This window comes from Arthrobacter sp. S41 (assembly GCF_004320535.1).
Lineage (GTDB): Bacteria > Actinomycetota > Actinomycetes > Actinomycetales > Micrococcaceae > Glutamicibacter.
Genome location: NZ_SIHY01000001.1, coordinates 1 through 113,012, shown reverse-complemented (window position 1 = coordinate 113,012; position 113,012 = coordinate 1). Strand labels below are relative to the sequence as shown.

Here is a 113,012-nt window from a genome sequence, read left to right as displayed (position 1 = left end):
GTCGGCGACCACGCGCTCGACCGCTCGCAGCTGGTGGAATCGTGGGAAGACGAGGCGTCCCTCGCCCTTTTTGCCGGACTTGTCGGGCTCGAAGAGCGCAAAGTCCTTGAGGACGCGCATGAGCATCGGACGGGCGAGAATCTCGCGCCACAGGTAGTTCGTCGAGGAGCCTGTGTCAGAAGGCGGGTTGCCGCCGTGCCCCTCGCTGCCCTGGTTGAAAGGCAGGAAGACGGTGTCACCGCCCTGCAGCTTGGTCGTCATGTAAACGAGATCGTTGGAGACAGCGAAATGTACGAGCGCACGGCCGGGCGCGAGCAGCGGACGGCTCCCGCCTGGTTTGCGGTCTTCCTTGTACTGGCGGATCGCATCGTTGACGGTCTGGGTGTTGTCGGTCTTCAGCTCCATCGTCACGATCGGCAGGCCGTTGGCGAGCAGTACGACGTCGATGCTCTCGTTGGTCTTCGTGTCGAAACGAACCTGGCGCAGGACTCGCAGACGCACCGCCGCAGCGGCTTCGACGACCTCGGCGAGATTTGAGTTCGCCGGCGGGAACGCCATCATCGGGCCGAACTTCGCTGTAGGATGGCCTATTTGCGCATAGGAGAAACCCTTGCGCAGCACGCCGAGCAGCCCACCGACCGGGTGTCCGGTCGTCGGGTCCATCCGTGTTGATTTGGAGAGCTCCTTAGTGATGTGATTTAAGAGCTTTCGCTCCTTATCTGCTTTCTCTTCACCAAACAGGTCGCCGGGTACGGCTTTTGCGTACTCGTCCGGGTATTGCGAGGCCAGCCAGTGGACGGCATCGGCAGGTACCATTGCGAGCCCGATGTCCCAATCAATTGGCTTGCCGTCGTTTTCGTAGAGCCAACCGCGTTCGGCCAGCTCAGAGCAGAGGTTGCTCTCGAACTCGAGCTCCATCAGTTGAGCATAGCGCATTAGACCTCTTCCTTCTTCACGGTAACGACCTCGGAAATGAAGGCGGAACGTCGCTCTAGTAATAGCGCTTTCAACTCTGCAATCTTCGCGAGCATCTGGTTGATTTTTCCGTTGACGTTATCCAAATGATCGACGAAGTACTGTTGCTCTTCGAGTGGGAAATATTTCAGCGGAAGCCTCGCGAACGTTTCCCAACTGCGGAAGTCGACGGACCGTTGCCGCACAGAGAACGAATGTGCCTCGATGTATCCGTTCAAAGACAGTGCACGAATTGCCCAAGCCATAAAACGTTCGGAGGTAAGGTTAGTCGCGGAACAGACATGACATACGGGACTCACCTTACCTCTGTCTTCAGAGACACCAACTGCGCCGGCGAACCCGTCAAGACCGTGAAAAACGAAGTCGCCAGCCTCGACTCCCTGATAGCCAGCTTCATTGGCAGACATAGTAAACCCGGATTCGCGCCTGCGAGACCGCAACGCAACTTGGCCATCTCTGAACGCCGTTACAACCCCATCGTCAGATGACGCTTCGCGTGTTTGCTTCTTTAACAGAAGTCCCAGCTGAACCTTTTCGCCGGGTGCTACAAGTTTTCGACCTAACTCGGCGAAGCTGACGTTTGTTCGTGTCTTCAACTCGCGTGTTAGCTCATCAAGGCCAGCAATTATCTGCTCAGTTCGGTCCAACTTGTCGGCAATCGCTCGTTGAGTATCAATGTCCGGTAAAAACACGTGCATTAAATCAAGCATCTCCGGCTGAAGGTCCCACTGATTGGGGCGGATTCCCTTGGAGATGCTTGCGTAATAGCTGACATGATGGCTGGATCGCAAGGTATGGTGAAGGAAACGCTGATCGTCTTCGGTTTGCGGTTTGTAGACAAAATAAGCTGGCGAGACAATACCACGGTGACGGGAAACTCCAAGCGATCCCTGCCAAGTCTTCATCTTGTTCAACACCAAGTCGCCGGGCTCGACAAGTTGATAGGCGGCAAGATCTTTGCCAGCGCGATTCCAGTTATCATCCCGGTCTAATTTCCTGATCACTCCGTAATCGCGATAGACCGACAAGAGCTCCTCGGCAGGGAACCCCACCGTCTTTTTGCGCTGGAAGAGCGACCAGAAGGGGACCGACTTCCAATCTGCCGGAGCGCTCATCCCTCGTGCACCGCCGTAAACATAGAAGAAAGTTCGCCCATGAGTCGGGCTATGTCAGTGTCAATCTCCGCAATGGAGCGTGTCTCCTTGGGTTCGAAGAAGAAACGCGTGAACGGAATCTCGTTCCCGTTCTTGGCTTTGCTCACGTCCCACTGGGCGTCATGAGAAAACGGCAGCACATGTTGCTTCATGTGATTATCCACGTCTTCGGTCATCGGAATTCGCTCCATGAGCTTCCACCCATCTGCGACAACCGGCATCCCCTTTCGTGTAACCGCAAGAGGTGCCGACTCGTCAGGTGTCGCCAGAGCTGACATTGCGGCATCAACAAGTCCCATCGGGACCTTCAGGCCTGCTTGTTTCGCAGCGGCGGGAAACGTTTGCGGAAGGTCATTCCACGGAGTGCCATCGAGCGACTTCAGTACCGCCACATGACCCTCGCTGAAGTCTTTGCGGCTTTGCAGCGCGTGAACAACGTCGTCGCTGAATTGAGTAGCCAGTCGGGCTTGCTTGAATACGGGCACGTCGCGAAACATGAAATCGTTCGGCGTCAGGACGCGAGAGATGGCTGGGTCTGCATATTCGAAAGCCTCATACGCCTTGACCAGGATCTCGCGTTGCTTCTGCCGCATCTCGCGACGTTTTTCACCCATGGGTCTGCGAAGTTGCGACCACTGGCCCGAGCCATTGATGAGCTGGATCTTACCCTGGCGCTCGGGGCTCTTGTTGGTATCCAGGAACCAGACGTAAGTCGCAATGCCCGTTCCGTAGAACATGTCTCCGGGCAGGGCAATAATCGCGTCGATCAGATCCTCTTCAAGGAGCCACTGCCGTATCGCACTGGGCCCGTTGTCAGCTGCGAACAGCGGCGACGCGTTCGAGACCACCGCCGCACGACCCCCCTGGCCATTTTTACCAGCTGGACTCAGCTTCGATGCGCAGTGCGCCAAGAAGAGCATTTGACCGTCGGACGTGCTTGGTAGGCCATGGCTGAAGCGCGAGCCCTCCGTCTTGGCCTCCGACCGAACCATCTCTTCATCAGCTGACCAGTCCTTGCCGAACGGCGGATTCGAAAGAACATAGTCGAATGTCTGCCCTTTGTAGAGGTCCTCAATTAGGGTGTTCCCCTGCTTGATCGCGTCGGGGCGTCCACCCTGGATCAACAGATCCGCCTTGCCGAGCGCGTAGGCAGACGGCATGAGCTCCTGACCGTAGAGCGTGACGTCGACCTTCTCATTGGTGCGCTTCAGCGCCTCCTGCGCAATGAGCAGCATGCCGCCCGAGCCAGCTGTCGGGTCGTAGACGGAGCGCGCCGCATAGTCTGAGGCAATGGTTTCGTCATCGTTCGCGATAAGGATGTCAACCATCAGCTTGATGGCGTCTCGCGGGGTGTAGAAGTTGCCGGCGGCCTTGCCCTTCTTGTTGAAGGCGCGGTACATGACGTCCTCAAAGACGTCGCCCATGCCTGTGTTGCCGAGACTGACGGGGCTGAGGTCGAGCGTGGAGAAGTGCTTGACTACGGCATGGAGGCGATTGGCGTCGGCCAGTACCTTCGCGCGCCGATTGAATTCGAACGATACCCAGACGTCGGCGATGTTGTTCGAGAATCCGTCGATGTAGCTCTTGAGGGACTTATCCACGTTGTCGTCAACCGACGCGATGGTGGCCAGGTCGAGCGGCGAGACGTTATAAAAGCTCAGGCCGAACTTGTCCTTGACGGCGATATCGATGAGGTGCTGGGGCAATCCACCGAAGCTGTCGACGTACTCGACCACCTCTTCCTTGGTGTCGGCAAGCATGCACTCCAGACGCCGAAGGACGGTGAACGGGAGGATGTAGTCGCCGTAGTCCTCTTCGTCAACGATGTTCCTCAGGTACTTATCCGCCGTGTCCCAGACGATCCGTGCCGTCGTCTTTCTGGAGGACTGCGAAGGGTCGGTCATGCGCGCTCGTTCCTGCTCGTATCAAAGAATGGGTGTATCAGATACTTTACACGTTTCGTTACGTCGGAGATGTGGCATCACCGCACGCTTCAAAGAACTGAGGGAAACCTCAACGATCCGTCGAAGCGGAACTGTGACGGGGCAGTCAGGAACCAACTCCAACTACCCTCACTATGGAATTAGCCCCCAAAGGCAACGACAAGGCTGCAGTGGAGTAGGCTTCAGGTAAGAGCTACTGGCGGCCTAGAAGTCGGTTCTCCACGCTGACCTAGCAACTTGCCAAAACTAGCCCAGTGTATCGTTACTCCAAATGCATTACTGCAACGACTAGTTGTCATCGTAATTCGAATGGAAAATTACTTTGGGAGTAGTTTTCCGGATCGTGAGGAGCATTGATCCAGATTTCTTCAACCGTCGGATCATCCAAAAGTGGTTGCAAAGCACCAAAGCCAGCAACGTTGTCAAAGACCGCTTGTCGAGCCGAGTCGAGTGAATTCAACGACGGAACTGCACCTAGGAGAGCCCGCTCGTCGTAATCGCGAATTACTTCCTCGATCAATGACTTGATTACCGTCGGCTGTTTCGCCGGGTCCAATCCCCGCCGCCGAACCAGCTCTCGGACTTCATCCTCAACGATCGACAATGCTTCCACGACTTACTCCTGCTGTTTTTCCTGTCATAGGATCCCGAAGTCGGGGACCACCGGCGAGCGCCTCGTCGGTGCAGCAATCATCTACGTATGAAAAGGGATGCTATAGGCACATTCGCCTGCTTTCAAGAGTTTTTTTGAATGTGGATAACCTTGAACCCCGCCGAAATCCAATGTCCACAGGCAGTAATTTATTTATCCGAGCAGGTTGAATAGCAGGTTCTTATGGTTCCAAGAGTCCGACTGAATCTGATCTGGAGACCTCATGGCCAGGTACGAACTTCTGCTGATATCTCGGAATTTCCAACGTCCTCGGCAGTTTGAGCTGAACATGTCTGGACGGTTATCAGGAGAGCAACTTGCTTCATTGCTACTGTCCGCATTCCCCGGACAGCGCTGGTACTGCGACACCCGTCCGCTTGAATCCGTAGGGGTTTGTCAGTCGAATCAACGTCTCGTTCTCAGCGACTTGCCACATGCTCCCCCCGAGCATGTTGGAAATGGCGCATCAACCAAGTTGTACGTAGTGCATGGGCGCGATGCCGGCGCGTGGGTCCCGCTGACTCACGGTGACCATATTCTGGGACGCTCTGCTCCCTTGTGGTTAGAAGACCCTTTGCTTTCTCGCTCCCACGCAGTGCTCACTGTGTCGGCACGACGGTTGCGACTCGTTGCCTCCGCTGGGCAGAAGATTTTTTGTGCGGACGGAAGCAGCTGCGAATCCTTGGACCTGGGCATAGGTTCGACGTTTCGTTTAGGAAATACGTTCTTCGCCATAGGTGACCCCGTGAGCGCTGAATCTAAGAAACCTGTTTCGTCCAGCGAACTTGAGGTCAAGGTTCCGGCAAAGCCTGAAGCTTCGCGGCTCGTCACCGTAGTCCTTGCGGCATTCGTTCCGCTTTTGACCGGTGTCCTGTTGGCAGTCTTGATGCATTCAATGCTGTTTCTGATCATCAGCGGTGTCTCAGCCTTGATGGCGGTGGCTCCTGCTAGTCAGGTTATTTCCGAACGACGTCGTTGGAAACAGACAATGCGCGCTCAACGAGCGCTCGCGGTGCAGGCGCGTTCTCAGTACGCGGCTGCGCTTGGACAGAGCCTTCTGGCAGGCCTTGACGGGGCAGCTTTGGGGATCGCACCGACGCAGCTACCGCCCATCGTCTGGGGTGAAGGTCTCTGGTACCCACAAAGCACCGAAAAATCGACCCCCAGAAAACATCGAAAATTCAGGTTGAAACTGACGAGGCCAAAAACAGATGCGCCTTGTCATGGCCCCGTGTTTGCTGCCCCGCTACCGGGGGTATGGCAAATAGTCGCTAAACAGGATGCTGCTTCAGCTGAGGTCCTAGCCAACATAGTTTCGCGATTTCTGCCGATGATCTATGCAGGTTTGTTGAGGCTGGTCATCGATCCCAGCATCTGTTGTTTGCCCGCGTCATTGTTGCTCATTACAAATGTACGCATTTCAACACTCGCAGAGCCGGTTGACCGCCTGTCATCTGTGCACGAATCCTCTGAACTAACAACTCTATATTTGACTGCCAAACCGCCCGTCGCGCTTCCCGATACCTTGGTTATTAGTCTGGGCCCAGTGCTCTCTGAGCAAGCCAATCATTGGATCGCGCCTGATCCTTTGACGTCCTGCTTGCCTGATTCACGTTTTGTGTTGCAACGATTGCACCGTCTGAGCTTGTCGAGATTAGATCGCCTGGTACAACAGTTTGTTGGTCTGCGCTCTTCTACGAATCCGTCAGTCCTATCTCCCATTCAGCCCTCGGCCACTGGTTTTGGAGCCAGCATCGGACTCAGCGAGGCGGAACAAGAAGTAAACCTTGATTTGGATGCTGATGGACCACACATGTTGATTTGCGGCACGACAGGTTCGGGTAAATCAGAAGCTTTGCGTCGAGTTATCTCCGACCTTGCACATCAGTACTCCCCTGAGCGCTTAGGCCTCGTACTGATTGACTTTAAGGGTGGCGCAGGACTTGGCGTCTATGAGCACTTACCTCATGTGCAGCTCTTTGCCAGCGACTTGGATGAAGCCGGGGCTCAGCGAACTGTGGAACAGCTCGAACATGAAGTGCAGCGACGCGAAAAGATCTTGGCCGCTAGCGGATGCAGCGATCTCGCAGAATTTCAGAGCCTCGATTCGATGCCACAGGCACTACCAAAGCTATTGGTAGTTATCGACGAATTTCGAGTGTTCGTAGAAACCTTGCCACTGGCTGGTCCAAAAATCGACAGGCTGGCCGCAGTCGGAAGGGCTCTGGGCATTCACCTATTGCTCAGTACGCAACGACCCGCGGGTACATTGACCGGACAGACCCGAGCGAACATAAACACCGTCGTCGCCTTGCGAGTGAACGATCCGAGTGAATCCGTTGAGCTTATCGGTACCACTGCAGCAACAAAATTGGACCGTCCGGGCCTGGCGATAATCAAAAGCTCCTCGCGCGCGACTCAGTCATTTCAATTTCATTTGGCTGTTGAACCAGCACTAGAGGGTGAACTTTTTGAACGTGACCGCCACACTATGCGCCTCGCTCCGGTCTGCACGTTCAATAGAACAAAAGGTCCTGAGGATGCTGATCCTTTACGAACCCATGTATCAGCTTTGATGGACCGCTGGGCTGACAGTCCTAAGCCCCCGTCTGGTTTTGCCCCAGCTCTTCCAATGCCGCTGGAACACCGTCGATGCCTTCGACTTGGCCGGGCGCTCTAGAAGGTAGCTTGTACTGTGGCATCAGGGACAACTTGCACGGTGGCACCCTAGACCCGTTGGCTCTGGGCAGTGAGCAGAAAAGATCGCTTCTGATGTGTGGACTTCCTGAGTCCGGGGCGAAACAAGTCCTTAGTTCCTTGTCGTCATTGCATCGCAAGGTCCTGTGTTTTGGACCCTCACCGATTGAAGGCAGCGATCAGACCAGTAGCCTCAGAGTAGTTACGGGGCAGGATCCCTATCTCTTCTTTGATGCCTTAGATTTTCTGGAATCATCGCCAAAAGATCCAGGACTGACAATCATTATTCATTCCGTCGCGCAGCTTCAGTCTGAGCTGCATCCTCAACATTTTCAGCGACTTGATGATGCGCTCGGTGCGTTACTTCGTCACAGCAGTGAGGACTCACCTCTGATTGTTTGCTCTGTAGATCGAGACCAGAATTCGTTGAAGTCCACCGGACTATTCACGACGCAATGGTATTTTCCTTTGAACGCAACGGACTCACTAAAGATGATGTGGCCCAAGCTCCCTGCTTGTTCGGGCTTACCCGGTCGTGGGGTCGAGATTACGTCGGGGCATCCACCTCAGGTTTTTCAAATCACCGACTTCGCTACGGACGACGTTGGACACCAGCGCTGGGACACCCCAGGGCCTCGCCAAGAAGATCATGAACCAGCACATGTTGATCATTCGAACCTGCTTGGCTATCTACCGTTTGGTGGAGAATCCGCACTGCTGCCTGTACAGCAGAGATTGATCATGATTTGTCCCAATGAAGACGAACGCCTAACGATGTCTCAGGTTCTTGCCCACCGTTGGGGAGCGATCCATGCTTCTGGTCTGGACGACATCGTTGCTTTCGCAGACGAGCGCGAAGCTTCAATCGAGACTGGGCAAGATTTACTTTGTGCGTGTCTGGCAACGAGTGCTGATCCTCGTCTTGCTCCGACCCTAGAAAAATTACGACGGATCGGGGTCAGAACGGTGCTGTTCGTCCCGCCCAGTACTCGTCTGACCTACGACCTAGGTATTTCGTCGCTCAGCATTGACGATCGAGAACTTATCGTCGTCGAGTCCGAACATTCACAAGATATGCAGCCCTCAACGTGGCCACCGCTTCATCACCGCAAGGACCCAACTGCTGGCGACTATTGGCGCGCGATCATCTCTCGCAATGGCCAACCTAGATTGATCCACATACCTCGTGCCGGTTAGACCAAGTACTTAGCGCGTAGGCCGGTCGCCCAGAAACACAGTCGTCTTTGGAGCAAAGAGCATAACGATGCAGACTCCGGCGATCACCATAGACAGCACAGCAGCGAGCTTCACCAAAAGAATGTCTGTGCTGAGGAATGAGATCGAAAGGATCAACTGGAACAACTGCCACACGATAATCGGTGCACGAGTAAACGCTTTGCCCTTGTAAAAATTGATCGCCACCGACCCTTGCCAGATCGCCACCAACAGGCACAAGATCAACATGAAGATCTGCCCGCCGATGTTCACAGTCCCGCCGGCTGAAAGATTAGCCAGATAGCTGACGGCATAGACCAGTACTGCGAGGGCTTCTATCATCACCATCGTCGCGACGACAATAGCGCTAACAGGGCGGGGTATGTTACGTTCTTCGAGGCTCACGTCAATAATCTTCGTTGACCTTTGACTGGAACTCAAACTGTGTTTATTTGCCACGATGTTGTCGACGTCACGCCAGATAGACCTAGCGGACTTCATGGCCAAATGCCATGTGAGAAAGCACTCAGGCATTCAGCAACATTTCGCTATCGTGACTCTTGTTTACTTCCTCGTAACATGAAAACCTTATGTGGTTGGTTAAACGAGGCACCCAATCGGTCCTCACCAACGATCAGAAGAGCCGATCAGTAACCGTAAGGTAATCAGGAATTAATTTCATTCCTAGCTAGTCTTTACCCCAACTTTGATTGCCGTTAGCTCTTCAGACCCCCTCAGATTTCAAGGAGCATCAATAAGCATGGATTGGCGTAGCCGCGCGGCGTGTCTGGAAAAGGACCCGGAACTGTTTTTCCCTGTGGGAAACACCGGTCCGGCCCTATTGCAGATCGAAGAGGCCAAGAGCGTCTGCCGTCGATGTGAAGTAACCGAAACTTGCTTGCAGTGGGCCATTGAGTCCGGTCAGGATGCAGGCGTATGGGGCGGTATGAGTGAAGATGAGCGTCGCGCTTTGAAGCGCCGCGCTGCACGAGCTCGTCGCGCCTCATAATTATGCGCTCGAGGTAAATCTCGCAACCCGAGACGCCAATCAGAATCCGCCAGCGGTCAACACCACTGGCGGATTTTGAGTTTAACCGGCATTTTTCCAGCTCGGCTAGGTAGATTAAAAGTAGTATTCATGTTCGAAAGGATCCGTTAGTGACTTTGGTCTGCTTCGCGCGCACTCTTCAAGTGGGTGCCGACGAACGATGAGCTCGGCCCTGACTGACCCACACTTGGGAAAAACACTCGATGGTCGTTATCGCCTGGACTACCTCTTGGCTTTAGGCGGCATGTCCAGAATCTACCGCAGCATGGACAAGCGACTGCATCGAGCAGTAGTGGTGAAGATACTGAACGATAACTTCGCCAGTGAACCTACGGTAAGAGAACGCTTCGAATCTGAAGCGGTAATCGCCGCAAATATCACGCACCCCAATGTTGTATCGATCCGCGACCATAACGTCAGCGACAACCTTGTCTACCTCGTCATGGAATACGTGCGCGGAAGAAACCTCGACCAGGTTATCGCCGAGCGCGGCTGTTTCACTCCACGCCAGATGCTCAGCATTCTTGAACAGATCTGTAGCGGATTAAGCGCAGCGCACAGTGAAGGCATCATTCACCGTGACATGAAACCCGCCAACGTCTTGCTTTCCGACATCGGCGAAATCAAACTGACCGACTTTGGGTTAGCCCGCGCAGCTAGCGCTCATACGCAGTCCGCGACCCTGCTGGCCACCCTTTCCCATGTGTCCCCTGAACTGGTTTCCGGTGCGCCAGCTGATTCGCGCAGTGACATCTATGCGATAGGCATCATGATCTATCAGATGCTCACCGGACGTCTTCCATATTCGGAAACCAACCCCGCAGCCATGATGAAACATCATCTGGACTCCCCCATGCCATTGCCATCACAGACCATTACCGAATTGGCTGATGACCTCGATGAGCTAGTGCGTTGGTGCACCGAGAAGGACCCCGAAAAGCGCCCACAAGATGCCTCGCTGCTTCTAGAAGAAGTGCGTCAAATCCATGCAACGCTCACTGACGAGCAGCTTGATCTGGGTGCCGATTCGCTGGGGAATGTGGAAGACCTGATTCCCGAACGTTTTGCGCATATGCCGACCACGCTGCAACAACGCCTTGACGCCATGCAGCGAGATCGCGAACTTGATCGTGAGAAGCAATGGCAAGAGCTAAATACCGTGGCTGCCGACGGCGACTATGAACTCGACGAGGACTTAGGCAGTGAATCGCCTACCAGCGTCATTGCAGTCTCGGATGCCACCGAAGTTCTAGATTTGCGGGACGCTCAACAAACTCTGGCTATGAACCTGTTCGAAGATAATGATTCTGACTCGGCCATAGCTGCGACCTCGGTGTACGCACGCAATGAGTCGGCTGCTATTGAACCGGTTGCGAGCGATGCTCAGGTCCCAGCTCGCGAAGCCAAGCGTGCACAGAAGCAAGCCGAAAAACGCTGGCGCAAGGAAGCCCAGATTCCTACACACCAGCTGAGGCGCCCACGCAGCGGGACTCAGAAGACCGTCATGATTTTCGTGTGGATTTTGGTTGTCGCCGTAGTGGCCGGTGCTGGCTGGTTCTTTGGCCGAGGTCCGGGAACGATCGTTCGTATCCCATCGCTGACCGGGATGATCCAAGAGCAGGCGATCGCCCAAATGGACGACGCCGGTGTTCCCGTGCGCGTCAGCACTGCTTACGATGATGAAGTTTCCATTGGTCGGGTGGTTGAGTCTCATCCAGCCACCGGCAAGAACATCATGAAATTTCAAGGTGTAGAGCTCACGGTTTCTGAGGGGCCAGAGCTTTTCCAAGTCCCTCAGGTCGCTGGTTCCACACTAGGCCAAGCAAAGAAGTCGCTAGCCAAGGTGGGCTTTGAAAACCTGAAAACTGTTGAAGCCTACTCTTCGTCAGTGGCCGACGGTTCGGTCATCACTTCGAACCCTAGCAACGGCGAGCGGTTGCCCAAGAAGAGCCTCATCACGCTGACGGTGTCCAAGGGCCCGGCTCCGGTTCAGGTTCCCTCTCTCATTGGGTTGAGCAAGGATGAGGCTACGCAGAAGCTCAAGGACGTCGGTCTGAGTCTCACTCTTGGTGAAGAAGTCAGTTCAGAACAGGTCAGCAAGGGCCAGATCGCGGCGCAGTCACCGGCCCAGGGTGCAGCCGAATTCGGCAGTTCCGTAGAGGTGAGCATCTCCTCGGGTCCTGAATATCTTCAGATCCCGTCGGTTGTAGGGCTCACCGTCCAAGAGGCCACAGCGCAGCTTCAAGCTGCCGGCTTCACGGTGAAAACCCATGAAGTATTTGGTGGCGCACAGCAGACTGTACGGATGCAGACACCGCTGGGTCAGCGAGCCGTACGAGGCAGCGAGATCAGCATTTACGCTTTCTAGTGGCAACAAAAAAATGGGTTCAGTTCCACGGTGTGGAACTGAACCCATTTTTTGTTTGTGGCTAATACTTAGCGGTTACGGCTACGGCTTTGCAACGCCGAGGAGACCAAGAAAGCCATCTCTAGCGACTGACGGTGGTTCAGTCGTGGATCGCAAACAGACTCGTACAGCGAGTCGAAGTCTTCCTCACGGATCGGATCAGCGCCGCCGAGGCACTCAGCCACGTCGTCGCCGGTCATCTCCACGTGCAGGCCACCTGGGAAGGTTCCCAGCGAGTCGTGTACCTCGAAGAAGCCGCGGACTTCGTCCATGACATCGTCGAAGTTGCGAGTCTTGTAACCGTTCTGGCTGGTGACGGTGTTGCCGTGCATTGGGTCGGTAACCCACAGCACCTGAGCACCGGAGGCGGTAACCTTCTCGACCAAATTTGGCAGCTTTTCACGAATGTTCTTCGCACCCATGCGGGTAATGAAGGTCAAACGTCCTGGCTCACGATTTGGATCGAGCTTCTCGATCAGTCGCAACGCATCGTCTGGATCGGTGGTTGGGCCAAGCTTCACGCCAATTGGGTTACGTACACGCGACAGGAAATCGATATGTGCGTGATCCAGTTGGCGGGTGCGTTCACCGATCCACAGGAAGTGGCCGCTGGTGTCGTATGGCAGGCCGGTGCGGGAGTCGGTGCGGGTCAATGCTCGCTCGTAGTCCAGCAACAGTGCCTCGTGGGAGGCGAAGAACTCGGTGCGCTTGAGTGCCTCGAAATCGGCGCCACAAGCATCCATGAAGCGGATGGCCGAGTCGATTTCGCCGGCCAGCTGCTCGTAGGCGGAGTGCGCCGGGTTAGCCATGAAGCCGCTGTTCCACGAGTGCACGCTGCGCAGGTCAGCAAAGCCGCCCTGGGTGAATGCACGAATCAGGTTCAGCGTGGCCGAGGAGGTGTTGTAGGCCTGCACCAAACGCTTTGGATCATGGGCACGAGACTCAGGAGTGAAGTCGAAGCCATTAACGATGTCGCCGCGGAATGCTGGCAGAGTAACACCGTCTCGGGTTTCATCATTCGAGGAACGTGGCTTGGCGAACTGTCCAGCCATGCGACCCATCTTGATAACAGGTAACGAGGCACCGTAGGTCAGGACAACGGCCATCTGCAAAATCGTGCGTACACGCGAGGAGATCTTGTCGGCAGTAGCGTCGGCAAAAGTCTCGGCGCAGTCACCACCCTGAAGCAGGAAGGCACGTCCCTGTGCGGCTTCGGCTAGGCGTTCGCGCAATACGTCAACTTCGCCGGCAAATACCAGTGGAGGACGCGAACCCAATTCGTCGATGGAGGCCTGATAGTCCTTGTGCTCACGCCAAGTTGGCTGCTGCGCGATCGGCAGTTCACGCCACAGGTCTAGTTGTGGATCGGTGGCGGGGCCGCCTACGGAGGAGCCTGGCAATGGGGTTCGATTTTCTACGCTCACCCTATTGATTCTACGTGGCGCAGCAGCAAAGCACCGCGACGAATGTAACAGGGTTGCGTAACAGTGTGAAGAGGACGCTATTTCTTGGCTTTGCTCGGTGCATAGACATCCACGTAGCTCTGTCCGGAGAGTACGTTGATGGCCTGACGAATTTCGTCTGCACACTGGCGTAGGGCCTGTGGATCATCGTGCTTCCCTGCCAGATGATCAAAGTTCAGAGGCTTGCCAATCTTGATGCCGATCTTGCCCGGGCGCGGTATCGTGCGCCCAATGGGCTGCGCTTTGTCGGTTCCGATCATGGCCACAGGAACGACCGGGGCGCCGGATTCTAAAGCGAGCTTGGCGACCCCGAGCTTTGCCCGGTAGAGCCGACCATCGGGCGAGCGTGTTCCTTCGGGGTAAATGCCCAAGACTTTACCCTCGCCCAAGGCGCGGTTTGCGCTGGCCAGCGATGCCGCTGATTTACGTCCCCCCGAGCGATCCATCGGCAACTGGTTGATGTTGCGGAAGAACCATGCGGTCACTCGTCCCTTGAGCCCACGGCCGTTAAAGTACTCATCTTTGGCCAAGAAAATCACGGGGCGTTCGAGCATTGCAGGTAGAAAAACGGAGTCGCTGACCGAGAGATGATTCGAGGCCAAGATAACTGCCCCGGTGTCCGGAACGTTCTCTAGGCCTCGCAGATCAACACGGAAGAAGACACGAATCAGGGGCCGAACAGCAAAACGCTTGAGGAAGTCGTACAGCACGGCAGAAAAATTCCTTCTTCTCGAGGATCAGCTTATGGCGGAACATTCTTAAGCCGTGGTGGTCATGGCACTGTCCGCACCCTTCAATTGTGCACTACGCTCGATAGTGTAAGCAGAAAATTGGAGTGGTCACGATGAAAAATGATGCACAAAACACCACTGAGCCTCGGGTATCGAAGGATTGCGCAGTGCTGCTGATCCACGGCTTCACCGGCTCTCCCACCGCTATGGAGCCTTGGGCGCAAGCCCTGTCCCGTCGAGGCTTTGATACCGCGATGCCACTGCTTCCAGGACACGGCACCAAGTGGCAGGACATGATTACCAACACTTATAGCCAGTGGATCGATGCCACAGAACAGGCCTTTGACGAACTGGCACGCACGCACAAAACCGTTTTTGTTGCTGGCCTGTCCATGGGTGGCGCGCTAGCTCTGCACTTGGCCACTCGCCGCAATGTTGCCGCAGTTTCACTGGTCAATCCCGGCCTTATCGTTGATTCGCCACTGGCCCCGTACACCCCATGGCTCAAACATGTGGTTCGCAGTGTTGCCCCGATTAGCAACGACATCGCCAAGCGTGGCGTGGATGAAGGAGCCTACCCACGCACCCCCATCGCCGCCGTCGCGCAGCTGCATGCACTCTTCGCCCAAACTCGTGCACGGTTGGAACTTGTCACCGCCCCAGTCCAGCTCTTCCGCTCCACGGTGGACAACGTCGTTTCGGATGCTTCGGTGCGGGAATTGGTCGGTGGGCTCACCCCGGGAACTTTGGCCGAACACCACCAGTTGCTTCATTCCAAACACGTGGCCACCTTGGATTACGACGCAGCGCAGATCTTCCAAGAATCCGGACGTTTCTTCTCACAGCACTCGACCGGCGAGCAGCGCCAAACTAACCGCCAAGCAGGGAGGCACGTATGAGTTTTCCTGACGCTCGTCCCCCGCATCAAGACGATCCGCGGTGGGACGATTTGGTGAAGAACTTCCAAGAGATCGATGCGACGGCTCCGCGTGAGCCCGGTGCTGCCGAACGTGCAAATCAGCTCAAGAAGCTCTTTAATACCGGACCCGGCGCGGTGGCTGGCCCACGCGATTCGGCGCCGGCGGAGCTTGAAGAATCCGATGAGAAATTTGTTCCCGATGAGCCTGCCGCGTTGGGTTCCGGGGATCCAATGTTGAATATGGCGTGGGTTACTGCAGCCGGCGGCCCGATCGGGCTATTGCTGTGTGTGCTGTTTTTCCGCTCAGCTCCGACGTTTGTATTTATCGGCTTGGCGCTGTTGGCAGTGGCCGGAATCGCTTACTTACTTCTACGTCTTCCAACGAAGCGCGATCCGGGAGATGATGGGGCTCAAGTCTGAACCGAACTTGGAGCGTTAAGCACGGTAGGTTACTGTAAAGTAATAAAATGTGATGCGGGTTACCCGCCATTGCTTTTGGGGTCACACAAAGTTCAGGAGTTGAGTACCAGATGCGCGAATATAGCTCGCCAATTCGCATCCACACACCGCAACAGTCAAATATCACCGACTTACTGTTACGCCACGCAAATTCGGCAGCAAACCCGGCTTTGTTCTCAAAGCCTGGACCTGACTCATCGTGGCAAGACGTCACCGCATCGCAGTTTGCTGCCGATGCCAAAGCCATCGCCAAAGGATTTATCGCCAACGGCATCGACGCCGGCGAACGCATCGCGCTGATGGCCAAAACCCGCTACGAGTGGACCCTCGTGGACTTCGCCATCTGGTTTGCCGGATGTGTCACCGTTCCCATTTATGAGACTTCCTCCCCTAGCCAGGTTGCATGGATTATCTCTGATTCCGACGCCAAAGCGGTCGTCCTTGAATCTGCAGCACATGAAAACGTCGTACGCCGGGCAGCTCACGAAGAGCAGCTCGAACTTCTCGATCACGTCTGGCAGTTTGACGGTGGATTGGAACAGCTGGTTGAAGACGGACGAGCGATCAACGACGATCTACTTGAATCCCGTCGCGCTGCAGTTTCACTGAGCCACATCGCCACAATCATCTATACCTCTGGCACCACCGGGCGGCCTAAGGGCTGCGAACTGACGCACGGCAATTTTGTCGAGCTGGCCGAAAACGCTGCAGCTTCCCTACCCGATGCTGTGTACCCTGGTGCCTCCACCATCATGTTCTTGCCACTGGCACACGTTTTTGCCCGATTCATTTCGGTCATCAACGTGGCAGCTGGTTGCCGTACCGGCCACACCCCAGATGTGAAAAACCTGCTTGGTGACCTTCAGTCCTTCAAACCGAACTTCATCCTCGCGGTGCCTCGCGTATTTGAGAAGGTCTACAACTCAGCGATGCTCAAGGCCGAAGACGGTGGCAAGGGCAAGATTTTCCATGCCGGCGTCGACGTTGCTGTGGCCTATTCCAAGGCGCAGCAGACGGGCAAAATTCCGCTAGTTTTGACGCTGAAGCATAAGCTCTTTGACGCACTTCTTTACAAGAAGCTGCGTGATGCCATGGGCGGAAATATCCGCCATGCAGTATCCGGCGGCGGCCCACTGGGCGAACGCTTAGGCCACTTCTTTAACGGCATTGGTGTGACCATTCTTGAAGGCTACGGTCTGACGGAAACTACCGCTCCGATCACGGTTAATACCTTGGACCGCATCAAGATCGGTACCGTGGGCAAGCCACTTCCTGGCAATGCAGTTCGTATTGCCAGCGATGGAGAGATCCTGGCCAAGGGTATTTGCGTGATGAGCGGATACCATGACCGGCCAGAACTTCAAGACGAAGCTTTCACCGATGGCTGGTTCCATACCGGAGATATCGGCGAGTTGGACGATGACGGCTACTTGAGCATCACCGGACGCAAGAAGGAAATCATCGTCACTTCCAGCGGCAAGAACGTGATTCCTGCGCTGCTCGAAGACCAGATCCGTGCTGACGCATTGGTCTCACAGTGTGTGGTCGTCGGCGAAGGCCGACCATTTATCGCCGCGCTGGTGACCCTAGATGACGAAGCGTTGCCAGGCTGGCTTGATCGTCACCACCTGGATAAGAACAGCTCGCTCGAAGAACTGGCGCAAAACCCGACCGTGCGCGAAACCATCGAAAAGGTGATCGCCAAGGCCAATACTTCGGTATCCCGTGCCGAAGCGATCAAGTCTTTCCGCATTGTGGCCGCGGACTTCACCGAGGAAACCGGGCACCTGACGCCATCGCTGAAGATCAAGCGCGCTGCGGTTCTCAAGGACTACAACGAGCTCATCGAAGAGATCTACTCGGCGCCTAAACCAACAGCGTAATTCATAACAGCACCAACTAGCTCCCACGATTCGCGAGCTGAAGCGGCCCAGGGCAACCTGAGGCCGCTGTGTTGTGTCCGGGCAAAGTAGCTACGTGGAAGTACAACCCGATTGAAGGCCGGTACCGGATGATCGGCACGCACTTCGCCGAGCACCGCGAAGATGAGGTTCTCGGCCAGAGCTTTGCGCCCATTGGCTAACAGCCATTCAACCAGTTCCATCAGCTGGTCTTCGCTATCCGGACCTGGTTCACCAACAACGACCAGTACATCTGCGGCGCTGAATTTGCCTTCCAAGGCTGTCTGCACGCGTTGCGGGCCAGAGGTTGAGACCTCGGCCTTGACGTTGACCTCGCCAAATTGCTCGGCTAAATGCTCAGCGATTTCAAAAAACGGCAGGTGGGTATCCAAGGTAAATACCAGAACCCCCAGCCGGCTTCGCAGTGCGGAGATTTCGCTGGCTTGGGTGCTGATTTCCTGGGGAGTTACCCCTGCTGGAGTCTTGCTGGCGCGCATCGCAGCTCCTTGTACGTCTAAGGTGTTTCTAAAAATTGTGAAGTGAACACAGGGGCCCGCAACTTATGTTGCGGGCCCCTGTGCCCGATGCAAAAGACTTGCTACGTACTACTTCGGTTCAATCACCAAGAGTAGATCGCCACCCTGCACTTGGCTGGTGCCATCCAGGGTGATCTGCGTGACAACGCCCGAGGCGTTTGCGGTAATGCCAGCTTCCATCTTCATCGCTTCGATGGTGGCTACCGACTGACCGGCTTCGATCAAATCTCCGGTCTTCACGTTCACCGTCACAGCCCCAGCAAATGGTGCTGCCACATGTCCGGCATTGTTCGGGTCAGCCTTTGGTGCGGACTTGACGGTGGATTCCACCGACTCGTCACGGACCTTGATCTGACGTGACTGACCGTTCAGGGTGACCACCACGGTGCGCAGGCCCTTCTCATCGGCATCCGAAACGGAAACCAACTTGACCAGCAGACGAACGCCGGTACCCAGCGAGATGACGTGCTCAAAGCCTGGAGTGAAGCCGTAGAGGTAGTCACGGGTGTGAAGCACGGACAAATCTCCGTAGTTCTCCACGGACTTCTCAAAGTCACGGGTTGGTCCGGCGAAGAGCAAGCGGTTCAACGTGGAACGAACGGTCTCGTCATCCCCCTGCAGGCCCTGAGCATCCTCGGCTGAGAGATCCTCAATGCGGTTCTTGATATTACGTCCCTGCAGCGCCTTGGTGCGGAATGGTTCTGGCCATCCGCCCGGAGGATTGCCCAACTCACCGGAGAGGAACTGGATGACCGAATCTGGGACATCGTAGTTCTGCGGGTTGGCTTCGAAGTCCGCAGCAGCCACCGAGGAGCCGACCAGCTGAAGTGCTAGGTCGCCAACCACCTTGGAGGACGGAGTCACCTTGACCACGTTGCCGAGCATGTCGTTCACCGAAGCGTACATGGACTCGATGGCCTCAAAACGCTCGCCCAGTCCCAACGCGATGGCCTGCTGGCGCAGGTTCGAAAGCTGTCCGCCTGGAATCTCGTGCTGGTATACGCGGCCGGTTGGTGCTGGCAGGCCTGATTCGAATGGCTTGTACAGCGCACGTACTGCTTCCCAGTATGGTTCCAGCGAGGCTACCGCATCCAAGGACAGCCCTGGATCACGATCGGTGAATTCAAGCGCTGCGACCAGTGCTGAGGCCGATGGCTGCGACGTGGTTCCGGCCATGGCGGCACTGGCCACGTCAACCGCGTCCACGCCGGCATCGATGGCTGCCATCAGGGTAGCCAGCTGGCCACCTGCGGTGTCGTGGGTGTGCAGGTGCACCGGCAGATCAAAGCGCTCACGCAGCGCAGTAACCAACTTGGTGGCAGCTGCCGGACGGAGCAACCCGGCCATGTCCTTGATGGCGATAATGTGTGCACCGGCGTCGACGATCTGCTGTGCCAACTGGAGGTAGTAATCCAGGGTGTACAGCTTCTCGTTGGAATCCAGCAGGTTACCGGTGTAGCACAGGGCTACTTCGGCAACCGCAGTTCCGGTTTCGCGCACTGCCTTGATGGCCGGAGCCATCTGCGAAACGTCGTTGAGCGCATCAAAAATACGGAAGATGTCGATGCCTGAGGCCGCAGCCTGCTTAACAAACGCATCGGTGACTTCGGTCGGGTACGGGGTGTATCCGACGGTGTTGCGCCCACGCAGCAACATCTGCAGTGGGATGTTTGGCAGCTCGGCACGCAGCAGTTCCAAACGCTTCCATGGGTCTTCACCCAAGAAGCGCAGGGACACGTCGTAGGTGGCTCCGCCCCAAACTTCCATGGAGAACAACTGTGGGGTGGTATGTGCGTAGGCCGGGGCTGCAGCAAGCAGGTCACGGGTGCGCACACGGGTAGCCAGCAAGGACTGGTGCGCATCGCGGAAGGTGGTATCGGTAATGCCTACGGCCTTGGATTCGCGCAGTGCCTTGGCAAACCCTTCCGGGCCCAGATCCAGTAACTTCTGGCGCCATCCGTCAACTGGTGCAGCAGACTTGGATGGGCCATCAAATGGAGAACGTTCTGGCTCATCGGACTTATCTCCCGGGAAAGCTGGCAGCTTCTTGCGTGGGTCAATACCTTCGATGCGCTCACCGTGTGGATGGTTCACGGTCACGTGCGCTAGGTAGTTCAAGGCCTTGGTACCGCGGTCCTGAGACTTGTTACCGGTGAGCAAATCTGGGCGGGAGTCGATGAAGTCAGTAGCTACATCGCCGGCCAGGAACTGCGGGTCGGCCAGTACGTTCTGGATGAACGGAATATTGGTTGCCACACCACGTACGCGGAACTCGGCCAACGCACGACGGGCACGAGCCACGGCGGTTTGGTAGTCGCGTCCACGACAGGTGAGCTTGACCAGCATGGAGTCGAAGTGTGGGGAGACTTCAGCGCCAGCGTAGATGGTGCCGCCGTCAAGTCGCACACCCGAGCCACCGGCCGAGCGGTAAACGGTGATTGTGCCTACGTCTGGGCGGAAGCCGTTGGATGGATCTTCGGTAGTGATGCGGGACTGCAGTGCCCAGCCGCGGACCTGAATGCTGTCCTGGCTAATGCCAAGATCGCTCAGCGATTCTCCGGCGGCAATGCGCATCTGCGCCTGTACTAGGTCGATGTCAGTGACTTCTTCGGTCACTGTGTGCTCAACCTGAATACGAGGGTTCATTTCGATGAATACGTGCTGGCCGGCTCGATCGCCGACGGTATCTACCAAGAACTCAACGGTTCCGGCGTTCTGGTAGCCCAAGGCTTTGGCAAACTTCACCGCATCGCGGAACAGTGCCTGACGGATGGAATCATCCAGATTCGGCGCTGGAGCGATCTCAACAACCTTCTGGTGGCGGCGCTGCAAGGAGCAGTCACGCTCGTGCAGGTGAACGATGTTTCCATGCTCGTCGGCCAGGATCTGCACTTCGATGTGACGAGGGCGCAGTACCGCTTGCTCGAGGAACACGGTGGGGTCACCAAAGGCGGTGCCAGCTTCGCGCATGGCCGCGCCCATCAGTTCCTGCAAATCTTCGCGCTTGTCCACGCGACGCATACCACGACCGCCGCCACCAGCTACAGCCTTGACGAAGATTGGGAATCCAATGCGGTCCGCTTCAGCGACCAAGAAGTCGACGTCGTCGCTTGGTTCAGATGACTCTAGTACTGGGATACCGGCTTGACGGGCTGCTTTCAGTGCAGCAACTTTGTTTCCGGCCAGTTCAAGCACGTCCGCCTTGGGACCGATGAACTTGATGCCTTCCGCTGCTGCCGCACGAGCCAGGTCCGGGTTCTCGGACATAAATCCGTAGCCTGGGTAGATTGCATCGGCGCCGGACTCTTTGGCAACGCGGATGATTTCCTCGATGTCCAGGTATGCACGGACAGGATGGCCTTCTGCACCAATCTGGTAGGCCTCTGCGGCTTTCTGGCGGTGAATCGAGTTGCGGTCTTCATGGGGGTAAACCGCTACGGTTTTTGCACCGAGCTCGTAGCTTGCGCGGAAAGCACGAATTGCAATCTCACCGCGGTTGGCGACCAAGATTTTTTCAAACATAGTGTCCCTACATCGAATCATTACGGGGTTGGTGTCTCTGGCCAGGAAGCTGTTCCAGTGGCCAATGAGAAGACATCAACAGCCTTTCGGGTCTCGAAAAGTAGCAAGCTTTCGCCACTTCTGTGAGACACACTACACGGGTGATGCGGATTACGCACAAACATTTCACCCTGTGGTCTGACCATAAGAAATATTGGCCTTGAATGCTCTTTTAATCACTAAGTTGGATACAAGAGCAAAAACTAACGTTGCAAAGTCGGGGAAACGACCTTCGGCACACTATGATGATGAGAGACTAAAAATTCGGTGGGACGTTAAATAGCGAACAGTGAAAGGCGTGGTCTGGTCCGTGCACGTAGTGAGCATCAGCAGCCTCAAGGGTGGCGTAGGAAAAACCTCCGTAACGCTCGGACTGGCTTCAGCAGCACTTGCCGCCGGCATTCCGACTCTCGTCATTGACTTGGATCCCCACGCGGATGCCAGCACTGGCCTCGGAGTTCGAGCCAACGGTAAACAGCCAATTGGGCAAATGCTCAAGAACGCTCGTAGGGTCCGTTTGCAGGAGCAGGTCGTAGCCAGCGCTTGGCAATCAAAAGCAGCAGAGAAGAAGTCGCGTACCCGCATTCCGGTACTTGATGTTGCCGTAGGCGATGCCTACACCGGCATTTATGACCGCCCGGATTTGCGCACCAGGGACTTGCGTCGCCTGACCCAAATCCTCAGCCGAACCAGCGGCTACCAGCTAGTGCTGATCGACTGCCCTCCATCGCTGAACGGGTTGACCCGCATGGCATGGAGCGCCTCAGACCAACTGTTGCTAGTGGCGGAACCGAGCCTTTTCTCGGTCGCAGGTACCGAACGCACGCAGCGCGCACTGGATCTTTTCCGTCGCGAATTCGCTCCGTCACTCGGCCCGGTAAAGGTTGTTGCGAACCGCGTTCGCAAGGACTCTGCAGAGCACACTTTCCGTCTGGGCGAGATGCGTCAGATGTTTGGTGAATCCATGGTGAAGCCAGAAATCCCAGAGCACTCCGAATGGCAGCAAATTCAGGGGGCGGCATACTCGGTACACCAGTGGCCTTCCAAGGCAACTGCACCGATGCTCTCGCAGTTTGATGCATTGCTCAAGGAAGTCATGTCGACCGCAGACAAATCGAACAGCTAAGCATCAAGCAGTACTCAAGACAAAATAGATATGAGGCCAGGCCACCGATTGGTGGCCTGGCCTCATATCTATAAGCTTTTATTTTGCTTGACTAGCCTACGTTGCGAGCTGCCTTGGCTGCGCGTCGCGCTGCCAGCTCATCTTCGGGCATATCCTGATCAGTGGAGCTCTCTGATGGGAGCTGAGCAAGTGAACCTTCAACTTCTCGCCAGACACGTCCAACGGCGATTCCGAAGACGCCCTGGCCCTTCTGTACTAGGTCAATAACTTCATCCGCGCTGGTGCATTCGTAGACCGAAGCGCCATCACTCATCAAAGTGATTTGAGCGAGGTCTTCCACACCGCGTTCGCGTAGGTGCAGGACGGCTGTACGGATCTGCTGAAGGGAAACGCCAGTATCAAGAAGGCGCTTAACGATCTTTAGAACGAGGATGTCGCGGAAGGAGTACAGTCGGTGACTACCCGAACCTTTGGCACCACGAACGGCTGGCTCAACTAGGCCGGTACGTGCCCAGTAATCGAGCTGACGGTAGGTAATGCCTGCGGCTTTGCAAACAACTGGACCGCGGTATCCGGCGTGCTCATCGAGCTCAGGCAGGTCGTCGGTGAAGAGCAGCCCTTGCGTATTGGAATGCTTGTTGCCGCCGTCGACCCCGCGACGAGGTCCTGTCTGGCTAGACTCCATCCAATTGCTCCTTGTGTATCAGCACGTTCCTAAATGAGTAAGGTAGCGACTAACTCAGAACCGCACAGATGCGAGCGATGATCATCAAAAACAGTTCTTGTTCTATGTCCCTATGCATCGACGGTACGGCTATCGGCGCTAATGGTCAAAGACCTTCAAGCTTAACTTTAAGCCGTGTCGCACACGTACATCGAATATCCCAATTCAGCGACAATAATTCGCTGAATTCAACAAAGAAATGCCTATGAAGAAAAGTCCTCGGGGTCAATACTGTCCAAAAATTCCCGGAACTCACGCAACTGCTCTTCTGGAGCTTCCTCGCCCTCGGCTTCCAGCTCGATAGACACTCCGGCATCTTCGAGGACGTCCTCGGCACAATAAATTGGGCATTGTGTGCGTACGGCTAGGGCCACTGCGTCAGAGGAACGTGAATCCACACGTTTGCCATTAGACAAAACAAGTTCGGCCACAAAAACGGCGTTGTGCACGGAGATGATTTCTACACGCTCCAAGCTCACCCCGGTGGCCTCAAAAATGCTGAGCATCAAATCGTGTGTCATCGGACGTGGCGGCGTTAGCCCCTGCTCGGACATGGCAATAGCCGATGCTTCTGGAGCACCAATCCACAATGGAAGGAAAAGATTTCGCTCCGAGTATTTCAGTAGCAACAGTGGCTGATTTGCCGGCAGTTGAATACGTATCCCGGAAAACTCCAGTTCCAGCATGTCTGCCCCCTAGAGTCGTTAATGCCTGGTGTGTTTAGCCTAGCGATCTAGCTGCGAAATAGCACGCTGTACGAGGGCTTCGTGAATCTCCAAGCACTGCCGAGAGATTTCCTGAGCTTCTTCCGCTGCGCGGGCACGGGCGGAAACCTCGGGCTTCCTCATCTCGTTACCGACGATTGTTTCGATAAGCGAGAACTCGCGATCAGCGGCAGTGCGGAATTGACGCAGGTGGCGGGGTTCAACGCCATGGCTAGCTAAAAGCACTGCAGACTTGGTGACCTTGATGCAGTTCGAATCGAAGAGGCCTCCCTGGGCTTCAACCAGTCCAAACTTAAGCAGTTCATCAACCAGCTCTTCACTAGCGCCGCTTAGGCCCTGTAGCTCAGCGAGAGAAACCAGTCGGGTCTTGCGCTCCACAGCTTCAGCCATGTCGCTATTGACGAGCTGTGGTGCGGCTGGGGCTCCCCCAGGCAATGCTTCAGGAGCCTCGCCACGATCAACCGCGTCGAGGTGATCTTTGATGACCTTCAGCGGCAGGTACTGGTCGCGCTGCACCGAAAGGATGAAACGCAGACGGCTAACGTCCGAAGAACTGTACTTCCGGTACCCAGCTGAGGTGCGCTGCGGGATGATCAATCCCTTGTCCTCTAAGAAGCGAATCTTCGAGGCTGTGACGCGTGGAAATTCATCCTTGAGTTCCGAGAGCACTTCACCGATGTTTAGCGCTGCCTGCCGGACAGTCTCGGGGCGTTGCGCCTCGAGTCGTGGGCTTCGGGCTGCGTCAAAAATCGACAAAGGGTCTACACCTCGGAATTATGGAGAAGACGACGGACTAACCGTCGGCGGAAAACCTAGAACTCTACTAGCTTAAAGGTTCGGCACGCTCTGGTAAAAATTCAAACGGAACTTGCCAATTTGAACCTGGACTCCGCTGTTGAGCTGGATAGCGTCAATCCGGTCACCGTTAATGTAAGTGCCGTTGAGCGAACCAATATCGCTGAGGCGGAAGCTCTGACCACTACGGGTGAACTTTGCATGCCTGCGCGAAACGGTTACGTCGTCTAGAAAAATATCAGCGTTCGGGTGCCGGCCAGCGATGCTCTCGTCGGTGTCCAACAAGAAGCGTGCGCCCTTGTTCGGCCCGGAGTGAGCAATCAACAATGCCGAACCGGCAGGCAGTGCGCGTACTGCGCTCTTCTCATCTTCACTCAGAGTGTAGATGACTGCGGGCTCAGTTGGCTTGCCAGCTGATGGGAGAGAAATATTGGTCGTCTCGGAGGCAGACTCTTTGTGCGGGTCAACCGGCCCATGTTCCGACATTTGGGATCCTCCAGAAAATCTTGCTTACAGTTCGTGCGCGACGACCTTGAGTTCGAATTTGGCAATATTGCGATACCAAACTATCTACAGATTAGCCTACTCACCAGCCAAGTGATAACAGATGAGCGCATAATTTCCGACGTATGGAATTCTAGGCGTGACATCTGAGGTAAATTGAGCGAAACCACGATCGTCTCCATGGCACCGATCATTCTCGGTATTTTGGATCAGAACCAGCGCAGATCAGGAATTAACAGGTGAATCATGTCTGAAATTCGACTCAAGCGGGTGTACAGCAACGCTATTGCCGAAGACGGCTACCGCATACTGGTTGACCGTCTATGGCCGCGTGGTCAGAGTAAAGAGAAACTCCATTTAGACCAGTGGGCTAAGACCGTTGCTCCAAGCAACGAACTTCGCAAAGTATGGATCCACGACACCGAGCACTTCGAACAATACGCTCAGGTCTACAAATCCGAGTTGGATCAAAACCCCGCTGTAGACGACTTGCTGCAAATCCTAGAGCAACATCCGATCGTCACTTTTGTTTATAGTTCAAAAAACGAGCAAGCTAATCACGCAGTGGTCCTGCGAGAGTATTTGCTTGAGCAGTGGACTCGTTAGAAGTCGGAATAAAACAGACGCCGTCGGCGCACACCATGTCAGATTCAACGACCTGTTGTAGATCGAAACTGAAACCCTGATCCATAACGCATTCCTTCCGCCACGAACTTATCCCTTGCACCTTTAACAACTCACACAGTGCATTAAATATTCCGCAGCGACAACACTGCGAGCCAGCGTGAGAACAGCTCATTGAGCTGGCCTCACACTGGTAGGGGAAATATCTTGATTAGTTCTGATCGAGTAACACTGAATCAAAAAACTCGGATAGTTGATCGGTGGCACTCAACGGCAAAACGTTGGCCACATACATATCCGGCCGAACGATTACGATCGCTCCCTCACGGGAAATTTGTCGTTGTTCAAAGATATTTTCCGCGGGCAGAGCGGTGTAGACCTTTTCATAGTTCATGAGTCCGAACTGTCCAACATGGGGGCGGAATATCTCAGGTGCGTCGTTGATGTTCAGCGTTGAGTAATCTTGCTGGTAGATCACCTTGATATCAAAGAGCGCATCAAGATCCGAGCCCTTTGGCGTGAATCGCCGGACCGGAGAATCTTGTGAATCCGTCAACCACGATGCCAGCTGTGCAACTTCACCCGAGGCACCTGCTGGCTGCTGGCTGCTGGTCGGCAAAAACATAAATTCGATAGCGCCCATCGGCCTTGTGATGATGCCCCAAGTGTTTTGGGTTGGCGTCGGCCACACGCATAACTTCTGCGGATCTGAAACGCTTACCAATGGGGAATCCGGCTGCTCGATGCTGGTACGTTTTGTTGCCCGTAAGTTCGGACGGTGAATACTCAGTCATGAATCCTGCCGGGAATTCAGCGGTACGAACATAAAATTCGGCAACGCCTTCCTTGCCTGCCAAGTCTTCTGGCGTTGCGGCCATGATGGAGGACCATTGCTTATCAAAGTCGATCAGATCTTTGGCGATGACCTTACGTTCGGCGCTGTAAGTCCGCAGCAATTGCGCTGGTGCTTGCCCAGAAAGCACATGACCAATTTTCCATGCCAGGTTGAAGCCATCCTGCATGGACGCATTCATCCCTTGCCCTGCTTTTGCAGAGTGTGTGGCAGGCGTCCCCGACGATGAAGACTCGAGGATTTTGCGAATCAATTTTTTCCAGAGGGACGTCGTCGAAGCGATCGGCGAGTCGATGGCCGACTTCGTAGACGCTATGCCAGACAACATCTTTCACTTCTAGCGAGTAGGGATTCAAGATCGCTTTGGCCCGTTCAATGATTTCTTCCAACGGTGTTTCGCGGACCTTACCCTCGTCGTTTTCCGGAACCTCGCCTAGGTCAACATAAAGTCGGAAGAGTTGTCCGCCTTCACGAGGAATGAGCAGGATTGAGCCGGCGGTTGAATGGATTGCGCATTTAGTTCGCACATCCGGAAAGTCGGTGAGGGCCAAGGTATCCATGACGCCCCACGCATGGTTGGCTTTGTCGCCTGACAGCTTGGCTCCAATGGAACGGCGAACCTGACTGCGTGCACCGTCTGCTCCCACAACGTATTTGGCACGAACTACGCGTTCCAATGAATCCGCACCGTCAGCGCAGTTAATCAGCGTGACTTTCGCAGGATATTCGTGAGCAGGTTCAGCGCTGAGCTCTTTGAATTCCCAGCCATAATCTGGAGTAATTCGAGCAGGTGAGTTGAGGGCGTATTCGGCAAAGTAGTCGATGACCCTCGCCTGGTTCACCACAAGATGCGGAAATTCACTGACACCCGTCGGATCATCTGCCGTCCTGTCGGTGCGAATGATCTGTTCAGGTTTGGCAGGATCCGGATTCCAAAATGTGGTCTCTTTGATGACATAGGCTTCTGCGGTGATCCGCTCTGCGAAGTTGAATGCTTGGAATGTCTCAACAGTGCGTGACTGAATTCCATCCGCCTGGCCAATCTCAAGTCGATGTGGGCGACGGTCGATGATTCGGGTATGCACATCTGGAAATTGTGAGAGCTGTGCCGCGGTAATAGTTCCGGCCGGCCCGGTGCCAACAATTAGCACGTCCATGAATTCCGGTAGTTCTTCGGGACGGTTGATCCCCGTTCCCGCTGCCGGTTGAACTCGTGGATCCGCCGAGACATATCCGTTGTGATGAAACTGCACTGTCCCATCCCCCGCTTCTCTGTGATGACTTACTCGAATATCATTTGTTCGATAATAGAACTCGATGCTCTTTTATCGCACACTAATCATATGCAATCCGTGAGCGGCCTCACAACCTTTGTCCGAATTCGTGGATTTCTCACTTCTGATCGCACCAAGACCGCGCACTCTCCAAAGAAAAAATGACTACCAACCAGCACATACGTGTGCTGGTTGGTAGCCATTGGAACCTGCGCGCAGATTCAGACTTCCGTCATAAGTTTTGCACCTTAGGAACTGGCAGTATCCATGCATGATGTTGTTCGTGGCGTCCACTCGCCTATTTCACGACTTGCACCTGACCATCTCGTACATGCAATCTCTGAAGGTTCGATTGCGCCCTGAGTTTCTGCTGCCACCTGCGATCATGAGTCACGGTAATAACCGTTCCAGGGTATTGCTCTAACGCTTCTTCAAGCTGTTCAACCAGCGCCGGCGAGAGATGGTTTGTCGGCTCGTCTAATAGTAGTAATTGCGCCCGAGTGCTGACCGCCACAGCAAGCTCAAACCTGCGGCGTTGGCCCACCGAGAGCGAAAGCGGATGCCGCGGAAAATCATTGGCCCTAAACAGCCCCAACTTAGCCAGCACCGGCGCAGCTTCTTCAACAAAACTGTCCGTCGCCAGAGCGAATGATTCGAGCAAGCTTTCTCCGGGGGTCTGTCCGAGCTCTTGTCGTAACCACGCATAGCTCAGATTTTCTGCTCGCCAGATTTTGCCTTGAGAATGATCTAATTCGCCAGCCAGCAGCTTTAACAGCGAAGTTTTGCCTGCACCATTGGGACCAGTAACTAACCAACGCTGGCCTAGGTTAATTTCAAAATTACTCGTTGCCAACAGCGGCGCTTCCTCGCGTCGTGCCTTAGTTGCTCTGACCAAACAAGTGTTGCCATCGCCAGTGCCACTTTCGGTTGGCATGGCAAATTCCAATTCGGCCGCGGGCTTCGGTGCCGGGTTTGATTCCAGATCCTCAATGCGAGATTTGGCCTGACGAATCTTTGAAGTCGATCCATGGCTGCGACTGCGCATGCGGAAATTACCGTGCCCAAACCCGGCCTTTTCTTGTTTCCGGGGTACAGCTGCAACGCGAGCCGCATTCTTTTCCACCAAACGCTGAGAATGCTCCAACTCCTCCAGCCACTGTTCGTAGTCCGCCCGAATCGCAATTCGTTCCTGCTCCTTGGCATGCAGATAACCTCCGTATCCGTTCCCATAGTGCGCCAAAGAACCGTCATGAACTTCAACGATGGAACGCGCAAACCGCTGTAGGAACATGCGGTCGTGGCTGATGACCACCAACGCTCCATGGTGCTTTTCAAGGTTCCGCTCCAACCACGACATCGCAGAATCGTCTAAGTCGTTGGTCGGTTCGTCCAGTAACAGTAGTTGGGCTCCCGAACACAGTACACAGGCTAACCCCAGTCGTGAACGTTGCCCGCCGGAGAGCTGGGAGACGGGCCGTTGCCGATCAATCTCCCCCAAGCTCAGCTGCTCGAGGGCGCTGTCCACTCGCTGTTCCAAGCTATAACCATCTGCTGCCTCATAAAGGTCGGTAACCTGCTGCAATTGAGTCATGAGGCGCTCAGCCGTCTGGCCTGTAGCGCTCTGCAGTCGTTGCGAGATGGCAGCGATCAGAGTTTCCAGTTCGCGGAATCGTCGGTGGTAGGAGTTTATGACCTCTTGTACGCTCATGTCTGCGGAGAATTTAGGGTTCTGTGCAGCGTAGGCAACTCCCCCGGGCGCGTTGATCACTCGGTGCCCTTGATCTGGCTCCAGCGTTCCAGATAGCACTCGCATGAGAGTTGACTTACCTGAACCGTTATCGCCCAATACGGCAAGTCGTTCGTTGAAGGAAAGAACAACGTCGACATCGGTCAGTACGTCTAGGTCTGCAAAACTGACACTAACGTTCTCCAAAATGCACAGTGCATTGCTACGGTCTTCACCGTTAGCCTCACCATCAAGGTCTGTAGATTTGGCCTGAGTCATGGGATTTTCCTGCCTTGCGCGCAAAGACTTCTAAAGTCCATCAAGCAGCACAGTTATTTGTCGGGCACCGAAACATGATGCCGTGGGTGGGCAATGGAGCTAGGCTCAACATCGGATAAATCAACGCTATGGCGTTGTGTGGAAGAACATCCCAGAAATTATCGTTCCCATTTCTCAAGACTAGTTCGGCTCAAAGACCCTGACAAGGCATCGGGCCCTAGAGCTCAATAGTTCCGCGGATCAAGACCTGGGTATGCCCACCAACCCACAAATGTTCGTCACTGGCGTCTAGGTACACGCGTCCCTCGTACCCGATTACCGAGCCTTGCCGGTTAATCAGTGGAGGGTGGACCTTTTGCGTGTTGATGAGCCACTGCGCTGCTGCACCGTTCAGGCTCCCTGTCACAGGATCTTCTCGCAGGGTTCCGTTCTCGATGGTCAGTGCCCGGACCTCAAATTTTTCTTCACCTTGCGCATGAGCCAAAGGCGCGATGACGCCGATTTTCCATCGACCGGGACGGGTTGGAATCTTCGGATCAAGCCCAAGCAAAAGGTCATGGTCATCCAGCAAGATGGCCATCCACCCGGGCCCGTTATCCACCCACTGAGAATCGAGCACCTGCGATTGCTCCACACCAAGAATGTGCAGAACCTCGGCTAGCTCGCTGGCTTCAATTGTCCCGCTGCGTATCGTTGGCGGCGAGGCGAATGACAATACGTCGCCTTGAATTTTGATTGGCACAACCCCGGCTTCGCATTCAGCCAGAATCAACCCTGAATTCTTCGGCACTCCCCCTTCGGCAAGCCATGCACGCGCCGTGCCCAAAGCAGGATGACCAGCAAATGGATACTCACGTTCCCTAGCGAAGATACGGAAGCGATAGTCCGCGTCTGGATTTTCAGACGGCAACACAAAGGTGACCTCAGAAAGATTGGACCACCGCGAATAGTTGATCATCTCTTGGCTAGAGAGCCCCGGGGCGTCTAAAACTACCCCCAGCGGATTGCCTTTATAAGCAGTACTACTGAAGACGTCTACCTGTTGGAACCTGCGTTGCATCTGGTTGCTCCCGTAATTATTTTGGCAGAGCAAAACCCCGCCGAGAAAAATTCTCGACGGGGTTTTACAAGATGGTCGGGCTAGCGGGATTTGAACCCGATAGCAAAACCCCGTTTTGCCCCGGAATCACGCGGATTTCGAGGTTGGAAGCATCCAACTGGGAACGCTTCATTTACATGAAAAATTGTAGTCCGTTCCCGGTGGGAACAAGTACGCAGCTCGGGCGTGTCAGGGTCGAATAGACCATAATCTTGCGTCTGATATGCGTTCAGGATGCCCGAGAGGCCGAACCCAATAAAACAGACTTATCCCAAGCCCGCCATGTCTTCGTCTTGCGTTTCAACTTCCAATTCATCCCACCATTGACGCATCTTGGAGTCTTGGAATGGACCTAGGTTTCCGTATTGATCCATAAGGCGAATTCTAGTCGGATGCCGGGAGGTTTGATGTCCATGGGTCTGGTCGGAAGCTGATCTTCTGGTCTTCGCGTTGGTGCCAGGTGTGATTGTCTTCGGTGCCACGCCAGATGCTGTCTGCCCGTCTGATGCGTGTGGCTGCCGTGGTTGGTATCCACTTCACGTCTAAGCGCCCGTTGTAGACCCAGCGTGCGCCGTTGGGTGGGTATTCGATAAACAGTTCACCTTGCATCCAACCACGCACCCTAGCGTGGATCTTCCCCAACCCCGGATCGAACACCTGCACGTATGGGTATTCCCCGGTCATATACGAGCGCATGCGCTCGAAACGTGGGTCAGAGAACGTGGGCATGGTCTTATTGTGCCTTAACGTATAAAACTACCCCACCCTCACTGTGAGGATGGGGCAGTCCTATTTTGCGCGTTACTTAGTTAGATCGTCCTTGACGTCTTTGGCAGCGTCTTTGATGTTTTCGCCAGCCTGCTTAGTTGCGGCCGCCGCTTGATCCTTCACGCCTTCAGTCTGCAACTTTTCGTTGTCGGTTGCGTCGCCAACTGATTCCTTGATTTTTCCGGAAACTTCTTGCGCTTTGTTCTTTATCTTGTCACCGAGACCCATAGGTACAACCTTCCGTTCGATCCAGAAAATAAACTTCTTGGCAGGAAACCTCCGCAGGTCCTGACACCATGAAACTTACTGTGAAACAGATCTTTAATCAATCATCCCCACGGTGGATTGCATGGAAACAAATTTCAATTATGTTAACGCAGAAGACCGCCCCACTATCGATTGATTGTGGGGCGGTTGGTTATTCGACAGAGAAAGTAGGAACGTCAAGTGACTAGCGTGTGGCTAAACTTTTCGTCTAATCAGCCAACGCCATACTTTTCCGAGCCTTACTCACTGGCAAATGTGAATCGATTATGAAGCTTGTGCCCTCTATTTCTTTCCCACAGGCCCAAGTGGTGCAGCTGCCCCACGACGATCCCCGGAGAAACTCCTATTTCTTCCGCAAATTCAATTACGTCGCTATTGAACCGCAGTTTTCTCAATCGGGGCTTGAACCTCGCAGGAACCAGGGTTTCTGATGCGAATTCGTTTGCTGCAATCTCTTTCGCGCTTTGCAATTCCCCATCCATTTGAACCATAGGCCCATTCTTCGGATGAAGGAGAACATGGCCAATCTCGTGGAACAATGTAAACCACAGTTTGCCATCGTCTCGACCACGGAGCGTCAGGGTTATAACGGGATTTTCCCCGTACCACTGTGTGCAACCGTGTGCGCGAGTGCCAGAAATTTCTGGCACAAATAGAATTCGCACTCCCACGCTGGCCAGCTTTTCGACCAATGGACCCTCGAAAGACGCACCCTGACTACGAGAAAGCTCTCGTAGTTCTGGAATTAGCGCTCGCAAAGAATCCGCATCGTAAGGCTGTTCCAAAGGATCCGACGCATCAAGTTCAAGTTCAATCATTCTCAGCCAAGTTCGCACCGATTCTGGTCGAACCGGATGCGCTACATCTTGTCTAAAAGCTGGTAGCGGTTGGCTCTGACGCTCAAGGCCTTCTAGGTCACCAACCGCAAAAAATGACATTAACTGCATAAGCACGATTCCTGGCTTACGCATCGTTTCGGTAATAATACCTGCTTTGCGGAGGGCAGTCAGCGGGAATGCTTTCGCAATTTCCGCATGACGTTCCAGTTCCTTTTCCATGCCAAGTCTGGTTTGATCAGCACGATACTGAGCCTCGAGTGCTAACCAGTTCTTAGCTGGAATACTGGTGACGAGCTCAAGCTTCAATGCCAATTCAGGGCTCAGCACGGCACCGTTGATCAACTTACTAACATGCTTAGCACTCACGCCGAGATCGCGGGCAAGGGAGGCCTGAGTCCGCTCTTCATCTTCAAGCCATTCTTTAATGTATTCGCCGGGTGCAACCGCGTAATTGGTAGTTACCTTGTTCGTAGTCATTGTCCCCTCCCCGTCCAATTATTAGGCGCCGCTAGCGCTTGTTCTTCTTTTCGTGATAGTCCACGATCTCAAGAAGACAGGCATGCACGACATTCACGTGCTCCTCGTCGCCCTCGGAATCTTCCAATTCAAATTTAACGATCAGTCGACAATTTCCATTCAGGCGCCCTGAGTACGTGCCAGCACGGTTTTGCAGGAGCAACTCCCAGCGTCCAGTGCCCGCGAGTAGCTCTTCGATAGTATCGACCGATTTCAATTCAGCGACGCGCATCCCAAGTTTCTTAGCTTGTTCAGCTCCAAGTTCCTTCTTTGCGACTGTATCGTCACTGGCCTGCTTGAGTAATTTCTTGTCATCGGAAACCACTTCCACTAGGCATCACCATTACCTAATAGGTAACGCCAGCTTAGCACCCGAAATTCCCCTAAGCACCAAAAAACGCGGTGATGATGATAACGATTTGCCATGCTCTCATTCCTGGCCTTGCGCGCCCAAAGGCGATTGCCCCCATGTGAAACCATCATGAGCACATGGCACACAAACTCTCGATCTGAATATTTACTGCCCTAGGCAAGTACTCACGAACCTAGCAATTGAGTACATCATAACCGCACGTCGAGTATCCAGTGGACTCAGAAAAGCCACGTGCAACCACTTACGCTGCTTGAGACCAACTTATGAGGGTCGATTTACCGCGAATCAGCCTTTTCTCTGGATCGGACACTTGGTTGATCTCGAGGTTCACACACTTGCGCACCCTAAAATAGGGTGTTAAGCTAGTTTCATAACCACGGGGAACTAGCCCCAGGTTGACCGGAATCGAGACACCGAAATGAACGCAAAAGACAAGCTGAATGACAAAGTAGCTCAGCAATCCACCGAACAACTCTTCGCGTGCATGGTCTTGCTAGATCAGCAGATGGAAGGCTTCGGAACACCCGAGCAACGCATGGTCTACGCACTCATGGCCGACACCATTGAAACCCGCCACAACCTGAACGATGCTATGGAAGTTATCTTCATGGACGTCAATTACTCGGGCACTTACCGCGAAGCCCTTGAAATCGCTTACTGTGCCGTAGTCGCCTAGAAGCAGGAACGGCGGGGCGAAAGCCCCGCCACCCTCCACAAGACCCGCCACCCGCGCAAAGAATTGAGCCACGCCATGACTGACCACGTAACCCCGTCATTCGAAGAGACCGAGCTAGACCACTACTACGCACCAACTGAAGTCGAGATTGCTGAAGCCGTAGCCCAAGCGCTCGCCGAAATCTCTGAGATGAAACTAGACTCATGCAAGAGTTTCTCAGAACTCAATGACCATATTGACGCGAACGAGCTCGCCGGAATCTGCGAAGAGCGTTTTCATTGGACGATTGAAGCTATTGCCCGAGTCCAAGAAGATGTAGACAAAGCACTTCGCGGACGCGCATAACCGACCGGGCGGGGCGCAAGCCTCGCCCATACCTATAGGAACAACAGATGACCCCTGAACAGATTTCGGCAACCCGCCGCTTGGTTGGCTTGACCGCTGATCAGCTCGGCGAAAAGCTTTCGATCAATCCCCGCACTATTCGGGGTTGGGAATCGGGTAAGTATTCGCCTGGACCGAGCGCACTTGAAGCGCTGTTAGATGTGCGGGCAACTCATGACGTTGATTTTGAGTCTTGCCTTGAGGTCGCGAAGGGTGGCGACTCGGTGTCGTTCCCTGAAGGTGACGGCGACCGGCCTAACGGTTGGTGGTTGGCGATTGCTGCCCGCGTTATTGATCGTTACCCTTCCGCAACTTTTCATTGGGTCTAACCGTCTGACCCTACTAATAGACTTGAATCAAATACTTTTGGAGGAATCTTGAAACGTCTTGCCCCGCTCGCTCTCGTTGCTGCTCTAGCCCTTGCCGGGTGCACGGCGGGCAATCAGTCGGCTGATGCTACGCCGAGCGCCACAAGCACGCCTAGCGCGTCGGCTAGCCTTGCCCCTGCGTTGGCTGCAGAGTCACCTAGTGCCACCAAAACGAAAAAGGTGGATGCCGGGCAAGCATGGGCTGATGACATGATCAACCTGTTTTTGAACGGAAACAGTAAATCGTCTTTCGACCAGTTCAATAAGAAGTTGCCACACCACTACATCACCGAGTGGAGCGAAGAGTCGAAAGGCATTCTCGGTGTCACTGTCGGCGGTGGCAAATGGTCTACAAAAGAATTGAATATTCTAGGGAATACAATCATGTTCACGGCGGGCAATGACACGCCAGCTCTCAAGGAAGTGCATGTTTCATCCACTAATGGCGCAACAGGAAAAGCCACCCGTGATAACTTGCAAGACTTCTAGAACTTAAACGCAAAAAAGCGCCCCGCATGATCATTTGATCGTGCGGGGCGCTTTCGTGACTAGGCCTTGTTTCGGCGGTAGTTCAAGAACTTCTGCCAAGCTAGGGTTGTGCTGTACTCAGGGAAAATGATCTGCGGGTTGAGATTGTAGTTATAGATCACTCCCCAAGCGTTGCCACCGTCTGGAGCTAAGAAGCTGTATGCGGCCGAAATGGTCATTCCCTTCACCTCGCCATCAATCGCGCCGGTGTATTTGCCTTCGTAGCGGCCATAGTCGCGCATGTAGCGCTGCCACGCCTTGATAGTGGCTGGTCCAAACTTTCCATCAAGAAGGTAGGCGGTTGTGTAGTAGCCTTTCTTGCGCATCTCCACCTGAAGGGCGTGAGTGGTTTCTGAATACTTGGTTGCGCTCGCGTTCCATACGGCGTCTTGCACGATAGCGGTTGCTGGGTAAGCCATTCTGCTGGCTCCGTTCTGCCCATTTTTGGGCGTTGAAAAGCCCCGCGCCGGTTGACGCGAGGCATGAAACAGCCCGCCAGAATCGCTTCTAACGGGCTGAAAACTATGGGTTGCTACTGGTCGACGTTGTAGCGTTCAGGGTCGGCGGTAGTTGCCGCGTGCTCCCCAGGAATCGGGTAAGCGGTCTTCGCGTCCTGCGCGGCTTGCTTCACCGTTTCATCGAACGTCTTAGACACATCGACGTTGCCCGCTGCCACGAAGCCGAACGCGCCACCAATCACGCCGAGAACAGCACCGCCACCGATAGCCCAAATAGGCGCCGGGGTTTGAACGGCTGCGCTATAGGCGAGAATCGCGGACTGTGCCAGCGATAGGACACCAAAGCCGATGTAGAGCGCGTTGCGGATATTGGCCGGGATAAGTTGAGTCCAGTTCTTCACTGGGTCTCCAATCTGTTTGAGGGTTGAGGAATGCCGCCCGCGAAACAGTTACGGGCGGCACAAGTGGAAACGGCTTGTTAGCCGCGTTGGGTGTTCAAATATTTTTGGAACGCCGCAATAGTCGCCGGTCCAAACTTGCCGTCAAGCAACCACTTCGAAGCCGGGTAGAGACCCTTCTTGCGTAGGAACTGTTGCAAGGCGAGGTAGGTGTAATAGCCTGGCTTGCCGTCGATAGCCCGGCCATAGTGGCCGAGGCCGGTCAGCCACTCTTGCAACGCCTTCCATGTGTATTCGCCAAGCTCGCCGTCAATCGCCCGTTCGTAAAGGCCGATCTGCGACATAAGGATTTGGGCCGCCTCAACGGACTGTTTGCCAAACTTTCCATCGGTCGCGAGCTTCGCGTAATCGGTTGGGCGGGTCGAAGCTGGCTTAGGGGCTGGCTTTGGCTTCGACGCTTGCGGGGTTACCGAGCCAAGGGAAGAACCGGCGCGAATCTTGTCGGCAACACGCTTCAGAAGGGCAAGCCCGCCCTGAAGCTCAAAGTGCATTTCATCCTTGCGGCCTCCGTAGTCACCGCCCCAACGAACCGCCCCGCCCAAGTCCTTCAGGATTCGATGAATGGCAGATTCATCAGAGTTGCTGAAAGTGTTCACAAGTCCGAGGCCGTGGACTGGGGCGTTAATGTCTATCGCCCAACCGGTCTGATGTTCGGAAGGGATGCCCGAGGCTTCGCGTACGTCGCGCTTTGCGTAGCCCCAAGACCAGCCCTTGACGATTGGTTCAACCTCAGAATTGAAGCGTTCGCACAGGTAGTCCAGGATTACTTGACCGTCACCGGTTCGAACCTTGCCGGTGATCCATTTGAAGCTCACAAGGCGGGTAGATGTTGGCTCTAGCAAATCCCAGCCGAGGCGAGAAACAGCCATTTTCGAACTCACTTTCTGCCCTGTTTTGGGCATAAGAAAAGCCCCGGCGCGTTTGCGTCAGGGCATAAAAAAAGACCGCGTGAACGGTCTAGTCGAATAGGTCTTTGATCGTGTGGGGCGGGTCTGGCGGCGGTGCGCCTCCACCTTTATAAATATGGTCAATGAGTGCCCGGCAGTAAGCCCACAAGCCGACGTTTCGGCGCTCGGTATCGTCCAAACGATCTTCAAGGGCTTTCATACGCGCCCGGTCTGAGTCTTGCTGTTCCCGGTCAACCTTGGCCTTTACGCCTAAGTAGGTTAGGTAAGCTGTGACGATTACCCCGAAAAGAGTCAGTATCGCCAAGATAATCGGTTCGGAAATCAAAGCCTTTCGAGGTTCGTCGGCTTCGATTATCGCGGTCGAAATTGTGTATAGCATTTCGCCTTTATTCGTCTAGTCGTTTCGTGTTGGCTGGCAGTAGCCCGCCCTCAAGGGTTTCGTATAGTCGCATGTCTTCTTGACCGAGCGACCACAGGGCAATGCCCTGCAAGCCCCAGTCAAGGACAGCGCGACCGCGCCAATGGGTGATCGTTGTTGCGTCGGTGAAGTAAACGATGCTTGCCCCGTCACGGTCCAACGCCATGAGCCGACCTAGCCAAAGGTCATGGTCGAGAGGTCGGACTCGATACGTGGTGTTGACTCCGGTCGTTATTGGCAGGTCTTTCCAATGTGCGTAAACCCAGTCGAGGGATAGCCCGGTTTCGCGTGTTGTGGATTCTTCTACGTCGGAATCTGGCTTGAACCGGTTCTTGTCATCCCATGTAACGCCGGTTCGTTCGATACGCCCCAACACTTTTGACACACCGTTGACAGTGACTTCCACGGCTTCGCGGGGTTGATACCACCAGCCGTCTCCAAGGTAGGCGTGATCAATCCAAGCGATGCCGGTTGAACTAAACTCTGTCGGCCCGCCCGGTGGCGTTGTGGTGACTTCTAGCTGTAACGGGATGCTTGTTTCTGCCTGCGAGAAGTACACGCGGGCACTGTTTTCGCGCACTCGTAAACCGAGTACGCACCGGCCAACCTGCGCTGCGCCGCCGACAACCTGCGCGCCGAACTGTTTCGTTGCCAACACGGTTGAGCCGCGCAACAGCTTCAGTTCGCCCGCGCTGGATAGTTCAGCGGTAATTCCTTGCGAGGTGACACTGAACCGGCCAGCGGTTGCGAACTGGAATCGTGCCATGGCGTAGAGCGATTGCGCGCCAAAGTCGTTGCCGAACCGTAGCGTGCCAGTTCCCCGATATTGGTTGTAGCTTGACGTGACGGCTTGGTAAGCCCATGCGCCAGATGGTTGAGTGTAAACGGCGTTCAACTGTTGGGTTGAAGTGGCATAGTCATCAATGATTGTTGCGGCTACTGGTTCGCGCTGAATTATTTCGGCGGTCAACGTGTAACCAACTTTCGGCGAAACAGTGTCACCGTTCGATGCAATGACCGGTTCAGCGTTGAACTCATAGTCAACATAGCTTGAGCCAACCGAGTTATCTGAGACTGACCATTGAGGAACGCCAGCCGGTAGCCCGTAGCGTACGGCGTATTCACGGTTAGCAAACACGCCTGAGAAGACACCGCTTGAGTCTTCCCATTGGGTCGGCTCTTTCCAGTCGTAGCAATCCAAGAAACCCCACGCGCTCATGCTCAACGAATCCCGGTACGCTACCCAGCCGATAGGGTAATGCGTTCCTGAGTCTGACCATGCGCGAGAGCCTGAAAAGTATTGCCAAGCACTGTAATACGTTCCTGAAATGCCTCGCCGTGTCGCGCCCCACGATTCGGGGTAGTCATGGATTGACCAGAAGTAGGCGTAGAGCGGTAAGCCCATACTGATTTTTGACGGGGTGATTTGTGAACTCGCCCAGTTGTAAACCTCTTCCAACCAGAAGCCGGGCGACACCGGGCCGGGCGCTGAACCTGACCAGGCGAAGTCATAGGACATGATCGAAACGTGATCCATGAGCGCGCCGAGCTGCTTGTAGCGCACCCAGTCTTCTCCACCAACTGAGCCGGTGGAGGTTAGTGCGGGTAGAGCTGCCGAGGCTTGCATGTTTCGCCCGTGCGCGAGGTCAGCAACCTGTTTGAACAAGGCTTCAGCGGCAACGTTGTTGGATGCCGCCCCGCCTTGCTCTAGGTCAATGTCGATACCGTGTAGCCAAGGGTGAGCGTCGATCACGTCGCCAAGGTCAGACATGAGCCGTGCGCGGGCGGTTTCGTCGTTCCGTAGAGCCGTAAACACTGAGCCTACGCCGTCGTTCCTGAAGCACAGCCAGAAGCGTAGGTGAGGCCATTTAGCCCGGTACACATCCAACAGTGACGGGTCAAAGGTTTGTTCTAGCGCCCCGTTGGAGCCGACCCGCCAACCGAAGATTGATACATCGGTCAGCCGGTCGCCGTAGTTCTCTAGAACCATGCGGATTCGCTCGGTCCAGCTAAGCCCGACCCATACCCAAACGTTTGGTGTCATCATTCTCTTTCGTTCCAGGCGAGGCGCAAGTGTAGGCGACCGGTCGCGAATGCTTCTAGGTTGAGGTTTGACCGCTCGGTGATTGTTGGCGGTCTTCCCCAACCTTTCGACGCTAGGTGTTGGCGTGCGTCGGTTACTGCCGTGCCGTTTAGTTTGCCGTAACGGTAGGAGCCGATGCGGGTTTCACCTTTGGCGTTGATGACTCGCATGCGTACGGGCGCTGCAGCGTCGGCATTAGATAGGGCTACTAGGGTCATTCGATTGTTGACTACCCCGTTGCGGTATTGTTTGCCGAGCTGTTTCGTTCCGGCTTCTAGCGCGTTGGGTACTACGCCAGTTGCTAGCTCTCCGGCTTGTAGTTGCACGTCGGTAATCAGCACAGATGACGATTCAGGAACGTCGGTAGCTGTGATCCTAAGCCGGATAGACTTCACAGGCTTTTTGACGTAGATCGGTTGCTGTAGACGCAAAAAGCCTCCTAGGTCGTAGGCATCCTACGCGGATAGCTGCCCCTAATTGAGACGTACATACCTGCGTACTTTTCTAACATTTCTGCGCCACTCAGATTCAGTGCGTAACCAGACAGGAACAAATTCCACCGACCATTGCTTGGATGCGTTCGAATTTCCATTTGGCATGTTGGCCCGCGCAAGATAAGCGCGTCCAACGAAGCTTGTCGTATCGGCTCCATATGTTCTGGTATTACCATTGCATGCGTGCTGGCGCCGATCTGCACTCGTCCAAAAATCGTGACAGTGTTCCCATCAACGAAAGCCTGTAAATTCTGGGCCTCCCCAGGCACGCCCCAACCGTTGAATAGCATCGGCGAAAGGTCTTCCCAGGCTGGGCGGTCAGGGTACGGCTGACCGGGTAACACTGTCATCACACCCTCCGCGCATATGTTGATTCGACAACTAGGTTTAGAAGACTGCCGTTAGCAACCCGCGAATAGTCGTTGCCTGAAACCCAAATCTGAACCTTGCCGTCAGGCGTGAATAAGCAAGAATAGCCAGACTCGTTGATCGCTAGATACGCATTGAACACCAGCTGGAACGGTGGCCGTAGCTCGGTCGGTAAATCAGTTACTACGACGTTGCTTGTTCCGTACCTTGTGCGCAGATAGAAACTGATTTGGTTATCTTCAATCTTTGCAAGGAAAACGAACGTTCGCCCGTCCCCTGCCCAACCATTCACGGTTAGGCTCGAAAGGTCATACCAAGGCGTTTTGTCTGGGTAAGGCGAAGGCACTTTGGGAAAGTCGTAAATGCTGCTCATACTGCCCTCCGTGGTGCTGTAAACATGCAAGAAACCTCTGTTCTCTCGGCAAGATACCAACCGGTTTGCGAGTAGGGTCGTTTCCAAACGCGCCCATCAGTCAATAAGAAGATTCCCTGCAAAGCCGAGTCTGGCGTGTTGACAACCGGTTTGAACTCATTGGGTAGACCCTCAATGATGTTTCCCGAGGCTTCATTAACAATTCCCGAGGGATTCACGCGCAACGAGACCATTACAAGGTTCGGTGTGATCTGACCCCAAACCGAGAATGCGCCTCCCGTAGAAGTCGTAGCGATGCCCAGCGACAAGAACTGGCTTAGGTCATAGATCGGATACATCGACGGGTACGGGGTTGACAGGACAGGTAAATCCAGCGCCACGGTCACACCGCCTTTCGTGGGTATGTTCCGAAAATCGACAGGTACTTTCCCTTGTACGTAGCAATCACTTCAGCGTTCGTCATACCAAGCGAAAACGCTGACAAGACCATCTGGTAAATCCCGACGCTTGAGCGATATTGCAACTCCACAAGACAAGACGGGCCACCGAGTATCTGCGCGTTCAAACTGATTGGCCGAGCTGGCGAAAGGTGAAGCGGAACATTAGCGAAAATATGTAAGTCGCCAATTTGCACGCGCCCGAAAATGGTTACGTCGTTCTTGTCAGCCTTGCCCTGCAATGACTGATAATCGCCTGGAACACCCCACCCGCTAATCAGGATACTTTCTAAGTCTTCCCACGCGATAAGGTCTGGATACGGCTGATTCGGAACCAAAGTCATAGCTACTGGCTCACCTCCGATTTAGTTGCAAGTACTGGGCGAGTCAAACCGATACGCCCCGTAGAACCGACAGTGTTACCGACAACGACAAACGTCGGTCTCGGCAAACGTGACGCGGGCAAAATAAAGTCATGCACAACCGAGTAACCCCATGTCGCCCAAGCCGTCAAAGACAACTCAGCGTTCGAACCGGTCACCGTTGCGCCGTTCATATAATCGACGCGGGGTCGAAGCGCGGTCACTCCCCCAATGCCCTCGGTAAGAACGTTCATGCTCCACCCGTAAGGGCGCGCTGCAGTGCTTGAAGAAGCCGAGTGCGGGAACGAAAACGCTATATCGCCAACCGTGGAAAGCTTCGATAAGTCAATCCAAGAAATCCACCCATAGTCAGGGTCAAACTCAACCGTCACCGCCGAGTCATGTGCAGAGACAAGCCCCGCCCATTTTTTCGCAGGGGTCACAATCGACGCGACCGAACTAGAAGACGCTTTGGAATCCAACGCTCCTTGTAGCCCGGTCACTTGGTCAATGGTGTGAACGTGGCTCGCTGGCGGGTAGCTTATCGGCTTGCCCTCGATATCTTCCCAACGAATAACCACACTGCCACCCCCTGAATCCATATCGGTTACACCCGATACCCACGGCATTTCTGTTACGTGAGGCAACCAGCCCGACACTGCAGCGCCCGGCTGAAACATCACATCAGTAATTTCAACGTTGGCCGAAGCCGGTGCGCCCGACGATGTGATTCGAAGTTTCATCTTCGCCGGGCGAGCGTTCACCCTCAATACACCACTTGGCACACCAGCCCCCTAAACAAGATCAATTTCGATAATCTCCGTTGACCCATCTTCATAAGTAACTTCAACTTCAGCCTTCACGTTCGGAACCCAGCCAGCCGGGCCACCTGAAGACAAGTCAAAACTCAGTGCGTAAGCCGAACGGTTATCAGGTTGAACAGTCTGCTCAATCCACCGTTCGCCCGCGCCACTCAACGCAACCGCATAATCACCGGTCACGCCACCCTCAACGTGCTGCGCACCATGAAACGCCCAATGCTCCATAGCGTTATCAAACCGGCCATTCAGCAACAGGTTGAACGGCACAAGGTCAAACGTCGCCACACCCGAACCAGTGTTCAAAGTGCCCGCATCGTTCACGTCATCCGAACCAGTCTCACGAAGCACAGCCGACAAAGTAATCTCAGAATCCCACGGATTCACAACGTCATATTCGAGCCGAACAATCCGTTGCGCCGTCGAAATCCCAAGGTCGTTATCAACAACCGTCACCAAGTCGCCAGCGCCGAACCGGTCAATCTGCGAACCAGACTGAACCGACAAATCACTTACCTTGACCTCATACGAATACTCAGGCTTGGCACGCTTCGCCAACATCACCTGAGACATTTCAAGCATGGTGAACGGTGTAGTGCCCGACTTGAACTCGTAAGTGTCAACGCGAACATCACTCGTAAAACTGAAATCGTCAATATACGGTTTGCCACCGTTGACGCTCGCAATCGTGAGCCCGTCCGCGTTCTTCACATGCAAGCGGGTAACCAAGGCGGTTGTGTCTGCGATACGACGCGCCTCAGTGAGCCCGCGCCCATAGAAGAACCCAACACCCTTATCGCGCCCAGACTGAGTAACCAACGAAACCTTTTTGGCGTTGTTATCAAACACCAAATCGCCACCATGGTTCTCCTGAACCAAACGCAACAAAGCCAGCGGGTTAGTTTCTTCAGTCTCATAGGTGCGAAGCGTGGTCACGTTAGCAATTCCAACGCTCCACCCTGTGCCAGTGAGTGCAGTAGTCATGACCTCGCCCGCCGTGACCTGTTTCCAGTCCTTCGCGCTGACCTTGGTAGCCGTAGCCAAGTCGTAAAACTCGGCCTCAGCGTAAACGTCAAGAAGAAGCTGTCCGCCATTACGTGACTTCTCAGTACGGCGAACACGGTACTTCTCCCCCGCCACCGACACGTAACGTTCGTTCTCAATAACGCCCGCGTACTTGTGGTCTACCGGTAGCGAAAACTCAAACTTTTGTTCGCCGTTCACTTCGTTAGTGACCACAGCATCCAACGGGTCAATTAGAACCGCTTCAGGTAGCGACTCGCCCCAAAGGACAATCGGCGAATGCGCGAGCTCGGGTGCATCCGGCTCTTCCCACTGGCGCGGGATAACCGTCACCGTGAACGACTGAGACACCGAACGATTCAGGTCATCCGACAAAGTAACAGTGACCAAACCCGAACCGGTTTGGAAACCAGCGGCAACCGACAAAACGCCATCAGTTACCGTCACGCCAGCCATTGAGGGCGCTTCAACCGTCCACGTTGGCGCGCTATACGCAAAGAACGACAAAGGCACGTGCACAATGTCGCCCTGATCCAACGAACGGTCAGCAATCGGCTCAAGCGTCGGCGGTGGCTCAACAGGTTCAACAACATCAAACCCGCTGAAAGACTGCCCCTGAACAATAGGCACAGTCCAACGCAACAAGCCGTTGAAAGGCTCCGGCAACTCGGCGCCCGTCTGCCATGAAGCCCCGTTGTCAGATGACCAGTAAGGCACAACGCCAGCCGGTGCGCCGACAAGTACCGGGCGAGCCGTCCACGAAAGACGCTCAGCACCCGTCGAAATCTCGCGATTCGCACCATTCGGCACGATGCCCGATTCGGACACGGTGAAGTTGGTTCGGTTCGCGTTCAACTGCCCGTCAGCCCACAAGCCCAAAGACATTGAGTCAACAAAGTCAGTAAGACTGAATACGCCGGTCGGGTGAGCTACAAGCGCTTCGTCAAAAACGCCTGTAGTCCACACGCTGCCCGTAGGCAACATGTACACGTCAAGGTCAGCGGTACAGGCCGCATTCGGCACGCCCGTAAAGGTGCGCACCGGGCCAATCCAAGTCGCCTTGGTTGCTTGGTTGACCGAGAACATTTGAGACGTTTTCGCATCCATGTCCAACAGTTGCCCAACGAACTGCCAACCCGCCGTTTGAACCCAAGGGTGATCTTCGTATTGGTCGAGAATCGCCACGCCCGCAGAGTTGTAAACCTGATGACGCAACCGACCTGATGCCGTTGTTGCGAGGTAAGTCAACGGCGTACCGCCACGCGAAGACATTAGCGGACTGTGCGCCATGACATAGTTCTGGCGTGTCCACAAACCCATAAGAAGTTTGCCAGCAGACGGCCACAAGCCCGAGAAATGCGGTAGCTTGAAGCCGCCCTTATCCGTTGCCGGATTGACGCTGTTCAAGCTCATTTGGTAGCCCCAAGCGCCCTGAACAAACCCGTCATTAGCGCCGCCAACCACACGCGACCATTTGCGCGTTGGGGTAACACTATCGCTGTAAATTAGCCCCGCATCAGGCGTGATCCTCTGCAAAGCAATAGGATTCAGGCCGGGGAAACCCAACGGGATTTCGCCCGACCAAGCAAACCGGTCATCATACATTGACTAAACCCTCCGATTGTTCGGATACAACACGGCGCCAGCAACGCCCGCACCAGACTTAGTGACGCTGATCGAAGTCGGCACACCCTGCGCCAACATTGGGCGTTGATAATGACTCATGAAGGGCACTAACGAAGCCACCCTCGAACCTGAAGCATTCAGCAAATAGAATTCGAATGTTTCCCAATCCATCGACGCACGCAACCCGGTAGCAATGCCTGCCTTCACCTCAACAGTGAACGCGCCAATCTTCACTACGAAAGGCGGTTGGCCGGTCGCATTCGTCGCCGGGAAAGTCAGCTTAGGATAAGAAGCCGTGTTGCCACGCGACAACGTGAACAAAGTTGTTCCCGTGAACGCAACGCTCTGCGGGGTAACCTCGCGAGCATCCGGCAAGCCAACCGTTTCGAAGGTAACTTCACCGCGAAGGTTGAACCCTGAACCGCGTTGCCAGCCGAACCGCTCCCAGCTGATGCTTTCCGAAACCATGACGTTTTGCCATTGCCACAACGTATCGAACTCAACAACCAGCGGGCGCGGCCCGCGAGACGGGTCAATCATGCCAACGAAATTATCGCGCCGTTGCGCAACCTCTTCAGAAGTTGCGCCCGAGATAATCACCTCGAAAACGAACTGAGAAAATTCGCGGGTTGCCCCGTGAAAGCTTCGCCCGTCATGCCCTGGGGTTTCCTCGGTAATAAGGCTCAAACCGTCCAGTGACGGCCACTCGTTTAGAGTAGCCGTCACCCCGGCCAAGCTGTTCGAATCCGAACCGCCATAAATGAAACTCAACGCGTCACCCCAGCCATAACCGTTTTGCCCTGCGCACGCGCAGAACGAGAACCACGTGTATGCAATTCCTGCGCCACCTGTTTCACGCGTCGATCATTATCAACAACCAAGCGTTCAACCGTGACTAGCGGACCGTTGACAGTAAAGCCCTCAACAGGCATACCGTCGCCACCAATAGTCGGAGCCGTCGCCGTGGTCTGCGAGGCTGGCGGGGCAGTTCGAACCATGCCAGCAACCCGGTTATCAAGCTCACTCTGACCCTGATCAATACCCGCAATAACACCAGCAGGAATATACGAACCAACCTGGTCACGGAACACCCGAGACGGGGAATGAATACCCAACGCCTTACGTGTCGCCTTAGTCAGCTTCGAAGCCAGATTTTCAGCCGCTTTCTTCAGCTTCTTATCATCAGACTCAAGGCCCTTGATAATCCCCTGTTGAGCAGCAATACCAACCCCAAAGAACTCTCCAGCGGCTACCGTTCCGAAACGCTTCGAAGCCGACTCAAGACCCTTCCAATCCTTACCAAGGGTTGACTGTTGTTTCTTTGTTCCCGAAAGAATCGCGTTCGCAACCTGAATACCCTCAGTCGTGCCATAACCGGCAATCTCAGAAATCAGCCCCGGTGGAAGTCCCGCCTTGCCCAAAGCTGCCAGCTTAGAAGCGAACTGTTTCGCCTTAGCCGCCAACGACTTCACACGCGAAGAAACCTCGGCAATGCTCAGCTTCTTCTTCTTGCCGTCCTTACCCTCGGTTGGCTTTAAATCAAGCTCACCCATGATGCGCTCGGCGTTCTGGTTGCGGTAATCAACCATTTCGTCAAGACGCTTGTTAGCCGACTCGATACGGTCAGCCATAACTTCGCGGGCCTTAGCCAAGTCGGTAAGGGTTGCCGAACGAGTTTGCTTAGTCGCGTTGCTTGTCCAGTTGCCCGCCTTGCTCAACGAGTTCACAAGACGCTGAACACCCTTGACCCCGCCAAACTCCCAAATACCCTTGGTAACAGTCGCTTGCCGGTCAAGCTCTTTCTGAACCTTCGCCAACGCCTTGAGCTGCACGCGAACATTTCGTTTAGCTTGCTTCTCAGCGTCATCTTTAGATAACGAACCTAAGGAATCTAAGCGCCCGCTCTTGCTGTTCCGGATCGACTTGATTTGAGCTTTGCGAGCCGCCTGTAAACGTTTCGCTTCAGCCGCAACCGCCTTCTTAGTGGCCTTATTGCCCAAGCTCTTGCGGGCCTTGGCTGTAGCCGCTGAAGAAGACAAGGCTCCAAGGTTGGAAGCCTTCTTGCCAAGTGCCTGATTGCGTTTCGAAATCTTCTTGTTCTGGGCGCTAATCGCCTTATTCTGCTTCGAACGTGCAGATTGTAGGCGCTTAGTTTCATCCTTGACCAGCGTCTCAGCGGCCTTAGTGACCGCCTTTGAAACTGACTCAATGGCCTTTACGGCTTTGCCCTGGTCGGCAACGATACCCTCAGCCATGCCTCGGGTGATCTGCTTACCAACTTCGTCACGGAACAATCGAGACGGTGAATGGATGCCTAGGAACGACTTCGCTTTATCAATCGCACCCTTAGCCACGCCAACAATCGAATCAACAACATTCGCGGCCATGGCCTTAATGCCGCTAATCATGCCGTCAATCATTTGTGTGCCAATGGTGCGAAGCTTGCCGGGTAGGCCACCAAGCGCCCCGGTGATTTTCCCAACGAGACCCTTGAAGAAACTCACTACCGCGTTGATGCCGGATTGAACAGCCGACTTCACCGCGCTCATGCCACCAGTAACAATGCTCTTCACCGTGGCGAACGCACTTGAGAACGCACTTCGAACCGCGTTAAGCGCGCCTTGCACCGTGCTCCGAACAGTGCTCATGCCACCACTAGCGACGCTCTTCACCGCATTGAACGCACTAGTGAAGACGCTACGAACCGCGCTAAGCACAGTTTGAACAATCGTTCGCACAAGATTCATGCTGGTTTGCACGGTAGCTTTCACGCTACCGAGCGAACCCTGAACCGTAGTCTTAACCGCATTCCAACCAGACGTAAAGAGCGCTGTGATGCTCTTCAGCACGGTCATGATTCCCTTGACCATCTTGCCCACGAAGTACAGCTGGATAAGATTCCAAACCGCTTGCACAGCGCCGAAAACAATTTGCTTCAACGCCGCCCAAGCTGCAGCCCAGTTGCCTGTAAACAGGGCGGTGATAAGCGAAATCACGCCGGTAATAACCGAGACGATTCCCTGAATCGCGCCAATCACGTTATTGACGATGCCCTGAACAATTCCGATAACAATCGGCATCAAGAACTGAAGCGCCGGAATCAGAATCGCAAGAATCACGTTGACCACAGGCATGATCGCGCCCAAGATCGCCGCGAACGCTTGACCAAGCAACGGCAAAACACTCGTTGCGAGCTGACTCAGAATCGGGGCCAACGCGGTCACAAGTTGCGCCACCAATGGGGCGAACGCTGAAACAAGCGTTGTCACCAACTGGATAACAACCGGCAAAATCGTTGACACCAGTTGCATGAACACAGGCACGATTGCTGTCATCAGGGTTGTAGCCAACGGAAGGACCGCCGCCACAATCTGCCCAAACGCCACGCCAAGAGTTCCCAGCATCGCCGCAATCTGAGGCAATACCGGCAACAGCGCTTGAACAATAATTCCGATTGGCGAGAACGACGTAGCAAACTCGACAATCTGAGGAATAAGCGGTGTGATCGCCGCGCTAATCTGCGCGAACACCGGCCCCAGCGCCGCGCCAATCTGAGTAATCAACGGGCCAATAGCACTACCCAGTTGTGCGAGCATTGGCGTCATGGTTGCAGTCATCTGAGCGGCCAGCGGGCCAAGCGCGCTACCCACCCGCGAAACCGCGTCGCTAATCGCCGTAAACACGCCTGGAATGTTCTGTTGAGCCCATGCGCCGAAACTCGCCATAGCGGGTGCAATCGCCTTATTGATTCCATCCAAGACGGGAATTAGGGCGTTAGCGCCAACGCGGGCAATCTCCAAAAATGGGGTCATAACCGTTGCACCGATACGGGAACCGGCTGCAGAAAGGTTAGCCATGGAGCCGGTGAAAGTTTTGCCCATTTCGGCGGCAACGGTGCCGGATGCCTGAGTCATGGCGGCTTCGAACTCTTTGAAGCCAATCTCGCCCTTCGAAGCCATTTTTTCGACTTCAGCGCCAGTCTTGCCGAGTTGCTTTGCAAGGGTTGCCGTTAGAGGAATACCCTTTTCGTTGACCTGCGCGAGAACGTCACCCTGCGCCTTATTAGAGGTCGCGACCTTGTTATAGATCGCACCCATTTCATCCATGCCAACGCCAGCCGAAGCCGCCGAGTTAGCAACAGACTTCAGCATTCGCTCAAGCGCTTCACCGGGCTTGATGCCTGCCGCTACAGCGCCAGCTGCAGTCGTAGCCGCTTCGCCCAAACCAAACGATGTGCCGGACACCGACGCGAGAGCGTTGTCCATGATCTTGGAAACCGTTTGAGTGTCGTTTCCCAAACCCTTGAGTTTCGCCTGAGCGTTCTCAATATTCAGGGCACGAGAGATGCCACCCTTAGCAGCCAAACCGACCGCAACCGCCGCCCCAATCGCGCCAGCCTTCTTGACCACGCCAGCGAAAGCCCCGCCAAACTTCTTACCCGAAGTCTTGCCCGCCTTATCGCCAGCGGTGTCAGCTGCTCCCCCGAAATCCTTTTGAAGTTGCTTACCCATTCCCTGAGTAACAGCCTGAATTTGGACATAGGCGGTTGCTAGATTGGTAGCCACAAAACACCCTTTCCCGCCCGTCGTGCGGGCGCGCTAAAGAGGGGTTGAACGAGTGAACGTCCAACCCCTCAGCGGTAAGATATTTAGCGGGTTTTACGATTGAAATAAGCGGCTTGCTTTGGCGTGACTCGAATCATCCGACCGTCACGCGCCCGATACTCAACAAGCCCATCGTCAGGCTGTCGAGCACGGCGCTCAGCAATACGCTTTTGCATTTCCTTGATAGACACCGGCTTAGCTGTGAAGCTCTGCGAAGACGTATCCTCGAAGCCAGGGCGCGGAATAGGTTTAGGCTGTTTCTTGCCTCGTTGCCCGTCCTTGGTCTTCTGCCAGATCATCACGCGCAATTCATCAACCTGCGCCGCCGCCAATTGGTTAGCAAGCGACCAGCCGCCAGCAACAGCCGTCAACGTCACCGAATCGTCAGGCAAATAAACCACAAGGTCTGTCGCCTCAACTAAGCCGAGCGCCCGCCACTCTGACATACTCAGCCCGTAGTAACGGCGAACATCAGCCCTAACCTGCCCGCCATACTCCCCTAGGAGATAGGCGAGCTTGGTTAGTTTGGGGTTGCTGCCTCCAACAGGTCGGCAAGCAACTGCGCGCCCGCCTCAATGCTTACGCGCCCGGTCTCTTCATCACGGATCTTCTCGATAAGTTCGTTGTACTTGAGCTGGCCAACCATGCGACGCAACAGGCGGCCAGAATAGCCGGGGTTTTCATCGACGTAGCTCAGTTCGTCCAAGAGCTCGAAGTCATCGAACAGCTCTTCGCGGATTCGAAGCTCAACACCGCGAAGTTCAAGAACTCGATAGCCGTCTTCAACAACGACTTTCTTTTTGCGGTCCTGAGGTTTCTTAGCGCCAGCAGGAATCTTTGTTGAATCAGTTACCTTGATTGCATCAGCCACAGCGGGGCCTCCTAAAAAATGGTGAGCGGGGCAAAAAAGTTTAGAAGCCTGTCGGACGCGGCCCCGCTAAAGCGCGCCCGACAGGTGGTTTGTTAGTGGCTAAACTTCGCCGTCATCCAAGTAGATGTAAGCCTTCACGCCGTCCGCGTCTGGGTACGCGGTCAGAGTGATGTCGTAGCCGGTCGCCTCTTCGTTCTGGTAAACGATTTCGCCGCGCTCGGTCACCTGAGCATCTGGCAAGACGATTCGAATCGAATGCTTTTCGTCAAGTACGTCAATGACAACGACGTTGTGTGGCGACTGTGCACCGGTCACCTTGACCGCCGAAGCAGTTGCGGTGGCATCCGCGTAGTAGATCTGAAGAGACAAGGCGTTTGTTTCCAACATGACAAGCTGGAAAGTCACGTCATGCGAGGTCTGAACCTTGCGAACAGTGTCGCCGTTCTGCCACGCCGTAATGTCGGTTACGTCAGTCTCAATGGCCTGCGTAACGCCGTCTGGACCGACATAGCCAACATCCTTGAATGTGGCCGCCAATGCCGCAACAGCATCAAGCGGTAGCACCGTCGCAATCGGCGCAAACGAGACGGCGCCGGTAGTCGCAACGCGTACGTTCTGGGCGATATTACCCATGACTTACCCCTTTCTGGGCATAAAAAAGGAGCGAAGCTATGTAGCTTCGCTCCTTGTCAAGATTTCGTAGTTTTGTCTAAAGCGTGGAACCTTCGCATCAGGGTCAGGCATCCACACAATCCCACCCAGCGGGCGAGCTTTGTATATGAGCACGCCTTTCAGCCGCTCATTTTTTAGCGCTTTCAACTGCGCTTCAACGTCTAAAGCAAGGTCGAACGCTTCGCTCTCACTAGCGCCCCATGAGTCAACGATGACCGACCGCCAACCGTGGACAATCGAACTATCGCTACCGCCTGAAGGCTCTAGGAGAACGAACTTTGTCGGGCGCGGATTAGGTACGCGTATCACTGCGACGGGCACGCCCATTGCCGTTTTCACGGCCTCTTGAAGCGCTGAAAGGTGATTGCCATAACGAAGAACCTCAGTAGCCACGAATAACCCCAATCAAAGCGAACCCTTTGTCCAGTTGCTAACCTGCGCTTGCGAGGCCCACCGCGTTTTGCCAGCCTTAGTCGTATATCTGACCTTTGCGGGAACCGCCGAACCACCAAGAGCCTTGGACAAAACGCCCTCTTTAGCTTCAAGACGCATCGCATCCGCTGTTGCTGTGTACACATTCGCAATCACGCGGGAACCCATCTGATGAACTCCCAGGCCAAAGCCCGGCCCGGCCAGCTCAGCGACTTTCGCTGCTTCACTGCCAACCAAATCAACAACTTCACTTCTGTTTCGAAGATCATTGAAAGCCGCAATATGCAGCTTCACTTTGGTTTTCGCCACGGTCAGCCCTCCACACGCTTTAGCTTCACCCTGTAACCCGGCATGAAACCGAACGGGCCATGATTGAAATCATCAGGGTCACCCTGAACAATCAGAGCGCCCGATTCATTCGGCAGGGTCACGCGGTCAAGATGCGAGCAAAACGACGTTGCACAATACAAATCAATGTCGTGGTCAACGCCCGTGGAAAGGTCACGGATAGGCTGATCTGGGCTAGGTGGCCCCCAACCGTAAACGGGCACTGTAACCGGTGGCGCGAACCCGTCAATAGGGTTGCCCCAATCGTCTACAGCGCCAACGTTTTTAGCCTCATGCAAGACTGTGAATCGCTCAGGAAAAACTGGCATAGTCACCGCCCTGGAATGATCATGAACGCCTTGCGGTTGCGATTACCGCCGCCGAGAAGCTGGCGATGCAACTTTGTGAGGAATAGTGAAGCCTCACGGGCACGGAACGAAAGAGACTGAGAATACAGGCCAGCCGTGAACGTCTGTTGAGAAACATCGTCGCCTTCGCTAGCGTCTAGCTCGCGTTTCAACGTCGTTGCGACCATTTGGCACACCACAAGTTTCACAACGTCGGCGTCAAGCTTGCCCGTGCTGATACGTTCATCAATGCCGGGATATAGGCCCCGTACGATGATGCTCGCCTCATCCAGTTTCGTTTCGGCCACGTCGCGCAATTCCTCGGGAATGTCCGGCCAATGCTTCACCAAATCTTCAATGGTTGCGAATGGCTCGGCCATGGTTATGCCTGAGTCTTGCTAGGTCGGCCACGCTTAGGTGTTGCTGGCTTAGTGAAGTCAGGTTCGCCCGATTCCTCGGCCTCGCTGTTTTCGTCGCTTACGTCGCCGTCTGCCGGTTCAACGTCTTTGCGAATCTGCTCAGCCTCAGCCTTAGCAGCCTCAACAATTGCCAGTGCCTCAGCCTCAGCGCGGGCAATAATCTCGCTCGCGTCAACGCTTGGGAACTGTGAAATTTCGACGCTGACCGGGTTAGAGTCCTTGCGCTTAGCGGTAACCCATTCAGGCAGTACGTCGCCCGGTCGAAATTCGTGCAACTTGCCCGACGCATCAAGCGCCGAAGAATGACCTAAAGAAATGTTTCCCATAATAGGAACCTCCAAGATTGACGCCACGTTGGGCCGCCCAAAGAATGAGCGGCCCAACGTGACTAGTGGTTAGGTGAGGGCCAGGCCGGAAAGGGTCAGGTTCGCGTTCGGGATGACCGGCAACGCAATAGCTGATGCCTTAGTCCACTGCGCAACCGGGTCGTTGTCCGAGTAGGAGCCGACAACAATGCCCGGCGCGTCGTTCGAATCAATGCCGTAGTTTTCGTCCTGAGCTTCAGCGGTAAGACCCCAAAGGGTTGCGCCGATCTTCTGGTCAGCAGGTGGCAGGAACAGCACGCGCTTAGGGTCAAGAATGTCCTTAGCGTTGCCGTTCTCGTCCTGAATCTGCGCTTCGTAAACGGTGAACTTAGGCAACTGGAACGAAGCCAGAAGCGCGTTCAACGCATCCACAGTGACGATGTTCTGAGAAGAACCAGCTGGCAGAACGTAGCCGCGAATCGCGCTGTTACGCATCAGCACCGAAATGAGCTGATCAGACACCAGGGCCTCAGCCGGGCGAACGCCGTTGGTTGCCTTATATACGGCAGACCATGCAAGCAAGTCGTTGATTGGGTCAGAACCAGCCTGATCCCAACGAGTCACAGCGGTCTGAGTGTGGCTTGCCTTGCGACCGAAATCGGCTTCAAGAGCAAGACCGTTCTCAGCCAAAGTAACCTTGCCGAGCTGCAGAGCCTCACCGCGAGCAATCTCAAGGCGTGCCTTGATTGCCTTAGCAAGGTCAACAGCGTCATTCAGAATTGCATTCTTGATGCCTTCATCAAGCTTGCGCATCTTCAGGCGGTCGTACTCGCCCAGGCGACGCTTCTCGGAAATAGGAGGCAGTTCGCCACCGATGCGAGAAATGCCGGTACGGCCCGAGATAGGCGATTCAGCATCGAACGAACGGAACGAAGCGGCGCGAGACAACCCGCCACCGCCAACCGATGCGCGCCAATCAATGTCATCGGTTTCTTCGTCCGGCAGGTAAGCCGACAAACCGAAGGTGTTCTGTGGCAGATCAGCCAAGGCGTCGCGAACGTAGCCAGTCAGATCGTTTGGGGTGATGTAGTCAGTAGAAAGCACAAGTGCCATTTGGGTTGCCTCCTAGGCGAAGATGATCCGACCGGCGGCAGTAGCCTGACCGGTAGCGTCTACGGGAACGGGTAGCTTGGCGGCCTTCACGCGACCATGCTCAAGGATTGCGGCACCAACAGGGCTAGCCACATCCTCAGGAACTCGCACAGTAGTGAACAAGAAGCCAGCCAAATCAGCGCCAGCAGTCCAAAGGACATGCTTCTCGCCCGACTTAGCCAACGGAAGGCCAGACTTCAGCCAGCCCTCAGGGTAATGAGTGGCCTTGGTGAACGTCGAAGCGTCCAAGGTTACGGTCTGCGCCGCGTTAGTGCCGTGGGCAGAGCCAAGCCAAGACTGATCGTCCTGGCCAAAGGATTCACGCTTAATGGTGAGGTCCATGGGATTCCCTCCTAAAGGGGGTAAAGGTTTGCTTACTTCTTCTTCTTACGGCTTGCGTAGAGGTCGCGCCCGGCATCAAGTGAGCTTGCGGGCGCTCCACCGCCTTGACTACCAACACGCCGGTTCACCCGGTTACGCGCATCAGAAGCCAGACGCTTAGCAAGATTTGAACGCTTCTCAGAATCAGCAATTGAACCTAGTAGTTCAATGTCCGATTCGTCTTCGATATGGTGCGAAGCCGCCAGCTTCAAGACCTCAATCTGAGCGTCTTTAGCAGTCAGTTCCGCGTCCTTAGCGGTAATCGTTGCGTCGCGTTCTGCGATGGATTCGATCAATGTCTCGTTCTCGGTGCGCAGTGATTTGCGTTCATCACGCGCTTTTCGAAGGTCAGCAAGAAGAGCCTTCTTCGACGCATCCGACTTGAAATCGTCATCCGGCTTATCGCCCTCAGACTCACCTTCAGAATCATCAGAGTCACCGGCTGAATCATCGGTTGATTCGCCGGTTGAATCGCCTAATGTGTTCGCGTTGTCCGCGTTATCGGTTGCATCCGAATCCCCAGAATCGTTCTGAGAATCCGCTTCATCAGCCGCAGAGGAATCCCCCGCGCCAGCCGACCCCGAACCGTCATTGCCTTCAAGGAATCGAGCCCCACGCATGCCCATCACGGACATGTAACTAGGAACCTCTTCAAAAGTAGGCGCAACAAAACGAGTCATTATTTATACCTCCACATGGTTTCTTGCCGTCTCGGCAACTACCCCGACACCATCTAGGGCGGGAAAACTAAAGCCCGAAAGCAAACAGCTTTCGGGCATGAAAAACCCCGCGTCGCCAACGACACGGGGTTAGAAAAATATTTGGTTAGGCGGCTTGGCCTCGAATATTTGAGCGCACGGCTTCTATTGCTGAATCCGAAATCCACTCTTCATACTCGGAAACTTCAGGATTCAATGGGATGCCATGCGCCGCGCAAGTTTGGGCGGCCATGCCGATAAAAATTTCCCATTCCTCTTCACTGAAGTACACATCAATAAATTCGAGCGCGTCAGAGTCGAGAACGGGCACGACCGCCCGCCGTAGCTCTTGTGCCAAACTCTGTGCGCTCATACGTCTATCCTACGGTTCATTGGTGACGGTGGGAAGGCTGTAGTTACGGATGACACGCCGTTCTTTTCGATAATTCCCACAATATACTCGTTCCCGTCGATCATTTTGTGATAGTTCCGAACGCCAACCCAGTCTGATTTATCCAAAACCAAATCTGGATTCGACAAGGTTTCGCGAATAATCTTAGAGATTTCGTACTTCGAATCCGTATGAAAATGACTTGCCGCCTTGCCGTCGGGTGGAAGATGCCGCGTCAAGACATGCCGCCAAATCCTAGGCTTCACAGGCTGAATTCCTTCCGGCCAGCCCTGCGCCGCGTCGCCGAGGATGCTCGGAACCTCAGACCCATCTTTCAATTCATCAGGGAACATGTCACGCAAGCGTCCGGCAATATTCTTATCAGTCGGTTCTAAGCCGTCCGAAAGAACTTCGTCACGCGCCTGATTGTATTTTTCATACATTGCGTCGGGGTCGTAACCCTCAAGCTCTGGCGAATCATCAAATGACGGGATGATCATGCAACGGTCATCGTTATGGAACTCGTTGCCGACACCGCCTGCCGTCTGCTCGGTTGCGTAAACCCACCCGCGAGAGGCCAGCATCAAACACCATGCGCATGTTATACTGCCGGACGGAACACGCGCCCAAAAGGTGCGAGCCCTATCTCTCGAAGCGTTGACGTGTACAGTCTCGCGTGCCGTGTACTCAACGTATCTTCGCAAGCGACCATTGAGCGACTTGAGAATTTTATCCGGCTGTTTGGTGTACAGCTGTTTCGCCGAATAGGAATAGGCAGCCCGCACTTGCTCGGCTGGAACGTTGGGAGCAAGTACCGGCTTATACGTTGAGGTTTCGCTAGATTGGCTACGAATTAGCGCGTAAAAATCCGAAGCGGTTACCCCTACCGCGTCACCGTACTGTCGGCATAGCTCGGCAAACACGTCGCCCAGGGCATCGCGTTTCTGATCGGTTGGCCAGCCGTTCATTTGAGCGTACGCCCCGGCTAACTTCCCCTGCGCCTCTTCTACAGCTTTATCGAGTTTCGCCCGGTACGCGTCCACGTCGGCACGTTTCACAGCGCCCCCTACTCTTCAAGCATTGCCGCATCTGCCTCAGGCATGCGCAACGTGACCGGAACAGCGCCGGTGAACTTTACGCCACCGAGGCCGACACGGTTAGCCGCATCTTGAGGGTCAACGCCCGAGCGGATAAGGATGCCGAGCGCGTCGGCAGCCTTCTTCAGTTCGTCTGCCGTCAGTGCATTGACTGGCTCGCTGGCCGATTCATTGGCTGTCTCATTGGCTGGCTGCGCAATGTCTTCCCCTGCGCTCGCACCTGTCATGCCGTCGAGCAACGCCTTAGCTTCGCCCCGGCGCATGTATTCCATGTTTCGACCTATCTGGTCATCAGAAAGCCCGTACAGTTCCATGGAAAGCTCAGGGTCACCGTTAGGGAACGCCTGAGTGTACTTGAGTGCCGCGTCCGAACGAGCCGCAACGGTAGGCGTGCCAGGGTCAGCGAAGCGGATAGAAAGCCCGCGAGTATCGGCCTCAACCGACGCGAACGAAGCCCCACGCTTCACAGCCAAAACCTTGCGCGCAAGATTCAGCATGGCCGATTCGTAAGAAAGCTCAATCTGATATTCGATCAACGAAACCATGTCAGCCTCAGCCGCCCGAATCGCGTCAGCCGAAGCCGGTTGATTCTCCTGAATACCCAAATAGCTGATAGGCATCGAAGTTTCTGAAGCGACTTGCAAACCAATCGACTTGAACATGTCAGAATGTGGCTGCATCGAAGCCTGAGAAAGTTGCTGCAGCTGTGCGCGGACAAGCTTGCCCTCTTCGTCATCCCACACATCAGGCAAAGCCCAAACGCCGCCCGTAATCGCCTTCCACAAGTCGATACGGTTGCCGTCGCCGTCAGTGAAATGTTCTTCACTAGCACCAAGCAACGAACGCTGCGGGGCGCTAAAGAACTCGGCAGTGACTTCCATGCGAAGCAACGTACGAACGCCACGCTCAATCGAACCAATCAGTGGGCGCGTGATACGTGAGCGACCAAAAGGCCGGTCTATATCCCAATCCCAAACGAACGGCTCGCAACCAACCACGTCATGATCTTGGCGCGCTTCGTCAGTGACAACCCATTGGCCGTCTACGCGGTCAACAGCCAAAATCCAACCCGGCACATGCAAGTTAGTTCGTGAACCGTCCAACACTTCAAGAGCCGCCGAAACGACACCCGTGCGCGGGTCCTGAATGCAAGTAGCATCAAAAGCCGACCGAACCGAGATGACAACCTCAGGTTCACCGTCATTCGTAGCACCCTTAGAAGTGAAGACGAAAGCCGGGCCATGCTTCAGCGAAGACTTGATAGCGCTACGCAAAGAACGCGCAACATAGCGACCCTCGAAAGTCTCTTTTAGGTCATCCAGTGCGCTAGCGTTGCCCGACAGTCGGAATCCCTCAGGGCGAATGCGTGAGGCAGGAACCGAAACAGTCTTTTCAGCCCAACCAACCGGCGTTTGAAAATCCACCATATGCGGCGGAACAGAAAAGCCGATGCGGTCTAGGCGGCGCTTCGAATCATGCAAGTTCTTCCGCAAATGATTACGGTACGAACGTTTACGAATCGTGCGCTGCATGCCCTCGAATAACGAGCGCTCTGATGCGTCCAACTCACGTTTCACGCGCATCACCGCCTTTCAATCAGAGAACAACCGCATGCCGTTTACTCTTAGAATCTGTAGAAGTTGCCCGAGGTCGCCGAGCAAACTTAGTAGCACCAAACAGCGCACACGTCGCCGCCATGGTCGGCATAAGGTCAACTTCCAAATCAGCCCGATTCCACTTGAACGAACCAGGGCGATTCTTGATTGGGTCCTTCACCGTTGATTTCATCGACTCGTAAAACGCGTCTTGCTCTTCAAACCACGTCACCGAATGTTCACGGTGGAAAGCGTGGTACAGCTGACCGCATCCCTGAGTAAACTCGTTCGCGTCCAGCACGCGCACCATTAGGCCGCGCTTCTTCAGCGGGGCTTCTAACAAGTCACGCGCCGGGCTATAAGCGTCAAGGACAACAGGAATGCGACGTTTGCACCGAGTCCAGAACCATTCGACAACCGCCGAAATACCGCCCGAATCAAAATCAGTGTTCGCGGCAAGCTCCAAGTGCATCACGTCGGCAGTTGGCAACGCCGCGCAAATCGAAATACGGGTCTTCTCTGGATTCATATCCAACCCGAACGCGATAGGCGCAACCTCAGAATCAACCTGCTCGGCGCTCAACGCTTGGCGCTTCAAAACCTTTTCGGAGAAAGCAAGCTCAAGCTGGGCCGCAGGTGACGGGAACATGTTCAACCGTTCACGCGCAAAGCTTCGCGCCGACATGCGTTCGCATTCGCCTTCAATAGTTGATTCAGCGATACGCGCACCGCCAGCCGGGTTAGCATCAGCCCAGTTCTTACGGTCGCGAACAAACGCCTGAAGCTCAATCTCCGACATTTTGTCTAGCTCACCCTGGGGCGAATGCTCAACCCACGCCGAACGAGCCGACCGGCCAGTGACGGCAGCCGAACGCACGCGAATGAAAGGTGCGCCTCGCTCGCCGTCAGTCTTAGGCGGTGTGCCCATATAGACAATCACCGGGTCGCCAGAAGGTGAAGCCGAGACGGTGGCCTCTAGCGCCTCCTGTTCGTCTTCCTCGTATTCCTGAGCTTCGTCAACAATCAGGAAGTCGAAAGATGAACCACGGCCAGCGCCACCAGTACGGGCGCCAACCTCAATCAAGCCACCATTGCTAAGCTCAATCGCCTCTTGACCGTTGGTCTTGCGAATCTCAACAACCATTGCATTCAGCTCAGGGAACGGCGCGTTAGGGTCATTGACCTTGCGGCCAAAGAACGACATGAGACGCTTGAACGCCTTACGCGCCGACGTGAGCAAGTGCGAGGTGTGCAGAATCTTGAAGCCAAGAACAACCATGAGGTAAAGCTCAACGGCCTCAAGCGCGCCGTTCTTGCCATTCTGCCGGGCAACCGACAAGCCCCACGTTGAAGCCGCCCAGCGGCCTTCTTCAGTCATCCTGAACCAAATGCGAACCGCGTTCGCTTGCCATTCATCCAAGACCAGCCCGTAAGCCGCCGCCAACTCAATGCACGCTTCAGCGTGAACCAAATTGACGTTCTTGCACTTAGGTGAAATCTGATAGCGCGCAGACTGATTACCAGCAAATGACAAACCGAATCACCTGCTAACGAGACTGTTGAGCCACCTTCGCCCGAATCTTGTCAAGGCTTGTCACACCAGCCGGAACCGGTTTGACCTCGCCACCCTTAGGGGCCGTAGCCGACAAGCCATAGCGGGAAATCTTTTCAACCAAATTCGCAAACGCCGTTTGCTGTTGGCGGGCCTCGCTGAGAACACTTTGGAACTTGACTTCAACAACGAACGGTTCGTCATCACCTTCAGGGAAATCAAGCCGGAACTGCATAAGCTCAAGAACGCCCTTGCCCTGAATGATGTTGTCTAGTTCATCCAGGCGGTCAGCCGTACGCGCCGCCTCAAGAACCAAAGCGTCACGGGCAATTTCGCCCGTCTTGAGCGACCGCCAAATCTCAACACCACGTTCACCAAGCCCAATAGGATCAGACAATGAATCCCCCTAAAGCTTGAAAGCGCGCCCCGTAACTGCGATGTACCGGCCCGCTGTGTATCGTTCGATGTTCCGACCGTCGCGAATCTTGCGCCCCGGCCCTTCTTCAGCCTCAACGAAGACGTGAACGCCCTCAGAAGACTGTGAAATCTCAGAGAAAATAACCCGCTCGGGGATAGCCCGAATGGCCTCGGCGGCCCAGTCGGCCAACTGGCCACCGGCTAGGCAGTGGTCGAAATCGTAGCAACCGATTCCGTCACCCAAAACGAAGCCCAAGCCAACGCCCGCAGAAGACTCGCTGGCGGTCTTGAAATCCGACCATGTGCGCGAATCCGTAGAACTCGCCGGACAGCCCGAGGCGGTCACAGGGCGCTTGGAATCCATGCGCCGAACCCACCGGGAACGCGTGGTCATCTCAGCCGGGAAACGCTTTTCCTCGCGGTGCGCATAAACCCGGCACTTGGAGCTACAAAAACGAGCGCCCGCACGGGGCAAGTTCATTGGCCCGCCACATTTTGAGTACGCGCAACGCTTCGTTTCCATGCTCTAATTCTACCATTTTGTAACGGATAAACCGCGAGATTCCGGGGATTATTACCGACCGCGCACACCCGGCTAAACCAAGCCAAAAGCAGCCAAAATGACGTTTTGCAAAACACCTAGTCGGAGCCAAAAGCAACCAGAACACCCAAGCCAGAAAGCTCGGGGGGATATTTTCGCTATGCAGGGAGGGGCGAACCCGGCTCCCCCTGTCAACCCCTTACCCCCACCCTTTTCTCGCGAAGTTTTCCACAGGCTGTTAATTTCTTTCACCAGTTGCGCGAGGTTTTGAGGGGTTGGCGGGCGAGGATGCTTTTTGTTTTGGGGGCGATGCGGTTGCCTTTTGAGATGTTGCATTGTCGGCAGCAGACTATGAGGTTTGAGCGGTCATCGGTGCCGCCTTTTGAGTGCGGGATGATGTGGTCTACTTGTGCGCCGTTGAAGGCTCGCCGGTCTTGGTAGTTGAGTGTGTGCATGCAATAGACGCATTTGGTTTGTCCGTTGTCTTGCGCGTCTCTTAGGACTTTGCGAGCGGTGTTGAGCCATGCTGATGTTCCGGTGCGTGATGTGGCCATGGTTCACCGCCTTGAACGCTTGGCTTCGTTGCCTTGCGGGTATTGCTTGGTTGTTCTCGGCAGAGTGTGCGCTCGCCTCGAAGGAGTTTTAGGCGGGCTTGCTGTTGGCTGCTCACTCTTCGTTCCTATTTCGCCCACATGACAAAGCTGGTAGGTGACGTTGACCGAGGGTCTTAGGGGGCGTGGTGTTGCCGGGGTGGAGGTGTACCCCAGGGGTCTATGCCGAGGGGGTAGGGCTATTAGTAGCCGAGGAGGTGGCCTTGGGTGGGGGCTAGGATCGGCATTAGTTCGACCCCCAGGGCTTCATTGATGCCGAGAGGCAGAACGAGAAGGTTGGCTGTTAGCCCGCGTCCGTGGCCTGATTCGCGGATGACGTCAATGCTTGAGCCGTTGTCTATGTCGATTCGTTCGTTACCGTTGACCCAGTAGATGCGCATTGCGTTGCGCTGGTCCTCGGCCAACTGCTTGAGCACGGCCTTTGGTTTCCGGTGAACAATTACTACGTCGCCACCGTCTTCGACAGTGCGCCATATGGCTTCAATGATGTGTTCGTTTAGCAAGGCGTCTCCTAAGTTGATGACGGCGGCTGGCCTACTCGCATAGGTGTTTGGTTAGGGGTCGCGCCGTCAAGTTGTAGCCAGTGTGGAGTAGGCGCGTAGCGTCGCCTCGTTCTTAGGCTGTAGATCCTGTGATCCCACCGCAATGCATCGACTGCGCCCGGGTTGATCCTTGGCCGCACTTTGGGTGACTTGCCCAGTACCGACCTACAGTCTCCACACTGGTTTGTGCCGATGCCGTGATTCGAACACGGAACCTACCGCTTACAAGGCGGTTGCTCTGCCAATTGAGCTACAAGGGCGCAGCACCCGCACTGTTGTCCGCAGACCTAACAGCACGGGTGCGCAAGGCGGATACCCTGCCGGGTGACCCGCTCCCGGTGTCGTGTGCACCGGGCTATTCAGTTAAAGGGTTTTTTAAACGCCGATAGCGCCAACTGACCTTTTGGGGTAAACAGTTGGCGCTATTTGGGCATAAAAATAACCTCCACCTGTTTCGGTGAGAGGTTCTGTTTTGGGTACAAGATACCCGACACTTGCCATTATTGCATGGGTTATTTAATCGGTGCAACTCTTATTCGTGTTGGCGCGTCAGGTGCACTGTTAGCACTTCCTTTGGTGAGTAGAGCGGTCGCTTTGGGGTGGAGCCGGGATGTTTTCGGACTTTGCCCCGACGGTGCCAGTCGTTGATTTTTCCGGCGTTGATTTTGATGCCTGAGTTTTCGCGTAACCACTTTGCGCATTCACGTGGCGTCATTGATTCTGGGAAGTGGTCGGCTAGTTTTTCACGGGCGTTGGCTATTGCCCACGGGTTAGGGCTGTCCTCTTCTGGCCCGCTGATTAGTAGCTCGGCCTTGGTGTACCAGTCTTGGACTGTCCAGGCGATGCCTGCCGCAAATTGGTCTTTGGCGTAGTGTTCGGCTGTTTCGGTGAGTGACGCAAGGTTGATCTTGAGCTGCAGCGCGTCAAGGTTTGCCGGGGCTGAACTGCCTGCGCTTTTAGTTCCGTTGCCGCCTTCGTTGTTTGGTTGCCGAACGTTATCGAGCCGGGCAATGGTGACGTCTAGTTCAGGCAGGATTTGAGCGCATTTGTCGAGCCATGCTTGTAGCGCGTTGATGTGGTAACCGCAGAGGAACAGTTTCGCATCGTCTTCACAGTCGTTTGTGGTGCATTCTGCCACGGTCGTTTAGTCCTCTTGGTCGGTTGGGGTTAGGTAGCGTTTGATTTCTTTTATGGTGGCGACGGCGAAGAGTGTTGCGATTGCGATTGCGACGATGCCGACGCATGAGCAGATGATCCAGAGGAAGAGTGTTAGTGCGCTCATTTTTTGTTTCCTAGGGCGTCGAATTCGTTGGGTGTGATTGCTCTACGTCTCGCTTCACGCGCTCGCTCCATTTCGAGTGGATTCAAGCCTTGGCGCGGTCGCGTCGGTCGCGGGTTGACGTCGATTGTTATGGGCACTTGGACTTTGCCGAGGTTGATTTCTTCGCCGGTTGATGTGCGGGCGAATAGGTCTAGTTCGATGTTGTGAATGGTGGCCATTGCGATTAGTTGCCTTTCGGTGCTTGGAGGAATTTGCCCAATTGCCAGTAGTTGTATTTGCCGGGCGACACATGCCGTTTGACGGCGATTGCGATTTCGAGCAAGTCGATTTTCGGGATGCGTGACGTTGCGGGGCGGTTGAGCCATTCGTTTACGGTGGCTTGCAACGCGTAGAAGTCGAATCCGTGCATGGCGTTGATGAAAGCCTTCAAATCGTCTTCCATGTGGAAGGTGAAACTTGACTGATATGTGGCCACAACCTTTGCCCGCAAGTCCTTGCCGTGACGCCGGAACATGTCGGCAAGGTTCGGTACGTGGGCGTTGATTTCGATTGACTTTTGGTTAATGTCCGATTCTTCAAACTGGTATCCATCGGCGCCTAGGTTGCCGAGCTCTTGCCAGTTGTCGCCGTCTAGCGGTTCACCTGGGGGCGCAAAGTAGGCGGTCATGCCTTAGCCTTTCGAATTGCATCCTTGATTCCGTGCTTGTGAACGTCTTTGCCGAATTTGAAGCCTAGAAGGTAGTCGCCGCCGAGATAGTTGGCTTGGATTCTCTCTAGGTTTCGGGTGAGCTTGTCGCGGTGGACTGTGCGCCCAGCTTCGAAGCCTCGATGAAATTTCGCTGATTTGTTGAACAGGAATGCGACTAACGCTGTCCGTTCTCCGTATTTGCCGTCTACCGGCTTCGGGGTCATCTCCGAACCTCGCGACCGTAGGTTAGGAATGAGCGCAAGAGCGCGTAGGCCATTGCGGGGCGGTCGGCTCGGGCTATGCGGGTTGCGCCTCGCATGACAAGCCATTTCTTGCCGAGTTTGAAGACGCGAAATTTGTTGTCTTCAGAGGTTAGTGCGGCTATTACTAGGTTGCTCATGGGTTGCTCCTAAATCCGATTCGTTGCCGGTCTTCCCATTCAGGTTCTCGGTAGTGTTGGTGGGCTTCGCGGGGCTCGTATTGGTTTGCGTGCTCAATGTGCGAAGTTGCGCCTTCTGGGGCTGGTTCGTCGTTGCGTATAGCGTCGGTGAGCGCTTCAAGGTATTCGCATGCAGCGCGGTAGAGGCGAATCATTTGATTGCTTCGAATGGAACGCGAACGCGGTAGGTTCGAACCTTGATTGGTAGGCCGACAATTTCCCCGTCAGCTTCACGGATGAATCGACGTTTAGCCCACGCCTTGTTTTTCTGCCCGTACCGCTCAATGTCGAATGTTGGGATGATTAGCCGGTTACCGGTGAAGATGATTCGAGCATCAACGGGTACGTAATGCCGTAGCCCGTTTGCGTTGAACCAGCTGACTAGCTTCTTTGTTTGAGGCCGAGTTAGATTGGCGAGGGTGATCATTCCTGGCTTCACTTGGTGGCTCCGATTCCTTCAATGGTGACTGGGTGGCTTTCTTGGAGGGTTGCCCCGAAAGTGCGCCCGTCTGCGTGTAGCTTGATTCGAGTCTCGTATGTGCCGGTGTGTTCGATTGACCAGAGTTTGCCCGAGTAGTGGCGGGCCGGGTTTTCGAGGCTGAATGAGGCGGTTTTGCCTCGGTCGATACCGGTTAGGCGTTTGGCTTCTACGGTGATCATTTGGTGTCCTTTGCGTGGTGGTATCCGTGTTTGCCGTGGCCGTAGATTTCGGCGGGCGTGGGTTTGTCGGAGAGGATTGCGAGCAGGTGAAGTAGGGCGATGCTGCCCGCTTTGGCTGTTATCACGTCTGTGGGGTCGAAACGGGCATCCCTGATAATTTCGGGAACTAGTTGGGTGACCTTTGTTGCGAGCCGTTCAATTTCGACGTGTAGCGGGTCGCGGGCTGTACGGGCGGGGTGGCCTTGCGGTTTCCGCTTGCTCATTTGCCCGGCCCTACCAACGCATAATCAGATTTCGCATGCCTGTTAGCGGATTCGTTGAATGAGCGGGCGAAGGCGTCGAATGCTTGCGCCCATCGTTCACCGATCAACGTAACGATGTCGCCGAATATTTGGAGCGCTTTAGACAAATCCCTTACCTTCCAGCCGAGCGGGTTGAGTTCACGCCGGTGCGCGTCGGTTTGGGCTAACGCCTTGCGCATGTAGAGCCGGGCAAGGTTGGGTTGCCGGGTTTCGATTGCGCGCCGAGCGCGGGTAATCAGTTCGTCGGTTGTCATGGTTTCCTTTCGGGTTTATGGCATGAAAAAAGCCCCTATGCGGGGCTTGGATTTGGGTAAGGAAAAACCGCCCCGAAAGGCGGTTCGGCTAGTTCTGCTGTTCCTGTGAATCCGTAATTATTTGATCGAGATAGGCCGACTCGGCGTAAGAGTGTGCCAGTAGGTCCTTATAGTTTTCCTTCATCAACGCATCGAGCTCGGCTATCCGCACAATTGCTTGCTGTGCGCCATCGGGCCTAGCGTAGTAATCAGTCACCTCCTTCGACAGCGCACTTGCAGTAAGTACGAATCCTTCGGCAGCGTTGCTATTTTGGGTCAACCACGTCCTTGTGTTTTTGGCGGTTGCCAGATGCTCGGAAGCCAAATCAATGGGAACATACATTGCAGTGTTTATTTCCATACCAATTCGTTGAAAAGTGTCCAGCGAGCGCATGAGCTGTTCCGCGAACTTCGGTTCTCTTTGTCCAGCATAAGTAAGCAACTTTCGTGCGCTCATAGTCATTCGAGTTGTGTCTTTGAGGTGCTGTTGTCTAGGTCCAACGATCCCGAACGCATAGTCGATTATCCAATCTGCGAATATTTCGAAGTTATCTAACTCGCGATTGAGCAATGCGAGCTTCTTGGCTTCTTCTTCAGCACGCTTAGCGATATCTATCGCTGTTTGGTTCCCGCTTTCAGCTATTCCCTTCGCATCGCTAGATTGTTTTACCGCAGCCCCGACGGCAAAGAGCGTGCCTAACGCGGCTAACGCTCCAATGAATATGCTCGGCGATTCCCAAAAGGCAGTCCACCGGTCTAACGATTCCGGCAGTTCGCAGTTCAACGTTGTTGCCCAATGCGGAATTAGTTCTACGTAGCGAGGAGGCTGAGCTGTACTGGTGCATATGAAGGTATTTTCAGTGATCATGCACTGATTCTATGGCCCCTCCCCTATTTCTCCGATTTGGATTCGTGCGCCGGGCCTATCTATCGCCCAACGCTTCGACGCGTGGACGTCAACGAAACGGGCATCGTCGGCAACTAGTCCAGCCTGGGTTAGCGCGTCACCGATAGCACGTAGCAACTTGTCGGTGTCCGGCGTACCAATCGGATATTCGGGGTACTTCGTAGTCGCGGGCTTCAGCAAGAAGAACTCAACGGTCAGGACTAACGGACCGTCTAGCGGTGTGGCTTGCTTGTGGCGCCGTGCGTGCCACGTGACTAGTTCCCTCCACGGCTTCAACGCTTTCGAAGACTCGTAAACGTTCACCTTGCCCGTGTACACGCCTTTACGTTTCTGCGCTGAAGTGTTCTTGCTGCCCTGCGGTGCAGGGTTGCCAGAAACGAAGAATTTGATCATCGGTTACTTCCCCTGACTATGGATTTGGCAGTCTTGGATGACGCCGACTTTGACCCCGCCGAATGGTGAATGTCCTGCCACGTGTTTCCCGCCCATGGTGCTATCTCCGCGACAGTCAAGGATTGGTGCGCCAGTCACTTTGAAGCTCTCCGGGTAGTCATCCGGGTAGGTGAATTCGTATCCGAACCCGACTCGCTTCCCCTCTAGCACCGGTAAGTCGCGCCAGCCGGGCCAGCAGTGATCGAGGTGTTCTTCCCACGCTTTGTTTTCGTGGTCGTAGATGCCCGTCCAGTGGCCGCATTCATGGCAATAGGCCCTGTAGACCAGCGAGCCGACACAAGAGCAACCTCGCCCATAATGTTGGCATCTTAGGTCTGAGTCGAAGCTCTGAGCCGGGTGTTCTGATTCCCGTCCGCTAACCGCTTGAGGCGACAATCCCCGGTACGGCTTCCAGTTACCCTTGTTCACGTTGAACTCACGAAAGTGCGCTTCTCGGGCATCAAACATTGATTCCAGGCTTACCGGATTCAGCAACAACCGAATATCGCCGGGGGCAACGTCATCCGGCATGGTTTCTACCGGGTACATGAGTTCGAACGCATCCAACTGCTCGCCAAAGATTGTCATCTTGTCTCCTAGGGCATAAGAAAAGCCGCTCAGTGTTGAGCGGCTTGCAGTGTTTTGATTGCTTGTTTTACGGCTTGTGCTTTGCCGGGGTTGGGTGGGTGCGCGGGGTGCAACCTTTTGCCAACCTGGCTTTCGGTGCGTTCCCCAACGTTCACGTCGGCCCAACAGCAAGAGCATGAGTGAGCTTCGTAGGTTGAGTGTTCTTCGCACATGACCCGTGGGGCGCTCTTGTAGCCTTTGCCGGTTGGCGCGGTGTCATCCCAGAAGCGCGAGGGCTCATGAATGAATCCCGGTGTCTGCTTCACGTATTCACCGCCCGCAACGGTTGCCGTGGCGTAGGCGACTACTGCCCGTATTGCGTGGTTGAAGTCGTGCGCGGGTAGCCCGTTGCTTTGGTTGGCGGTCTGTAGGATTTTCGCAATGCTAGGAATCGCCCATTCTGGCCGTGAGGCGTTGATGATGACGGCTAACCTTTCGCCTTGCGAGCGTGTGAGTATCATTTTGTCTCCATTGATCAGCAGCAATTTGTCGCGTCCGTCGCGTTAACTTACGTAACGAATTGCTGCTGACTTTCCTTGAATCAGATGACCCCCTACTTACGTAAGAAAAGAGCGAGACGTAAGTACTTAAGGGTCGGGTCGGGTCGGGTCGGGTCGGGGCATCGTTACTAACGGTGTTACAGGCTTCGTTTTTCCGCATGTTTTCGGGGTTTTCGAAAAAGATTCAGGGTTGATTCGAGCCTTGAATCTCGCTCGAATCTTCCTCGAATCTCTCGCGAATCTCGTTCGAATCTTCAAGATTCGCGTCTGATTCGTTTTTTTGATGCCGTTCGCGCCATGCTTGCTGGCGCTCCCGATTGCGTGCCCGGTCGCGTTCAACGTCCGCTTTTGTGGGCTGGTATTCGGACCAGTTCACGAACTGGAAACCGCCCTCAGCGTGCGCCCAAAGCCCAACATCAACTAGTGCGCTAGAAGCGCTTGGAGGTGGCCCCCACGCGTCGAGCATGTACTTAGGTACGAATCCATCTGTTAGCTGTTCCCCGCACCATGAGCCAGCGATAGACCATAGCCCCGCCGCCCCAAAGCGCGCCCTTTTCGGAATTTTCATGAGCTTTTTGGACGAGTGAAATTTATCGTCCATTTTGAACCACACGGGCTAAGCTCCTATTTTCGTTATGGCAATCTCACCGGCATGACCAGGTGATCAGTACCGCCTTCAGGCGAAGTGACCCAAAGCGGTTTGTTGCCGTTCGGTGTGATTCGGATAGTTTCGCCGTCTGTCACACGGATGACGCTAAGGATGCGTTGCGGGTTTACCGCAAACCGGAAAGTGTCTTCCAGCGTGCCGGTGAGCGTTGCTTTTGAGTCGGCTTCGTCAGCTCCACCGCTGACAGTGGTTTCGCCGTCTTGGCCTTCGAACAGCACGGGCGTGTTCTTGTCATCTAACAGGGCTGCAGCGACGTCAATCGCGCCGGTTAGCTCTTTTAGGTTGTAGTCGCATGCGTCCGCGTCATTGTTGCTGAACAATGAACGGATTTTTGGATACTTGCCTGCGGTCAGGGTGACGCTTGTTGAATATGGGCCACTGGTCACGCCGAAGCGGGTCGGTTCACCATTGTTTTCACCAATGAAAAGTTCAGTGTGCCCGGCAACAGTTTTAGCTACTGAACGAATCCAGTCGCCATGCACTGACATAGCGTGGCTCATTTCTTCGACCGGTTCCCAGTCAATTTCTCCTAGCGATAATTGGTATCGGTCAGTACTCATGATCGCTAGCTTCTGTCCGAGTTCCACTCGGGCACATTCAAGCTCGGGCAAGTTCGCCGCCCCGTTGTCGGTGGAAACGCTTGCGGACCGGATTAGCTTGGCGAACTCTTCGCCCCGAATCGTTCCTACGGTGCGAACGTTGCCTACAAGGTCACGCGGGTACTCTTCAGCGGGCATGGCGCTAATGTTGAACTTCACCGCGTTCTGTGACAGGTGCGCTTTCTTGTCCTCAACAATGACGGTTACCGGCTTTGAAGAACGGAACTTGCCGATTGCTTTACTGAGCATCAGGCCGTTGAGTAGCGCCTCCCCTGGCTCGCTCACATCGGCGTTGACGGTCAACGAACCAACCTTTTCGTAATCGGAGCCTGAGGCGGTCACGCCTTCCCCGGTTGCGCTGAATAGGATGCCGCCCATAATTGGTGACGTTGGCCGGGTTGCCATTGCGGTTAGCGCGAAACGCACGGCTTCTTTGAGGTCTGCGGGGTCCATCGTGAATTTCATGTTTAGGAGTCCTTTTCTTCTGCCGGTACGGTCAAAGTGATTTCGAGGCCAGCTGTTTGGATTGGCCCGCCATGGGTGACGCTGACATGTTTTTCTGACTCGGTGGCGCGTATTTCAAAGCCCGAAAATTTGGCTTTACGAATGAACTGTTGGCGTTCTTTGTCGTTGCGGAACGCTAGCCAGGTGTGCAACGGGATTGGGCGGTAGTCGTTGCCGGGTGCGTTACCAAATTCGATTAGGTTCGCGAGCGCCCGTAAAGCGTCGGCTTGCTTTTGAGGTGTGGTCATTTCTTGATGCCTTTCATGACGTTGCCTATCGCTTGGCCGGGGGTTGGGTCGCGGTAAAGCTGGGCTTCTTTGAGGCGGGATAGGCGGTCTTGCTTTTGGTGGCATTTGCAACCGGGCTGGCGGTAGTTCACGTATTTGTTCTTGCAAAAGTGCCAAGGCGCCGAGCCTTTGCATTCTGGGCAACATGGTTTTTCGTTCATCGGACTACCATGTGTAGGAGCGAATCGCATTCGACGCACCGCGAAGGCATATTTCCTTGCGTCATCGTTCATTTCTCTTTCTGGTCTGGGTGCACCAAAGGCCGCCCGCAAGAATGCGAACGGCCTCTGATGTTGGGGGGGGCGGTTATTCGGCTAGGTTGCCTTCGTGGAAGACGTACTCAAAGTTGCCGGTTTCGGCGACTAGTTCAACGAAGATTTGGAAGTCGTGATGTTCGGCCATGAGTCGAAGCTCGTTCAGGTGAGCTTCGTCCAGGTTGTTGCCGTTGCGAACGATTAGCGTTCGTAGCTCAGGTTCGCGAGCTATCATCATGGCTGCCGAGACAAGGACTTTCTCAGCGTCGCTTGCCCGGCTGAACGGTACGCCGTTGTAAAGCAACCCTTCTTCGTCAAAGGCGAGGCCGGGCACGGGGAAGATTGCCTGTGCTAGCCCGTCGTTCTTTGTCTGGTCGATTTCTTCTAGGGTTGCGGTCAACTTGTCGGCTGATGCTTGCGCGCCCGCCAAATCGTCGCGTACGCGTTTCGCCCGGTTGTTGTCGCGCACCGCCCGGTTAGTTTCTTCGATGCTGTTGATCTGCACCTGAATCGCTTCAGTGTCTACCCGCTCGGGTGCGCTTAACGCATGCTCTCGCGCCTCGCGAAGACGGCTCTCAGCTAATTGAAGTTCGTACCTCAAGCGGTTCACTTCGCCAGCCTCATCTGTCACGCGTTCGTCAGCCTGATCAATTCGCCGGTTGAGCTCTTCGCCTTGCCGGAACTGTTCAGCGAGCTCAGCAAAACTGACTTCAACCTCAGGCACGTTGGGCGACACTGCGGGCAAGTCGTTAGCCAGGGCGGTTAGCTTGCGAACCTCCGCGTTTACATCCGTGCGAGAATCAAAGACACTCTTTCGGCGCGCATCCAACTCTGAAGGGCTAAACGGCAACTGGACAACATCCAACAACGCCGCCCGCTGTTGTTTCTCCCCCAGAATCGTGAACTGTGAAACGTCTATACCAAGGTTGCCGATAAGGTCAGAAAGTTTCGACTGACCATGTTTCCCACCGTCCTCAGACTTCACAGTCAGCGTTGTACCTGAAGACGTGTAACGGCGGTCAATGGTCAACCCGTTATCAAGGGTTATCTTCGCTGAACCGCGTTTAGCGCCTTCACGGATTGGGCGCGGGTTGTTGCGTGAATTGTGCCCGGTAAGAGCCGCCTCAATGGCGTTCAGCGCCGAACTTTTGCCTTGTGCATTCTTACCGGCGAAGACGATTAGGTGATTCGACGGGGCGACACGGGCGGCTTCGATCTTCTGAAAATTCTTGATTTCCAGCTCGTTGATTTTGGTCATGTCTGATTCCTTTGGTTGAGGCCGGGGCGAGTTGCCCCGGCCTTTCGGGCAAGAAAAAACCGCCTCGGTGGGCGGTTAGTGGTTTAGAAGAATCCGTTGCTTCGCCGGAACACTTCGTGACGTTCGTCGGCTCGGTCGTTGAACCGGACAAATGAGCGCCGGAAGAACAGCCAGAAGACTAGGGCGATAACCGCCCAAAGGATTATTAGCCCGGCGATAACAGCGCCGATTGTAAGAATGATGCTCAATGCGTCCATGGTGGAAACCTTTCTAGTTACTGTTTGCCGGTCTGCATTTCTAAATCAGGCACGATTGTTTCTGGCTTGAAAATGACCTTGTAGTGATAGACGCTCACATCGTTCGATTCCATCTGTTCAACGAAATAGGACACGTTGTCGCTCAGCCCAAGAATGTGCTTCTTGTACTGGTTGTCGGCCAAACGGCAAGTCACTTCAAGCTGCTCGTTTGCGTCCTTGATTGAACAATGGCCTTCGATGCTCAACAGGTACTTGTCCGTGATTCCGTTGAACATGACGATTCGCCGATTGACTTCGAAATGGTCAGCGTCTTTACTCAGGTTGTGCGAAGCCATTTCGGCATTCGTACATCCGGCAAGTGCGAGGCCGAACGCGAGGATTCCGGCGACTGCCACGGCGATTTTTCCGCGTTTGTTTGGTGCGTGCATTTGGTGTGCCTTTCAAGCTTGTTTTTTGGTTTACAAGGTTTGGTTTATTTGGCTGATCTTGTCCGGCCTAAGCCCGTACCAATGGTCGTTCTCGGTCACGACAACGGGGGCCGAAGAATAGCCGAGCTTTTCAGTCACGAACTTGAACGCGTCCGTGTCCTTAGCAAGGTCAACTTCGGTGTAGATAACGCCTTTCGTTTCGAACAACTTTTTGGTTCGATCACACTGAACGCAATCGGGTTTTGAGTAGAGAACAACGCCTGACAAAGTTTTCCTAACTTGTTCTACGGGGCTAACCGTTTCGGCTAGCCCCGTTTTTGGGTATAAAAAAAGAGCCTGTTACGGCTCTGTGTTACTGCTGGTTTCCCCAACCTTCGCCGGGGTTGCCTGAAGCGGTCCAAGGGTCGAATACTGGGGCGTTCCATCCCCCACCTTGTTGCGGGGCGTTCTGCGCGGGCGGTTGCTGTTGCTGTTGTGGCTGATTCCACCCGCCGCCCTGTTGAGGCTGTTGCTGTTGCTGTTGCTGTGGAGGGTTGCCCCAACCGCCTTGCTGTGTAGGTTGTTGCGAGCTCTGCGGAACACCATAGCCACCACTCTGATGCGCTGGCGGTTGTTGCTGCGGGGTAGGCCGGTCGCGACCCTTATCGAACGGATGAACACCCCAGGCGGTGAAGTCCATGGCAACGCCCGGCGAACCGTCTTGCTTGTCGTAATCGCGTGACCAAAATTCACCAACCGCCTTTACCCGGTCGCCTTCCCTAAGGCCACGTTCAAAAAGCATCTCACCCAACGAACCCCAAACGGTTACGTTGAAACCCTGCGATTTTAGTGTTTCGTAGGAACCGTCATCGAGCCTGCGTGACTTGTTTTCCATGAGACGGAACTTCAAATAAGGTGCGCCGGATTGCGTCACCTTCAACTCAGCATCGGCGGCCAGATTACCGATAACCGTCATGTCAGACATTCGTGTTTTCTCCTAGTTTCTCCGTGATAACGGCGTATTCGTGCAAAGTGATTTCGTGCGGTCCGTTCAACGGTCTGGCAAGTACCTGCGCCGCAAACTGGGCAGGGGCTTGGACGCCAACATTGTTTGCGGCCTGCTCGAATACGCCCCACTGCTCTTGCGTGATAGTCGGCTCCGCGCTAACTGCGGTCACCGTCAACGGTTCAGCCTTATAGTTCTTGAACCTTGCCCCACGCGCACCCGGTAGCAAGAACGTCATAGGCTTCTCAATACCCGAAACATGGCTGATTTCAATGCCCCCAACCTTGTCCTTGCCAAACCTGATTTCAGGGTTTCGGTACAGGGTTAGTTGCTTTCCAATCCAGTTATCAACACGGCCCCAAACTTTCGCCATGAACCGGCGCATAGTCAGCGAAGGCCGGTACGCACGCCCAGGCAGGTCAACCAAATGAATGTTCATCGGCTGATCACTATTGCCCTTGCTAATTGACTCAATCGTGAACGTGCGCGGACCAGTAATAAGGTCAATCGCGTTCAGCTGGTCAGACTTAGCATCGAAGGCTGTTGACCAATCCATGAGTTACCAAGCCTCAATATCTGCGTAATGGTCCACGCGCTCAGTGTCGGGCATCGAAGCGGTGCGTTCGTAGTATTCACTGATCATGTCTTCAGCGTTCTCTTCGAAGGCCACAAGTGCGCGCTTGATTGCCTCTTGCCATTCTTGGATTGGGTAGACGCGCTTGACGTAGAGCTTCATGCCACCGCAATAGCTCACGTAGTCGCACCATTCGCGCCCGCTAACCAGTAGCCCGCACTGAATTTGAGCCATGTTTTCGGGTGGCACGCAATCATCAAGAACTGTTTCGAGCTGCTTCTTCTGCAGCCGAGACTTGATTTCAATTAGCCCGTCTTCACCAACAAGACCGTCTGGCGAATACCCGATTTTGTAGCCGCCGATTTCGCGAGTCATAAAACCAACCTCGCGGGCTTCAGCATAGTGTTCGCTGTACTTGTCGCGGGCTAGAGGTTCATCCAATGTTCCACGCTCCATGTCGCGTGAGCTGAAAGACGGCTCAACAAATCCGGTGATTCGTTCGGCGGCAAGTGAACGGGTTAGACCTCGCGAAGTGTCGTTGTTCGCGGGCTTCATCGTCTTAGTGGTGATCAGCAAACCGACCGCCGACGCGGTTACCAGTCCACGTCGTTGTTCAAACCATTCGTCTGTTCCCTGCTCGATCTTGTCAAAGATTTCTAGGGGCATGTCGTTCTCACTTTCGGGTATAGAAAAAGCCGATTCGTTTGAATCGGCTTGAGGTTCACAGCAACCGCAATCGGAATCGCAATGCTGTTGGTACGGGTGCGGGTACCGGCTCACAGTTCGTTCCCCAACCGTTCGTCAATCAGTGCGCCTTGTTCCCTGATCATTTCGCGAACGTCTTCGGGCATGCCCTCGAAATTCCCGCCATGCATGCGAGTTGCCTCGCGCCGGTTGTGAAGATTCGCCTGAAGAAGCGTCTGTGTACGAATCTCGAAAGCAACCGACAAGGCCGCCTGTGTGGTCGCTTGGGCTAGATGCTTGTATGCCTCTTCAACCGAGACTGGGGTATCTCGCAACGCATCGGCAGCGGCGAACGCGTGCGGGTTGCCTGGAAGACTGTTTGACATGTTTGATTTCTCCTAAGTAGTTGTGTTGATTTCGTCGCCGTCTAAGGCGCGTTTGATCAGTCGGGCGTAATGCTTATCGCCGTCCGCAAGTTTTTCCAGATACCGAACCAAGGACTCAACGCGGGCAATGCGAGCGTTCGCATGCTCACTGACCATGCGTTCCACCACTTCAGCAAGGTGTCCAACGTCTACCGAGCCGAACCAGTCGCCAATGACGATAATTTCGCCCCGGTCATTCCACGTAAGGCCACGGCGGGCAAGGTCGGAAAGCCAGCCCGTAGCGGCTTCATTGAGCGCTTCACCCTTCAGGATTTCTACGATTTGGGCGTGCCCTAGGTCGCTCACGCTTCAACCCCTAAGACGATTCCTAGAAGGGCGAATGAGCAGATGCCCAACCCCACCGCAACGCCCGCGAGCCCTAGAACCCACAGCCATGCATCCCACGACATTTCTTCGTCATTCATGATTCAGACCTTTCTTTCCGTGGCTCCCAAAGAATCAGGCGCCCGCCATTACGTGACCTAGTGCGCGACTTGCTATAGCCGACTTCAATAAGCGAAAACTCGGCAACAGCACGCCCCATGGCTGCCCCGTACCAATTTGATTCGCGAGGCTCACTGTCCAGGCGTTTACGAACGTCATCGTTAGTGAACGGCCGCGCCTCACCAATCAGCTCAGCAACCGCGTTCAAAAACGCTTCGAAAAACTCTTCTTTCGAAGACTCAAAAAGCATCGGAACCGGCAACCCGACCGTGCTAACCATTGAGTGTCTTCTTACGGTTGAACGCTGCCCATTCAGTGCGCACGTAAGCGTTCGCCTTAGCCGTCGCAAATTCGATGCAACGAGCAAGCGACTTATGCCGGAAAATCCAACCCTTGCCAAGCCGGTTATCAGCCACGTAGAAGCGTGCGCCCGCGCAAATCAGGTACAGCTCAAAAGGGTTATGCCACTTACTGATGCGGACAGTCACGCGAGACATTGGCAAACCGCCGATAGTCACAGGCTCAAGCGCCGGAACCGGCGCGGGTAAACTGATCATGATGAATTCCTTTCAGGAACAACAAAGGCCACCAGTTCGCACCTGGTGGCCTTACTTTTATTTGGGATACTTGGGAGCATGATCTTTCAATCACCTTCAATGACTCCCGTCGAGACCGCAACAGCACCGATAACTATGGATGCTTGGATAATGGTCGGGCTCACTGTTTTGACCTTGCTATTCGCTATCTGGTCCTGGTGGTCGGCGAACAAGTCCGGGAAAGCTCGTAAAGCTGCCGAAAAGGCAGAAGCTAACGCAGACCGTAGAGTAGAAGCTGCCGAATCAACCGCTACCGAACTACGTAAACTCGTTGAACGACTCAGCTTGCCGCCATTGAAAGCCACAACGGTAGCCCTAAAATCGGGGCGAAAAGTGATGCTCACGAATACCACAGTTGAGGAAATTATCGTGGTGGAACTCGTGAATTCCGATAAGTTCTACGCGGTTCGTCCGCTTGAGCCGTTCCCTATCACCATTCATCCGGGTGCTCAGACTTCAATTTCCGTATTCGGGTCTGCTCAGATTCCCCGGCAAGAGAATTTTCACCTTCGGCTCTCTTCATCCGGCGAAGAGCGTCTTTTGCACGTTCCGATTCCGCCTTCGAATTGATCGCATAATTACCGGCCACCGTCATGAAAACAAACGACGCGAGCATGCAAATGGCAATAATTGCCTCACTGGGGGTCATGATTTCCTTTCTGGAATGACAAAACCCGCTAGGTTGCTTCTAGCAGGTTTCGTTTTTGGGTATTGTTCATCTTGTGAACGAATGGGAATGGGCCGAATGGGTCGCATGGTGTTGCTCGATATTGCTCGGCGGTTACGGTGCTTGGCGATCATTCAGGACAGACTGGAAGTTAAGACTTACTCGGCAAGATTGGAAAATTGAGCATTTCGAAAATGACTCATGGCTGCTGACGAATACCAGTCATGAAACGCTCACCATTGGATTTTTAACAATGCCTGATGGGTGGGGAGGAACCACGTATAGCCGTGGGGTCAGTACGCCCCACAAGCCAAACGACTATGTAAAAATCACTTCTGTGCGGACTATTGCAGCGAATTCAGAAAAGCTTGTGGTGGATTATTGGCGCGGGAAATCATTGAAATCCCGCAAATCCAAACGATGCGTCTTAGCGATTCCTCCGCGCCCATGACAATTGGCTCATTCTGCATCTAGGCCGTCGATCCCAATCGTCATTCTCCGATTTTCTCGGCATTGAACATCATCCCTTCAATACTTGCAAACTCATGTTGCAACCTTTCTTTATGAGTGCGCCGGAATTCCCGGCTTAGATACAGCAATGCCTAGGCGGTCTAACTGGTCGGCAATATGAACGCGACGGCCAGCCAAAACAATTAGCCGGTCGCGGTGAGTGCGAGGATGCAAACAAACAATCTCCGCATCCAACCGCTCAACAGCCGTAAGTAAACGCTCAACAGTCGGATTCACACCGTCACCGCCCGAGGCTTCAAAGAACCAAACCTATTGATGTAATCAATCAGCGCGTTCTTCACAGCCGTCTCGCCCGTGCCGTCCGAATGAGCAAGGAAATACTGTTCATCTTCAGAACACTCGCAAGCATTCGACAACATGAAACCCTGCGCCATACGGTGCGCGTTCCTATCAGAAAGCTTCTCCCCTGCAGCAACAGCGCATTCCTTGAACATCTTCTTGAGCTGAACGAACGGGGGAATCATGTTTTTGGGCATGACAATTAGACCTTTCTAAAACTGGTGAGCTTGCAGCCAAACGGCTGACTTAGTGTGAATGGTTGCCCAGACTGTGGGGCGAAGGTGCTCGAATGAGCTAGTGCCTAGATTTAGGCGATTTTATTGAGTGCTGCCTCGAACCGTGCGCGGTTCGATTTCATAGGCCGCGTGTTTCGGCCTGAAGTGATTCGCTCGAACTGCTCTTCATCGAACCGGTAGGTTCTGTCGCTGATCTTCGTGCATTCCCATGAGCCGGAATGAATCTTGTTGTAGACCATTTGGCGGCTAATCCCGAGGATGCTGGCGACGTCTGCCGGTGTCCGATACTCAGGGGCGGCGGTCACGCTGCCTCCGTGAGTAAATCTGGCAGTTCATCAATGAGCGTTGCCAGGTCCTTTGAAAAGAGATCAATGGGAGTCACCTTCAGGGTGTCTGCGATTGCTGCAAATTCTTCAATGGTGAATGCGCCCGTCTTATTGATCTTTCGATCGTAGGTGGCAATCGCAATCCCAACAGTTTCCGCGATGTTCTTATTTGATCGTCGCAAGAACTTCGATACGCCACGAATATTTTCGATGACTCGTTTAGTTGTTGTGTCCATATGAATAGCGTAACTTACCATTTGGATAGTTGCAAGCTTGTAATTCCATAAATTTGGATAGTCGAACTGTCCAATTTGATGCTATAGTTATCCGTATGGGAACCTACAAGGACAATCTCCCTCGCGTAATACGTGAGCAATTGCAAGGTGAGCGAAAAATAAAAGACTGGACCTACGCCCAGTTGGCAGATGCCTCAGGGCTGAAGGAACAGTCTGTTATGCGCTACCTAACCGGCAAACGGGAAATAGACATCCCTACGCTGGCAGCATTATCAGAGGGTCTAGGAATAGACCCGATGGTTCTCATGAAAAGAGCGACCGAGAGAATGCAATAGCAAGTCAATACCCACCAGGTCGGCCAGAGCGCCAACCTCCGACAAGGTAAGGTCACGTTCTCCATTGAGGCGTGACCTTACTGCATTTCGGGAGAGATTCCACTCTGCGGCAAGTACGTTCGGGTCAATTGAATTCATAAGTTCGGTCATCTGGTCAATGCTCTGGGGCACTACTATATTCTCCTATTAGTTCGAAAGTTTGTTCGAATGAGAGGTTGAAATCAGCTTACACCCAGCTTCAGACAATGACCGAAACAAGTCGGCGTCAGCGACAAATCGTTACCTGATTTTGACCTTCGCGTTAAATGACAAAACCCCCACGTTTGAGGTGGGGGTTTTGTCAGGGAAAAGCTAGTCCAACTGCTTAACAGCGTAAGCCGCTTCTTCTTTCGTGTACTTGTCTCCAGCTGAACTGGATAGTTGATCTTGAATTGCGCTCGGTGACATGCTCATGGTCTCCTGGTAAGTCTTTGCGGACTTCACCGCGTTCTCTTTCCAGTCAGCATCAACGTTATCGACTGCGTACTGAGCGGCCTTTTTCGAGAACTTGTCTCCATACTCGCTGCTCAACTGGTCAAGCAACCCCTGCTTGCTGAGAGGTGCAACGCTATTGTAGTTTTCCGCGCTCTTGAGAGCCGACTTGTATTCGGTCGGCACATCATCAGACTTCTCGTCTGCAACAGCCGCTTCTTCACCCGCCTTGGATTCAGGTGTCTGAGTATCCACCGAAACGCCGGATTCATTCATTGCGTCACTTACGGCGGTTGCTGTCGCGCTAGTAACAACGCCAGCAATAATGAATGAGGCCACCGCGAGGATTACGCCAGCAATCGCAACGCCCTTCTTACGGTTCTTCTGGAACAGCACGATAGCGCCTAAGATAAGGCCGACCCCGCCGATAAAGAAGGCTACGATTCCAACGAACGGAATCAGAGCGAAAATAACAGCCACAATGCCCAGAACGAGCGAAGCAACGCCCATACCACTGCCAGTTTTCACTGGTGCTTGAATGGTCAAGGTCTCTCCTTAGTCAATCACCTACGGGGAATGCGCAGGTTATTTTATGCAAACACTAAGAATGGTACGCGAGAAAATCAAGAGTGTGCAATAAATGACCATAACGTTTAAGCAACAATAAAACCCCGCCAGATCACCAGACCTAGCGGGGTTGCACATACTGCCTACTGCTCGATTGCCTTAGCTTTGCTCTGCTCTACCTTTTTGACGGTCTGGATGTTGAAGAGCCCTGACATAGCGTTGCCCATGACGTCAGCGCCCTTGACTAGCGACTCGCGCATGAGATGCGAATAGACCTTCGTCGTGGTGTTCACTGACTCATGCCCCATGAGGCGCGACAGCTCGAAGATGCTCATCGGGTTATCCCCTGAGAGCATCCACGAGGCGTACGTATGGCGCAGGTCGTGAATGCGTGGCGATTTCTTCAGGCCGCTCTTCTTAGCGGCCCTGAGGGCTGGCTTCCAAGCCTTGTTATGCATTGCTTGGACGGTCGCCGCTCCACCCTCTTTCATGGTGAACACGTATTCGTCTAGTTCGGTGATACTGACCTGAAATGCGATCTTCTTGGCCAGGTCTGCGGTGAGTGGAATTGTTCGGCGCGCATTCTCAGTTTTTGGCGGGCCGATCTTGCGACCGTTCTTATCGTCGCGTTTCCAGGCCTTAGTTACGCGTGCTGTGTACGTGCCTTGTTCGTCTGAGAAATCCCCTGGCTGTAGGGCAGTGGCTTCAGAGAAGCGCATTCCTGTCCCGACCAACAGGAGGAAGAACGGGTGAAAATACTGATCCAAATGGCTCAGGATTAGAGCAAACTCCGCCTTGGTGAGAAAAGTCGTTTTGTCCTCGGTGTGGTCGCTCTTCGGGAGGCGCGTGTGCTCGCAGGGGTTATCTGGTCGATGCCCTTTGTAGATCGCCGTACCCATGACCGAGTACAGGAACCCGTGGACATTTTTGATGGTCTTAGGCGAGAGGTCTTTCCCTCGCATCCACATCACCCATTCAGCAATATCCTCTTCTGAGAGCATGTCGCACGGAATGTCGCCTATGTTGCCTTTGAAGTGGTTTTCGATCATCCGTTCATAGGTGTGCATCGTGTGAACAGTAATGTCGGATAGTCGCCGTAAGTGCTGGACTGCAACCTGCTCGATTGAGGGGGCACGCGAGGCGGTACGGAGGATCTGGGAATAGGCTTTGTCGCCGTCGTGCTCGTTGAGTTCGAGCACCTTCTTGAACATCTCGGCTTTGGCCAGAGAGTCGAAAGAATCGTTGTGTTGTTGGCCTTTTTCTCGCCACTTCACTTGATACCGGGTAACGACTCCGGCCTTGTTTTTTCGTTCAATAATGCTTGCCATAGGGCTATTTTAGTTGGCCCATGGGAACACATTTTTACTTTTTGGGAACAGCCCCGGTAACTTCCTTGCGTTACCGGGGCCGAATCGGTCGGGCTAGCGGGATTTGAACCCACGGCCTCCTCACCCCCAGTGAGGCGCGCTACCAAGCTGCGCCATAGCCCGATGCTTCCGCAGCCGTTATCCCCCAAGTCGTGAGATCTAAGGGTGCCGTCTGCAAAAGCTCCATATTCACCCTACACCAAGTGAAGGGCTAATTTCGAACTTTAGCGGTTGCGTGAGCGACGCTCACGGATACGCATCGAAACCTCGATTGGGCTGCCCTCAAAACCGAAAGTTTCACGCAAACGACGGGTGATGAACCGGCGGTAACCTGGGTCCAGGAACCCGGTGGTGAACAGCACAAAACGTGGCGGACGGGCCGAAGCCTGAGTGCCAAAGAGGATGCGTGGCTGCTTACCGCCACGTACTGGGTGCGGGTGCGCAGCTACGAGTTCACCCAAGAAAGCGTTCAGCTTGCCCGTTGGAACGCGCTTATCCCAAGAATCCAGAGCCGTGTTCAATGCAGGAACAAGCCTGTCCTTGTGCCAGCCGGTCTTGGCAGAAATGTTGACCCGTGGGGCCCATTCGATGTGCGCGAGGTCGCGATCGATTTCCTGATCCAGGTAGTAACGACGGTCCTCATCCACCTCGTCCCACTTGTTGTAAACGATGACCATGGCACGGCCAGCTTCGATGGCCAGCTGGATGATGCGCACGTCCTGCTCGGAAACGATCTCGTTGGCGGCCAACAGGATCACGGCAACTTCGGCCTTTTCCAGAGCGGTCTGGGTACGCAATGAAGCATAGTAGTCGGAGCCAACAGCCATGTGCTGACGACGGCGAATACCAGCGGTATCCACGAAGCGCCAGATGTTCCCGCCCAGTTCGATCAATTCATCCACTGGGTCGCGGGTGGTACCGGCGTACTCGTCAACAACCACACGCTCGGAACCAGCAAGCTTGTTCAGCAACGAGGACTTACCCACGTTTGGGCGTCCGATCAAGGCAATACGGCGTGGGCCGCCGGAAGGAATCAAACCACCAAAAGCCGAGTGCTCAGGTAGCTTCTCCATGACGGCGTCCAACAGGTCAGCGGTACCGCGACCGTGCAGGGCCGAAACTGGCCATGGCTGACCGAAGCCCAAGCCCCACAGCACAGCTGCTTCGGCTTCTTGGTTGAAGTCATCAACCTTATTGGCGACCAAGAAGACAGGCTTGCCCTTCTTGCGCAGCATCTTCACCACAGCTTCGTCAGTTGCGGTGGCTCCAACGTGGGAGTCAACAACAAATAGAATTGCGTCGGCTACGTCTGCAGCGATTTCGGCCTGATCGGCTACCGAAGCGTGGATGCCCTTGGCATCGTGCTCCCAGCCACCGGTATCAACAACGGTGAAGGGACGGCCCATCCACTCAGCGGAGTAGGACACACGGTCACGGGTAACACCTGGGGTGTCTTCAACCACGGCTTCGCGGCGACCCAAAATACGGTTGACCAAAGTGGACTTACCGACGTTTGGACGTCCAATAACCGCCAGAACCGGCGGGATAACTACGTCTTTATCCTCGTCGTCAAATGCGTCGAGGCCTGCCAGTAAGGCAGAGTCTTCTTCGTCGAGATCGTAATCTTCCAGTCCGCTGAGCAGAGCCTGCGCACGAATGGCGGCTTCTTCCTCGCTCAGTTCGGCCAGGCGCTCGGCGATATCGTCGTCTCCAACGGGGATGTATTCCTCGTCGTGGGTGGAGTTGTTCTCGCTCATGATTTTCCCTTCACAGCGATCGTAATCTTCATCGGCTCTCGCCGAGGATGGGCACCAGCTTGAGGCTAGTTTTTCGTTGCAGTGTTGATTGCGTCAAGCACTGCGGCGATGGTTTGTTCAAAATCTAGGTCCGAGGAGTCAACGGTCATGACTCCATCGGCAGCCTGGGTGAAGTTCACTACGGTGGAATCCTTGGCGTCGCGGGCCAGCACTTGGTTGGCTAGCTGCGAGTCGTTCTGGCTACCACCGAGCTGCAGACCGCGGCGACGCAGTCGTGCTTCTTCTGACGCGGTGAGCAAAATACGCGCATCAGCATCCGGTGCAACAACGGTAGTGATGTCGCGGCCTTCAGCCACAATGCGAGTGTTTGCCTTGATGATTTCCTGCTGACGGCGAACCAGCTCCGCGCGGGCATCCAGATTGGTTGCTACGGCGGAAACCTGCTCGGAGATGCGTGGTTCACGAATGGCTTGCGTCACGTCGACCCCGCCAATCTTTACCAGCTCAGCATCCGGGTCAACGGAAATTTCCAACTGCGCGTCTCGCACCGCCTGGGCGATAGCGTGAGCGTCGGTGAGGTCGGTTCCAGCATCGAGCACCGAGTAAGTGATCGCACGGTACATGGCACCGGTATCCAAGTAGACGGCACCCAGTTCGCGGGCGACGGCCTTGGAGACCGAAGACTTGCCAGAGCCGCTAGGGCCGTCGATGGCGATGACAAGCGTGTCGTTGTTCAAGGTGCTCACTGGGCTACTTTCCATCCGTTAGTGGTCAATACGTCAATTAGTTCGTCGCGGCGGCCTGGAATCACCGAAACGTCCACCAGACCAACCTGATGTCCGGCAGAGTGTTCCATACGCAAATCTTCGATGTTGATCTGCGCTTGGCCAATCTCAGTTAGCAACTGAGCGATCTGACCTGGACGGTCATCGATCACCACAGTCACTAGTGCAAAAGCTTGAGGTGGTGCGCCGTGCTTGCCCGGAATGCGGGCCTTACCGGCGTTACCTTCACTCATCAACTGCGACAAATCCAGCAAAGCTCCAGGGGCCTTCGGTTCTTGCAGCGTGTTGATCAGTCGATCCAAATCTTCTTTCATCCCGGTAAGGATGGGCACCAATGCGGCGGCGTTGTGCGCAAAGATCTGAATCCACAGCTTCTCATCGCTAGCGGCGATTCGCGTCGTGTCACGCAATCCGTTGCCGGCTAAAGCCAATTGGTGTGGTTGCGCGTCGAGCAATCGCGAAGCAATCATCGAGCTGGCAGCCTGCGGGAAGTGACTGATCAAAGCCACAGACTCATCGTGCTCGGTCACGCTCATCCGGTGCATGGTCGCACCCAGATCGATAGCCAAAGACTCTGCCACCTTCACCCGCGAGGCATCTGCACCTTCATGCGCGCAGATAACCCACGGCATTGAGGTGAAGAGTTCACCACGAGCTGCTGCCGGGCCGGACTTCTCTCGCCCTGCCATGGGATGTGTACCCACGTAGCGCGAAGTTTCGCGCTCTCCCAGTCGCCCATCGGCCAACACAGCGGCAAGGATAGATCCCTTAACGCTGGCGATATCAACCACCGTGGCGTTGGGGTAATCCAAGAGTGCTTGAGCAACCAAGGCTGCGGTGACATCCGGCGGAGCGCCCACCACCACAAGTTCCGGAGCGATGGTGCGCGCTTCAAGGAGCACACCAGCCCCGATATCCTGGGCTACCCCAGCGGCGGTTGGCGAAATATCCGAGAGGTATACGTGCAGGCCTTTGGCGCGCAGTCCTAATCCCACCGAGGTGCCCAGCAGCCCGGTGCCGATGACCAGAACTGGGCCGGCAAGGTGAGAAGAGGGCATTAGTTACATCCCCACCATGGCCATCAGGTGACCGATTTCCTGGTTGCCCAGGGAGCGGATGGTGCCCTGCTTCTGATCTCCGAGTAGTACGGGACCAACAGCTACGCGTACCAAACGCTGAACCGGGTGGCCCACAGCGTCAAACATGCGTCGCACGATACGGTTGCGACCAGAGTGCAAGGTCACTTCAACCATCACGTTTTTAGGGGTGGTGGCGATGATCTTCAGGTCATCAACCTTGATCCAGCCGTCTTCCAGCTTAATACCTTCACGCAGCTCGTTGCTCACTGCACGTGGCAGTGGGCCCGGGATCTGCACCAGGTAGGTCTTTGGCACCTCGTACTTTGGGTGCTGCAGACGGTTAGCTAGCTCGCCGTCGTTGGTCAGGATCAGCACGCCTTCGGTCTTGTAATCAAGGCGGCCGACGTGGAACAAGCGCTGAGCGTGGTGCTCATTTTTGAAGTAGTCAGCGATGGTGCGACGACCCTCTGGGTCATCCATCGTGCTCATTACGTGCTTTGGCTTGTTAAACACGTAGTAGCGGTTGGTCTGGTTGACCTGGATACGCATGCCATCAACGTGGATGGAATCCTTGGCTGGATCAACGCGGGCGCCAAGTTCAACAATCAGTTGACCGTTAACTTCAACGCGGCCCTCGGTGATCATCTCTTCGCAGACACGACGTGATGCAACACCTGCATTGGCCATGGCCTTCTGCAAGCGGATGCCGTCTTGTGACTCGCCGTGCTCCTGACGGTTAGCCTGGCTTTCAGCACGGGCCTGAGCGCGAGCGCGCTGGGTCGGACGAGCGTAGGTGTTTGGTACGGAATTGCCGAAGCGTTCCTTACCAAAGGCGCGCTCGGAGTTTTTGCGTGGTGCGGCAGTATTGCGCTTTGCCGAGCCCGACTTGGTCGAATCCGACCGTGCCGAATCTGACTTGGCCGAGTTGCTGCGAGCACCTGGCTTGCCGGAGGCGGACTTGTCGTACGGCTTGTCGCCGAAGGACTTGCCGCCCTGTTTGCCGCGGCCGCCTGCTGGCTTGCCGCCGAAGTTTGAATTGTTGCCGCGTGGTGTGCGGCCGGAGGAAGATCCCCTGCTCATGCTTGCCTGTGTCCCTTGCTGTTACGTTTCGCTGCGCGGTCCCGTCGATTAGGGGCATCACGCGTGGTTGGTCCGGTGTAGCTGCCTGCTGGCAGTTTCTTAATCGTCGTAGGTTGCCGAATCGAGCGATTCAAGATCGGCCACCCCAGGAAGATACGGGGATAGCGCAGGCAACTCATCTAGCGAGCCCAATCCCAGTCGTTCCAGGAAGTATTCGGTGGTCTGGTAGAGCGTTGCTCCACCATCTCCAGTTTCCTCATACTCCGTGATCAATCCGCGAGTGAGCAATGTGCGCACTACAGAATCGACGTTCACACCTCGAATCGCCGAAATACGTCCACGCGAGACCGGCTGTCGGTATGCGATGACAGCCAGTGTTTCCAAGGCGGCCTGCGACAAGCGCGCGCTCTGCCCATCGAGCACAAAGCTGGAGACGAAATCGGCGTAATCGCTACGCGTATAGAAACGCCACCCGGAGGCGACACGACGCAGTTCAAATCCGCGCGGGCGATCCTTTCCATCATACTCGGTAGCCAACTTCTCCAAAGTCTGGGCGATCCGCTCAATTGGTACCTGGAAGATTTGTGCCAAATGTGCCGAACTTACGGGGATATCGGCGACCATTAGTACCGCTTCGAGGCCCGATTCTAGGCCTCCTGGCAGCTGGTCAATGGGTGCAATCTCACTCATGATTCACCTCACCCGCGCTCCCCTCATACTCATCTTGAACCGACTGGGCATCAAAGCTGGACTCTAAAAGCAAGCTAATGCGCAGTGGTCCCAACGGATCAACTTGTTCAAAGCTGATCGCTCGTTGCCTAAACATCTCCAACAATGCCAGAAAACGTACTACCACCACCAGATGCGCTGAGGCATCAGCCACCAATTCGCGGAAATCCAGCGGGCCGCGTGCTTCGAGCAGCGCGGTCATCGACTCAGCTTCCTCAGCGATTGTCACGTTGGCCCCATGCAAGTGTCCGATGCCAACTTCGGTGGTTGGCGCAGGCTTAGGGGCTAGTGCTGAGGCGGCCAGCGCAGCTAGGGCGTCGGGGCCAATGGTGAAAATTAATTCAGGAAGCAGGGAAGCAAATTCTGGTTCCAAAGAAACTTCGCGTGGATACCGCGAGCCTTCACTCTGGTATTGCTCCCCCAAAAACTCGGCTGCTTGCTTAAAGGCCTTGTACTGCAAAAGTCGGGCAAACAAGAGGTCTCTGGCTTCAAGCAGTTCAAAGTCTTCTTCGTCAGCCATCTCGCCACGCGGCAGCAGCCGGGCGGCTTTCAAATCTAGAAGCGTGGAGGCTACTACCAAAAATTCGGTAGTCTCATCGAGCACCTTCATCCCGTCACTACCCTCGGTGACACTGGCTTGCAGTTCTCGAAGGTAGGCGATAAATTCGTCGGTCACCTGCGCCAGAGCCACCTCGGTGATATCCAGCTCGCGCTGGGTTATCAGGTGAAGTAGGACGTCAAAGGGACCGTTAAAATTTTGCAGGGCAAGGCGAAAACCGCCAGACGATTCCGGCTCAGTCTGTGCTGGCTCGGTGGAATCGTTGGCGGTTTGCTCGGTGAGCGTGTTGCTCATTACGGGGCGCCACCACGCCAAATCAGCTCGCGAGCCAGGTTACGGTAGGCCTCGGCGCCGGGGTGGTTCGCAGCGTAACTAGTGATTGGTTCAGCGGCCACGTTGGCATCGGCAAACTTGATGGTTCGCTTGATGACCGTTTCGAAGAGTTTGTCGCCAAAGGCTTCATCCAAGCGGGTGATGACCTCACGGCTGTGTAGGGTTCGCGCGTCGTACATGGTTGCAACAACGCCGTCCAGCTCCAAGACCTGGTTCAGACGATCCTTGACCTTGTCGATGGTTTCCATCAGCAGGGCCACGGCACGCAGTGCGAAGAACTCTGCGGTCAATGGGATGATCACACCGTGGGCAGCGGTCAGTGCGTTGACGGTGAGCAGACCCAAGGACGGCTGGCAGTCAATTAGTACTACGTCGTAGTCGTCGATGACGTTGCGCAGAGCGCGTTCAAGCACCTGCTCACGGGCGACCTCGTTGACCAACTGCACTTCTGCAGCGGACAGGTCAATGTTCGCTGGCAACAGGTCGATGTTTTCCACATCGGTCTTCAAGATGGCATCGGTGATCTTCACCTGACGGTCCATCAGCACGTTGTAGACGGTGATGTCCATTTCGTGCGGGTTGGTACCAAAGCCAGCAGACAAGGCGCCCTGTGGATCAAAGTCCACCAAAAGTACCTTACGGCCGTATTCGGCGAGCGCCGCAGCCAAGTTGATGGTGGAGGTGGTTTTACCCACGCCACCCTTCTGGTTGACCATGGCAATAACACGGGCTGGCCCGTGCGATGGCAACGGTGCTGGCACCGGGAAATCTGTCAACGGCTTACCGGTTGGGCCCACCGGGCGGGGCTCCTTGAGCATCCCTGCGCCACGGTGCTTGCTTCCCTGTTCCTCGCTCACGATGGGTTAACCACACTTCCCGTTCGATCTACCTAATTCTTCGAGCTGTAAGCTCAACTCAAGGTTATCGGTCTAAGCAAAAGAACTTGGCGTTTTGGGTTCCTTTACGGCGAGCCTTTACCTTGAACCTTAACTCAAATGTTGTAAGCCAGCTGTACGCCGGCTCCGGTCGAATACGGCGCTCTAGGCCTGCTCAGCGTTCCAGTCAAAATTTAGTGGCAGTAACGCGTTAATGCTTACAGTGCGCGGTCCCTCAGGCTGTACAACGATCACTCGGATCCATGGATAGTTATCGGCCATAATCTGTCGGCAGCGACCACAGGGGTTTTTGATCCCCCGTCCCTCGTTACCCACCGCGACGATCACTTGCGGATCGTATGCTCCGTTGGCACGCGCTGAGCCAAGAGCCACTAGCTCGGCGCAGGGACCACCGGTGAAGTGATAGAAGTTCACGCCCGGGTACATGGCACCGCTAGCGTCCAGCACCGCCGCTCCCATGGTGTGCACACCGTCGCCACCAACGTGGGCATCGGTGACCTCATCGATGCTATGGGCGGCGAATGCTACTAGTTCTTGCTCGATAATGCTCAGGGGTTGCCCCGCAATGTGCTGATCTGCGCTCATGCTCTCAGGCTATTCGATATTGCAGCCACGGTAGCTCTATGCCAATCTGGGGGCGATAAAAAAACCGCCACCGCTAAGAAAAATCCTTAGCGGTGGCGGTTAGTTTTACTAGCGCACTTGCCTCAGTGGCCTTCGACGCTGTTTTCGTCGAATGGACGTGAACCGGCTAGCACGGCCTTAGCCTGCTCCAGGTCCAGCTCTTTGGTCCACTTACCGATCAACAAGGTAGCAACAGCGTTGCCGGTGAAGTTGGTCAGTGCACGAGCCTCGGACATGAACTTATCAATACCCACGATCACGCCCATGCCATCAAGCAGCTCAGGGCGGTGTGCCTGCAGACCTGCAGCCAAGGTGGCCAGACCTGCACCGGTCACACCGGCGGCACCCTTAGAAGCAATGATCATGAAGACCAACAGGCCGATCTGCTCACCAATGTTCATTGGCATGCCCATCGCGGTGGAAACAAACAATGCCGACATGGTCAGGTAGATGGCGGTGCCGTCGAGGTTGAAGGAGTAACCGGTTGGAACGGTGATACCAACAACAGGCTTCGAAACACCGGCGTGCTCCATCTTGGCGATCAGTCGTGGCAATGCCGACTCGGACGACGAGGTGGAGAAGATCAGCAGGTATTCACGAGCCAGGTACTTCAGCAGCTGGAAGATGTTCAAACCGGTGAAGGCACGCAGAATGCCACCAAGAATGACGATGATGAACAGTGCACAGGTGACGTAGAAAGCACCCATGAGGATTGCCATGGAACCGATCGCGGCCCAGCCGGTAGCACCAACCACGGCGGCGATGGCGCCGAATGCACCAATCGGAGCGACCCACATGATCATCATCATGATGCGGAAGACGACCTTCTGGATGTGCTGGATAGCGACCAGTACTGGCTCGCCGCTCTTGCCCAGACCCTGCAGGGCAAAGCCAACCAGCAAAGCAACAACCAAGGTAGGCAGAACCGGAAGGTCCCCTGGGATCAGCGACATCAGGAAGTCGACGGTGGAATTCGACTGGGTCGCAGCAGCTTCCTCATATGGCTTAAGCTTCAGGCCTTCACCCGGGTGAACGAGGTTACCAACAAACAGGCCAACCGCCAGCGCGAAGGTGGACATCACTACGAAGTAAAGTAGCGCGAGGCCACCAACCTTGCCGACAGTAGCGGCCTTAGCTACCGAGCCAATTCCCAAAACAATGGTGCAGAAAATCACCGGTGCGATGATCATCTTGATCAAGGCAACAAACGCGGTGCCAATTGGCTTCAACGACTTGCCAAGTTCAGGGGCGATCAGGCCTACTGCTGCGCCGAGCACAACGGCGACAATGACCATAATGTAGAGCCAGTGAGTTTTGTCTTTTTTCTTCGGTCCGGCCTGGGCGCCATTGCTACCCGGCGTCATGTCATCAGTGACAGTCATGTGGTTCGTCCTACCCTCAATATGCGCATGTAACGGCCCCTGGCGTCGTTGCCAAGCCGGTATTACGTAGAATCGTTCTGTTCCATGTTGCGCGACTAGGTGATCTGCATCTCTATTGCGTTCATATTGGTCACGCGCTAGCACTCTAAAGCAGTTCACCGCAAGAAAAGGAGAGCGACATGACAGATCATTTCACCGACCTGTCGTTGCCCCAACAGGCGCATAACGATGCCGTCCCCGCTCCGCTACGGCGCAGTGGGTGGTCTTTTGCGATCCTTATTTTTGCTGCCCAAATGCTTGTGGTCTTCCTCGTTGTTATTGGTATGGCCGTCTCCACCTACCAGCAACAGGCCCGGGTCATCCTCGATGACAAACAGGCGACCGTGGCCACAATATCCATCACCCTAGCCAACGACCCCTTTGTCATTAATGCGCTGGCCGGTAAAAACCCGGCACAAGAACTACAGCCCTACACCAACAAAATTTTGGATCGTGGCCAGGGTGTGGACTTCATTTCGATCATGACCCCAGACACCGTACGTGTCACCCACCCAGACCCAAACCGCATCGGCCAAAAATACGCTGGCTCCACCCAACAGGCGCTGGATGGTGAGACCTATAACGAGATTGCGCTGGGTACTCTGGGACAGTCGGTGCGAACCATCGCTCCGGTGTACCACGATGGGAAACTTGTTGGTCTCGTAGCTACCGGCATCACCCTTGAGAACCTGCAGAGCATCTACCGCGGCGAGCTGCCACAAATCCTGATGGTTTCCGCACTGGCCTTACTGCTCGCCGGTTTCACTTCCTGGTCCTTCTCACGCTATGTCAACCAAGCGACCCTAGGCTTCGGCCCCAACGGGCTGCGCCGACTCTACGCCTTCTACTTCTCCGCACTGCACTCCGTGCGAGAAGGACTTGTGCTACTTGACCGACGCCACCGAATCGTCTTGTACAACGAGGAGGCAGCGCGACTACTTGACCTTCCCGAACAAGTCCCTAGCTCAGGACTGGATCCAAGCCAGGTGCGCATGCCCGAAACTCTGCGCACCTTAATGTCCACCGGACGTAGTTGTAAAGACGAAATCCATATGGGCACCCGGACGGTCCTGTCCATATCTCAAGGACCAGCACGCCTGGCCAATACGCGCCTTCCTGGCCGGGGACGCGCACCGCTGCGCTGGTTTGGCATGCAGCCACTGACCGGACAAGTGCTGACCTTGCGCGACTTAACCGAGGTGCAGGAACTCGCCGGCGAAGTGCAGTCGCTGAAAACCTTCTCTACCGCCCTGCGAGCGCAAACCCATGAACACGCCAACCGCCTGCATACCATCGCGACGCTGATCGAAAACGGTCAAAGCGACCGAGCACTAGCTTTTGCGGTGGATGATCGACAGCACTCACAAAAACTGACCGACGCGATCGTGAACTCCATCGACGATGCGTACCTCTCCAGCTTGCTGGTAGCCAAGGCCGCCCAAGCGCACGAACGTGGTCTCAAATTGGATATCACTGCCCAGGGGGTCATCCCGCCCGACGCGTTTGCGGCCAGTGACATGGTCACGATCGTGGGCAACCTGCTAGATAACGCTCTGGATGTTTCGGTGGGCACCGCCGAAGCCACCGTGTGGGTGGAAGTTACTGCGGACGACGATGAGCTGATCATTTCCGTGGCCGACTCCGGGCCTGGTATTGAACCAGAATTCTTGGATCAGCTACTTCGTTTTGGTGTCAGCACCAAAATAGGATCGCAGCCACGCGGACTGGGTCTAGCCCTCGTCCAGCAAGCGGTACTGCGACTAGGTGGCACAATGAATGTTGATAATGATGCCGGGGCGATCTTCACCGTGACCCTACCGCTGGCCCACAGCAACTAGCTCAGGAGTTTTTTATGCCAGATCCGCGCATCATTGCACCTCGCACCTCGGTGGGCAGCCAAGACATTGTGGTCCTCGTGGTGGACGATGAACCCGAAACCGCCGCCTCACACGCAAAGTTTGTTAATCGTGTTCCCGGCTTCACCACCGGCGCTATCGCCGGCAACGGCCAAGAAGCACTGGCACTACTCACCCGTGCACAACGCTCAGGTACCCCCTTCGACTTAGTCCTTTTGGATATGACCCTGCCCGATCTGCACGGCATCGACGTCGCCAAAAGAATGCGTGGGCGCGGGCTCACCACCGACATCATTGCCATCACCGCGGTACGCGACCTTGTGGTGGTCCGTTCCGCGGTAGCCACCGGAATCACCCAGTATCTGATTAAGCCCTTCACCTTTGCAGCCTTCACCGAGAAGTTAGAAAACCATCGACGTTTTATCGCCACCATTCGCTCCACCGGACCGGATACCAGCCAGGCCGCCCTAGATAACGCTTTTTCGGCGCTGCGCACCTCCACGGCCTCAGTTTCCCTACCTAAAGGGTTGATCCCCGAAACTCTGGCGCAAATTACCGATCACCTTGCTCGACAGCCTGAGCGTTGTCTTTCTGCCACCGAGCTAGGCGAAGAGTTGGGGATCTCCCGGGTGACCGCACGACGCTATTTGGAGCACCTCTTCGATTCCAAAGCCGTCATCAAACAGCCTCGACATGGCACCAGAGGCCGCCCGGAATATGAATACCGTGCGGCCTCTGGCATCACTAACTAATCTGGATCAGCCCCTAGTGCCCCGGACGCAGCAACGGCATTAGCTCATCGAGTACCGCGGGGTCTTCAATGGTGGAGGGCACCGTATAGTCCTTGCCATCGGCGATCTGGCGCATGGTCTTACGCAGAATTTTGCCCGAACGCGTTTTTGGCAACGCCGCCACCACGGTGACCTCGCGGAAGTCCGCCACGGCACCAATATGCTTTCGCACCAGCGCCACAATTTCCTTCTTCAGTACCTCGTCGTCAACCTCGACCCCGGATTTGAGCACCACATATCCGCTGGCTCGTTGGCCTTTGAGCGCATCGGCCAAGCCGATCACGGCGCATTCGGCCACCGCCGGATGACTGGCCAGCACTTGTTCCATGGCGCCGGTGGACAAGCGGTGACCGGATACGTTGATCACGTCATCGGTCCGCCCCATCACAAACAGGTAGCCATCTTCATCGAGGTATCCGGAGTCACCGGTCAGGTAACAGCCATCAATCTGGCTCAGGTAGGTGTCGATAAACCGCTGATCATTGCCCCACAAAGTGCTCAGTGCTCCCGGTGGCAACGGCAGGCGCACCACAATATTGCCCTCTTGTCCGGCAGGCACCGCCTGGCCCATCGCGTCACGAATTTCCACCGCAAAACCCGGAACAGGCGTAGTCGGTGATCCCGCTTTGGCTGGTAATTCTTCAAGCCCCAGCGGGTTCGAAGCAATCGGCCATCCCGTTTCGGTCTGCCACCAGTTATCCACCACCGGGATGCCGAACAGGTTGACGGCAAATTGATAAGTATCAGGATCCAGGCGCTCGCCGGCAACAAAGAGCGAACGCAGGCTGCTCAGGTCATGGCTGGCGATCAGGGTCCCTTGCGGATCTGCCTTGCGCACCGCGCGCAGTGCGGTCGGTGCGGTAAACATCGTGGTGACCTGATGGTCCTGAATAATCCGGCCGAAGACCCCGGCATCCGGGGTGCCCACGGGTTTGCCTTCGTAGAGCACCGAGGTCGCTCCCGCGATCAATGGTGCGTACACAATGTAGGAGTGGCCCACAACCCAGCCCACATCGGAGGCGGTGAACATCGTATCCCCGGGGTGCACGTCGTAGATGGCGTTCAACGAATACTGCAGCGCCGTGCCGTAGCCGCCGGTATCCCGCACGACCCCTTTGGGTGCTCCGGTGGTGCCCGAGGTATAGAGCACGTAGAGCGGATGGGTTGAGGGCACACTCACCGGTGCGGCGCCGGTGGCTTGGGCACACTGTTGGTCCCAGTCCAGCCAATTGATGTCTTGGCCGTTGATCGTTTGGTCTTGGTACTCGGCCACGGTGTGCTCAAATCCCTCACGATGAGCGACGATCACATTCTTGACAGCGGGCTGCGCCATCAACAAGGCTTCGGCCACGGCCGGCAAATATTCAATATGCCGACTCGGCTCAATACCGCCCGAAGCTGTCACCACCGCCACCGGGGCGCAGTCAGTGATGCGGGCAGCTAGTTCTTTGGGTGCAAAACCACCAAAGACCACCGAGTGCACAGCCCCGAGGCGTGCGCAGGCCAACATCGAGATCACCGCTTGCGGGATCATCGGCAGGTAGATCAGTACACGGTCCCCCAGACCCACACCATTGGCAGCCAGCACACCGGCGAAAGTTTCAACTTCGTGCAGTAACTGCTTGTAGCTGTAGGTTTCCACCGATTCGAGCATGGCGGAATCGTAGATCAGCGCCGTGTTTTCTCCGCGCCCCGCAGCCACATGGCGATCTAACGCATTAACCGAAAGGTTCAGCTTCCCGTCGGGGAACCAGGAATACAGCGGTTTGCGCGAATCGTCGATCGCGGTGTGTGGGAATGAGTCCCACTGGATGTCCTGTGCGGCTTTAAGCCAGAAAGCCGATGGATCGGTGGTGGATTGGGCAAATGCCCGACGGTATTCCTGCGCCATGATTTTCCTCCTGACACCGGGCATCATTGCCCGACATCTGCGTGGTGACTGAGATCGCCCTCGTTAACAACTCTATGAGCCAGCTCACTCCACTGCAAGGTCTATGTATACAAATATCGAATGTTTCGCCAAGATTTTGGAAGATCTCCCATTTTCGACGCTTCTGTGTATACACTTGAGCCATGAGAGCAAGCGACAAGGTTTACGAGAGCCTCCGAGCGGACATTGTTCAATGGCGCTTGGCTCCGGGCACCGTACTTGGCGAAGTTGAGCAGTCAGAACGCCTGGGAGTTTCACGAACCCCGGTTCGCGAAGCATTGGGCCGACTGGTTGCTGACGGGCTGGCCGTGCAACAGAGAGGACGCGGCACCGTCGTCTCCGAGGTCAGCGAAGACCACGTAGAAGACTTGTTTGTACTACGCGTCGCTTTGGAATGCGCCAGCGCCAAAGCGGCTGCCACCTCGCCGAAGAACCAAGGTTTCACCCAATTGGCGCAGCGCTTTGAGCAAGCCGCCGATGAAGTATCGATCCCGGGGTCTCGCGAGGCTTACTACGAATTGGTTCAGTTGCTCGACGAGAGTATCGACGAGGCAGCGGACAACACCTACCTATCCAATGCACTGCGAACCCTGCGGGTTCACCTGCAACGGGTACGGCGTTTAGCCAAGGACAATCCGGATCGCCTTAAAGCCTCCGCCGGTGAACACGCCGCCATCGCACGGGCGATCGCCAGCGGAAATCCAGAAGTCGCCGCGGCAGCCACCACAGTTCACCTGCACCAATCCTTCACCCACATCATGGCCCACGCGGTCGGATCAGAAAGGCACTGACACTATGATCAAGCACCCAGTACGCGTTTACCGCTCCGAGGTAAAGCTGGCCCGCGAAGACCAGCTGGCCCACAAAATTGCCGCGGTTGCCACCGACCCGGTTGAAGTCACTGCCGAAGTGACCGATATGATCATCAACCGCATCATCGACAACGCCTCGGTGGCCATTGCTTCGCTAAACCGCGGGCCGATCATCGCTGCCCGCGCCCAGGCACTAACCCACGCCCCATCCACCGGTGGATCCGGTGCCTCGGTCTTCGGCATTTCCGAAAAGGTCTCCCCCGAGTGGGCCGCTTGGGCCAACGGTGTCGCCGTGCGTGAACTGGACTATCACGACACTTTCTTGGCCGCCGAGTACTCCCACCCGGGCGATAACATCCCGCCGATCCTCGCCGTCGCTCAGCACACCGGCGCATCGGGTAAGGACCTGATCCGCGGCATCGCCACCGGTTATGAAATTCAGGTTGATCTGGTCAAGGCCATCTGCCTGCACAAGCACAAGATCGACCACGTGGCTCACCTGGGCCCATCGGCAGCCGCCGGCATCGGTACCCTGCTCGGCTTGGATTTGGAGACGATCTTCCAGGCTGTGGGCCAGGGATTGCACACCACCACCGCTACCCGCCAGTCACGCAAGGGCGAAATCTCCACCTGGAAGGCGCACGCCCCGGCCTTCGCCGGCAAGATGGCCGTGGAAGCTGCGGACCGCGCCATGCGTGGACAGACTTCCCCAGTGCCAATCTACGAGGGTGAAGACGGCGTCATCGCTTGGATGCTTGACGGGGCGGACGCCGCCTATGAAGTGCCACTTCCAGAAGCCGGCGAAGCGAAGCGGGCCATCTTGGATACCTACACCAAGGAACACTCCGCCGAGTACCAGGCGCAGGCTTGGATCGACTTGGCTCGTAAGTTGCACGGCGAACATCCAGAAGCAGCCGATCCTAAAAACGTGGCCTCGGTACTGATCAAGACCAGCCACCACACCCACTATGTCATCGGCTCCGGCGCCAACGATCCACAGAAGTACGACCCGACCGCCAGCCGCGAGACCCTGGATCACTCCATCCCGTACATCTTCACCGTGGCCCTGCAGGACGGCGCGTGGCACCACGTGGATTCTTACTCGCCAGAGCGTGCCAGCCGTGCCGACACCGTTGAGCTGTGGCACAAGGTCACCACCGAAGAAGATCTCGAGTGGACCCGCCGCTACCACTCGCTGGACATCGCAGAAAAGGCCTTCGGCGGCTCGGTGGAAATCACCTTGAACGATGGCACCGTGATCACCGATGAAATCGCCGTGGCCGACGCACACCCACTGGGCGCTCGTCCCTTCGCTCGTGATCAGTACATCAACAAGTTCCGCACCCTGGCCACCGGCCTGGTTGACGAGGCAGAGATCGACCGCTTCATCGCGGCCGCAGAAAACCTGGAAAACCTTGGCGCCGGCGAGCTAGACCAGCTGAACATCCAAGCCGCTGATGGAGTCATCAACACCGCTGCGGCACCGAAGGGTCTGTTCTAAAATGTTGTACTCCACAAAAACCCCTGCCGTCAAGCGTCAGGCACTGCGCGAAATGCTCACCCCGGGTGCTGCCCGCCAGTTCCCCGGAGCGTTCAACCCGCTCTCGGCCAAGCTCATCAGCGAAAAGCAATTCGACGGCATCTACATCTCGGGTGCCGTATTAGCTAACGATCTGGGCCTGCCCGATATTGGGTTGACCAGCCTCACCGAGGTTGCCACCCGCGCCGGGCAGATCGCCCGCATGTCCGATCTGCCTTCCATCGTGGATGCCGACACCGGATTTGGCGAACCAATGAACGTGGCACGCACCATTCAGGAACTTGAATACGCGGGTCTGGCCGGGTGCCACATTGAGGATCAGTTCAACCCCAAGCGTTGTGGCCACCTGGACGGCAAAAATGTGGTTGATACCGAAACCATGCTCAAGCGTATTGCCGCCGCCGCCGATGCCCGGATCGATTCAAACTTCCTGATCATGGCCCGCACCGATATTCGGGCGGTGGACGGTCTTGACGCAGCGATTGAACGCGCCAAAGCCATGGTCGATGCCGGAGCGGATGCGATCTTCCCCGAGGCGATGAAATCCGTCGCCGAATTTGAGGCCGTATGCAAGGCCGTTGACGTGCCGGTGCTGGCGAATATGACCGAGTTCGGCAAATCCGAACTGTTCAACCGTCAGGAACTGGCCGATGCCGGCGTCGCGCTGATCATCTACCCGGTCACCCTGTTGCGCAGTGCCATGGGAGCGGCCGAACGTGTGCTTGATGCCATCAGTGAAGATGGAACTCAGCAGCGCGAAGTGGATAACATGTTAACTAGGTCACGTCTCTACGAGCTCGTGGACTATGAAGCTTACAACCGCTTCGACACCGGTATTTTCAACTTCCAGGTTCCGACCTTGGACATTGATTCCAATAGCGCGAACCTCTAGGTTCGCACCAAATTAGGACCTGCGCCGACCGGCACATCCGGTCGGCGCACCCAACGCATTAGTACTCCGGCAATGAAGAGGAGCAAGAATGACTACCACCGAGGACATCAAAAAGGGCCTAGCAGGCGTCGTCGTTGACTACACCGCCGTCTCCAAGGTCAACCCGGAAACAAATTCGCTACTGTATCGCGGTTATCCAGTGCAAGATCTGGCGGCCAGCAAGTCCTTCGAAGAGGTTGCCCTGCTGTTGTGGAGCGGTGAATTGCCTTCCCAAAGCGAGCTGACCGAATTCAGCGCCTTTGAACGCGCCAACCGCGCCCTGGATCCACGGGTGAAGGCCGCTATCGATTTGCTGCCTACCGATTGCCACCCGATGGACGTCGGCCGTACCGCGGTATCCGTCATCGGTGCCAATCACCCGCAGGCGCAAGACTCCTCACCCGAAGCCGAACTGCGCAAAGCCAAAGAGCTTTTCGCGGCATTCCCGGCGGTTGTTGCCTACGATCAGCGCCGACGTCGTGGACAAGAAGCAGTTGCTCCGCGCGAAGATCTGGACTACTCAGCAAACTTCTTGTGGATGACATTCGGCGAGGAAGCCGCACCCGAGGTGATCGACGCGTTCCGTGTCTCCATGGTGCTCTACGCGGAGCACTCCTTTAACGCCTCGACCTTCACCGCCCGCGTGATTACTTCAACCCTTTCGGATCTGCATTCGGCGGTCACCGGTGCCATTGGCGCACTCAAGGGCCCGCTGCACGGTGGAGCGAACGAAGCGGTGATGCACACCTTTAATGAGATTGGCATCAACAAGGAAGAATCTCGCGAGGACGCCGCCAAGCGTGCCAAGACCTGGATGGAAGACGCACTGGCCAACAAGAAGAAGGTCATGGGCTTTGGTCACCGGGTTTATAAGCACGGTGACTCGCGCGTACCGACCATGAAGGCCGCGCTCGATCGCATGATCGAGCACTATGGCCGGCAAGAAATGCTCGGACTGTATGACGGTCTTGAAGCGGCCATGGACGAGGCAAAGGCCATCAAGCCAAACCTCGACTACCCCGCCGGCCCCACCTATCACCTGATGGGATTCGACACCGAAATGTTCACCCCGATTTTTATCGCGGCGCGCATCACCGGATGGACGAGCCATATCTTCGAGCAGCGTGCAGCCAACGCGCTGATTCGCCCACTCTCCGCTTACAACGGTGAGGATCAGCGCGCGCTCTAGTACGCTCAAATCAGCTCGGGGCCATCGGGTCCACGCTTCACAGCGTTGACTCGATGGCTTTTTTGCGCCATGCGAACTTGCGCTCAACCCCGATCGCACCTATCGTTTAACGATAGAATAATTTCGACTAACGATAGGTTCGTTCGGCATGGGCAAACTCAGCATTCTCTGCCTTAAGATCATTCTGGCCATCGCTACCGCCGGCGCGCTCTTTGTGCAATTTGGCATGATCCCTATGATCATCTTCAACGACTCCCCCGGAACCGGAGCCGAACGCCTAGTCAGCGGATCATTTCTGGCCTACTTGTTCATTGCCGGGCTCATCATCGAAGCCTGCGTCTACTGTGTGTGGAAGCTCGCCACTCGGGTGAGACGCGGAACCGTGTTTGATCCGGCCTCGCTACGCTACGTTTCACCGATCATCTTCGCATTTGTTATTGGTGCGCTGGCCACATTCACCCTGGCGGCAATTTTTGCCAGCAGTTCAGAAATCGCACCAGGCATCGTGCTTCTGATCGGTGGCGCTGGGGTTCTTATGATCGGCATCAGCTTCATCGTTCTCGTTCTGCGCCACCTTCTGGAACAGGCCGCGCAGCTGCGCACGGAACTCGGCGAGGTTATCTAATGGGGATTCGAGTAGATATCGACGTCATGTTGGCCAAGCGGAAGATGGCCGTGGGTGAGCTATCGGAGAAAATCGGCATTACCCCAGCAAATCTTGCAGTTCTCAAAAACGGTCGAGCCAAAGCAGTGCGATTCACCACCCTTGAAGCGCTCTGCCGAGAACTAGCGTGCCAGCCTGGCGATCTGCTGGTCTTCGAACCTGACGAGGATTAGCCGCTAAGACTCGGTCCCACGTGGCAGGCTAAGTCCAAGGCTCAATGTGGATACTTTGTACCGATGCATTATCCGCAGCCAGCACAATCGTCGCAGTAAACTTCTCCCCGGCGACCAACTTTGGTAACCACAAAGGCGAGTCCTGCCACATGTGTTCAATGGGAAGGCGTTGTGGATCCACCCAGAGTGGCTGAAGTTCATCGCTAACTAATGCTTCTCCCGACGCACGGCGGGTGACGAATGTAGTGCAGTCCATATTCGCAGATTCAAGGGCGCTGAATCTGAAGTTGATCTGAGCTGACAACTCTAAATCTTCGGACACAACCTCAAGTCCAGTTTCCTCGCGAAACTCACGAATCGCGGCATCCACACAGCTCTCGCCTGCCTCAACTTTTCCGCCGGGAAGCACGATCTTTCCTTGGCCAAACCCGCGCAGCTTGCGTCCCAACAGAACGTGAACTCGGCCCTCGCGCTCATCGGTCAGGGCAACCAGCGCTATTTGCCGAGCAGAATTGGACGCCAGACTATTCGGCATTTTTAGTTCACCCTCGGGTGAGCCAGTTGGTAGGCCTCACGCAAGGAATCAACGCTCACCTTGGTATAGATCTGCGTTGTTGTCACCGAAGCGTGACCAAGAAGCTCTTGGACCACCCTTACGTCAGCTCCACCTTCTAAGAGGTGCGTAGCAAAGGAATGGCGCATCGTATGCGGAGATACGTCACCGGTGATGCCGGCCCGCTGCGCTGCTTTGCTAAGTAAGAGCCACACTGATTGGCGGGAGAGTCTGCCGCCGCGCTGGTTCAAAAACAGCGCCGGAGTTCCTTTGCCCTTGGCTGCCAGCCCCGGGCGCGAACGCACCAGGTAGTCACTGACGGCTCGCTGGGCATATCCGCCTACTGGCACGATCCGCTCCTTTGAGCCCTTACCAAAAAGCCTCACGACCGCATCATCGGCGAAGTGCAGATCGTCAACATCCAGATCAACAACTTCAGAAATTCGTGCTCCGGTGGCGTATAGGAATTCAAGAATCGCCCGATCGCGAAGTCCGGCTGGAGTTTCGGTATTGATCGAGTCAAGCAATTTGGTGACTTGAGAGATGGAAATTGCCTTCGGTAGCGACGCACCGATGGTGGGCGGTTGAATTTCGCGTGCTGGATTGGGCGCGCAAATCCCTTCTAGCTCCCAGTACTTATGAACCTGCCGGATCGCCACTGCATGTCTGGCCACCGATCGCGCACCCAAAGCCTGATGCTCTTCATCGCCTCGGGACAGCTCCTGCAGATAACCGCTAATCGTAGCTTCGGTGATGTCCTGCGGATCGAGGACCCCATAGGAGCACAGTGCGGCCGTATAGCGGTTAAGGTCCCGGCGATAAGAGTCGAGCGTGTTTTCGGCCAGACCTCGCTCGATTGCTAAGTGCTGCAGGTAACGGTTTACAGCACGCTCAAACTTTCCGCTCATCCCTGGCGCAGGTATGGATGCACATCGAATGGTTCGTTAGCTTCTCGCAGGTTCGCATAGTTGTCTGCGCGGGCCGCTTGCGCCGCCAAAATTGCGATCATCGCCGTCGGATTGTGGATCTTGCCCGACAATACTGCTGCCACAGCATCCTGCAGTGGCACCCAGGCGCTGATCATCTCGGCTTCTTCTTCAGTTCGTAGGTGACGCTGATCTTCGGGGGCGAGCTTTGGCTCACGAGCCAAATACACGCGTACTGCTTCGGCTGAGGATCCAGGGCTGAGGAACACGTCGGTCAGAATGGACCATTGCTCTGCCGTTCGATCGGCTTCTTCCCAGAGCTCACGTTTGGCGCCATCTAGTGGGAGTTCCCCTTCGACGTCCAATAGACCTGCCGGGATCTCCCATAAACGCATTCCGACTGGGTGACGGTACTGATTGATCATCAGCACTCGTTCTTCTTCGTCCATCACCAGTACGCTCACCGCTCCTGGGTGATCGATGTAGTCGCGTTCGATGGTTCCGCCGGTTTCAGACAGCTTTACCGAATCGTGAATCACGTTCCAGATTCGGCCTTGATATAGGGTTTCTCGGGCCAATAGTTCGCGCGGAGAAAATTCATCAGAAATCGGAGGCGTCTGCACCGGGTTCGTCCTTCGGTCGGTAATTGCTGGACTGCATTCTCCAGCTTAAACAGCAACGCGCCGGTCAAGAGTGACCGGCGCGCATTTGTCTGCAGAGTTTTCACCCCGCAAGAGAACTACTAGCTACGCTGCGACAGAGCAGCCTCAACCAGACCCGCAAACATTGGGTGTGGTCGGGTTGGACGGCTGGAAAGCTCTGGGTGAGCCTGCGTGGAGACGTAGTAAGGGTGTACGTCCTTTGGCAGTTCAACAAACTCGACCAAGCTGCCATCAGGTGAGGTTCCGGAGAAGACCAGACCTGCTTCTTCAAGCTGCGCGCGGTAAGCGTTGTTAACTTCGTAACGGTGACGATGGCGCTCGGCGACATCGGTCTTGCCATAGGTTTCGGCCAGTACGGAACCTTCAGCCAACTTTGCCTCATAGAGACCCAGTCGCATGGTGCCGCCAAGATCGCCCTTGCCATCAACAATTGCCAGCTGTTCTTCCATAGTTGCAATAACTGGGGTGCTGGTTTCTGGATCAAACTCGGTGGACGAGGCCCCTTCAAGTCCTGCGACGTTACGCGCATACTCGATGACCATCGACTGCAGACCAAGGCATAGGCCCAAGGTTGGCAGCTTATTTTCACGAGCAAAGCGCAGGGCGCCAAGCTTGCCTTCAAGTCCGCGGATGCCGAAGCCACCAGGAACGCAAATTGCTTCTACCCCGGCTAGTGCCTTGGCAGCACCGGCCTCGGTGGCGCAATCATCTGCAGGTACCCAACGGATGTTGACCTTGGCATTGTTAGCGAATCCGCCGGCACGCAAAGCTTCCGTTACCGAAAGGTAAGCATCTGGAAGGTCGATGTACTTGCCGACCAAGGCTACGGTCAGTTCGGTGCTTGGGTTGTGTACGACGTCAAGCAGACGATCCCACGAGGTCCAGTCAACGTCGCGGAACTTCATTTCCAGAGTCTGAACGATGTATGCGTCCAAGCCCTGTGCGTGAATGACCTTAGGGATGTCGTAGATGCTTGGCGCATCTGCACAGTTGATGACCGCCTCGGTATCAACGTCGCAGGTACGTCCCAACTTCGCACGCATCTCAGCAGGAATTGGACGATCCGAACGGATCACCAAGGAGTCTGGCTGAATACCAATTGAACGCAAAGCAGCAACTGAGTGCTGGGTTGGCTTAGTCTTCAGTTCGTGGCTAGGACCGATGAACGGCACCAATGAGACGTGAACGAAGAACGCGTTCTTGCGGCCAATGTCCTGGCGGACCTGACGCGCGGCTTCAAGGAATGGCTGAGATTCGATGTCACCAACGGTGCCACCAATTTCAGTGATGATTACGTCAGGAGCCGACTTACCCTCGATCGGGTCAGTAGCTGCCAAGCGCATACGGCGCTTGATTTCATCGGTAATGTGAGGGATGACCTGGACGGTATCGCCCAAGTATTCACCACGGCGTTCACGTTCGAGAACGGTGGAGTAAACCTGACCGGTAGTTACGTTAGCAGTTCCTGGAAGGTTTTCATCCAAGAAGCGTTCGTAGTGTCCGATATCCAGATCGGTTTCAGCGCCATCGTCAGTAACGAAGACTTCACCGTGCTGGAATGGGTTCATGGTACCTGGATCGACGTTCAGGTACGGGTCGAGCTTCTGCATGGTCACTGAGAGACCACGAGCCCGAAGTAGGTGACCAAGGCTGGATGCCGTCAATCCCTTACCAAGGGAAGAGGCCACACCGCCGGTGACGAAGATATGCTTTGTCGTTTCAGACGACCGAGAATCACGAGTTGAATTACGCTGCATCACGGGATTTCATCCTATCACCATTCCAATATTTCGCATCCTTCTAAAACTCTAGTGCACCATCACGCGATGCCATAGCAACGCCGTAAAACAGGGCTTCACCAAGACTTTTAGCCAAATATTTACTTAGCAGTGGTGAGCGATGACACTAGAAGCTGCGCTTCCGACAGCAATTCTTCTGCGTGGGCCTGCGCCGTGTCTGATTCTTCTTGCCCTGCCAACATGCGCGCCAATTCTTTAACACGCGCGTCCTGATCAAGACTGATAACGTCGCTGGCGGTGTACCCGGAACCGGCCTTCGCCTTGGTATCGGAGTTCTTGATAACGCGAATATGCCGATCCGCATAAGCAGCAACCTGCGGCAGGTGCGTCACGACGATAACCTGCACGTGCCTTGCGAGCATCGCCAGTCGCTCACCAATGGCCACAGCAGCCTTGCCGCCTACGCCTTGGTCGACTTCATCAAAGACGAATGTGGGCACTGGGTCTACGGCAGCAAGCACGACCTCAATGGCCAGCATGACGCGTGAGAGCTCACCGCCACTGGCACCCTTGCCCAATGGTCGAGCAGACGCACCAGCGTGTGGGGCCAGGAGCATCGAGATTCCGTCCTGTCCGAACGCCCCCGGCTCATCCAATTCAGTAACTTCGATGACGAGCTTTGCATCAGGCATGGCCAACGCTTTGAGTTCCGCGGAGACCTGGCTCGAAAGCTTCTTGGCGGCTTTTCGGCGGGACTCGGAAAGCTCGGAGGCCAAAGAAGCGACACGATGCTCTAGCTCCACCACTTCACTTTCCAGCTCTTCGATGCGTGAGTCATCGCCCCCGAGCTGTTCCAGTCGAGTGCGAGCCTCGACAGCCCAGCTGATGACCTCATCGATGCTCGGCGCGTATTTACGCATGAGCTTGTTCAGATCCGCACGTCGCGCCTCGATCTGTGCAAGACGCTCCGGTCCTTCCTCATCCAGGTCGGCTACGTAGGCAGCGAGGTCACTGGATAATTCGGAAGCGAGGATGCCAAGTTCCGCCGCCCGTTCAACAAAGGAAGCTAACACTGGATCATCGTCGCTGGCCTGGGCGAGCACTCCCCTAGCCGTCTCAGCCAGCGTGGTCACCCCAGGGTTTTCAAAGTCCTCGGAGTCAATAACGGTCTGCGCTTGCTGGCTGGCCGAACGCAAGGACTCAACGTTGCCCAATTTCATCGACTGCTCGCGCAAGGTTTCATCTTCGCCCGGCTGCGGGTCCAACTCGTCAATCTCCACCAAGGCCAGTCTGAGGTTTTCCGCTTCGCGCACTCGATTGCGCGATTCCGTCTTCAGATTTGCTAGTTCTTTGGTGACCGCGCGCCATTGGCGGTAGGAACGTTGATAGTTGCTCAAGGTCCGAGCTAGGGATTGGCCGGCAAAACGATCCAGTGCATCGCGTTGTGCAACCGGCTCTTTGAGGCGAATCTGGTCAGATTGGCCGTGCACCGCTACGAGGTCATGCCCCAACTCCGCGAGTAGCCCAACCGGCGCGCTACGTCCGCCAATGGTGGCACGCGAGCGTCCCTGCGCGGAAAGCGAGCGCGAAATCAACAGCTCACTTTGCTCACCGGCGGGCTCGATGAATGCACCTGCTTGGCCGGCGGCGTCAAGAACGTGATGATCCGGCGGAAGGTGAACGACAGCTTCGGCCAGAGCGTGCTTTGCACCGTTGCGCACAGCTCCGGCATCTGCACGACGCCCTAGCAGTAAGGACAGGGCAGTAATCACCATGGTCTTGCCGGCACCGGTTTCACCGGTGACAACAGTCAGCCCCGGCCCCAGTGGCAGGGTCGCCTCGGTAATCACACCAAGGTTGGAGATCTGGATTTCCTGAATCATTGCCTACTCCCGAAGGTCGCGTTCAAGTCGTACCGTGCGAACTTAGTATATGTGTTCTAATCACGATTTTCGCAACTATGTTCGAGAGTGTGGAAAAGTTTTTTGCCTTTGCGCGGTTAGTCGCCGTTCGTTTCAGGCCGAGCCACCATCGGAATTCCGGGCTCATCACGATAGTGCGGTTCAATACTCTGCACCCCAGAGCCAATCACCGGCAGCGACGAGGTCGCAGGTCGGCGCGATTGCTCATCAGCTGGACCTCGCCAACCGGCGATCGGCAGCTCAAACTTGTTAACTAGTCGCTCGGAGAAGGGAGTGGTGTTCAGTCGAGCCAGGTAGACCGGGCAATCGCTACGGGTTACTTCTACTCGAGCTCCGGGCGGAAGTTCGATCGTGCGTCGTCCGTCGCACCAGAGCACCGCACCGGCGTCTGTGCGGGTCAGCATTTCCACTGCCATCACCGAATCTGGGGAAACCACCAGTGGCTTGGCAAACAGCGCGTGGGCAGAAATTGGCACCATGATCAGCGCTGCTACATCTGGCCAGACCACTGGGCCGCCGGCGGAGAATGAATAGGCGGTGGAGCCAGTAGGGGTTGCCATGACGACGCCGTCGCAGCCAAAGGTTGAAATGGGTCGGCCGTCAACCTCGATCACGACTTCGACCATGCGTTCCCGATTGGCTTTCTCCACTGCCGCTTCGTTCAGCGCCCAGGTTTGTGCCAGGCAGACGTTGTCGAGCCAGACTTTCACGTCGATGGTCATGCGTTCTTCGACCGTGTAGGCCTGATTGACTAGGGCATCAACCGTCGCGGCCAGTTCGGTGCGCTCGGCCTCCGCAAGGAAACCCACGTGCCCGAGGTTTACGCCCACCAACGGCAGTGGTGCTTGGCGAACCAACTCGGCTGCACGCAGTACCGATCCGTCTCCGCCCAAAACCACCCCAAGATCAACATCTTCGATCTGGCAATCTTCACCAAGGATCTCGATGGGTTCGATGATGGACCCGACTGCGTCGATCATCGCTCCGTAGTCTTTGCGGCGCATAACGCTCATCGCGCCGGCGGAGGCAAGTAGCGAGCAAGTTTCAATGGCTGCGGCAACCGCTTCTTGGCGTCCGGTATGAGTGAAGACTAGGATTCGACGCAAGGCGGGCGGCCCCTCTCAGGATCGTGAGACGCAAAATGACCGTGGCGTTCGACCCCGGCTAATGCACTTCACTTCTAAGAATAGTCAACGTTGTGCCAGATCGGCGGAACATCGGGTGCCTGTACGTCTTCTTCGGCTACAAGCCAAAGGAAGAACTCAATGTTGCCGTCTCGACCAGGAAGCGGACTGCGTGCCAAACCGCGCAAGTTCAGCCCTGCTGTCTTCGCGCTGGCGATCACCGCTTCAACCGCTGACTGGCGTAGCTGCGGATCGCTGATCACACCCGTGCGGTTTTGCAGCTCACGACCTACTTCGAATTGCGGTTTAACCATAAGGACCAACGAGCCGCCAGGCTGGGTCGCCCCGGCCAAGGCATCAACGACCAGTCGCAAGGATATAAAGGACAAGTCGGCTACTACGAGGTCGACAACTCCCCCGATATCTTCGGGAGTCAGGTACCTTGCATTCAGACCTTCGTGCACCGAGACGCGTGGGTCTTCGCGGATCTCGGTGACCAACTGATCATGGCCAACATCCGCTGCGACCACATGCTTTGCCCCGCGGCGCAACAGTACGTCGGTGAATCCACCGGTTGAGGCGCCAGCATCTAGGCAGCGCAACCCCTCGGGATTAATAGTCGTAAATACATCTAGTGCGCCGGCGAGTTTATACCCTGCGCGCGAGACGTACTCTTCACCGTCGGTAGGTACCAACGTTAGTTCGTCGGTGTCCGACACCTTTTTGGAAGCCTTGGTCACCGGCTCACCGGCCAGTAGTACACGGCCTTCTGCCAATAGTTTGCCAGCTTCGGTGCGCGAACGTGCTAGTCCGCGGGTGAGAAGTTCTTGGTCTACCCGATTCATCGGCCCTGCTCCGTTCGATTGAGCTCCTGCTGTAAACCATTGAGCAGGTGCTCGTAGATCCCAGCGTGCTCGGTAATGTCATGATCTGCCAAGGAGGAAAGTACCTGCTCGACCTGTGAATCGTTAACGCCATGCGGGCCGGGGGCCGGCTGCGAATTGTGTGGCAGCACCTTTAGCTCCGAACCCGGCGCAGGGTATCGAGCCCACGCTCGGTGAAGCGAATTTCTGGTTCTTCGTGACCAGCTTGGCGTGGGTGGGCCAACCACCAAGCGTGGCAGGCTGCGCGCCATGCGTTCAGATCTGATTCGCTGCCGGCAACTTCGATGGCCCCAGCATCAATCTTGGCCACCGCGTCGCCTACCTGTACTCCGTAGCCAAGAACCTTGATGGTTGGGTACGGGCGGTACAGATCGGCCAGCGTATTAATAAGGTAGTTTGGACGCTGATCCATGGGGGCACCAAGCGCGGTGCGCGGGGAATCAACGCCGGTCAGGACCAACACGGTGGAGAATCCAGCACGGAAACCACCGAGAATATCGGTATCCAATCGGTCACCGACAACCAACGGGCGCTTTGAATCCAAACGGTCCGCAGCCCTAGCAAAGAGGTACGATTCAGGCTTACCAGCCACCTTCGGCTCGCTACCTGTGGCTAGCTTAACCGCGTTGACCAGCGAACCGTTGCCCGGCGCGATACCTTCAGCGCGGGGAATGGTCAGGTCGGTGTTGGTGGCTACCCACATCGCACCGTTGTTAATGGCGTAGGAGGCCTCAGCCAAATTTTTCCACGACAAATCCGGATCGAATCCCTGAATCACCGCAACGGGTTGATCAGCGTGCGATTCGACCACTTCCAGTCCGCGAACGGCAATGCATTCACGCAGGTAGGGGGAGCCCACCACCAAAACCTTGGATCCTGGATTTAATTCGCGGGCGAGCATTTCGGCTCCGGCATCAGCGGAACCGAATATCTGCTCGGCGCTCGTCTTAACTCCTAGCTGCCGCAGGTGCGCTGCGACAGACATCGGTGAACGCCCCGCATTGTTGGTAATGAACGCCAAAGTGACGTTCACTTCCGCGAGGGTGTTCAGCGACTGGACCGCATCGTCGATGGCATCAGGGCCAGCGTAGACGACACCGTCAAGGTCGGAGAGGACAGAATCAAATCCAGAGATCAGCATTCGGTGGGGGTTCCTACTACTTGTTGTTTATGACTACTACTGCCACAGCTTACTTGGCGGAGTCGTCTTCAACCTCAGTGGTTTCGACTTCCGTGTCGGACTCGCTAACCTCGGTCAAGCCGTCTTCTTCGTCGATGCCGGTTTCAGCAGCTTCAACTTCGTCAGCTTCTTCGGCTTCGTCAGCGTCTGCTTCTTCAGCTTCGTCAGCATCCTGGTCTTCGTCACCGGATTCGATCAGGTCCTTGGCACGAGGAGTTTCGTCCTCTTCCTCATCCATTTCTGGAGCAAGGTCCATGATGAACGATTCGGTTTCGTGCTCAATGCCCAGAGCGTTCTCGGCCACAACGACCTGCTCGTTCCAACGCTGTGCGTCTTCGGTACGACCGGCAGCCGAAAGCAGATCGGCGTATGCGGTGAACAGACGTGGGCTGAAGGAGAACGCGCGGTTGAAGTTCAGCTGTTCCAAGGATTCCAGCTCAGCCAATGCTTCATCTAGCTTGCCCAAGTCACCGTGAGCGCCAGCCGAAACAATCTGCATCTCAACCTTTACAGCGGCTTCGAGGTTCGCAGATTCTTCAGAGTGAGCCAACTCAATAGCCTTTTCTGGACGACCCAGGGCGCGCAGCGAGTCGGCGATCAGCGGCAGGTTGTAATCCGAACCGGAGATACGACGGTGGGTGCGCAGTTCGCGCAAAGCATCGGCGTATTTGCCGGCGTGGTAAGCAGCAATTCCCACTGCTTCACGCACTACTGCCACGCGGCCACCACGACGGGAAGCTGCCAAGGTGTGCTCGTAAGCCAATTCTGGATCTTCTTCGAGCAAACGGCCAGCCATAACTAGGTGCTTAGCTACCCAGCTTGCAGAACGCTCTTCGAGGTAACGCAGCTGGGCGCGAGCGACGCGGTCCAGCTCTTTACCGGTAACGTCCTCATCGATATCTGGTGACTGGGAGCGGTCTGCACGGTTGGAGATACGAAGATCGCCTGGGTTGTGAGCGCGAACTGCCTCGCCGCGTGGATCTTCGAAACGTGGAGTGCGCGCTGGGCGATCCCCATTCGAACGATCATCCTTGCGGAAGTTGCCACGGTCATCGTTGCGCTTGAAGCCACGATCATCATCACGGCGTTCGCCACGGAATCCACCACGGTTCTCGTCGCGCTTGAATCCACCGCGGTTGTCGTCGCGACGCTCGCCACGGAATCCGCCACGGTTCTCGTCGCGCTTGAAGCCACCGCGATCGTCATTACCCTTGAAACCGCCACGGTTGTCGTCGCGACGCTCGCCACGGAATCCGCCACGGTTCTCGTCGCGCTTGAAGCCACCGCGATCGTCATTACCCTTGAAACCGCCACGGTTGTCGTCGCGATTGAAGCCACCGCGGTTGTCGTCGCGGCGTTCGCCACGGAATCCACCACGGTCATCGTTGCCCTTGAAACCACCGCGGTTATCATCACGCTTGAAACCGCCACGGTCATCATTACGCTTGAAACCACCGCGGTTATCATCACGCTTGAAACCGCCACGGTCATCATTACGCTTGAAACCACCGCGGTTATCATCACGCTTGAAGCCACCGCGGTTGTCATCGCGACGCTCGCCACGGTCATCATTACGCTTGAAACCACCGCGGTTGTCATCGCGACGCTCGCCACGGTCATCATTACGCTTGAAGCCACCGCGGTTGTCATCGCGACGCTCGCCACGGAATCCACCACGGTTATCATCGCGCTTGAAACCACCGCGATCGTCATTGCCCTTGAAGCCACCGCGGTTGTCGTCGCGACGCTCGCCACGGAATCCACCACGGTCTTCGTTGCGCTTGAATCCGCCACGATCGTCATTGCCCTTGAAGCCACCAAGGTTGTCATCACGCTTGAAACCACCGCGGTTATCATCGCGGCGTTCGCCACGGAAGCCACCGCGATCGTCGTTGCCCTTGAAGCCACCACGGTTGTCATCACGCTTGAAACCACCGCGGTTATCATCGCGGCGTTCGCCACGGAAGCCACCGCGATCGTGGTTGCCCTTGAAACCACCGCGGTTATCATCGCGGCGTTCGCCACGGAAGCCACCGCGATCGTCGTTGCCCTTGAAACCACCGCGGTTATCATCGCGGCGTTCGCCACGGAAGCCACCGCGATCGTCGTTGCCCTTGAAGCCACCGCGGTTATCATCGCGGCGTTCGCCACGGTTATCATCGTTGCGCTTGAAACCACCACGATCATCACGACGTTTGAATCCGTCGTTACCTGAATTGTTGCGGTTTGAATCTGAGTTCCGGAAGTCGCCTCGTCCGGTGTCGGAATTACGGCGGAATTCGTTAGACATTTAATGTCCCCTTCAGCGGCAATCTCGATACCGCAACCTTCGTGATCGCTCACACGATGCACTTCACTATTAATTAATCAGCGTGCTCTATAGGCACGAACAACTAAATTCCAGTCTACGGGAGTATGGACTCACACAATAGAGAAAGAGTGCCATTGTGGTAAGACACTCAGTGGAAAGCAACATACCGAGTACGAAAGTTCTTCGTTCCGGCCGGTTCAACACCAAAAGTCGGATAATCACCTCCGGAGAACGCAGCTTGAACGCTACAGGAAAGTACAGGAGATCGTTCCAGGCACTTGGTGAAATCCAGCAAACACCGATGTCCCACGGTTGTAGGCCCATAAGCCGGCACCTGCCACCAGTTCTTTAAACAGGAAAAAAGGGGGTCGAGCTTCAGCTCAACCCCCTACCAACCAGCAATCAGCGGCCGACAATCAGCAACCAACCCACCGTTGGTGGTTAAACAGGTGAGGCCCCAACCAAAAGGTTAGGGCCTCAAACCAACATTCATCTTTATTAAGTTAAGTCCGGCGGTGACCTACTCTCCCACACCCTCACGAGTGCAGTACCATCGGCGCAGTGG

General features: G+C 55.3%; 124 protein-coding genes, 2 tRNA genes and 2 pseudogenes (1 of these 128 running past the window's edge). 24 read left to right on the top strand and 104 right to left on the bottom strand.

Annotated elements, in window-relative coordinates; all coding sequences use genetic code 11:
* The 4 genes and pseudogenes from EYR88_RS00615 to EYR88_RS00600 all read right to left on the bottom strand — a co-directional run.
* Window positions 1-936: the start of a type I restriction endonuclease gene (locus EYR88_RS00615; protein WP_131087819.1), read on the bottom strand. It extends 2,178 nt beyond the left edge of the window; the window shows 936 of its 3,114 coding nt (coding positions 1-936); the start codon lies at window positions 934-936; the stop codon falls past the left edge of the window.
* Entirely contained in the window at window positions 936-2,090 is a 1,155-nt protein-coding gene (locus EYR88_RS00610; protein ID WP_131087818.1) for a restriction endonuclease subunit S, read from the bottom strand. The genes EYR88_RS00615 and EYR88_RS00610 overlap by 1 nt, the downstream gene beginning before the upstream one ends.
* Complete coding sequence (locus tag EYR88_RS00605) at window positions 2,087-4,033, bottom strand: class I SAM-dependent DNA methyltransferase (protein ID WP_131087817.1); 1,947 nt, start codon at window positions 4,031-4,033, stop codon at window positions 2,087-2,089. The genes EYR88_RS00610 and EYR88_RS00605 overlap by 4 nt, the downstream gene beginning before the upstream one ends.
* Window positions 4,034-4,415: 382 nt before the next feature.
* Window positions 4,416-4,685 (bottom strand): annotated as a pseudogene (locus tag EYR88_RS00600) (CpaF family protein); the annotation flags it as partial.
* 784 nt (window positions 4,686-5,469) lie between these two features.
* Here EYR88_RS00600 and EYR88_RS00595 point away from each other — a divergent pair.
* Window positions 5,470-7,404, top strand: coding sequence for an FtsK/SpoIIIE domain-containing protein (locus tag EYR88_RS00595; RefSeq protein ID WP_165477247.1), 1,935 nt, complete (start codon window positions 5,470-5,472; stop codon window positions 7,402-7,404).
* Window positions 7,405-7,889: 485 nt separating this feature from the next.
* The gene (locus EYR88_RS00590; RefSeq protein ID WP_131087815.1) at window positions 7,890-8,618 is read left to right on the top strand and encodes a hypothetical protein; all 729 of its coding nucleotides are present in this window, start codon (window positions 7,890-7,892) and stop codon (window positions 8,616-8,618) included.
* 9 nt (window positions 8,619-8,627) lie between these two features.
* Here EYR88_RS00590 and EYR88_RS00585 read toward each other — a convergent pair whose 3' ends face one another.
* A complete protein-coding gene (locus EYR88_RS00585) occupies window positions 8,628-9,041 on the bottom strand; it encodes a hypothetical protein (protein ID WP_131087814.1) in 414 nt (137 codons plus the stop codon).
* 355 nt (window positions 9,042-9,396) lie between these two features.
* On the opposite strand from EYR88_RS00585, the gene EYR88_RS00580 reads away from it, so the two are divergent.
* Window positions 9,397-9,645, top strand: coding sequence for a WhiB family transcriptional regulator (locus EYR88_RS00580; protein WP_013348560.1), 249 nt, complete (start codon window positions 9,397-9,399; stop codon window positions 9,643-9,645).
* A 199-nt stretch (window positions 9,646-9,844) separates the two neighbouring features.
* On the top strand, window positions 9,845-12,052 hold the full coding sequence (locus EYR88_RS00575; RefSeq protein WP_131087813.1) for a Stk1 family PASTA domain-containing Ser/Thr kinase: 2,208 nt from the start codon (window positions 9,845-9,847) through the stop codon (window positions 12,050-12,052).
* Between the two features lie 68 nt (window positions 12,053-12,120).
* Here the strand turns inward: EYR88_RS00575 and EYR88_RS00570 are convergent, their stop codons facing one another.
* Together EYR88_RS00570 and EYR88_RS00565 are read right to left on the bottom strand one after the other, a co-directional pair.
* Complete coding sequence (locus EYR88_RS00570; protein ID WP_131087812.1) at window positions 12,121-13,515, bottom strand: 3-deoxy-7-phosphoheptulonate synthase class II; 1,395 nt, start codon at window positions 13,513-13,515, stop codon at window positions 12,121-12,123.
* A 77-nt stretch (window positions 13,516-13,592) separates the two neighbouring features.
* A complete protein-coding gene (locus tag EYR88_RS00565) occupies window positions 13,593-14,264 on the bottom strand; it encodes a lysophospholipid acyltransferase family protein (RefSeq protein WP_131087811.1) in 672 nt (223 codons plus the stop codon).
* Window positions 14,265-14,398: 134 nt separating this feature from the next.
* Here EYR88_RS00565 and EYR88_RS00560 point away from each other — a divergent pair, with 134 nt between their 5' ends.
* From EYR88_RS00560 to EYR88_RS00550, 3 genes are all read left to right on the top strand, one after another.
* Window positions 14,399-15,184, top strand: a complete 786-nt coding sequence (locus EYR88_RS00560; RefSeq protein WP_131087810.1) for an alpha/beta fold hydrolase — start codon at window positions 14,399-14,401, stop codon at window positions 15,182-15,184.
* Window positions 15,181-15,624 carry a hypothetical protein gene (locus EYR88_RS00555; protein ID WP_131087809.1) on the top strand — a complete coding sequence of 148 codons (444 nt, stop codon included), beginning with the start codon at window positions 15,181-15,183 and terminating at the stop codon, window positions 15,622-15,624. The genes EYR88_RS00560 and EYR88_RS00555 overlap by 4 nt, the downstream gene beginning before the upstream one ends.
* A 110-nt stretch (window positions 15,625-15,734) precedes the next feature.
* The gene (locus tag EYR88_RS00550) at window positions 15,735-17,546 is read left to right on the top strand and encodes an AMP-dependent synthetase/ligase (RefSeq protein WP_131087808.1); all 1,812 of its coding nucleotides are present in this window, start codon (window positions 15,735-15,737) and stop codon (window positions 17,544-17,546) included.
* Here the strand turns inward: EYR88_RS00550 and EYR88_RS00545 are convergent.
* A complete protein-coding gene (locus EYR88_RS00545; RefSeq protein WP_131087807.1) occupies window positions 17,519-18,061 on the bottom strand; it encodes a hypothetical protein in 543 nt (180 codons plus the stop codon). The genes EYR88_RS00550 and EYR88_RS00545 overlap by 28 nt on opposite strands.
* 108 nt (window positions 18,062-18,169) lie before the next feature.
* Window positions 18,170-21,622 (bottom strand): pyruvate carboxylase, encoded by a 3,453-nt coding sequence (locus tag EYR88_RS00540; protein ID WP_131087806.1) that lies wholly within the window; start codon window positions 21,620-21,622, stop codon window positions 18,170-18,172.
* A gap of 349 nt (window positions 21,623-21,971) precedes the next feature.
* Between EYR88_RS00540 and EYR88_RS00535 the strand changes: the two genes are divergently transcribed.
* Window positions 21,972-22,787 (top strand): ParA family protein, encoded by an 816-nt coding sequence (locus EYR88_RS00535; RefSeq protein ID WP_131087805.1) that lies wholly within the window; start codon window positions 21,972-21,974, stop codon window positions 22,785-22,787.
* Window positions 22,788-22,878: 91 nt separating this feature from the next.
* Here EYR88_RS00535 and EYR88_RS00530 read toward each other — a convergent pair whose 3' ends face one another.
* The 4 genes from EYR88_RS00530 to EYR88_RS00515 all read right to left on the bottom strand — a co-directional run bounded on the left by EYR88_RS00530 (window position 22,879) and on the right by EYR88_RS00515 (window position 25,517).
* A complete protein-coding gene (locus EYR88_RS00530) occupies window positions 22,879-23,472 on the bottom strand; it encodes a MerR family transcriptional regulator (protein ID WP_131087804.1) in 594 nt (197 codons plus the stop codon).
* Window positions 23,473-23,714: 242 nt separating this feature from the next.
* Window positions 23,715-24,197, bottom strand: a complete 483-nt coding sequence (locus EYR88_RS00525; RefSeq protein ID WP_131087803.1) for a bifunctional nuclease family protein — start codon at window positions 24,195-24,197, stop codon at window positions 23,715-23,717.
* A gap of 39 nt (window positions 24,198-24,236) precedes the next feature.
* On the bottom strand, window positions 24,237-24,992 hold the full coding sequence (locus EYR88_RS00520) for a MerR family transcriptional regulator (RefSeq protein WP_131087802.1): 756 nt from the start codon (window positions 24,990-24,992) through the stop codon (window positions 24,237-24,239).
* Between the two features lie 72 nt (window positions 24,993-25,064).
* Window positions 25,065-25,517: an FHA domain-containing protein gene (locus EYR88_RS00515; RefSeq protein WP_131087801.1), complete on the bottom strand. Its 453-nt coding sequence runs from the start codon at window positions 25,515-25,517 to the stop codon at window positions 25,065-25,067.
* 264 nt (window positions 25,518-25,781) lie between these two features.
* Here EYR88_RS00515 and EYR88_RS00510 point away from each other — a divergent pair, with 264 nt between their 5' ends.
* On the top strand, window positions 25,782-26,141 hold the full coding sequence (locus EYR88_RS00510) for a DUF488 family protein (RefSeq protein ID WP_131087800.1): 360 nt from the start codon (window positions 25,782-25,784) through the stop codon (window positions 26,139-26,141).
* Between the two features lie 229 nt (window positions 26,142-26,370).
* Here EYR88_RS00510 and EYR88_RS00505 read toward each other — a convergent pair.
* The 7 genes and pseudogenes from EYR88_RS00505 to EYR88_RS00475 all read right to left on the bottom strand — a co-directional run bounded on the left by EYR88_RS00505 (window position 26,371) and on the right by EYR88_RS00475 (window position 34,111).
* Window positions 26,371-28,265 (bottom strand): annotated as a pseudogene (locus tag EYR88_RS00505) (FAD-binding monooxygenase).
* A 319-nt stretch (window positions 28,266-28,584) separates the two neighbouring features.
* Window positions 28,585-30,291, bottom strand: a complete 1,707-nt coding sequence (abc-f, locus tag EYR88_RS00500) for a ribosomal protection-like ABC-F family protein (protein WP_131087799.1) — start codon at window positions 30,289-30,291, stop codon at window positions 28,585-28,587.
* A 217-nt stretch (window positions 30,292-30,508) separates the two neighbouring features.
* Window positions 30,509-31,351: a PhzF family phenazine biosynthesis protein gene (locus tag EYR88_RS00495; protein WP_131087798.1), complete on the bottom strand. Its 843-nt coding sequence runs from the start codon at window positions 31,349-31,351 to the stop codon at window positions 30,509-30,511.
* A 423-nt stretch (window positions 31,352-31,774) separates the two neighbouring features.
* Window positions 31,775-32,119 (bottom strand): hypothetical protein, encoded by a 345-nt coding sequence (locus EYR88_RS00490; RefSeq protein ID WP_131087797.1) that lies wholly within the window; start codon window positions 32,117-32,119, stop codon window positions 31,775-31,777.
* Between the two features lie 72 nt (window positions 32,120-32,191).
* Window positions 32,192-32,386 (bottom strand): CsbD family protein, encoded by a 195-nt coding sequence (locus tag EYR88_RS00485; RefSeq protein WP_131087796.1) that lies wholly within the window; start codon window positions 32,384-32,386, stop codon window positions 32,192-32,194.
* A 278-nt stretch (window positions 32,387-32,664) separates the two neighbouring features.
* A complete protein-coding gene (locus EYR88_RS00480; protein WP_131087795.1) occupies window positions 32,665-33,741 on the bottom strand; it encodes an ImmA/IrrE family metallo-endopeptidase in 1,077 nt (358 codons plus the stop codon).
* A 31-nt stretch (window positions 33,742-33,772) separates the two neighbouring features.
* Window positions 33,773-34,111 carry a type II toxin-antitoxin system RelE/ParE family toxin gene (locus tag EYR88_RS00475; RefSeq protein WP_131087794.1) on the bottom strand — a complete coding sequence of 113 codons (339 nt, stop codon included), beginning with the start codon at window positions 34,109-34,111 and terminating at the stop codon, window positions 33,773-33,775.
* 460 nt (window positions 34,112-34,571) lie between these two features.
* Between EYR88_RS00475 and EYR88_RS00470 the strand changes: the two genes are divergently transcribed.
* The 4 genes from EYR88_RS00470 (at window position 34,572) to EYR88_RS00455 (ending at window position 36,070) form a co-directional block, all read left to right on the top strand.
* Window positions 34,572-34,829, top strand: coding sequence for a hypothetical protein (locus tag EYR88_RS00470; protein ID WP_131087793.1), 258 nt, complete (start codon window positions 34,572-34,574; stop codon window positions 34,827-34,829).
* A gap of 75 nt (window positions 34,830-34,904) precedes the next feature.
* Window positions 34,905-35,174, top strand: a complete 270-nt coding sequence (locus EYR88_RS00465) for a hypothetical protein (protein ID WP_131087792.1) — start codon at window positions 34,905-34,907, stop codon at window positions 35,172-35,174.
* A 47-nt stretch (window positions 35,175-35,221) separates the two neighbouring features.
* The gene (locus EYR88_RS00460) at window positions 35,222-35,542 is read left to right on the top strand and encodes a helix-turn-helix transcriptional regulator (RefSeq protein WP_131087791.1); all 321 of its coding nucleotides are present in this window, start codon (window positions 35,222-35,224) and stop codon (window positions 35,540-35,542) included.
* Window positions 35,543-35,590: 48 nt separating this feature from the next.
* Complete coding sequence (locus EYR88_RS00455) at window positions 35,591-36,070, top strand: hypothetical protein (protein ID WP_131087790.1); 480 nt, start codon at window positions 35,591-35,593, stop codon at window positions 36,068-36,070.
* A 59-nt stretch (window positions 36,071-36,129) separates the two neighbouring features.
* Here the strand turns inward: EYR88_RS00455 and EYR88_RS00450 are convergent, their stop codons facing one another.
* The 58 genes from EYR88_RS00450 to EYR88_RS00180 all read right to left on the bottom strand — a co-directional run bounded on the left by EYR88_RS00450 (window position 36,130) and on the right by EYR88_RS00180 (window position 76,943).
* A complete protein-coding gene (locus tag EYR88_RS00450; protein WP_131087789.1) occupies window positions 36,130-36,528 on the bottom strand; it encodes a hypothetical protein in 399 nt (132 codons plus the stop codon).
* Window positions 36,529-36,641: 113 nt separating this feature from the next.
* Entirely contained in the window at window positions 36,642-36,968 is a 327-nt protein-coding gene (locus tag EYR88_RS00445) for a hypothetical protein (protein WP_131087788.1), read from the bottom strand.
* Window positions 36,969-37,045: 77 nt separating this feature from the next.
* The gene (locus EYR88_RS00440) at window positions 37,046-37,894 is read right to left on the bottom strand and encodes a M15 family metallopeptidase (protein ID WP_165477246.1); all 849 of its coding nucleotides are present in this window, start codon (window positions 37,892-37,894) and stop codon (window positions 37,046-37,048) included.
* A gap of 88 nt (window positions 37,895-37,982) precedes the next feature.
* Window positions 37,983-38,312 (bottom strand): hypothetical protein, encoded by a 330-nt coding sequence (locus tag EYR88_RS00435; protein WP_131087786.1) that lies wholly within the window; start codon window positions 38,310-38,312, stop codon window positions 37,983-37,985.
* 7 nt (window positions 38,313-38,319) lie between these two features.
* Window positions 38,320-40,398 carry a glycosyl hydrolase family 18 protein gene (locus EYR88_RS00430; protein ID WP_131087785.1) on the bottom strand — a complete coding sequence of 693 codons (2,079 nt, stop codon included), beginning with the start codon at window positions 40,396-40,398 and terminating at the stop codon, window positions 38,320-38,322.
* Window positions 40,395-40,865, bottom strand: coding sequence for a hypothetical protein (locus tag EYR88_RS00425; RefSeq protein WP_131087784.1), 471 nt, complete (start codon window positions 40,863-40,865; stop codon window positions 40,395-40,397). The genes EYR88_RS00430 and EYR88_RS00425 overlap by 4 nt, the downstream gene beginning before the upstream one ends.
* 412 nt (window positions 40,866-41,277) lie before the next feature.
* Window positions 41,278-41,670, bottom strand: coding sequence for a hypothetical protein (locus tag EYR88_RS00420; protein WP_131087783.1), 393 nt, complete (start codon window positions 41,668-41,670; stop codon window positions 41,278-41,280).
* A gap of 382 nt (window positions 41,671-42,052) precedes the next feature.
* On the bottom strand, window positions 42,053-42,451 hold the full coding sequence (locus tag EYR88_RS00415) for a hypothetical protein (RefSeq protein WP_131087782.1): 399 nt from the start codon (window positions 42,449-42,451) through the stop codon (window positions 42,053-42,055).
* A 2-nt stretch (window positions 42,452-42,453) separates the two neighbouring features.
* Window positions 42,454-43,212 (bottom strand): hypothetical protein, encoded by a 759-nt coding sequence (locus tag EYR88_RS00410; RefSeq protein ID WP_131087781.1) that lies wholly within the window; start codon window positions 43,210-43,212, stop codon window positions 42,454-42,456.
* Window positions 43,213-43,263: 51 nt separating this feature from the next.
* Window positions 43,264-45,915, bottom strand: a complete 2,652-nt coding sequence (locus tag EYR88_RS00405) for a phage tail protein (protein WP_131087780.1) — start codon at window positions 45,913-45,915, stop codon at window positions 43,264-43,266.
* Window positions 45,916-45,918: 3 nt separating this feature from the next.
* The gene (locus EYR88_RS00400; protein ID WP_165477245.1) at window positions 45,919-46,707 is read right to left on the bottom strand and encodes a hypothetical protein; all 789 of its coding nucleotides are present in this window, start codon (window positions 46,705-46,707) and stop codon (window positions 45,919-45,921) included.
* Window positions 46,704-50,501, bottom strand: a complete 3,798-nt coding sequence (locus EYR88_RS00395) for a tape measure protein (protein ID WP_131087778.1) — start codon at window positions 50,499-50,501, stop codon at window positions 46,704-46,706. The genes EYR88_RS00400 and EYR88_RS00395 overlap by 4 nt, the downstream gene beginning before the upstream one ends.
* Window positions 50,502-50,584: 83 nt before the next feature.
* Window positions 50,585-50,986 carry a DUF5361 domain-containing protein gene (locus EYR88_RS00390; protein ID WP_131087777.1) on the bottom strand — a complete coding sequence of 134 codons (402 nt, stop codon included), beginning with the start codon at window positions 50,984-50,986 and terminating at the stop codon, window positions 50,585-50,587.
* Window positions 50,987-51,060: 74 nt separating this feature from the next.
* Window positions 51,061-51,411, bottom strand: a complete 351-nt coding sequence (locus EYR88_RS00385; protein WP_131087776.1) for a hypothetical protein — start codon at window positions 51,409-51,411, stop codon at window positions 51,061-51,063.
* Between the two features lie 99 nt (window positions 51,412-51,510).
* Window positions 51,511-52,044 carry a phage tail protein gene (locus EYR88_RS00380; RefSeq protein WP_131087775.1) on the bottom strand — a complete coding sequence of 178 codons (534 nt, stop codon included), beginning with the start codon at window positions 52,042-52,044 and terminating at the stop codon, window positions 51,511-51,513.
* 444 nt (window positions 52,045-52,488) lie between these two features.
* Window positions 52,489-52,824 carry a hypothetical protein gene (locus EYR88_RS00375; RefSeq protein WP_131087774.1) on the bottom strand — a complete coding sequence of 112 codons (336 nt, stop codon included), beginning with the start codon at window positions 52,822-52,824 and terminating at the stop codon, window positions 52,489-52,491.
* A gap of 349 nt (window positions 52,825-53,173) precedes the next feature.
* Entirely contained in the window at window positions 53,174-53,569 is a 396-nt protein-coding gene (locus EYR88_RS00370; RefSeq protein WP_131087773.1) for a Gp19/Gp15/Gp42 family protein, read from the bottom strand.
* 2 nt (window positions 53,570-53,571) lie between these two features.
* Window positions 53,572-53,934, bottom strand: coding sequence for a hypothetical protein (locus tag EYR88_RS00365; protein ID WP_131087772.1), 363 nt, complete (start codon window positions 53,932-53,934; stop codon window positions 53,572-53,574).
* Between the two features lie 69 nt (window positions 53,935-54,003).
* The gene (locus EYR88_RS00360; RefSeq protein WP_131087771.1) at window positions 54,004-55,026 is read right to left on the bottom strand and encodes a major capsid protein; all 1,023 of its coding nucleotides are present in this window, start codon (window positions 55,024-55,026) and stop codon (window positions 54,004-54,006) included.
* A 12-nt stretch (window positions 55,027-55,038) separates the two neighbouring features.
* A complete protein-coding gene (locus EYR88_RS00355) occupies window positions 55,039-55,407 on the bottom strand; it encodes a head decoration protein (protein WP_131087770.1) in 369 nt (122 codons plus the stop codon).
* Window positions 55,408-55,439: 32 nt separating this feature from the next.
* Window positions 55,440-56,126 carry a hypothetical protein gene (locus EYR88_RS00350; RefSeq protein ID WP_131087769.1) on the bottom strand — a complete coding sequence of 229 codons (687 nt, stop codon included), beginning with the start codon at window positions 56,124-56,126 and terminating at the stop codon, window positions 55,440-55,442.
* Window positions 56,127-56,271: 145 nt separating this feature from the next.
* Window positions 56,272-56,517, bottom strand: coding sequence for a hypothetical protein (locus EYR88_RS00345; protein WP_131087768.1), 246 nt, complete (start codon window positions 56,515-56,517; stop codon window positions 56,272-56,274).
* Window positions 56,514-57,593, bottom strand: coding sequence for a hypothetical protein (locus EYR88_RS00340; RefSeq protein WP_131087767.1), 1,080 nt, complete (start codon window positions 57,591-57,593; stop codon window positions 56,514-56,516). The genes EYR88_RS00345 and EYR88_RS00340 overlap by 4 nt, the downstream gene beginning before the upstream one ends.
* 8 nt (window positions 57,594-57,601) lie before the next feature.
* Window positions 57,602-59,209, bottom strand: coding sequence for a hypothetical protein (locus EYR88_RS00335; protein ID WP_131087766.1), 1,608 nt, complete (start codon window positions 59,207-59,209; stop codon window positions 57,602-57,604).
* Window positions 59,210-59,228: 19 nt separating this feature from the next.
* On the bottom strand, window positions 59,229-60,761 hold the full coding sequence (locus EYR88_RS00330) for a hypothetical protein (RefSeq protein ID WP_131087765.1): 1,533 nt from the start codon (window positions 60,759-60,761) through the stop codon (window positions 59,229-59,231).
* Window positions 60,762-60,774: 13 nt separating this feature from the next.
* On the bottom strand, window positions 60,775-61,176 hold the full coding sequence (locus tag EYR88_RS00325; protein WP_131087764.1) for a hypothetical protein: 402 nt from the start codon (window positions 61,174-61,176) through the stop codon (window positions 60,775-60,777).
* Window positions 61,177-61,185: 9 nt separating this feature from the next.
* Window positions 61,186-61,719, bottom strand: coding sequence for a DNA primase (locus EYR88_RS00320; RefSeq protein WP_131087763.1), 534 nt, complete (start codon window positions 61,717-61,719; stop codon window positions 61,186-61,188).
* A 266-nt stretch (window positions 61,720-61,985) separates the two neighbouring features.
* Complete coding sequence (locus tag EYR88_RS00315; RefSeq protein ID WP_131087762.1) at window positions 61,986-62,291, bottom strand: HNH endonuclease; 306 nt, start codon at window positions 62,289-62,291, stop codon at window positions 61,986-61,988.
* 239 nt (window positions 62,292-62,530) lie between these two features.
* Complete coding sequence (locus tag EYR88_RS00310; RefSeq protein ID WP_131087761.1) at window positions 62,531-62,851, bottom strand: hypothetical protein; 321 nt, start codon at window positions 62,849-62,851, stop codon at window positions 62,531-62,533.
* A gap of 226 nt (window positions 62,852-63,077) precedes the next feature.
* Window positions 63,078-63,150, bottom strand: a tRNA-Thr gene (locus EYR88_RS00305).
* A 272-nt stretch (window positions 63,151-63,422) separates the two neighbouring features.
* Window positions 63,423-64,028, bottom strand: coding sequence for a hypothetical protein (locus EYR88_RS00300; RefSeq protein ID WP_131087760.1), 606 nt, complete (start codon window positions 64,026-64,028; stop codon window positions 63,423-63,425).
* Window positions 64,029-64,034: 6 nt separating this feature from the next.
* Complete coding sequence (locus EYR88_RS15970; RefSeq protein ID WP_165477244.1) at window positions 64,035-64,172, bottom strand: hypothetical protein; 138 nt, start codon at window positions 64,170-64,172, stop codon at window positions 64,035-64,037.
* Window positions 64,173-64,395: 223 nt separating this feature from the next.
* Window positions 64,396-64,839, bottom strand: coding sequence for a hypothetical protein (locus tag EYR88_RS00295; RefSeq protein WP_131087759.1), 444 nt, complete (start codon window positions 64,837-64,839; stop codon window positions 64,396-64,398).
* Complete coding sequence (locus EYR88_RS00290) at window positions 64,836-65,084, bottom strand: hypothetical protein (RefSeq protein ID WP_131087758.1); 249 nt, start codon at window positions 65,082-65,084, stop codon at window positions 64,836-64,838. Before EYR88_RS00290 ends, EYR88_RS00295 begins: the two co-directional genes overlap by 4 nt.
* A complete protein-coding gene (locus tag EYR88_RS00285) occupies window positions 65,081-65,260 on the bottom strand; it encodes a hypothetical protein (protein WP_131087757.1) in 180 nt (59 codons plus the stop codon). The genes EYR88_RS00290 and EYR88_RS00285 overlap by 4 nt, the downstream gene beginning before the upstream one ends.
* A 190-nt stretch (window positions 65,261-65,450) precedes the next feature.
* A complete protein-coding gene (locus EYR88_RS00280; protein WP_131087756.1) occupies window positions 65,451-65,738 on the bottom strand; it encodes a hypothetical protein in 288 nt (95 codons plus the stop codon).
* Window positions 65,735-65,959, bottom strand: a complete 225-nt coding sequence (locus EYR88_RS00275; protein WP_131087755.1) for a hypothetical protein — start codon at window positions 65,957-65,959, stop codon at window positions 65,735-65,737. Before EYR88_RS00275 ends, EYR88_RS00280 begins: the two co-directional genes overlap by 4 nt.
* Complete coding sequence (locus tag EYR88_RS00270) at window positions 65,956-66,222, bottom strand: hypothetical protein (RefSeq protein ID WP_131087754.1); 267 nt, start codon at window positions 66,220-66,222, stop codon at window positions 65,956-65,958. The genes EYR88_RS00275 and EYR88_RS00270 overlap by 4 nt, the downstream gene beginning before the upstream one ends.
* Entirely contained in the window at window positions 66,219-66,515 is a 297-nt protein-coding gene (locus EYR88_RS00265; protein WP_131087753.1) for a hypothetical protein, read from the bottom strand. The genes EYR88_RS00270 and EYR88_RS00265 overlap by 4 nt, the downstream gene beginning before the upstream one ends.
* Window positions 66,516-66,603: 88 nt before the next feature.
* Complete coding sequence (locus EYR88_RS00260) at window positions 66,604-67,422, bottom strand: hypothetical protein (protein WP_131087752.1); 819 nt, start codon at window positions 67,420-67,422, stop codon at window positions 66,604-66,606.
* Between the two features lie 9 nt (window positions 67,423-67,431).
* Window positions 67,432-67,854 (bottom strand): RusA family crossover junction endodeoxyribonuclease, encoded by a 423-nt coding sequence (locus EYR88_RS00255; RefSeq protein ID WP_131087751.1) that lies wholly within the window; start codon window positions 67,852-67,854, stop codon window positions 67,432-67,434.
* A gap of 3 nt (window positions 67,855-67,857) precedes the next feature.
* Complete coding sequence (locus EYR88_RS00250) at window positions 67,858-68,481, bottom strand: DUF6349 family protein (RefSeq protein ID WP_131087750.1); 624 nt, start codon at window positions 68,479-68,481, stop codon at window positions 67,858-67,860.
* A gap of 29 nt (window positions 68,482-68,510) precedes the next feature.
* A complete protein-coding gene (locus tag EYR88_RS00245) occupies window positions 68,511-68,981 on the bottom strand; it encodes a hypothetical protein (protein WP_131087749.1) in 471 nt (156 codons plus the stop codon).
* Between the two features lie 223 nt (window positions 68,982-69,204).
* Window positions 69,205-69,633, bottom strand: a complete 429-nt coding sequence (locus EYR88_RS00240) for a hypothetical protein (RefSeq protein WP_131087748.1) — start codon at window positions 69,631-69,633, stop codon at window positions 69,205-69,207.
* Between the two features lie 20 nt (window positions 69,634-69,653).
* The gene (locus EYR88_RS00235; protein WP_131087747.1) at window positions 69,654-70,751 is read right to left on the bottom strand and encodes a DNA polymerase III subunit beta; all 1,098 of its coding nucleotides are present in this window, start codon (window positions 70,749-70,751) and stop codon (window positions 69,654-69,656) included.
* Window positions 70,752-70,753: 2 nt separating this feature from the next.
* Complete coding sequence (locus EYR88_RS00230; protein WP_131087746.1) at window positions 70,754-71,038, bottom strand: hypothetical protein; 285 nt, start codon at window positions 71,036-71,038, stop codon at window positions 70,754-70,756.
* A 345-nt stretch (window positions 71,039-71,383) separates the two neighbouring features.
* A complete protein-coding gene (locus EYR88_RS00225; protein ID WP_131087745.1) occupies window positions 71,384-72,589 on the bottom strand; it encodes an ATP-binding protein in 1,206 nt (401 codons plus the stop codon).
* Between the two features lie 83 nt (window positions 72,590-72,672).
* Window positions 72,673-72,846: a hypothetical protein gene (locus EYR88_RS15965; RefSeq protein WP_165477243.1), complete on the bottom strand. Its 174-nt coding sequence runs from the start codon at window positions 72,844-72,846 to the stop codon at window positions 72,673-72,675.
* Between the two features lie 17 nt (window positions 72,847-72,863).
* Window positions 72,864-73,274 carry a hypothetical protein gene (locus EYR88_RS00220; RefSeq protein ID WP_207306444.1) on the bottom strand — a complete coding sequence of 137 codons (411 nt, stop codon included), beginning with the start codon at window positions 73,272-73,274 and terminating at the stop codon, window positions 72,864-72,866.
* 30 nt (window positions 73,275-73,304) lie between these two features.
* Entirely contained in the window at window positions 73,305-73,541 is a 237-nt protein-coding gene (locus tag EYR88_RS00215) for a glutaredoxin family protein (RefSeq protein WP_131087744.1), read from the bottom strand.
* A gap of 85 nt (window positions 73,542-73,626) precedes the next feature.
* Window positions 73,627-74,238 carry a single-stranded DNA-binding protein gene (locus EYR88_RS00210; RefSeq protein WP_131087743.1) on the bottom strand — a complete coding sequence of 204 codons (612 nt, stop codon included), beginning with the start codon at window positions 74,236-74,238 and terminating at the stop codon, window positions 73,627-73,629.
* Window positions 74,231-74,815: a hypothetical protein gene (locus tag EYR88_RS00205; protein ID WP_131087742.1), complete on the bottom strand. Its 585-nt coding sequence runs from the start codon at window positions 74,813-74,815 to the stop codon at window positions 74,231-74,233. The genes EYR88_RS00210 and EYR88_RS00205 overlap by 8 nt, the downstream gene beginning before the upstream one ends.
* A 3-nt stretch (window positions 74,816-74,818) precedes the next feature.
* Entirely contained in the window at window positions 74,819-75,499 is a 681-nt protein-coding gene (locus EYR88_RS00200) for a lambda exonuclease family protein (RefSeq protein ID WP_131087741.1), read from the bottom strand.
* A gap of 110 nt (window positions 75,500-75,609) precedes the next feature.
* Entirely contained in the window at window positions 75,610-75,903 is a 294-nt protein-coding gene (locus tag EYR88_RS00195; RefSeq protein WP_131087740.1) for a hypothetical protein, read from the bottom strand.
* 12 nt (window positions 75,904-75,915) lie between these two features.
* Window positions 75,916-76,248, bottom strand: a complete 333-nt coding sequence (locus EYR88_RS00190) for a hypothetical protein (RefSeq protein WP_131087739.1) — start codon at window positions 76,246-76,248, stop codon at window positions 75,916-75,918.
* Entirely contained in the window at window positions 76,245-76,367 is a 123-nt protein-coding gene (locus EYR88_RS16325) for a hypothetical protein (RefSeq protein ID WP_278184777.1), read from the bottom strand. The genes EYR88_RS00190 and EYR88_RS16325 overlap by 4 nt, the downstream gene beginning before the upstream one ends.
* Entirely contained in the window at window positions 76,364-76,666 is a 303-nt protein-coding gene (locus tag EYR88_RS00185; protein ID WP_131087738.1) for a hypothetical protein, read from the bottom strand. The genes EYR88_RS16325 and EYR88_RS00185 overlap by 4 nt, the downstream gene beginning before the upstream one ends.
* Entirely contained in the window at window positions 76,659-76,943 is a 285-nt protein-coding gene (locus EYR88_RS00180) for a hypothetical protein (protein ID WP_131087737.1), read from the bottom strand. The genes EYR88_RS00185 and EYR88_RS00180 overlap by 8 nt, the downstream gene beginning before the upstream one ends.
* 78 nt (window positions 76,944-77,021) lie before the next feature.
* Between EYR88_RS00180 and EYR88_RS00175 the strand changes: the two genes are divergently transcribed.
* A complete protein-coding gene (locus EYR88_RS00175; protein WP_131087736.1) occupies window positions 77,022-77,552 on the top strand; it encodes a hypothetical protein in 531 nt (176 codons plus the stop codon).
* A gap of 840 nt (window positions 77,553-78,392) precedes the next feature.
* Here EYR88_RS00175 and EYR88_RS00170 read toward each other — a convergent pair.
* The 3 genes from EYR88_RS00170 to EYR88_RS00160 form a co-directional block, all read right to left on the bottom strand.
* Complete coding sequence (locus EYR88_RS00170; RefSeq protein ID WP_131087735.1) at window positions 78,393-78,656, bottom strand: hypothetical protein; 264 nt, start codon at window positions 78,654-78,656, stop codon at window positions 78,393-78,395.
* 110 nt (window positions 78,657-78,766) lie between these two features.
* Complete coding sequence (locus EYR88_RS00165) at window positions 78,767-79,000, bottom strand: helix-turn-helix domain-containing protein (protein WP_131087734.1); 234 nt, start codon at window positions 78,998-79,000, stop codon at window positions 78,767-78,769.
* A complete protein-coding gene (locus EYR88_RS00160; protein ID WP_131087733.1) occupies window positions 78,997-79,257 on the bottom strand; it encodes a hypothetical protein in 261 nt (86 codons plus the stop codon). Before EYR88_RS00160 ends, EYR88_RS00165 begins: the two co-directional genes overlap by 4 nt.
* 95 nt (window positions 79,258-79,352) lie before the next feature.
* On the opposite strand from EYR88_RS00160, the gene EYR88_RS00155 reads away from it, so the two are divergent.
* Window positions 79,353-79,592: a helix-turn-helix transcriptional regulator gene (locus EYR88_RS00155; protein WP_131087732.1), complete on the top strand. Its 240-nt coding sequence runs from the start codon at window positions 79,353-79,355 to the stop codon at window positions 79,590-79,592.
* Between the two features lie 351 nt (window positions 79,593-79,943).
* Here EYR88_RS00155 and EYR88_RS16180 read toward each other — a convergent pair whose 3' ends face one another.
* The 12 genes from EYR88_RS16180 to EYR88_RS00095 all read right to left on the bottom strand — a co-directional run bounded on the left by EYR88_RS16180 (window position 79,944) and on the right by EYR88_RS00095 (window position 91,221).
* On the bottom strand, window positions 79,944-80,609 hold the full coding sequence (locus tag EYR88_RS16180; protein ID WP_242632419.1) for an Ltp family lipoprotein: 666 nt from the start codon (window positions 80,607-80,609) through the stop codon (window positions 79,944-79,946).
* 164 nt (window positions 80,610-80,773) lie between these two features.
* Window positions 80,774-81,958: a site-specific integrase gene (locus EYR88_RS00145; protein ID WP_131087731.1), complete on the bottom strand. Its 1,185-nt coding sequence runs from the start codon at window positions 81,956-81,958 to the stop codon at window positions 80,774-80,776.
* 88 nt (window positions 81,959-82,046) lie between these two features.
* Window positions 82,047-82,120, bottom strand: a tRNA-Pro gene (locus EYR88_RS00140).
* A 101-nt stretch (window positions 82,121-82,221) separates the two neighbouring features.
* Window positions 82,222-83,754 carry a ribosome biogenesis GTPase Der gene (der, locus tag EYR88_RS00135; protein WP_131087730.1) on the bottom strand — a complete coding sequence of 511 codons (1,533 nt, stop codon included), beginning with the start codon at window positions 83,752-83,754 and terminating at the stop codon, window positions 82,222-82,224.
* A 65-nt stretch (window positions 83,755-83,819) separates the two neighbouring features.
* Entirely contained in the window at window positions 83,820-84,515 is a 696-nt protein-coding gene (gene cmk, locus EYR88_RS00130; RefSeq protein ID WP_131087729.1) for a (d)CMP kinase, read from the bottom strand.
* Window positions 84,497-85,597 carry a prephenate dehydrogenase gene (locus EYR88_RS00125; protein ID WP_131087728.1) on the bottom strand — a complete coding sequence of 367 codons (1,101 nt, stop codon included), beginning with the start codon at window positions 85,595-85,597 and terminating at the stop codon, window positions 84,497-84,499. The genes cmk and EYR88_RS00125 overlap by 19 nt, the downstream gene beginning before the upstream one ends.
* A gap of 3 nt (window positions 85,598-85,600) precedes the next feature.
* Window positions 85,601-86,698 carry a pseudouridine synthase gene (locus EYR88_RS00120; RefSeq protein ID WP_131087727.1) on the bottom strand — a complete coding sequence of 366 codons (1,098 nt, stop codon included), beginning with the start codon at window positions 86,696-86,698 and terminating at the stop codon, window positions 85,601-85,603.
* 99 nt (window positions 86,699-86,797) lie between these two features.
* The gene (gene scpB / locus EYR88_RS00115; RefSeq protein WP_131087726.1) at window positions 86,798-87,388 is read right to left on the bottom strand and encodes an SMC-Scp complex subunit ScpB; all 591 of its coding nucleotides are present in this window, start codon (window positions 87,386-87,388) and stop codon (window positions 86,798-86,800) included.
* A complete protein-coding gene (locus EYR88_RS00110; RefSeq protein ID WP_131087725.1) occupies window positions 87,381-88,280 on the bottom strand; it encodes a segregation/condensation protein A in 900 nt (299 codons plus the stop codon). Before EYR88_RS00110 ends, scpB begins: the two co-directional genes overlap by 8 nt.
* Window positions 88,280-89,137: a ParA family protein gene (locus tag EYR88_RS00105; RefSeq protein ID WP_207306493.1), complete on the bottom strand. Its 858-nt coding sequence runs from the start codon at window positions 89,135-89,137 to the stop codon at window positions 88,280-88,282. The genes EYR88_RS00110 and EYR88_RS00105 overlap by 1 nt, the downstream gene beginning before the upstream one ends.
* A gap of 222 nt (window positions 89,138-89,359) precedes the next feature.
* Complete coding sequence (locus tag EYR88_RS00100) at window positions 89,360-89,800, bottom strand: cytidine deaminase (RefSeq protein ID WP_131087723.1); 441 nt, start codon at window positions 89,798-89,800, stop codon at window positions 89,360-89,362.
* A 122-nt stretch (window positions 89,801-89,922) separates the two neighbouring features.
* Window positions 89,923-91,221 carry a cation:dicarboxylase symporter family transporter gene (locus tag EYR88_RS00095; RefSeq protein WP_131087722.1) on the bottom strand — a complete coding sequence of 433 codons (1,299 nt, stop codon included), beginning with the start codon at window positions 91,219-91,221 and terminating at the stop codon, window positions 89,923-89,925.
* Between the two features lie 179 nt (window positions 91,222-91,400).
* Here EYR88_RS00095 and EYR88_RS00090 point away from each other — a divergent pair, with 179 nt between their 5' ends.
* Together EYR88_RS00090 and EYR88_RS00085 are read left to right on the top strand one after the other, a co-directional pair.
* Window positions 91,401-93,098, top strand: coding sequence for a sensor histidine kinase (locus EYR88_RS00090; RefSeq protein ID WP_131087721.1), 1,698 nt, complete (start codon window positions 91,401-91,403; stop codon window positions 93,096-93,098).
* 14 nt (window positions 93,099-93,112) lie between these two features.
* Window positions 93,113-93,868, top strand: coding sequence for a response regulator (locus tag EYR88_RS00085; RefSeq protein ID WP_131087720.1), 756 nt, complete (start codon window positions 93,113-93,115; stop codon window positions 93,866-93,868).
* Between the two features lie 13 nt (window positions 93,869-93,881).
* On the opposite strand, the gene EYR88_RS00080 is transcribed toward EYR88_RS00085, so the two are convergent.
* Complete coding sequence (locus EYR88_RS00080; protein WP_131087719.1) at window positions 93,882-95,798, bottom strand: AMP-binding protein; 1,917 nt, start codon at window positions 95,796-95,798, stop codon at window positions 93,882-93,884.
* A 182-nt stretch (window positions 95,799-95,980) separates the two neighbouring features.
* Between EYR88_RS00080 and EYR88_RS00075 the strand changes: the two genes are divergently transcribed.
* The 6 genes from EYR88_RS00075 to EYR88_RS00050 all read left to right on the top strand — a co-directional run bounded on the left by EYR88_RS00075 (window position 95,981) and on the right by EYR88_RS00050 (window position 101,146).
* Window positions 95,981-96,628 carry a GntR family transcriptional regulator gene (locus EYR88_RS00075; protein WP_131087718.1) on the top strand — a complete coding sequence of 216 codons (648 nt, stop codon included), beginning with the start codon at window positions 95,981-95,983 and terminating at the stop codon, window positions 96,626-96,628.
* Between the two features lie 4 nt (window positions 96,629-96,632).
* Window positions 96,633-98,150, top strand: coding sequence for an MmgE/PrpD family protein (locus EYR88_RS00070; RefSeq protein WP_131087717.1), 1,518 nt, complete (start codon window positions 96,633-96,635; stop codon window positions 98,148-98,150).
* A 1-nt stretch (window position 98,151) separates the two neighbouring features.
* Window positions 98,152-99,081: a methylisocitrate lyase gene (gene prpB, locus EYR88_RS00065; RefSeq protein ID WP_131087716.1), complete on the top strand. Its 930-nt coding sequence runs from the start codon at window positions 98,152-98,154 to the stop codon at window positions 99,079-99,081.
* An 88-nt stretch (window positions 99,082-99,169) separates the two neighbouring features.
* Entirely contained in the window at window positions 99,170-100,309 is a 1,140-nt protein-coding gene (locus tag EYR88_RS00060; RefSeq protein WP_131087715.1) for a bifunctional 2-methylcitrate synthase/citrate synthase, read from the top strand.
* A gap of 148 nt (window positions 100,310-100,457) precedes the next feature.
* Complete coding sequence (locus EYR88_RS00055) at window positions 100,458-100,934, top strand: DUF2975 domain-containing protein (RefSeq protein ID WP_131087714.1); 477 nt, start codon at window positions 100,458-100,460, stop codon at window positions 100,932-100,934.
* Entirely contained in the window at window positions 100,934-101,146 is a 213-nt protein-coding gene (locus tag EYR88_RS00050; protein WP_131087713.1) for a helix-turn-helix transcriptional regulator, read from the top strand. Before EYR88_RS00055 ends, EYR88_RS00050 begins: the two co-directional genes overlap by 1 nt.
* Before the next feature lie 28 nt (window positions 101,147-101,174).
* On the opposite strand, the gene EYR88_RS00045 is transcribed toward EYR88_RS00050, so the two are convergent.
* The 10 genes from EYR88_RS00045 to EYR88_RS16120 form a co-directional block, all read right to left on the bottom strand.
* A complete protein-coding gene (locus EYR88_RS00045; protein WP_131087712.1) occupies window positions 101,175-101,681 on the bottom strand; it encodes an NUDIX domain-containing protein in 507 nt (168 codons plus the stop codon).
* 2 nt (window positions 101,682-101,683) lie between these two features.
* Entirely contained in the window at window positions 101,684-102,607 is a 924-nt protein-coding gene (gene xerD / locus EYR88_RS00040; protein ID WP_131087711.1) for a site-specific tyrosine recombinase XerD, read from the bottom strand.
* A complete protein-coding gene (locus EYR88_RS00035) occupies window positions 102,604-103,248 on the bottom strand; it encodes an NUDIX hydrolase (protein ID WP_131087710.1) in 645 nt (214 codons plus the stop codon). The genes xerD and EYR88_RS00035 overlap by 4 nt, the downstream gene beginning before the upstream one ends.
* Before the next feature lie 119 nt (window positions 103,249-103,367).
* Complete coding sequence (locus EYR88_RS00030; RefSeq protein ID WP_131089738.1) at window positions 103,368-105,044, bottom strand: CTP synthase; 1,677 nt, start codon at window positions 105,042-105,044, stop codon at window positions 103,368-103,370.
* 122 nt (window positions 105,045-105,166) lie between these two features.
* Window positions 105,167-106,909, bottom strand: a complete 1,743-nt coding sequence (gene recN / locus EYR88_RS00025; RefSeq protein ID WP_131087709.1) for a DNA repair protein RecN — start codon at window positions 106,907-106,909, stop codon at window positions 105,167-105,169.
* Between the two features lie 116 nt (window positions 106,910-107,025).
* Entirely contained in the window at window positions 107,026-108,054 is a 1,029-nt protein-coding gene (locus EYR88_RS00020) for an NAD kinase (protein ID WP_131087708.1), read from the bottom strand.
* Window positions 108,055-108,128: 74 nt separating this feature from the next.
* Complete coding sequence (locus EYR88_RS00015; RefSeq protein ID WP_131087707.1) at window positions 108,129-108,917, bottom strand: TlyA family RNA methyltransferase; 789 nt, start codon at window positions 108,915-108,917, stop codon at window positions 108,129-108,131.
* Entirely contained in the window at window positions 108,914-109,087 is a 174-nt protein-coding gene (locus EYR88_RS15960; protein WP_165477242.1) for a hypothetical protein, read from the bottom strand. The genes EYR88_RS00015 and EYR88_RS15960 overlap by 4 nt, the downstream gene beginning before the upstream one ends.
* Before the next feature lie 2 nt (window positions 109,088-109,089).
* Window positions 109,090-110,097 carry an HAD-IIA family hydrolase gene (locus EYR88_RS00010; RefSeq protein WP_131087706.1) on the bottom strand — a complete coding sequence of 336 codons (1,008 nt, stop codon included), beginning with the start codon at window positions 110,095-110,097 and terminating at the stop codon, window positions 109,090-109,092.
* A 49-nt stretch (window positions 110,098-110,146) separates the two neighbouring features.
* Window positions 110,147-110,932 (bottom strand): hypothetical protein, encoded by a 786-nt coding sequence (locus EYR88_RS16120; protein ID WP_207306443.1) that lies wholly within the window; start codon window positions 110,930-110,932, stop codon window positions 110,147-110,149.
* Window positions 110,933-111,088: 156 nt separating this feature from the next.
* Between EYR88_RS16120 and EYR88_RS16115 the strand changes: the two genes are divergently transcribed.
* Complete coding sequence (locus EYR88_RS16115; protein WP_207306442.1) at window positions 111,089-112,351, top strand: hypothetical protein; 1,263 nt, start codon at window positions 111,089-111,091, stop codon at window positions 112,349-112,351.
* The last annotated feature ends 661 nt before the right edge of the window (window positions 112,352-113,012 follow it).

Bases quoted from the DNA above. Each gene is read 5' to 3' on its own strand.
- EYR88_RS00170 (WP_131087735.1), bottom strand. From the start codon at position 78,656: ATGCCCAAAAACATGATTCCCCCGTTCGTTCAGCTCAAGAAGATGTTC.
- EYR88_RS00220 (WP_207306444.1), bottom strand. From the start codon at position 73,274: ATGCACGCACCAAACAAACGCGGAAAAATCGCCGTGGCAGTCGCCGGA.
- EYR88_RS00055 (WP_131087714.1), top strand. From the start codon at position 100,458: ATGGGCAAACTCAGCATTCTCTGCCTTAAGATCATTCTGGCCATCGCT.
- EYR88_RS15965 (WP_165477243.1), bottom strand. From the start codon at position 72,846: ATGGACGCATTGAGCATCATTCTTACAATCGGCGCTGTTATCGCCGGG.
- EYR88_RS00080 (WP_131087719.1), bottom strand. From the start codon at position 95,798: ATGGCGCAGGAATACCGTCGGGCATTTGCCCAATCCACCACCGATCCA.
- EYR88_RS00530 (WP_131087804.1), bottom strand. From the start codon at position 23,472: ATGGAGTCTAGCCAGACAGGACCTCGTCGCGGGGTCGACGGCGGCAAC.
- EYR88_RS00270 (WP_131087754.1), bottom strand. From the start codon at position 66,222: ATGAGCAAGCGGAAACCGCAAGGCCACCCCGCCCGTACAGCCCGCGAC.
- EYR88_RS00435 (WP_131087786.1), bottom strand. From the start codon at position 38,312: ATGCTATACACAATTTCGACCGCGATAATCGAAGCCGACGAACCTCGA.
- EYR88_RS00160 (WP_131087733.1), bottom strand. From the start codon at position 79,257: ATGGACACAACAACTAAACGAGTCATCGAAAATATTCGTGGCGTATCG.
- EYR88_RS00075 (WP_131087718.1), top strand. From the start codon at position 95,981: ATGAGAGCAAGCGACAAGGTTTACGAGAGCCTCCGAGCGGACATTGTT.
- EYR88_RS00580 (WP_013348560.1), top strand. From the start codon at position 9,397: ATGGATTGGCGTAGCCGCGCGGCGTGTCTGGAAAAGGACCCGGAACTG.
- EYR88_RS00575 (WP_131087813.1), top strand. From the start codon at position 9,845: ATGAGCTCGGCCCTGACTGACCCACACTTGGGAAAAACACTCGATGGT.
- EYR88_RS00070 (WP_131087717.1), top strand. From the start codon at position 96,633: ATGATCAAGCACCCAGTACGCGTTTACCGCTCCGAGGTAAAGCTGGCC.
- EYR88_RS00450 (WP_131087789.1), bottom strand. From the start codon at position 36,528: ATGGCTTACCCAGCAACCGCTATCGTGCAAGACGCCGTATGGAACGCG.
- EYR88_RS00360 (WP_131087771.1), bottom strand. From the start codon at position 55,026: ATGGCACTTGTGCTTTCTACTGACTACATCACCCCAAACGATCTGACT.
- EYR88_RS00265 (WP_131087753.1), bottom strand. From the start codon at position 66,515: ATGACAACCGACGAACTGATTACCCGCGCTCGGCGCGCAATCGAAACC.
- der (WP_131087730.1), bottom strand. From the start codon at position 83,754: ATGAGCGAGAACAACTCCACCCACGACGAGGAATACATCCCCGTTGGA.
- EYR88_RS00415 (WP_131087782.1), bottom strand. From the start codon at position 42,451: ATGACTTTGGTTCCGAATCAGCCGTATCCAGACCTTATCGCGTGGGAA.
- EYR88_RS00350 (WP_131087769.1), bottom strand. From the start codon at position 56,126: ATGACTCGTTTTGTTGCGCCTACTTTTGAAGAGGTTCCTAGTTACATG.
- EYR88_RS00605 (WP_131087817.1), bottom strand. From the start codon at position 4,033: ATGACCGACCCTTCGCAGTCCTCCAGAAAGACGACGGCACGGATCGTC.
- EYR88_RS00200 (WP_131087741.1), bottom strand. From the start codon at position 75,499: ATGCCCCTAGAAATCTTTGACAAGATCGAGCAGGGAACAGACGAATGG.
- EYR88_RS00485 (WP_131087796.1), bottom strand. From the start codon at position 32,386: ATGGGTCTCGGTGACAAGATAAAGAACAAAGCGCAAGAAGTTTCCGGA.
- EYR88_RS00430 (WP_131087785.1), bottom strand. From the start codon at position 40,398: ATGATGACACCAAACGTTTGGGTATGGGTCGGGCTTAGCTGGACCGAG.
- EYR88_RS00050 (WP_131087713.1), top strand. From the start codon at position 100,934: ATGGGGATTCGAGTAGATATCGACGTCATGTTGGCCAAGCGGAAGATG.
- EYR88_RS00515 (WP_131087801.1), bottom strand. From the start codon at position 25,517: ATGTCGGAACATGGGCCGGTTGACCCGCACAAAGAGTCTGCCTCCGAG.
- EYR88_RS00540 (WP_131087806.1), bottom strand. From the start codon at position 21,622: ATGTTTGAAAAAATCTTGGTCGCCAACCGCGGTGAGATTGCAATTCGT.
- scpB (WP_131087726.1), bottom strand. From the start codon at position 87,388: ATGAGTGAGATTGCACCCATTGACCAGCTGCCAGGAGGCCTAGAATCG.
- EYR88_RS00235 (WP_131087747.1), bottom strand. From the start codon at position 70,751: ATGAAATTCACGATGGACCCCGCAGACCTCAAAGAAGCCGTGCGTTTC.
- EYR88_RS00315 (WP_131087762.1), bottom strand. From the start codon at position 62,291: ATGGCCACATCACGCACCGGAACATCAGCATGGCTCAACACCGCTCGC.
- EYR88_RS00525 (WP_131087803.1), bottom strand. From the start codon at position 24,197: ATGCTGGAACTGGAGTTTTCCGGGATACGTATTCAACTGCCGGCAAAT.
- EYR88_RS00100 (WP_131087723.1), bottom strand. From the start codon at position 89,800: ATGAGCGCAGATCAGCACATTGCGGGGCAACCCCTGAGCATTATCGAG.
- EYR88_RS00410 (WP_131087781.1), bottom strand. From the start codon at position 43,212: ATGAAACTTCGAATCACATCGTCGGGCGCACCGGCTTCGGCCAACGTT.
- EYR88_RS00260 (WP_131087752.1), bottom strand. From the start codon at position 67,422: ATGATCACTGAAAATACCTTCATATGCACCAGTACAGCTCAGCCTCCT.
- EYR88_RS00295 (WP_131087759.1), bottom strand. From the start codon at position 64,839: ATGACCGCCTACTTTGCGCCCCCAGGTGAACCGCTAGACGGCGACAAC.
- EYR88_RS00060 (WP_131087715.1), top strand. From the start codon at position 99,170: ATGACTACCACCGAGGACATCAAAAAGGGCCTAGCAGGCGTCGTCGTT.
- EYR88_RS00105 (WP_207306493.1), bottom strand. From the start codon at position 89,137: ATGCTCAAGGAGCCCCGCCCGGTGGGCCCAACCGGTAAGCCGTTGACA.
- EYR88_RS00195 (WP_131087740.1), bottom strand. From the start codon at position 75,903: ATGTCAAACAGTCTTCCAGGCAACCCGCACGCGTTCGCCGCTGCCGAT.
- EYR88_RS00380 (WP_131087775.1), bottom strand. From the start codon at position 52,044: ATGGGTAATATCGCCCAGAACGTACGCGTTGCGACTACCGGCGCCGTC.
- EYR88_RS00345 (WP_131087768.1), bottom strand. From the start codon at position 56,517: ATGAGCGCACAGAGTTTGGCACAAGAGCTACGGCGGGCGGTCGTGCCC.
- EYR88_RS00510 (WP_131087800.1), top strand. From the start codon at position 25,782: ATGTCTGAAATTCGACTCAAGCGGGTGTACAGCAACGCTATTGCCGAA.
- EYR88_RS00290 (WP_131087758.1), bottom strand. From the start codon at position 65,084: ATGACCCCGAAGCCGGTAGACGGCAAATACGGAGAACGGACAGCGTTA.
- xerD (WP_131087711.1), bottom strand. From the start codon at position 102,607: ATGAGCGGAAAGTTTGAGCGTGCTGTAAACCGTTACCTGCAGCACTTA.
- EYR88_RS00560 (WP_131087810.1), top strand. From the start codon at position 14,399: ATGAAAAATGATGCACAAAACACCACTGAGCCTCGGGTATCGAAGGAT.
- EYR88_RS00145 (WP_131087731.1), bottom strand. From the start codon at position 81,958: ATGGCAAGCATTATTGAACGAAAAAACAAGGCCGGAGTCGTTACCCGG.
- EYR88_RS00090 (WP_131087721.1), top strand. From the start codon at position 91,401: ATGACAGATCATTTCACCGACCTGTCGTTGCCCCAACAGGCGCATAAC.
- cmk (WP_131087729.1), bottom strand. From the start codon at position 84,515: ATGGAAAGTAGCCCAGTGAGCACCTTGAACAACGACACGCTTGTCATC.
- EYR88_RS00210 (WP_131087743.1), bottom strand. From the start codon at position 74,238: ATGTCTGACATGACGGTTATCGGTAATCTGGCCGCCGATGCTGAGTTG.
- EYR88_RS00120 (WP_131087727.1), bottom strand. From the start codon at position 86,698: ATGAGCAGGGGATCTTCCTCCGGCCGCACACCACGCGGCAACAATTCA.
- EYR88_RS00495 (WP_131087798.1), bottom strand. From the start codon at position 31,351: ATGCAACGCAGGTTCCAACAGGTAGACGTCTTCAGTAGTACTGCTTAT.
- EYR88_RS00180 (WP_131087737.1), bottom strand. From the start codon at position 76,943: ATGATCAGTTTACCCGCGCCGGTTCCGGCGCTTGAGCCTGTGACTATC.
- EYR88_RS00390 (WP_131087777.1), bottom strand. From the start codon at position 50,986: ATGTCAGAGTGGCGGGCGCTCGGCTTAGTTGAGGCGACAGACCTTGTG.
- recN (WP_131087709.1), bottom strand. From the start codon at position 106,909: ATGATTCAGGAAATCCAGATCTCCAACCTTGGTGTGATTACCGAGGCG.
- EYR88_RS00155 (WP_131087732.1), top strand. From the start codon at position 79,353: ATGGGAACCTACAAGGACAATCTCCCTCGCGTAATACGTGAGCAATTG.
- EYR88_RS00015 (WP_131087707.1), bottom strand. From the start codon at position 108,917: ATGAATCGGGTAGACCAAGAACTTCTCACCCGCGGACTAGCACGTTCG.
- EYR88_RS00225 (WP_131087745.1), bottom strand. From the start codon at position 72,589: ATGACCAAAATCAACGAGCTGGAAATCAAGAATTTTCAGAAGATCGAA.
- EYR88_RS00275 (WP_131087755.1), bottom strand. From the start codon at position 65,959: ATGATCACCGTAGAAGCCAAACGCCTAACCGGTATCGACCGAGGCAAA.
- EYR88_RS00125 (WP_131087728.1), bottom strand. From the start codon at position 85,597: ATGCCCTCTTCTCACCTTGCCGGCCCAGTTCTGGTCATCGGCACCGGG.
- EYR88_RS00010 (WP_131087706.1), bottom strand. From the start codon at position 110,097: ATGCTGATCTCTGGATTTGATTCTGTCCTCTCCGACCTTGACGGTGTC.
- EYR88_RS00255 (WP_131087751.1), bottom strand. From the start codon at position 67,854: ATGATCAAATTCTTCGTTTCTGGCAACCCTGCACCGCAGGGCAGCAAG.
- EYR88_RS00420 (WP_131087783.1), bottom strand. From the start codon at position 41,670: ATGAGCAGCATTTACGACTTTCCCAAAGTGCCTTCGCCTTACCCAGAC.
- EYR88_RS00355 (WP_131087770.1), bottom strand. From the start codon at position 55,407: ATGGACCTCACCATTAAGCGTGAATCCTTTGGCCAGGACGATCAGTCT.
- EYR88_RS00480 (WP_131087795.1), bottom strand. From the start codon at position 33,741: ATGACTACGAACAAGGTAACTACCAATTACGCGGTTGCACCCGGCGAA.
- EYR88_RS00285 (WP_131087757.1), bottom strand. From the start codon at position 65,260: ATGAGCAACCTAGTAATAGCCGCACTAACCTCTGAAGACAACAAATTT.
- EYR88_RS00095 (WP_131087722.1), bottom strand. From the start codon at position 91,221: ATGACTGTCACTGATGACATGACGCCGGGTAGCAATGGCGCCCAGGCC.
- EYR88_RS00405 (WP_131087780.1), bottom strand. From the start codon at position 45,915: ATGTATGATGACCGGTTTGCTTGGTCGGGCGAAATCCCGTTGGGTTTC.
- EYR88_RS00365 (WP_131087772.1), bottom strand. From the start codon at position 53,934: ATGGGAAACATTTCTTTAGGTCATTCTTCGGCGCTTGATGCGTCGGGC.
- EYR88_RS16120 (WP_207306443.1), bottom strand. From the start codon at position 110,932: ATGGCTGGCCGTTTGCTCGAAGAAGATCCAGAATTGGCTTACGAGCAC.
- EYR88_RS00370 (WP_131087773.1), bottom strand. From the start codon at position 53,569: ATGGCCGAGCCATTCGCAACCATTGAAGATTTGGTGAAGCATTGGCCG.
- EYR88_RS00205 (WP_131087742.1), bottom strand. From the start codon at position 74,815: ATGGATTGGTCAACAGCCTTCGATGCTAAGTCTGACCAGCTGAACGCG.
- abc-f (WP_131087799.1), bottom strand. From the start codon at position 30,291: ATGACTCAGGCCAAATCTACAGACCTTGATGGTGAGGCTAACGGTGAA.
- EYR88_RS00545 (WP_131087807.1), bottom strand. From the start codon at position 18,061: ATGCGCGCCAGCAAGACTCCAGCAGGGGTAACTCCCCAGGAAATCAGC.
- prpB (WP_131087716.1), top strand. From the start codon at position 98,152: ATGTTGTACTCCACAAAAACCCCTGCCGTCAAGCGTCAGGCACTGCGC.
- EYR88_RS00185 (WP_131087738.1), bottom strand. From the start codon at position 76,666: ATGGTTAGCACGGTCGGGTTGCCGGTTCCGATGCTTTTTGAGTCTTCG.
- EYR88_RS15970 (WP_165477244.1), bottom strand. From the start codon at position 64,172: ATGAGCGCACTAACACTCTTCCTCTGGATCATCTGCTCATGCGTCGGC.
- EYR88_RS00320 (WP_131087763.1), bottom strand. From the start codon at position 61,719: ATGGAAACGAAGCGTTGCGCGTACTCAAAATGTGGCGGGCCAATGAAC.
- EYR88_RS00030 (WP_131089738.1), bottom strand. From the start codon at position 105,044: ATGCAGCGTAATTCAACTCGTGATTCTCGGTCGTCTGAAACGACAAAG.
- EYR88_RS00085 (WP_131087720.1), top strand. From the start codon at position 93,113: ATGCCAGATCCGCGCATCATTGCACCTCGCACCTCGGTGGGCAGCCAA.
- EYR88_RS00110 (WP_131087725.1), bottom strand. From the start codon at position 88,280: ATGAGCAACACGCTCACCGAGCAAACCGCCAACGATTCCACCGAGCCA.
- EYR88_RS00550 (WP_131087808.1), top strand. From the start codon at position 15,735: ATGCGCGAATATAGCTCGCCAATTCGCATCCACACACCGCAACAGTCA.
- EYR88_RS00245 (WP_131087749.1), bottom strand. From the start codon at position 68,981: ATGATACTCACACGCTCGCAAGGCGAAAGGTTAGCCGTCATCATCAAC.
- EYR88_RS00555 (WP_131087809.1), top strand. From the start codon at position 15,181: ATGAGTTTTCCTGACGCTCGTCCCCCGCATCAAGACGATCCGCGGTGG.
- EYR88_RS00175 (WP_131087736.1), top strand. From the start codon at position 77,022: ATGATCTTTCAATCACCTTCAATGACTCCCGTCGAGACCGCAACAGCA.
- EYR88_RS00610 (WP_131087818.1), bottom strand. From the start codon at position 2,090: ATGAGCGCTCCGGCAGATTGGAAGTCGGTCCCCTTCTGGTCGCTCTTC.
- EYR88_RS00440 (WP_165477246.1), bottom strand. From the start codon at position 37,894: ATGGCTGTTTCTCGCCTCGGCTGGGATTTGCTAGAGCCAACATCTACC.
- EYR88_RS00465 (WP_131087792.1), top strand. From the start codon at position 34,905: ATGACTGACCACGTAACCCCGTCATTCGAAGAGACCGAGCTAGACCAC.
- EYR88_RS00045 (WP_131087712.1), bottom strand. From the start codon at position 101,681: ATGCCGAATAGTCTGGCGTCCAATTCTGCTCGGCAAATAGCGCTGGTT.
- EYR88_RS00250 (WP_131087750.1), bottom strand. From the start codon at position 68,481: ATGACAATCTTTGGCGAGCAGTTGGATGCGTTCGAACTCATGTACCCG.
- EYR88_RS16325 (WP_278184777.1), bottom strand. From the start codon at position 76,367: ATGAATGACGAAGAAATGTCGTGGGATGCATGGCTGTGGGTTCTAGGG.
- EYR88_RS00230 (WP_131087746.1), bottom strand. From the start codon at position 71,038: ATGACCACACCTCAAAAGCAAGCCGACGCTTTACGGGCGCTCGCGAAC.
- EYR88_RS00490 (WP_131087797.1), bottom strand. From the start codon at position 32,119: ATGCCCACGTTCTCTGACCCACGTTTCGAGCGCATGCGCTCGTATATG.
- EYR88_RS00460 (WP_131087791.1), top strand. From the start codon at position 35,222: ATGACCCCTGAACAGATTTCGGCAACCCGCCGCTTGGTTGGCTTGACC.
- EYR88_RS00470 (WP_131087793.1), top strand. From the start codon at position 34,572: ATGAACGCAAAAGACAAGCTGAATGACAAAGTAGCTCAGCAATCCACC.